This window comes from Oceanobacillus sp. MO10714A (genome assembly GCF_037072045.1).
GTDB classification, from domain to species: domain Bacteria; phylum Bacillota; class Bacilli; order Bacillales; family Amphibacillaceae; genus Oceanobacillus; species Oceanobacillus indicireducens.
On the sequence record NZ_JAXHDC010000002.1, the window covers coordinates 1 to 115,343 of the forward strand.

Below are 115,343 nucleotides of genomic sequence, written 5' to 3' on the forward strand. Positions count from 1 at the left end.
TTTGTTTACTGGAGTTTTGTCCCAGCCTCTATTTCCAATTCTTTGGATCCTCACGCTGGGGGATAATCCAACAGCCAGCAGGAGTCTTATCAAACACCACATTCAAATTTTCCTTTGCAACATCCCGTTTGAGTAACCGAATAAGTTCTGGGGATTCAGCAAATGCATTTTCCCCGTTTTTCAACTGTTCAATTTTTTGATTTAATAATGACTTTGTAGGTATGACCATTGCGCTTATCCTCCTTTATCGCGTATTAACGGTCTGTAATACCCCCACATTTAAACATGAAGGAAGCCCAACATGTGAAGGTGGGGGATAAACAGTCCGTAAATCCCTGATTCTGTTCAACTAACATTCAGTGGGGGTAAGGATTCCCCACTGAATGAGTTTCACTTTATCATTCCATCGTATGGGCTTTTGACAAATAGGTTCCTGTTCATCTCGAAAAATGTTCAATTCGCTATACTAGCGTTAGCAACGATTCCTAGCTTCGGAGCAAAGATCAAACGGGTAATGGAGAAATGGTACGTGACATTATCTATTGTGAACGCTTTATTCTCAATTGCCGAGATGAGTAATTCTTCATTAGAAGATACAATAAGAATATCAGTACCAATTAGGTGGCTGATTTCTTCCTTGATTAATGTTTTCAACTGGGAGACGAGCAAGCTGTCATTTTTCAACACATCCGGATTGGAAATCGTAATTTCAATTTCTTCTATCGCTAGTTCGGTGTCTTGATCTTCCTGGCTCTCAAGCAATACTTTATTCTGTTGCCTTAAGTCAATGATTTCCTCGCCTAACTGATAATTCTCTGCTAGTAAGTCTTCGTACATGACACCGTACATATAAATTAAAACGAAATAACTAATAAGGCCGCCGACAAGAACACCAATGAAGAATCGTTGCCATTCCGGGCGTCTATAATAAGGGGGGAAGTGCATTTATGACATCCCTTTCTCGGTAAGCCATTCAATAATTGTGATGCCAAACTTTACTCCTCCCATTGCCGAGATGATGAGGAGAACCTGTTTCACTAGATCAAAAGTTGAACCGTCGAGTAAACCTCTCTCTACATTCGCAATCGCATCGAACGTTCCACCGATTGCTGCTACAATCGCCCAAATGCGCAGCCGGTCCGCGATTCTTGTCATGGATGATAACGGGGCTTCCCCGGTTGCAAAGTCGCCGATACTCCCGATAACCGAACCGCCAAGGATTACGCCAAGTGCGATGAAAAAACAATGGATAAATGCTGCGAAAAACCGTTCCTCCATGATGCGCTTCACTCCTTTTAGCATGTCCTTTAATATTTTATGTGCCGATTGTTGCGTTTATGAGCCTCCTGAGAATAACGGGAGAAAAATACGTAAGCGTATGCTTGTTCTTATATTATTGTTATAATAGAAGTCAGTGAAAAGAAGGTGGGATTGTATGTCTTACATACATTTACAAGTTAGAAGCGGCTATAGCCTGATGAACAGTACAATTACCATTGAAAAGTTACTAAATAAAGCGAAAGAGCTACAATTTCCGGCACTTGCCCTAACGGATGAAGGAGTACTTTACGGCACGATTCCTTTTTACCGGGCATGTCAGAAGGCAGGAATTAAGCCGATCATTGGCTTGATTGTACCGGTTGCAACGGATGAACAAGGATCGGTTTCGAAGCTTACCTTACTTGCAAAGGATAATAATGGGTATCATCAGCTAATGCGTTTGAGTACATTTCTGCAAACGGAAGATAGAGCGGCACTCTCCTTGGAAGATCTAGCAAATCATTCGGCAGAACTTATAGGTATCCTACCACTTAAGGATACGGAACTTTCTTCTAAATTGAGTGAGAATAGTTTCCAGGATGTAAAAGAGTATTTGCATGCATTTGAAGGGTTATTTGGAGCGGAAGACTTTTACATTGGTATCGAAGAAGGTGGGAGATCCACTACGCTACTCAAGGCTTATGCAGATACATATCCAACCAACATTACAGCTATCACCGATGTCCATTATCTCGAGGAAAAGGATGTATACAGTTATGATTGTCTCCTTGCTATGAGAAGCAGCAGGCAGTGGGATATGCAATTGTCAACTCCGGCTTTACAGAATAAGCATTTACGCACTGTGCAGGAAGTAGAGCTAGAACTTGGAGAAATTTTCCCTGAAGCAATTCGTGAATCGGTAAAAATTGCAGAGAAATGTTCGGTTGAAATTGATTTTACGAAACGATTCCTTCCAACTTATCCGCTCAAAGAAGGGGTAGATGTACATACCTATTTAAAAGAACAATGCTATTTGAAACTAGAGGAAAAGTACGAGAAAACGACGCCAGAAATTAAAGAGCGTTTAAATTATGAACTAGCTATCATTAAGGCGATGGATTTTAGTGATTATTTCTTAATTACAGCTGATATTATTGCTTATGCCAAAGAAAAAGGAATCGTTGTCGGTCCAGGGCGGGGTTCTTCAGCAGGCTCCCTTGTTGCTTATACGCTCGGGATTACGGCTGTCGATCCTATAAAATATGATTTACTGTTTGAACGTTTCTTAAATCCGGAAAGGCAGACGATGCCAGACATTGATATCGACTTTTCCGACGAGAGACGTGATGAGGTCATTGCGTATGTCAGGGAAAAGTATGGTAAGGAGCATGTTGCCCAAATTATTACGTTTGGTACATTTGCAGCAAGATCATTAATTAGGGAATTGATAAAGACGCTTGACGTGGAACAACAAGATGCAAGATTTATTTTAAAGGAAATTGCCACCCAGCCGTCGAATTCTATAGTAGAGATGATGAAAGGTCTCCCGGAATTAACGGATTATATTAAGCAATCCACTAAGTTGAAGCTATTATTTTCTATAGCTGTCCGTTTGGAAGGTTTGCCACGTCACATCTCAACCCATGCGGCAGGTGTTGTTATAAGTGAACGGCCATTACGTGACCACGTCCCACTTACAACTGGATCAGGTGAAACTTATTTAACTCAGTTTGCCATGAATGATCTCGAAGCAGTTGGTCTTTTGAAGATGGACTTTCTCGGTCTAAGGAATCTGTCTTTACTTGAAAAAGTCATTCAATCGGTCAACTATACGCGGAAAGAACCACTCCGTTTAGAAGCAATCCCTGTCGAAGATGCAGAAACGTTTAAACTCCTGCAGGAAGGTCGGACGAATGGAGTTTTCCAATTGGAGTCAGCTGGGATGAAGCGAGTATTAAAAGAGTTACAGCCGACCGATTTTGAAGATATTGTTGCGGTCAATGCCCTTTACCGGCCAGGTCCAATGGATTTCATCCCGACTTATATCGCAAGGAAAAATGGACAGCAGACTGTCGAGTATCCCCACCAAGACTTAGAGCCAATCTTGGAATCGACCTATGGTGTGCTCGTTTATCAGGAGCAGATTATGCAAATCGCAAGCAGAATCGCTGGTTTCAATCTAGGGGAGGCAGATATTCTACGGCGGGCCGTCAGTAAGAAAATTTATGCAGTCATGGAAGAAGAGCGCCAGGCATTTATTGAAGGTTGCTTGAACAATGGTTATACAAAGCAAGTGGCTGAGGAAATATTCAGTTGGATTGTCCGTTTTTCCAATTACGGATTCCCGCGTAGTCATGCGGTTGCTTACAGTAAGATTTCATATCAATTAAGCTACTTAAAAGCAAATTATCCTGCAAGCTTTTTTGCCGAAATTCTAAGTGCAGCTCGGAATCAGCAGGATAAAATTCAGCTTTACTTAAAAGAGATGCATGAGATAGGTCTGGAACTTTTGCCACCATCGATTAATCAGAGTTTCGGTAAGTATTCAGTGGAAAAGGGGCGGATCCGGATGGGACTGCGCTCGATTAAAGGAATAGGTGGGGATGCAATTAGGGCTATTATCGAGACGAGGAGAAAGGCACGTTTTAAAGATTTGTTTGACTTTTGCCTAAGGGTGCCAAGCGAAACAGTGAAGCGTTCCACGATTGAAAACTTGATCCTTGCCGGCGCCTTTGATGACTTGTATGGCAACCGTGCAAGTTTACTTGCCTCCATTGATCAGGCGATGGAGCAAGGAGAATTATTCCGTGAATTTTATGACCAGCCCAATCTTTTTGAAAACCAGCTTAGTCTAGAAGGAAATTATGTAGACATAGAAGATTTCACTGTCGCGAAGAAGCTTCAAGATGAGAAGGAATTGGTTGGGATGTATATTTCCAGTCACCCGCTGAAAAATTATCGTACCAGGCTTCGTGCGAGTGGTTACATGCAACTCGCTGCACTAAAGCATCTCTTAAGAAAGAATGATACGAAGATTGTTGTGATCATTCAGGAGATAAAGCAAATTCGAACGAAGCGCGGTGAACAGATGGCATTTCTTGTGATTGCGGATGAACAGGATACACTGGATGCTGTCATCTTCCCTGATACGTATAGGGAAGTAAAGCGCTGGCTTGAGGAGGAGCAGCTTGTAGCCATTACGGGTAGAGCGGAAGAAAGAAATGGTCGCTTACAATTTGTTGTGCAGAATATGGAACTTTTCAATGAAGAGAATCTTGAACAAAAGTCAGAAAAAATTATTTTCATCAAATCGACGAAAGAAACGAATCCGGATGCACTTAAAGTCATTGATCGAATTGCTAAAGAGCATCCAGGGGGTACAGCGATTATTTTATATAATGAAGCACAGAATCAATCATATAAATTAAAGGAAAATTATTTCCTCCATCCATCTAGCGCTACCTTGAACAAGTTACGGACTTATTTCGGAAAAGACAATGTCGTCATGAGAAAAGTCTAGTCTTGTACGAAGCTTTACAGAAGTTTCTCATTTGATATAATATAGAAGTTGCAGGTGGTCTGACCACTAAAGCGAACCGTTAACCGTCTAAATATGGGAATATTTAAAGGGGAGATTATAATCATGGCAAGCCTAAGAGATGAAGCATTACATATGCACAAAGTGAATCAGGGTAAGTTATCGGTTGAGTCGAAAGTTCAGGTGAACGATGCAAAAGATTTAAGTCTCGCCTATTCACCAGGTGTAGCAGAGCCTTGTAAAGAAATTTACGATCGTACGTCTCGTGTATACGACTACACGATGAAAGGAAATATGGTTGCTGTCGTTAGTGATGGCTCAGCAGTGTTGGGGCTTGGTAATATCGGACCGGAAGCAGCACTTCCTGTTATGGAAGGGAAAGCTGTCTTGTTTAAGAGCTTCGCAGGGGTTGATGCGTTTCCGCTTTGTTTAGCAACTCAAGATGTGGATCAGATTGTGAATACAGTAAAACTGCTGGAGCCCACTTTCGGTGGTGTGAACCTGGAAGATATTGCTGCACCAAACTGCTTCATCATTGAGGAGCGCTTGAAGGATGAAACGAATATTCCGATTTTCCATGATGATCAACATGGAACAGCAATTGTTACGGTTGCAGGCTTAATTAATGCACTTAAACTTGTCGATAAGAAATTTAAAGACATTAAAGTCGTATTAAGCGGAGCAGGAGCCGCGGGGATTGCGATTGCCCGATTATTAGAGAGCTTTGGTGTACGCAATATGGTAATGACAGATTCCCGTGGGGCAATTTATGACGGCAGAAGCTATGGAATGAATGAGATTAAAGAAATGGTTGCCCAATTTACAAACCTTGACAAGGAGGAAGGCACGCTTGAAGACATGCTGAAAGATGCCGACGTATTTATTGGCGTTTCTGTTGCGGGTGCTCTTACAGAAGGAATGATTGCGAAGATGAATAAGAATCCAATCATCTTTGCTATGGCAAATCCAGAACCGGAAATAATGCCAGAGGAGGCAAAGAAAGCAGGCGCGAAAGTGATTGGCACTGGTCGCTCTGATTTCCCGAACCAGGTGAACAACGTATTGGCATTTCCGGGAATTTTTCGTGGGGCACTAGAAGTACGTGCAACAAGAATTAATGAAGAGATGAAAGTAGCTGCGGCAGAAGCAATTGCTTCTCTGATATCGGACGAAGATTTGAATGAGGACTATGTGATTCCTGCACCATTTGATGCACGTGTTGCTCCAATTGTAGCAAAAAGTGTTGCGAAAGCTGCAATGGAATCGGGTGTTGCCCGTATTCAGGTCGATCCGGAAGAAGTAGCAGAGAAGACGAGAGAACTAACAGGGAATTATGAATAAGAGATGAAGAAGCTTGAGAAGGGATAGATGTTTAAGGTGTCAAATCCTTCCAAACCAAAAGTATATCAAGGTGTGCTAGAGGAATTACGGGTCTATATTAAAGACAATCATCTATCACCTGGTGATAAACTGCCTTCGGAACGAGAATTAGCCGATAAATTACAGGCAGGCAGATCTTCCGTCAGAGAAGCATTACGTGCACTCGAATTATTAGGGCTGATTGAAACCCGTCGCGGTGAAGGTACATTTTTAAGATCCTATCAATCGTTACAGTCTGTGGAATTATTATCTTCATTTATTTTATTAGCAGATAGGACAAGAGATGAACTCCTTCAAGTAAAAACTATGATTGAAAAAGAAGCGGTGAAGTTAGCATGCCCGAATATGGATGAAGTTGCAAGGTCCAAGTTGAACGCTTCGATCAACCAGACAACTGTACTTGAGGAAAAACATACAATTTTTTTCACTTATTTACTTAAAAAAGCGAATAATCAATTATTGCTAAAAATCTGGATGCTGTTGGAAGAATTCTCAAGTTCCATCACAAAAGCTCATTATGATGAGCATTTTTATAACCAATTAATGGAACTCTTGGCAAAAAAGGATTACGATGCCATAGAAGAGTTATATAAACAGCAAGATCATCAATTATATGACTAAATCCGAATAGCTTACAAATTATGACAGTATTTTCTTCTTGGATAAGCTATGATGTGGAAGAGATATGCAAAGCACGCTGTTAGAAAGAAGGAGGTATGATCTTGCTAAAAGATATATTTGGCAAGCGCAGACGATATGCATCGATACCCAGTGAACAAGGGAAGATGGATGTTCCGGAAGGTCTCATGCAGAAATGTAGAGGATGTAATAAAATCTTTTACAGAAAAGAAGTGAAGAAATCCCTTCATGTCTGTACGAACTGCGGCTACCATCATCCACTTACCGCTTGGGAGCGGATTGATAGCCTCTTTGATGTAGACACATTTGTTGAATGGGATGCAGAGATCTCTTCTGCCAATCCGCTAAACTTCCCGGATTATATAGAAAAAATAGAAAAAGACCAAAAGAAAACGGGCTTAAATGAAGGGGTAGTAACTGGAAAAGGTTTAATTGACAGCCATCCAACTGCCTTTGCCGTAATGGACTCGAACTTCCGAATGGGAAGTATGGGTTCAGCAATTGGTGAGAAAATTGCCCGCGCGGTTGAAAATGCAAGAAAAGAAGAAATTCCGTTCATTATTTTCTCAGCATCAGGAGGCGCAAGAATGCAGGAAGGTGTTCTAAGCCTTATGCAAATGGCTAAGACGTCGATTGCTATCAAGCGATTCAGTGATGCAGGAGGATTAATGATTTCTGTTATGACCCATCCGACTACAGGAGGAGTGTCAGCAAGTTTCGCATCTATCGGTGATTATAATTTCGCTGAACCAGGTGCATTAATTGGCTTTGCAGGCAGAAGAATTATTGAACAAACAATCAGGGAAAAGCTTCCCCAGGATTTCCAGACCGCCGAATTCCAGCTGAAGCACGGACAATTGGATAAAGTAATCCACCGGAAAGAAATGCGTAATACGCTTGCCCAGTTGCTGAAGTTGCATGAGAAGGGTGGAGAATAAGAAATGAAGCACGTATTGGATTTTGAAAAACCGGTAGTCAATTTAAGAGAAAAAATTGCCGAGTTGAAAAAGATCACACAAGATAGCGAAATGGATTTAACGGATGAAATCTCAACCCTTGAAGAAAGATTAAAGGTGTTGGAAGATGATATATATGGGAATTTGAAACCGTGGGAACGGGTGCAGATGGCAAGACATGGCGAGCGTCCGACGACACTTGATTATATCGAACGTTTATTCACTGATTTCATCGAATTCCATGGAGACCGTTTATTTGGAGATGATGCCGCTATTGTCTCTGGTATTGCTTTTTATAAAGACAAGCCAGTTACCATCATCGGACACCAACGTGGTAAGGATACGAAGGAAAATATCCGTCGTAACTTTGGGATGCCACATCCAGAAGGGTACCGGAAGGCATTACGCCATATGAAACAAGCCGAGAAATTTAATCGGCCAATTATTTGTTTTATCGATACGAAGGGGGCTTACCCTGGAAAAGCAGCAGAAGAACGTGGGCAAAGTGAGGCAATCGCAAGAAATCTAATGGAAATGGCAGGTCTAACCGTCCCGATTGTATGTATTGTCATCGGGGAAGGCGGTAGTGGAGGAGCCCTTGCTCTTGGTGTTGGAGATTACATTCACATGCTTGAGAACTCAACCTATTCCGTTATCTCGCCTGAGGGAGCAGCGGCGCTCCTTTGGAAGGATGCTAGTTTAGCTAAACACGCGGCGGAAACGATGGGAATTACTTCCTACGATTTGAAGAAACTTCATGTCATAGATGAGATTATTCCGGAACCGCGGGGTGGTGCACATCGTGATGTCGATGAACAGGCAAAATTTATCGATACAGTCCTATCAAAATCCCTCAAGACACTAGCTACATACGATGAAGAGGAATTATTAGAAAAAAGATGGGAAAAATATAAACAAATTGGTGACTACATGAATCGATAAAAAATAGGCGGTGCTTTGTCTTTTTAGTGACAAGCGCCGCGTTTTTTGTTATTTTGGCGGTGAAATAATTGCTATTTTGCCGTTTTTTATTTATCTTTAATGTAGTGAGGTAAAATGATACAGGGTATACAAAATTAATAGTACAGTTTTTCCTTGCTTGAGAATAGATGTAAAAGTTGAACTCATGCTTGTACTCATAAAACCTATATTCGAGGTGAAGAAGATGAAACGAATTGGAATATTAACAAGTGGAGGCGACGCTCCGGGAATGAATGCAGCAATCCGGGCAGTCGTACGTAAAGGTATTTATCATGGACTGGAATTGTACGGCATTAAGTACGGTTACCAGGGATTGATGGAGGGACGAATCGAAAAAATGGAAATCGGCTCGGTTGGAGATATTATCCAGCGGGGTGGGACGATGCTTTATTCAGCCAGAAGCGATGAATTTAAAACTGATGCAGGCCAGGAAAAGGCAATTGAGCAGCTGAAGAAATTCAAAATTGATGGCCTCGTTATTATTGGCGGAGATGGAAGCTTCCTTGGTGCGGAGGCACTTACTAAAAAAGGCTTCCCTTGTATTGGAGTCCCTGCGACGATTGATAATGATATAAAGGGTACAGATTTTACAATCGGTTTTGATACAGCACTGAATACCGTTATTGAAGCAATTGATAAAATCCGTGATACAGCTACTTCGCATGAACGTACCTACATAATTGAGGTAATGGGTAGAGACGCGGGCGACCTTGCATTATGGGCAGGGCTAGCTGGTGGAGCAGAAAGTATCCTTATTCCTGAAAATAGGGAGGACTTCGATAGTATCGTTGATCGTTTGAAACGCGGCCACCAACGTGGGAAGCGTCATAGTATCATTCTCCTCGCTGAAGGAGTAGGTAGCGCTTTTGATTACGGTAAAAGAATTGAAAAGGCGACACAACTCGAAACACGGGTAACGGTTCTTGGCTATATTCAACGTGGAGGCTCGCCTACCGGAGCAGATCGTGTGCTTGCAAGTAGACTAGGAGCTCGCGCAATGGAGCTTTTAATGAATGGAAAAGCGGGTAGAATGGTTGGCATAGAGAATAATCATCTCGTTGACTATGCCATTCATGATATCTTTGACAAGCCAAGTACAGTTCATGAAGAAATGTACACTTTATCGAAAGAGTTGTCGATTTAGCATATACAAGGAGGAATTACATTGAGAAATACAAATATAGTATGTACTATTGGTCCTGCTTCTGAATCGGTGGAAACATTAGAGCAATTGATGGATGCAGGTATGAACGTTGCAAGATTAAACTTCTCCCACGGTGACTATGAGGAACATGGTGCCCGTATTAAAAACATCCGTGAAGCAGCAGCGAATCGAAATAAAAATGTTGCAATTCTATTAGATACGAAGGGGCCAGAAATCCGTACAAACCGCTTCAAAGGTGGTAAGGCGGAAATACAATCTGGCAGCACTGTTTATATTGCAATGGATGAGGTCGAAGGAAATGCGGAACGGTTTTCTGTTTCTTATCCAGGATTGATCAATGACGTTTCAGTTGGTTCGAAGATTTTACTAGATGACGGTCTGATCGAGCTAGAAGTTGTTTCAATCGATAAAGAAAATAATGAAATTGCAACAAAAGCTCTAAACTCGGGAGAAATTAAAAATACAAAAGGTGTGAACGTACCAAACGTATCGTTGAACCTTCCGGGTATGACGGAAAAAGATAAAGAAGATATTATTTTCGGTATTAAAAACAATGTCGATTTCATTGCGCCATCCTTTATCCGCCGAGCATCTGATGTACTGGAAATTCGTCAAGTGCTGGAAGAACATCTTGGCAACAGGATCAACATCATTCCTAAGATTGAGAACCAAGAAGGTGTAGACCGCATTGAAGAAATTTTAGAAGTAAGTGACGGCCTCATGGTTGCGCGTGGGGACCTTGGTGTAGAGATTCCTGCTGAGGATGTGCCACTTGTACAGAAGGAATTAATTAAAAAATGTAATCTTGTAGGTAAACCAGTTATCACTGCTACACAAATGCTCGATTCAATGCAGCGTAACCCGCGACCTACACGTGCAGAAGCTTCAGACGTAGCAAATGCTATCTTTGACGGAACGGATGCAATCATGTTATCTGGTGAGACTGCAGCAGGTATGTATCCTGTTGAATCAGTCCAAACGATGAACAATATCGCACTAAAAACAGAATCTGCACTCCAGCATAAAAATATTTTAAGCGAGCGCTCGAAGCTTGTTGAAATGACAATTACAGAGGCAATTAGCCAGTCGGTAACTCATACGGCGATGAACTTAGATGTCCAAACAATTATTACTCCAACAGAAAGCGGTCATACCGCGCGTATGATTTCCAAGTATCGTCCGAAACAGACGATTTTAGCTGTTACGTTTAATGAACGTGTAAATCGCCAACTCGCACTTGTGTGGGGTGTACACCCAGTTCAAGGGGAGAAGACAGATTCCACTGACGAAATGCTAGATGTTGCGATTGAACGTGCATTATCAGCCGGTATTTGCAGTCATGGTAACCGTGTAATTATTACAGCTGGTGTTCCAGTAGGTGAAAGTGGTACGACGAACTTACTGAAAGTCCATATCATTGGAGATGTGCTTGCAAAAGGTCAAGGAATCGGCCGTCAAAGTGCTTACGGTAAAGCAGTAATTGCGCTTAACAAAGAAGAAGCTATTCAAAAGGTTTCTTCCGGCGATATTCTCGTTACTTATGGTACAGATCGTGATATGATGCCAGCAATTGAAAAAGCCGGCGGAATTATTACAGTAGAAGGTGGATTAACTTCACATGCTGCAGTAGTCGGTCTAAGTCTTGGCATTCCAGTCATCGTTGGAGTGGAAAATGCTTTAGAATTGCTGAAAGACGGTCAAGACATAACAATTGATGGTACAAAAGGCGATATTTATGATGGCCATGCAAGCGTACTGTAATTAAAGTGATAAGCAATGTTTTTCTAGTGAAGAGAAGCATTGCTTATTCTTCTATAATCAACTTCTACACAAAAAATCAAAATAGAACACTTTCACTCAGCATAAGTATTTTGTGCATTAAACAGTAATCCAAATCACGCCTTTCCTCGGAGCAGTCCAGACACCTCGAGACTCCTGCAGGAGGAAAGGCATAGGTGAGACCCCGCAGTACGCAAAGCGTACGAGGAGGCTCATCAGCCGCCTGCGGAAAGCGAGAGGTGTCTGGACTGCGGACCCCGGAAAGAGAGTTGCACTTACGCTGAATGAAAGTATAAACGATTCTGGATAAGTTCCATAAGGATTGGCTGGAAGGTTAAGGCTGTAAAAGCTGGTTCTATATCATAAAGTTAGCGTGAAAGGTTGTGAAGGATATGCGAAATTTTTTAATTGGCTTTCTTTTATTCAGCTTGCTCGAAATCGGTTTACTCGTTTGGGTAGGCAGCCATATTGGAGTCTGGTGGGTGTTGTTCCTAATTGTGGGCACAGCTGCACTTGGACTTATTTTTGGTAGAATACAAGGATTTGAAACATGGAATCGGGCGCTCCGTTCCATGGAGAGACAAGAAGTACCGACCTCCGAAGTTACGGATGGTCTCTGCATTATTATTGGAGCTATTTTGCTAATTACACCAGGCTTTATCTCAGATGTAATCGGGTTGATTCTACTTATACCATTCACAAGAAATTTTCTTAAACGCAAAATTGCGAACATCCTTAATAAAATGGTGCAAAAAGGGGTCATTATTTATAGGAGGTTCTAAGTTTTCCCATTGACATAATGGATCAGCCAGCGGAAAAATCCGGAATCATACATCCCTTTAAACAGCACGATAAAAATCGGTGCAAGGATCAATCCGGCAATCCCAAACATTTTAAGTCCGATAAAAGCGGCAATTAGCCAGGCGAGTGGATGGATTGCTAAATTCACCGAATAGACTTTCGGTTCGATTAATTGTCTTACAACGATTACGATGCCATAAACAACTGCAAGCCCAATCGTCAGACTATAATTTTCCGATAAAAAAGAATAGCCGATCCACGGAATGAATAAAAGGCCTGTCCCAACGAAAGGAACCAGCTCGACTAATATCATAAATAAGGCAATCGTTAAAGCATGCTCGACTCCGATTAATAATAATCCGAAGAAAATGATATGAAAAGAAATCGTAATTAGAATGATTTGTGCCTTCACATAACCTAATGTTGATCGTTTCATATAATAAACAAGATGCTGCAGCCATTCACTCCATTTTTTCGGAACATGCCCTGCAAAGAATTCTTTCACACGAGGGAAATCTGCTGATAATAGGAAACTTGCAAATAAGATGAAGAAAGCGATGGCTAGCGATTCTGGGATTATCGCAAGATTCCGCGGCACGGACAATAATAATTGTTGGAAGAAAACGCCAACGAGACTACCGAAATGTTGAAATAAATTGCTGAAATAATCTTGAATGAAGAGCTGGTCACTTGGGGAAAGTTCATTAAAAAATCGAAAGACCTGTTCATAAAGTGGTAAGATTGTCGTTTGGAAGTAATATTCCACAATCGTACCAAACTGATGAAACCGTTCTGGCAAAATTTCCGCTAGATAAGCAATCCCTTCATAAATCTCCGTTACAACAAGAAACAGTATTCCCACCAACAGAAACAATAAAATAAATAGAATAACGATACTAGCAAGCGGGCGAGGGAATTTAGCCTTTTGTTGTAGAAATTTTACAGCTGGTTCCATGGAAGATGTTAGCAAAAGAACGAGCGTGATCGGGAGAATGATTGAAAATGAGTAGCGGATAAGAAAAAAACCACCGATACAAACTAGTAAAATGATGCAGATTTTAAATATTTTTGTTAGTATTGACTTGTCCATAGAAATCCCCCAAATCATTCTTTCTTTAAGATACTATGCCAGCAGGTGAAAAAATAAAACTGCAAAACGAGGAATTTAATGGCGTTTTTAAGTATTTAAGCACTTTCAATTCACTTTAACCGGCAATTACTATATAATTAATCTGGGGAAGACAATATTATATCGAATCAGCAATAGATAGGGTTCGGAAGGACTAGCTAAGCAAAAGAAAGCCATTACATATAATATTGTCATGGAGTGTATGAATATATAGAAAAGGAGAGGTTTAAGTATGACAACTACAAAGGGGTTAGAAGGTGTAGTAGCAGCCGAATCATCAATTAGTTCTATTATTGATGACCAACTTACATATGTTGGTATTCCAATTGATGACCTAGCAGAAAATGTGATCTTTGAAGAAGTGGTTTATCTACTTTGGCATTTAAAACTACCAAATAAGTCAGAATTAGAAGAATTACGTAAAGAACTAGTCGAGCATATGAAAGTTCCTGAAGGCTTAATTAATCATTTTAAATCTTATGACTTGAAAGCTGTTCATCCAATGTCAGCGCTCCGAACGGCAATTTCTTACATGGCGCTCAGCGATCCGGATGCCGATCAAGTTGACGCGGAAGCAAATATGAAGAAAGCAATTCGTATCCAAGGGAACATGGGCGCAATTGTGACAGCGTTCGCAAGACTCCGTAAAGGGGAAGAACCTGTTCAGCCGAAACCGAAGTATACATTTGCTGAGAACTTTATTTACATGCTGAATGGAAGGGATCCGAAAGATATTGAAATAGAAGCAATTGACAAAGCGCTTGTTCTTCATGCTGACCATGAACTTAATGCATCGACATTTACAGCTCGTGTATGTGTGGCTACGCTATCTGACATGTATTCCGGTATCACTGCAGCAATTGGGGCACTAAAAGGACCACTTCACGGCGGAGCCAACGAAGCGGTAATGAAAATGCTAAGTGAAATCGGAGAAGTCGATAATGCGCTGCCGTATATTAAAGAAAAACTTGCTAACAAAGAAAAGATTATGGGAATGGGCCACCGTGTCTACCGTAACGGGGACCCTCGTGCAAAGTATTTGAAAGAAATGTCCAAACAGCTCACCGGATTAATCGGCGAAGAGAAATGGTATAAGATGAGCGTTAAAATAGAAGATTATATTAAAGAAGAAAAAGGATTGCCTGCGAACGTTGACTTCTACAGTGCATCCGTTTACCACAGTTTAGGGATAGACCATGATTTATTCACTCCGATTTTTGCAGTAAGCCGTACATCTGGATGGCTTGCACATATTCTAGAACAATATGAAAATAACCGCCTGATTCGCCCACGTGCAGATTATGTTGGTCCGAAGCATGCGAAGTTTATCCCACTTGAAAATCGCGAGTAATTAAGTTATAGATAGTTAATAGGAATAGCTGGATATCTTTCCAGCTATTCTTGATGAATACATATAGGAGGTTGTTGTAATGACACAGGGAGAAAAGATTGTAGTAGAGAACGGTGAATTAAAAGTACCGAATCAGCCGATTGTTCCATTTATCGAAGGAGACGGAACTGGTCCAGATATATGGGCAGCAGCGAGCCGTGTAATTGATGCTTCTGTAGAGAAAGCATATAACGGAGAAAAGAAGATCGAATGGATGGAAGTATACGCTGGGGAAAAAGCATACAATAAGTTTGGCGAGTGGCTTCCTCAAGACACACTTGATAAAATCGACGAATATAAAATTGCAATTAAAGGGCCATTAACAACACCAATTGGCGGAGGATTCCGTTCCTTAAACGTTGCTTTGCGTCAAGAATTAGATTTATATACATGCTTACGCCCAGTTCGTCACTTTAGCGGTGTTCCTTCACCTGTAAAACGACCTGAAGATGTAGATATGGTTGTGTTCCGTGAGAATACAGAAGATATTTATGCAGGTATCGAGTGGGAAAAAGGCACGGACGAAGTAAAGAAAATCATTGATTTCTTACAAAACGAAATGAGTGTTAAAAATATCCGTTTCCCGGAATCTTCCGGTATTGGAATCAAACCGGTTTCTGAAGAAGGGACAAAGCGCCTCGTTCGTTCTGCAATTGAGTATGCAATAAATGAAGGACGTAAGAGTGTTACGCTCGTCCACAAAGGTAATATTATGAAGTTTACAGAAGGTGCCTTCAAGCAGTGGGGTTATGAAGTAGCTGAAGAAGAGTTCGGCGATAAAGTATTCACTTGGGATGAATATGACCGCATTGTTGAGAAAGAAGGAAAGGATGCTGCAAACAAAGCGCAAGATGAAGCATTAGCTAGTGGCAAAATCTTGATTAAAGATGCAATAGCAGATATTTTCTTGCAACAAATTCTAACTCGCCCACGTGAATTTGATGTTGTAGCGACAATGAACCTGAACGGAGACTATGTTTCTGATGCGCTTGCTGCACAAGTAGGAGGAATCGGAATTGCTCCAGGAGCAAACATCAACTATGATACTGGCCACGCAATCTTTGAAGCAACACATGGTACAGCACCTAAGTATGCAGGCTTAGACAAGGTTAACCCTTCGTCCGTAATTCTATCCGCTGTTCTTATGTTAGAACACTTAGGATGGAGAGAAGCAGCAGACTTGATCACAGCTTCCATGGATAAAACAATCGAGTCCAAGGTTGTCACATATGACTTTGCACGTCTCATGGATGGCGCGACCGAAGTTAAATGTTCCGAGTTTGCTGATGAACTAATCAAAAACCTATAAAATTACTAATCCAAACCACCATTTTATATTTTCATAGAATGGTGGTTTTTTACGGACTCCTGGATAGGTAGTTATATTTTTATCATCATCCGCCCATACTAATTAAAGGTAAATTATGTTAAGATTTCTTAATAATATGTTATTTGATATACGGTATGCCACTGGAGATGGTATGATAGAAACGTATAGACAGATAATTAGTTGGTGGAGGAGACGAGAAATCAAAATGAGTCAAAAAATTCTTATCGTTGATGATGAAAAACCTATCGTAACATTATTAAAGTATAATCTGGAAAAGTCAGGGTTCACTACCGATGAAGCCTATGACGGCCCGGAAGCAGTTCGTAAGGCTGAAACGCAAGAATTTGATTTAATTGTTCTTGATTTAATGCTCCCAGAAATGGACGGAATTGAAGTTTGTAAATATTTGCGGAATAATAAAATTGATACACCAATCCTTATGCTTACGGCAAAGGATGAAGAATTTGATAAAGTTCTCGGACTTGAGCTTGGGGCGGATGATTATTTAACAAAACCATTTAGCCCGAAAGAGGTTATCGCGAGAATCAAAGCAATTTTAAGACGCACCATGAAAATGAACCACAATCATTTCAGCTCTATTACAATTGGCAATTTGGTTATTTATCCGGAACGATATGAAGCAGAACTTCATGGAGAAATGATCTCGTTCACTAGAAAAGAATTTGAACTACTTTATTATCTTGCCAAAAATAAAGAGAAAGTGATTTCACGTGATCAGTTATTGAGTGGTGTATGGGACTATGATTTTGTAGGAGATACTCGGATTGTCGATGTACACATCAGTCATTTACGAGATAAAATTGAACCAGATACAAAAAAACCGATTTATATTAAGACGATTCGGGGGCTAGGCTATAAAATGGAGGAGCCTGCTAAATGAATGGACCTTTTTCCAAAGTATTACTCTCTTACATTGTCGGTTTATTCATCATCGTTCTTATAGCAGGACTGATTATTTCCACCTTTGCCGAGAATATTATCTTCTTGATCGCAGTGCTTTTCATTGTGTTTTTTTCTGTTTGCCTTCTGTTTATCCGGATTTATAATAATTATATTTTACCAATTGAAAAGGCATCGAACACCATTAAAGAAATCGGTAAAGGGAATTACCAGGCAAGATTCCATTATACGAGAAATCCATTGCACAATGAGTTGAGCACTAATATTAATAAACTGGCTAGAGAATTGACAGAGTTTTCTCTTCAAGAACAAATCCAATCCGAACAGCTTTCGACCTTAATCGATAATATGGCAAGTGGTCTAGTGTTGCTGGATGAGAGAGGGTATATCCATCTTGTGAACCGTAAATTTATTGATTTGTTCGGTAAAACGGAGAAGGATTATGTCGGTTCATTGTATTATAATGTGTTGGAAGATGAGACGATCCAGGAGACAATCCAAAAGGTGTTCCTTTATGAGGGAAGAGTAAAAGATACGTTCAAGCATTATGTCGGGATTGAGAATATGTATTTTGAAATATCTGGAGCTCCGATTATTAATGAACGTAATATCCCTAAAGGAGTTGTACTCGTTCTTCATGATATAACAGAATTGAAGAAGCTCGAGAGCATGCGGAAAGACTTTGTCGCGAATGTCTCCCATGAACTCCGCACACCTATTACATCGATTAAGGGATTTTCAGAAACATTATTGGACGGTAATCTTGATGATAAGGAAGCGGTTAGTCAATTTTTGGAGATTATCTATCATGAGAGTAATCGAATTCAGATTTTAATCGAAGACCTGCTATCTTTATCGAGATTGGAAAGTGATAATTTCAAGCTCGTCCTGCATAAAATTAATGCTTCGGAATTGGTGGAATCGCTTATGCCAGCACTCGCTTATAAGGCAGAGCGGAAAGATATCTCATTTACAACAGAAGTGGAAGATATTCAGTTCAAAGCAGATAAGGATCGCATTACCCAGGTGATCATTAACCTTGTGAACAACGCCCTGAACTATACACCGGCAAGAGGGGATGTTTCCCTGCGAATCTACAAAGAAGATGAGTTGGTGAAAATCGAAGTCTGTGATACAGGTATTGGTATCCCTGAGAAAGATCTACCACGTGTATTCGAACGGTTTTACCGCGTGGACAAAGCGCGGGCAAGGGATTCTGGTGGAACTGGTCTTGGGCTTGCCATTGTAAAACATATCGTGGAAGTACATGAAGGGGAGATATTAATCGACAGTGAAGCGGATCAAGGTACAACGATTACAGTCTGTTTACCAGCATAAGCAACTAGCTTATGCTTTTTTTAAATCAACCAGCGCCAGTCCGGGAATTTCGTTATTTTTTCCTTTATTAGCTTAGAGTGATAAAATGAATATAATGAGAATGTAAATTGGAGGAATCCGGATGGGAAATAAATTAGTACTTATCGATGGAAACAGTATTATTTACCGAGCATTTTTTGCGCTGCCTTTATTAAATAATGATAAAGGTGTATATACAAATGCTGTGTATGGTTTTACGACGATGTTATTAAGAATTTTGGAAGAAGAAAAGCCAACACATATGCTAGTTGCTTTTGATGCAGGTAAGACAACCTTCCGTCATGACACGTATAAAGAATATAAAGGAGGGAGACAGAAGACCCCACCTGAATTGTCCGAGCAATTCCCAGTTCTTAAAGAGTTGCTTGAAGCTTTTCAAATTCCGCATTATGAACTGGAGCAGTATGAAGCAGATGATATTATTGGAACTTTTTCCAAATTAGGGGATAACGATGATTGGGAAGTAACCGTCATTTCGGGAGATAAAGACCTTCTGCAGCTTGTGTCTGATCACGTGACTGTTCATGTGACTAAAAAAGGAATAAGTGAGATTGATAAATACACTCCTGCCTTTCTTAAGGAGAAAATCGGTATCTCACCCGATCAAATAATTGATTTCAAAGCTTTGATGGGTGATAGTTCCGATAATATTCCTGGGGTGCCAGGTGTTGGTGAAAAAACAGCATTAAAATTGTTGAAACAATACCCGACATTAGAAGAAGTATATGAGAACATTGATGCAATCGGTGGAAAGAAATTAAAAGAAAACCTCACAACTCATAAAGATGAAGCGTTTATGAGTAGAGAACTCGTTACAATTGACCGGGAATCTCCTGTAAGTATTTCCATTGATGATATTCAGTTTAATGGGTTTGACAAGAACCAAGTAATGAATATCTTTAAAGAACTCGGATTCAACTCACTTCTAAACAGATTTTCCGGAGAAGGTGAAGAGGCGGAAGAATCAGTGGAAATGGCAAAGCTTGATTACGAGATTGTTTCGGAAGTGGATGAAACAATTTTTAATGGAGCCAGTGCATTAGTAGTTGAAATCATTGAAGAAAATTATCATCAGGCTCCGATTATCGGATTTGGCCTAGTCAATGAATCAGGTAATTATTTTATCCCAACAGATCTAGCCCTTGAATCAGTTGCATTCAAAACATGGGCAGAAGATCCGGCACAGAAAAAAGCGGTATTTGATGCGAAAGAAACAGTTGTTGCTCTGCTTAGAAATGATATTGAAATAAAGGGAATTACCTTTGACATGCTATTAGCATCTTATCTCTTGAACCCGGCGGAGAACAATCATGATATCCCGTCGATTGGAAGCAGGTATGGCTATACGGATGTCCTCTTTGATGAAGAAGTGTACGGGAAAGGTGCCAAGATGAAGGTGCCTGAAGAGAGGATTACTGCAGAACATATTACAAGAAAAGCTCTTTCCTTATTTAAATTACAGACTCGTATGACGGAGCAATTGAAAGAAAATGAACAATATGAATTGCTTGCTGAACTGGAGATGCCGCTTGCTTTAATTCTTGGTGAGATGGAACATCAAGGCGTATTAGTTGATACAGACCGCCTTAAAGAAATGGAAGCGGATTTGAAAGCAAGATTGGATACGTTAATTCGTGAAATCCATGAGCTTGCAGGTGAAGAGTTCAATATTAATTCACCGAAACAGCTTGGCCCAATTCTGTTCGATAAATTAGGGCTCCCTGTTATTAAGAAGACGAAAACGGGATACTCGACTGCCGCAGACGTACTTGAACAGCTTCAAATGGAACATGAGATCATTCCGAAAATCTTGTTATATCGTCAACTCGGAAAGTTACAATCGACTTATATTGAAGGTTTATTAAAAGTCGTGGACAAAGATACAAGCAAGATTCATACCCGCTTCAACCAGGCGCTTACTCAAACAGGAAGACTTAGTTCGGTGGATCCTAATTTACAAAATATCCCAATACGACTGGAGGAAGGAAGAAAGATCCGGCGTGCATTCGTACCTTCAGAGAAGGACTGGATTATCTTTGCTGCGGATTACTCACAAATTGAATTAAGAGTGCTCGCTCACTTTGCAAAAGATGAGAAGCTGGTTGATGCTTTCCAGCATGACATGGATATTCATACAAGAACCGCAATGGATGTATTCCATGTCGAGGAAGATGCGGTCACAGTTAATATGCGTAGACAAGCTAAAGCGGTAAACTTTGGAATCGTCTATGGAATTAGTGATTACGGTCTTTCACAAAACCTAGGCATAACTCGGAAAGAAGCGAAACAATTTATTGAACGTTATTTCGAAAGTTTCCCAGGTGTAAAGGATTATATGGACAGTATTGTTCAATCAGCGAAACAACAAGGGTATGTAACGACAATCATGAACCGGAGAAGATATTTACCAGAGATTACGAGCCGTAATTTCAACAGAAGAAGCTTTGCGGAGCGGACCGCAATGAATACGCCGATTCAAGGAAGTGCAGCAGATATCATCAAGCAGGCGATGATCGACCTTCATCATAAATTAAAAGAAGAGAAACTTGAAGCCCGCATGCTGCTTCAAGTCCATGACGAACTGATTTTAGAAGCACCGAAGTCGGAATTGGACCGATTAATTGAAATTGTGCCAGCAACAATGGAAGAGACGATTGAAATACTCGTACCACTCAAAGTGGATTATGAGTATGGGGAAAGCTGGTTTGACGCTAAATAAGGAGATAGAAGAAATGCCAGAGTTACCAGAGGTAGAAACGATAAAGCGAACACTTGAACATTTAACCATTGGGAAGACAATTGAAACAGTAGAAGTTCATTGGGGAAAGATTATCAAGCATCCCGATGATGTGGAACAATTTAAACATTTGCTAGTCGGCCAAACGGTTCAACGGTTGGGTCGGAGAGGGAAGTTCCTCTTATTTTATTTGGATGATTACTGCCTCGTTTCCCATTTACGTATGGAAGGAAAATATAGAGTCCTACCGGAAGAAACAGAGAAGGATAAACATACGCATGTTATTTTCACATTTACAAACGGGGAAGCACTGCATTATCATGATGTGCGCAAATTTGGTACGATGCATCTCTATCCGATTGGGGATGAGATGACACACGATCCACTCCGTAAATTAGGGCCGGAGCCATTCGATTCGTCCTTTAGTTTTCCCTATTTTAAAGAGAAGCTGAACAAGACGGAACGATTGATTAAAGCAGTATTGCTTGATCAATCAGTCGTAACAGGGTTGGGTAATATTTATGTGGACGAGACATTGTATAAAGCGGGCGTACACCCGATGAGAAGGGCGAACACATTAAAAGACAGTGAGATTGAAAAAATTAAAGATGCTGCAATCATCACCTTGACAGAAGCGGTAGAAGCGGGAGGCACAACGATCCGTTCCTACGTGAATTCTGAAGGGGAAATGGGCATGTTCCAGCAGAAGCTGTTTGTCTACGGCCAGGAAAATGAACAATGCACAGACTGCGGACAAAAAATAGTAAAAATAAAAGTGGCTGGCAGAGGAACACATTTATGTACCAAGTGCCAGCCTCTCTAAGGGGTGAGATTTTTTGAGTTTAGTCATCGGATTAACCGGAAGTATAGCGACAGGAAAAAGTACCGTTGCCAAGATGTTTCGACAACTTGGCATCCCAGTTATCGATGCTGATATATTGGCAAGAGAAGTAGTGGAGCCAGGAGAAGACGCTTATAAAGAAGTGATTGAAACCTTTGGAGAGGATATCCTGCTCGAAGATAAGACGCTTAACCGGAAACAGCTCGGTGAAATTGTGTTTACCGACGAGACGAAGCGGAAACAATTAAACGGCATCGTCCACCCTGCCATTCGGAAAAAAATGCTTGAGAAAAGGGATCACTTCATCCGTGAGGGTAATCAATGTGTTGTTCTGGATATTCCATTACTGTTTGAGAGTAAGCTTCAAGAATTTGTAGATAAGGTTCTCGTCGTGTATGCCGATCAAGAGATTCAGTTACAGCGTTTAATGGCGAGAAATGAGTTTACAGAAGAAGAAGCAATGCAACGCATCCAGTCGCAAATGCCAGTAAAGGAAAAAGCAAGTCTTGCTGACGCGGTAATTAATAATAATAGCACGAAGGAAGAAACATATGAACAGCTGCGGCAGTTGCTAGAAAAGTGGCAAATACTTGAAGTTAATTGACTTAGCAGTGCCGTAATAAAATGGATTGCATAAGATACGAATAAGGTAACCAACTTTCTTAATATTAAAACATCTGGATTATGATGAAAATAGCACACATTCCAAGTTTAATGTGTTATACTAATTTCAGTAATACATAATAAAGTATAACTTATTGGGAGGAATGGGGTAAAGATGGGTAAAATTCGTATTGCAATTAATGGGTTTGGACGTATCGGGAGAATGGTGTTCCGCCAGGCTATGGTGGATGAACAATTTGAAGTTGTAGCAGTCAATGCAAGCTACCCGCCCGAAACGTTAGCGCATTTAATTAAATATGATAGTGTTCATGGTATTTTTGAAGGGGAAGTGAAAGCGCTTGACAATGCGCTGCAAATTAACGGTAAAGAAGTTAAGCTTGTCAGTTCCAGGGAGCCGGATAAGTTGCCTTGGAATGAACTTGATATAGATGTTGTTATTGAAGCAACAGGGAAGTTTAAGACAAATGAAACAGCAGGATTACATCTTCAGGCAGGTGCGAAAAAAGTTGTCATTACGGCACCTGGTAAAGAAATCGATAAAACTATCGTTATCGGTGTAAATGATGAAGAATATAACGGAGATATCCACCATATTGTATCAAACGCATCATGTACAACTAACTGTTTAGCACCAGTCGTAAAAGTCCTTGATGACCGTTTCAAAATTGTTAACGGATTAATGACTACAGTCCATGCATTCACAAACGATCAGAAGAACTTGGATAATCCTCACAAAGACCTTCGCCGTGCTCGTGGCTGTACACAATCCATTATTCCAACTTCTACAGGAGCCGCAAAAGCACTTGGCGAAGTATTACCACATTTGAATGGTAAATTGCATGGAATGGCTTTACGTGTTCCAACTCCAGACGTATCGCTCGTTGACCTAGTTGTTGATGTAGAAGAAAGCGTTACGGTGGAAGAAGTGAATGGTGCCTTTAAAGAAGCGGCTGCAAGGGACTATAACGGTATCATTAGCTATACGGAGGATCCGCTTGTGTCAATCGACTTTACAACTACCGATTCATCAGCTATCGTTGACGGATTATCAACGATTGTAATGGAGGATAAAAAGATTAAAGTCCTTGCTTGGTATGATAATGAATGGGGCTACTCTGCACGCGTCCTTGATTTGGCGAAACTAGTTGGTGAATCACTATTGTACAAACAAACTGCTAAAATTTCATAAAGTGAAACTCATTCAGTGGGGGTATTACAGACCGTTCATGCGTGATAAATCAAACTGCTATAAAGATGCATTTTCCGTTCCGGGGGCAGCCGAACGAAGATGCATCTTTTTATTGTATAAGAAACTAAAAAGTGAAACTTCATTCAGTGGGAAATTCCTTCTCTCCTGTTTAGATGTGGGGGGAATATAGACCGTTCATGCGTGATAATAAAAATGCTGTGATAACTTAGGTATCCAGGGCTGGCCATGTCCGGATTTTAATCGAATAGAAGATTTTACGGAAACATGTTAAAATAAAGGATATATTATTTTTTACATTTAGAAGTGTAGGCTTCTATCCTAATAAATGAAACTTGTTTGAAGGTAGAGAGGTGAGCGAAGTTGCGTTGTTCAAACTGTAATTATAAAAATACAAAAGTAACCGATTCCCGTCCGATAGAAGACGGAAGAGCGATTCGGCGCCGAAGAGAATGTGAACGATGTGGTCAGCGTTTCACAACATTTGAACGGATGGAGGAAGTTCCATTAATCGTCGTTAAAAAAGACGGTATGCGTCAAGAATTTTCTCGGGATAAGCTGACCCGCGGATTAATCCGTGCCTGTGAGAAACGACCAGTTCCGGTTGAAACGATGGAAGAGATTGCTCTTGAGGTTGAAAAAGGACTGAGGAATCTTGGTTCATCAGAAGTGGACTCGGAATTAATCGGGGAAATGGTGATGGAAAGACTCTCTAAGGTTGATGAAGTGGCCTATGTTCGCTTTGCCTCTGTCTATCGTCAATTCAAAGATGTTACTGTTTTTCTAGATGAATTGAAAGAATTGATTAATGCGGAAGAACAAGATGAAGCGGAAAAGGAAGAATAAAAAGGGTGAATATCCAGTGAAAAGCATAGGACAGCTATTACCTGTTGATGGGTATTTTGTTCGAATGGATAAAGCATTACCAGTTGATTATCTGCAATCTTTAACACATTTGTACCAACCGCTTATTGGTACAGAGCCACTTATGCTTTATTTAACCCTTACGAATGAAGTATCCTTGCAGGAAGAAGGAATACCGCAAACACATCATACGTTAATGAATTACATGATGCTGCCACTAGATAGAATTTATGATGCCCGTTTAAAGCTGGAAGCTATCGGCTTATTACGTACGTTTAAACAAGAAATGGACGAGTTTACAATTTACACGTATAACTTGCAATGTCCGTTTGATTCAAAAAGTTTCTTTGAAGAAGCAATGTGTTCATCCCTGCTTTATCATCACCTTGGTGAGCAGAAATTCAACCAGCTAAAAGATCTTTTCGCAAAAGACAGTGTACCGGAAGCTGGCGAGAATATTACTGCAGATTTCCAGGAAGTATTCCAGACTACCCCTAAAGAAGGAATGGTTCAAGTGACTGTTCATGAAGATGAAGCAGTAGCCGTTGAGGAAGACGGGACAGTAGACTTCCAGTGGCTGGAACAGATGCTGAAGCAACGGATGATCCCTGTTTATCGTGTTCTGACGAAAGAAAACCGTAAGTTGATTGCTCATATGCTCATTCTCTATGAATTGGAAAGCTTTGAGATCGATAAAGCCGTTAATTGGTCATTAAATGAGGAGAATTATCTCGACAGGGAAGAATTTAAACAGGCTTGCCATGACATTTATCGAGCAAAAAGCAATAGTCAGCCAATCCGTCTTGTGGAAAAGAAAGAACTTAATAAGCAAGTAATCAAAGCGGAAGAACCGGAAAAGCCACTTACAAGAGAAGATTTATTAATTCGTGAGTTAGAAACAATTACGCCGAAACAATTACTGGAAGATTTATCAAGTGGAAGTTCCGCTTCGGCTCAAGATCTGAAGCTGATCAGCGATGTGATGACGAATCAAGGGCTTCCGCCAGCTGTTATGAATGTTCTCATCCATTATGTGCTATTGCAGACAAACATGAAATTGTCCAGAGCTTATCTCGAGAAGATTGCAAGTCACTGGTCTCGGGCGAAATTACAGACAGCAAGGGAAGCTATGGAATTTGCGAAGAAGGAAAAGGCCAGTTATGAAGAAGCGAAGGCAAAGCGGGCGCGGAATCATCAAGGTAATTACGGGCGTGCGTCAAATAATGATATTGTTCCAGATTGGTATAAGTCAGGGAAACATAAAGAGAAAAAAGAAGAGAAAGAATCCCCTGCAATGAACAAGGAGCAATGGAAGGTCGCAAAGTTGCTGCAACAATATTCAGAAGGAAATTAAACCAGTCTTTAAAAGGGTGATTTTAGTGAAACCAATACAATCGAACTTAAAAGCGTGGATGAACAAAAGCGAAAGTTTTAAAGAAAATTATCAAAAAATGAAACAAGAGTTGCTTCAAGATCCAGAAATCAAAGAATTCCTCGCTATTCACCCGGAATTGGGGCAAGAAGAGATTGATAAAAACCTGATTAAACTATATGAGTTCAAATCCCAATCAAAGCAATGCGATCACTGTGCTTCTTTTGGTGAATGTAAAAACATGATTCAAGGATACTCGCCTATTCTGCAAGTGACAGGGGATGAAATTCATATCCGTTATGAGAAATGCCATAGCAGATTACTCGCTGAAAAGGAACAGGAGCAGAATAAATTAATTCAAAGTTTATACATGCCAAAAGAGATTTTGCAAGCGAGATTTTCCGATATTGATAATGATTCATCCAGGACGCAAGTGCTCCTAAAGATATTCGACTTCCTGGAACAAGCAAAATATGAGATTCCGAAGAAGGGAATATACTTACATGGAATCTTCGGTGTAGGGAAAACCTTCCTGCTAGGAGCTCTCGCGAATGAATTAAAAAAATACAATATATCATCAACGATTATTTATATGCCGGAATTCGTAAGAGAAATGAAAGCATCATTGAAAGATGATTCCGTCAACGAGAAGATGGATCTATTTAAAACGACGGATATTCTCATGCTAGATGATATAGGTGCTGAAATGCATTCCGCATGGTTTCGGGATGAAATTTTAAGTTCCATTCTGCAATACCGTATGATGGAAGGACTTCCTGTCTTTTTCACATCCAATTACAATTTGGAACAACTGCAAACACATCTTGCAACAACGCGAACAGGTGTTGAAACACTAAAGGCCGCAAGAATCATTGAACGAATCCAACAAGTAAGTGACATCATGCATGTTCAGGGCTATAACCGCAGAAAATAATGTACTTCCTTCTAGTAGAAACCGGACTTAATACTAGAAGGGAGTTTTTTGCATTTAATTATCTTACTTATACACCCCCTAAAATCAAACCCGCCGAACCATTTGCTTTCATACAGCGTAAGTGTCTGCTCTTTCACTAATTAAGACGCTCTAATCGCCGTTCAGTTGCCCGGTGGACGGATGCTTTCCGCGGGCACAGCTGGAGCCTCCTGCGGAAAGCGAGAGGTGTCTGGACTGCGGACCTCCAGAAGAGAGTTACAGATACTTACGCTGTATGAAAGGGGTTGGAGCTTTTTAAATTATATTAAGATATGTAGAATTGATTGGGCTTGTAAAAGTCGAGTAATTAGTTTCAATAGTTTTATCATTTTTTTCACGACCAGTCCATATAATATAGCAGTTTGGTTGTAAATGAGGGTGATGTGAAAAAAATGGATATTTTCTTTGAGTCGGACAAGGAGGTCATATGTTTTTGCGAACGATTATTTCAGCAAAACAAACAGATCGCCGTATATTGGCAAGTCAATGCAAAGCGGGGAAATCAGCTTACGATCAACGAGGAACCATTAAATGAAATCATCTTCCAGTCGATCGCAGTATCTTTAGTTGATGTCTATGTCACGCATCGGTTAAGAAGTATTATCAATGAAATCATTCAAGATACTTATTATTTTTCTGATGGACATGAAATCGAACAAATTTATGAGCTTGCGGAATGGATTGTAACTGGAGAAGATAAGGATTGTAAAATGCTCCGTAAAAATAAGCATCCCATCCAATTATTACGTGCAATTTTCCTTATGCATATCCGCAATGCGCAAGATGTACATTTCGATTGGATTGTTCAGACGGGGATGAAGGCATTCAAGCAAGATCTCATCCATTATGTTGGACTGGCCATTGATGAATTCAAGCGCGAAGAAGAGCATCAATCATTTATTAATACGTTAAGGGAATACATCATTAAGAAAGAACCTGCTGTTCCACTTATCCACGTTGTTGGAGGAAATACATTTAGTTATTATCACTTTACCGGTAAACCGTATTCTAAAGTTGAGCTGCGTTCTATTATGAAAAAAGTTCCCCTTTATTTGTTCGGATTACCTGAGGATGAATGGAATCTTACACCACTGATTGCGCTTGCCCCGCGGAAAATAAAATTGTATGTGGACGACTCATCCAGCCCGCGGACACAAACGGTACTGAATATTTTTCAAGAAAGGGTTGATATTCAATCATTTAAGGATTTTCCATATACCTATTTCACCTTTGGAAATAAATAGCGTATAGAAAAAAATATTCCGAGGCTTGATTTTCCAATAAACGGGCGTTATAATACAATTAATCATATAAATTCAGCAATGAAGAGGACATGATTATTTGTATCCCTGTATAGATAAGAGAAGAAAGCCTTGGCTGAAAGCTTTCCGTATGCAGTCAAATAATTACCACCTCCGAGCACTGCCGTGGAACAACAGTAAATGGCAGCGTCTAATCTGCGTTAAAGATCTGAAGCGATTTTTTATGAATCGGAAACTGGGTGGAACCACGTTATAGAGATATACCGTCCCTTTGCATGAATGCAGAGAGACGGTTTTTTTATTGTATTTTAATAAATTGGATATAGGAGATGACTTGTGATGGCAGAAGAAATTACTTTAGTCTTCCCAGATGGGAATAAGAAGGACTTCCCTAAAGGTACGACAGGGGAAGAAGTTGCGGCATCGATTTCACCAGGATTAAGAAAGCAGGCATTAGCGATTAAGCTTGATGGTGAACCATGGGATTTACGGCGTCCGATTGAAAATGGGGGAGAGATTCAAATCATAACATACCGGGATGATGAGGGTATTGATATCTTGCGTCATTCAACAGCACACTTACTTGCTCAAGCAATCAAGCGTCTCTACGGTGACGTGAAATTCGGAGTTGGTCCAGTCATTGAAGAAGGATTTTATTATGACATCGATATGGAACATGCCCTAACTCCAGAGGATTTGCCGAAAATCGAAAAAGAAATGCAACGTATTGTGGATGAGAACTTGGAAGTTAAGCGCATCGAGGTTTCAAGGGAAGAAGCGAAAAAACGTTTTGCGGAGATAGGCGATAATCTAAAACTTGAATTGATCGATGATATCCCTAAAGGGGAGCAGGTGACGATATATGAGCAAGGTGAATTTTTCGATCTATGCCGTGGTGTTCATGTACCGAGCACGAGTAAAATTAAAGTATTTAAACTGCTTAGTATTTCCGGTGCATACTGGAGAGGTGACAGTCAGAATCAACAGCTTCAACGAATTTATGGAACTGCTTTTGAAAAGAAATCTCAGCTTAAAGAGTATCTGAAAATCTTAGAAGAGAGAAAAGAAAGAGATCACCGTAAACTCGGCAAAGAACTCGATTTATTCACTGTTTCTCAAAAAGTCGGTCAAGGACTGCCCTTATGGTTGCCAAAAGGTGCGACAATCCGGAGAATTATCGAGCGTTATATCGTTGACCTTGAGGAAAAATTAGGCTATGACCACGTATATACACCGGTTCTTGGCAGTAAGGAACTTTATGAAACAAGTGGCCATTGGGATCACTATCAAGAAGACATGTTTCCATCCATGGATATGGATAACGAAACATTAGTGCTCCGGCCGATGAACTGTCCGCATCATATGATGGTTTTTAAAAATCAATTATGGAGTTACCGTCAATTGCCAGTGCGGATTGCTGAACTTGGCTTAATGCACCGTTATGAGATGAGCGGGGCGTTAGCGGGTTTACAACGTGTTCGGGGTATGACGCTAAATGATGCTCATATATTTGCTCGTCCTGATCAACTGAAAGAAGAGTTCAAACGGGTTGTTGAATTAATCCAACATGTTTATAAAGATTTTGGCATTGAAGATTATAGCTTCAGATTGTCTTACCGTGATCCGGAAGATAAGGAAAAATATATTGATGATGACACAATGTGGGAAATGACACAACGTCAATTAAAAGAAACGATGGAAGAGCTGGAGCTTGATTATGTGGAAGCAGAAGGGGAAGCGGCTTTCTATGGACCGAAGCTTGATATTCAAGTAAAAACGGCACTCGGTAAAGAAGAGACACTTTCGACCGTACAGCTTGACGTATTGCTGCCAGAGCGCTTTGATTTAACTTATATCGGGGAAGACGGAAAAGAACACCGACCGGTTGTTATTCACCGCGGTGTCGTTTCTACAATGGAACGCTTTGTTGCATTCTTAATTGAAGAATACAAAGGTGCATTCCCAACATGGCTAGCTCCTGTACAAGTGAAAGTAATCCCGGTATCTCCACAAGTACATTTTGATTACGCAAAACAAGTTGCTGAATCATTAACGCGAGAAGGAATCCGGGTCGAGTTGGATGAGCGTGATGAGAAAATTGGCTACAAAATCCGTCAAGCCCAAACCGAAAAAGTCCCATTCTCTCTCGTACTTGGAGACAAGGAAGTTGAAGAAAACACTGTTACCTACCGCCGCTACGGAGAAAAAGCAACAACAACTCTCTCGGGGGCTGCATTTAAAGATCTGCTAAGAGAAGAAATTGCTAATAAATCGGATCACGAATAAGATATAATTTGTTGTAATAAACCTAGGTATAACCTCAATGTATGGATTTTTCATCATAGTTTGGGGTTATACCTTCGTTTTATTTTCGGTTAAATGGTAACCCTGTCCTTAGATTGTAATAAATTATTCTCCCTTTTACCTAGCATGAATTTAAAAGATTTAGTATGATGGAATGAGCGAATGTTATTGGGGGATTAATTGGTATGACAGGATCGTTTAGTTTCGTATTAGATTATATCTTAGACAATTATGGCACGGACAATATTTTTTGGACGATGTATTTCATTAACCTTATACTTTCAGCAATCGCCTATAAGCTTGGTTTTGCAAGAAAGTTATCGGTGGGAAAAAATATATTCGTCTACTTCATGCTCGTTCTCGGTAATTATATTACGACTATATTCAGCATCATGAAGCTGCCGATGACAGAAAGCCTTGTTGTCATCTGTATTGTACTTATAATTTATCGTACAAGACTTCATATGCAAAGAAAAGCAAAAAACGCCTCATAAGGGCGTTTTTTTAAATATATTCATCTTCTTCCTTATTCTCTTCATAAAGCCGGAATTTACCTGTTGCATGTCTTGCTTTTGTTTTTATTTCAATCCGCTCATAACATTCGTCACATAGGTACATATACGTCCGGCGGTTTCTTAAACGTTTCGCTTTAAATGAGTCGTCAGGAAGTTCATTAATTTCATCGCATATTGTACATTTAACTTGCATCCTTTCACCTCATATATCCTGATGATGAAACAAGTATACCATAATAGGTAAATGCTAGGAAAATCTTTTTTACCAAAATCTTTTTTATCGAATAAAGGTTTTATTCTTTTTTATGGGGGAATATAAAGATAACTTCACGTTTGGAAAGGAAGGTAAAGTTGATGAAGAAGCGTAATATTATTACAGCTGTGGGTGCAGGTGTTATCGGGGCAGGCGCAGCAAGCTACTTTCTGCTGAATGACTCACAAAAATCAAAGATAAAAGAATCGGTAAATAATCTTCTTAATAACCAGATGGATCCAAGTGAATCGACGTTTGAAAAAGCTGGTCATCCAGACCAGATGGATATGAGGGATAACGCTGATTTGGAAAATGCTAAAATGGTATCGGAAGGGTCGCAATTTGGAGTTCAGTACTACAACGAAAAAAACGAAAAACAAGAAAATACACCACTTCAATAAACAAGTATACGGAGGCGTCCTTGAAAACAAGAACGCCTCCACTTTTCGTTATTCTTTTCTATTATGTGACTGTTCGTTTTCTATTTCTTCCAATTCATTTTTATCTTCTTCATCAAGCATTTCTTTATTATCATCTTGCTCTTGTGGCAGGTCATCCATTACAGGGAATTCAGGCATTGCCCTCCCGACAATTGCAGAAAGTTCATCGACAATACCTTGGATAGGATAGCCGGCTTGGATTTGCTCGCCCATCCCGCGCACTCTAGCCATCAAGTCGGCATCCGCGACTACTACTGCCGTTTTCCCCCAAGGGTCGTGATACAAGGCTTCAGAAACGGAGTATTTGATCGTCCCGACTCGTGAACGATCCATGTCTTCCTCGACATCAATAGCAACGACTGTGTAAGGACCGGCAACTAAGGCAGATGCTTCGTTAACTCCTGGTACATTGTTTGCAACGTTTGACAGATGCTCAGCTATTTCCGTATTCGTCAGCTGCACATCATCCGTATCATTCCTATTCTCCACTTGCATGAACCGGTTATTTGGCTGCGTTTCCTCTTGTGCTGCATTGTCTTTACCTTGACAACCGTAAAGGGCAGCAAGACATAAAATAAGAAAGCCCCATTTACGAATATTCATTATTCATACCTCCTCATAAAGCTTTGTTTATTTTTAGCAGAATAAATTAAAATATTCGTAGGACTTCCTGTCATATGAAAATAATTATCCAAAAGATTGCTATTTAAAATGAACCGCTGACACCGTTCGCTTTCCAAATTTGGCCTTTCCTCGGAGCAGTCCAGACACCTCGAGACTCCTGCAGGAGGAAAGGCATAGGTGAGACCCCGCAGGGCGGCAGCCCGAGGAGGCTCACCAGCCGCCTGCGGAAAGCGAGAGGTGTCTGGACTGCGGACCTCCAGAAGTAAGTTGCACTTACGCTGAATGAAAGTAATTCGCTGTTTTAGACTGCGGGACTTGGGTTAGTTGATGATGATTTCGGTAACTCCTTTAATTGGATCGTCTTTATTCGTGCCATCACTGAAATAAATATGTACAGGACCGTCTTCTTTTAGTGGTTTGCCCTCAAAAGAAAACAAAAAGTAACTATTTGCAAGTTCTTCCAAGTCGAGCGTTATCTCATTACCGTCTGCTTGTACGATTGTAGCGCCGGTTGCTTCCTCGTTCGCTCCTGCATTTTCAAAAAAAGGTTTAAAAGGTATAACGTAAGTCGACTTTAAAATTTCGTCCGCATCTTTGCGGGGAATGGGTTTATTATCATTTGTTGCTTGAACTACTTCCCGGTTAAACCGTTCCTCTGAACTGAATGTATGCTCCTGTTCTTCGCGCGTATCATGCCTATCAGAAAATGCTTCATCAAATTTTATTCTTCTGTCATCAAAAATCCAGACACTTGGATCAAGTGTTATTGGAAACTTTACATTCCCCTTTATTGGAATAATCATTTTTGTGCCCCCATCTTTTATTAATTACCCTATGAATCTTTTTATTCATACCCGGCAATCGATACGTTATAATTCTATCAAATTGATTCAATATTTTCACCTAATCGAGATATTTACAAGAGAAGAGCAATTCTTTTCCGGGATATCCTTCAATTTTGTTTGCATTTTTTTTAAGCAACCGCTAATATATAAGAAAGAGTCTTTATTACTGGAGGGGATTATAATGGTTCCTGAGGTGACAGTTAATCATCGTGAAAAAGCCTACGCCCTTCTGAAGGCTGACGCTGACAAAATTTTACGATTAATAGAAGTTCAAATAGAAAATTTAACGATGCCACAGTGCCCGGTCTACGAAGAGGTGTTGGATACACAAATGTTCGGTCTCTCTAAAGAGATTGATTTTGCTGTTCGTTTGAACTTAATCAGCGAGAATGAAGGTAAAGCACTTCTGGAAAATTTGGAGAAGAAGCTTAATATTTTGCATGAAGCCTCACAAAATACGTTGTGAACGATTTGTGTATGTTGATTTTGCAGCAAAACTTTGCCTGAAAGAACTCGGCAAGGTTTTTTTGTTTTAGGTAAGTTAAAATAAAACTGTGGGTAAAAGAAAAACTTTTTATAAATAGTATGTACTATTTATTTAATTGTGTTATACTTTATAAAAAGTTTCTCGATATCCTTCCGCTAAAATCTATCAATCTGAGGAGAAGAAGGATGTTAAAAAAATTAAAATACTATGATTACACATTAATCATTACGCCATTGATATTAACAGCATTCGGCCTTGTGATGATCTATAGCGCCAGTATGGTGACCGCGGTAGTGGATGGGCTGGAGAGTACATATTATTTAAAACGGCAAGCAGTCTGGTTCGGTTTCGGCTTCATTGGATTTCTGGTTACTTGTATATTTCCTTATCAGTATTATCAGAAATTGATGAAGTTTATTGTTATAGGTGTTCTCATCATGCTAGTTAGTGTTATTTTATTTGGAACAAATGTAAATAACGCCCAATCGTGGCTTAAGATTGGACCAATGAGCTTACAACCTGCCGAGTTTGCCAAGATTGCGCTGATTATGTACCTTGCTTCCGTATATTCCAAGAAGCAAGCTTATATTGATAAATTTACGACCGGTGTACTCCCTCCGTTAATTTTAACCGGTGTATTCATCGGTTTAATTATTATCCAACCGGATATCGGTACATCTTCTATTATTTTCTTGATCGCCTGTTCTATAATCGTTAGTTCAGGTATCCGCTGGAAGCATTTAAGTATTTTAATAGCTTTTGGAATGGGACTTTTACTCCTTGTTGCACCGTCTATGGTGACAGATGAGAGGATTTCCCGCTTTACCGGAGCATACCAGCCATTTGAAACACCAGATTCAGATGGATACCAATTAATCCAATCTTATGTAGCGATTGGAGTTGGTGGGCTTACTGGAGAGGGACTTGGACAAAGTGTACAGAAATTGGGTTATTTAACACAGGCGCATACTGATTTTATCATGGCTATCATCGCCGAAGAACTTGGATTTATTGGTGTAGTTATCGTAATAGGCTTACTTGCTGTCATTGTACTTAGGGGCTTCTTTATTTCAAGAAAATGTACAGACAGCTTTGGTGCACTGCTTGCCATTGGTATTTCTTCGATGGTCGGAATCCAAGCTTTCATTAACCTAGGTGCTATTAGTGGGCTAATGCCGATTACTGGAGTTACCTTGCCATTTATTAGTTATGGTGGTACTTCATTGTTAGTATTGCTTATCTCCATGGGTGTTCTAAACAACATTGCAATGAATGTGAGAAGGAAGGAACATGAGACAGAGAGTCAACAAGATAATGCAGATAGAAAAATAAAACAACTAAACAGAGGTGGGAAACATGGTAAATTTAAAGCATATTAAGAAAGTCTTAGTAGCAAACCGAGGGGAAATAGCAATCAGGGTATTCCGGGCGTGTAATGAACTCGGAATACGAACGGTTGCTGTTTATTCAAAAGAAGACCTAGGTTCGCTTCACCGTTTTAAAGCAGATGAAGCATACTTAATCGGGGAAGATAAGAAGCCGATCGATGCGTACCTTGATATTGAAGGCATTATCGAACTTGCTAAAGAAAAAAATATCGATGCGATTCATCCGGGTTACGGTTTTTTATCCGAAAACATCGAATTCGCTAAACGTTGTGAAGAGGAAGGTATTATCTTCATTGGTCCGAAAAGCAAGCATTTGGACATGTTTGGGGATAAGGTGAAAGCTCGCGAACAGGCAGTGAACGCAGATATTCCTGTCATACCGGGAAGCGGAGCTGTACATAGTATAGAAGAAGTTCTTATCTTTGGTGAAAAATATGGTTACCCAATCATCATTAAAGCAACTCTTGGTGGTGGCGGTCGGGGAATGCGGGTCGTTAATAGCCCTGAAGAAGTTTCCGAGGCGTATGATCGCACGAAGTCTGAAGCGAAGACAGCATTTGGTGATGATGAGATTTATGTAGAAAAATTGTTAACGAATCCAAAACATATTGAAGTCCAGATTCTTGGAGATAGCCATGGTGATATCGTCCATCTTTATGAACGAGATTGTTCGATTCAGCGTAGACACCAAAAACTGATAGAAGTTGCTCCTAGTCTTACGTTATCAGATGAACTGCGCGAGGAAATTTGCGAGGCGGCAGTGAACCTAATGCGTAATGTAGATTACCTCAATGCCGGGACAGTCGAGTTCCTTGTTTCAGAAGGCGAGTTCTATTTCATTGAAGTAAATCCGCGTGTCCAAGTGGAACATACGATTACAGAGATGATTACTGGAATTGATATTGTGCAGACGCAAATCTTAATCGCGGATGGTTACGGCTTACATGGAGAAGAAATTCAAGTTCCAAAACAAGAAGATATTATTACGGATGGGTATGCGATCCAGTCAAGAGTCACAACAGAAGATCCGTTAAATAACTTTATGCCTGATACCGGAAAGATTCTTGCTTACCGGACAGGGGGCGGGTTTGGCGTAAGACTTGATGCAGGAAATGGTTTCTCAGGGGCAATCATTAGCCCGCATTATGATTCTCTACTAGTTAAGGTGTCGACATGGGCGAAATCATATGAACAAGCCATTAGGAAGATGGTACGTAACCTTAAAGAATTCCGAATTCGCGGAATAAAAACGAATGTACAGTTTTTGGAAAAAGTAATGCACCACAAACAATTTATCACGGGGGACTATGATACAACCTTTGTTGATAAAACACCGGAATTATTTGAATTCAGAAAATCAAGAGACCGTGCAACAAGAATGCTTACTTACATTGGGGATATCACAATCAATGGAGTAGACGGAGCAGCAAAAGTAGAAAAGCCGGAATTTTCTAAGCTGCTGATCCCTCAAGTCGATCATCACTCCCCATTCCCTGACGGCACAAAGCAAATATTAGATGAAAAAGGCCCTGAAGCGTTAGCGGACTGGGTGAAAGATCAGAAAGAAGTTCTCTTAACAGACACGACTTTCCGTGATGCCCACCAGTCATTACTAGCAACTCGGATTCGCACGAAGGATCTTGTACAAATCGCTGAACCAACAGCGAAAATTCAACCGAACTTATTTTCTGTTGAAATGTGGGGAGGAGCAACTTTTGACGTTGCCTATCGCTTCTTAAAAGAAGATCCTTGGGTACGCCTTGAGCAATTACGGGAACAAATGCCGAATGTTCTATTCCAGATGTTGCTGCGTGCAAGTAATGCAGTTGGTTATAAGAACTACCCGGATAATTTAATCCATGCATTTGTTGAGAAAAGTGCAGAAAAAGGTATAGATGTATTCCGTATTTTTGACAGTTTAAACTGGTTTGATGGGATGAAGCTCGCTATCGAATCGGTTCGGAACAATAATAAGATTGCAGAGGCTGCAATGTGCTACACCGGTAATATGCTAGATAAAGGTCGATCAAAGTACGACTTGGATTACTATGTGAGCTTGGCAAAACAGTTGGAAGATGCCGGTGCTCATATTCTAGCAATTAAAGATATGGCCGGACTATTGAAGCCTGAAGCAGCATATCAGTTAATTTCAACATTGAAAGAAAAGACAGATTTACCAATCCACTTACATACACACGATACAAGTGGAAATGGAATTTATATGTATGCACGAGCAGTAGATGCCGGCGTAGATATTGTTGATGTTGCGAATGGTCCGCTCGCAGGGATGACTTCGCAACCAAGTGGACAGACGCTTTATCATGCACTGGAAGGACATGTTCGTCAGCCTGAAATGAATATCGATGCAGTGGAAGAACTCTCGCATTATTGGGAAGGGATTCGGGAATATTATAGTGATTTTGAAAGCGGGATGAAGTCACCTCACACTGAAATCTATAACCATGAGATGCCTGGCGGGCAATATAGTAATTTACAGCAGCAGGCTAAAGCGGTTGGCCTTGGGGACCGCTGGAATGAAGTAAAGAAAACATTCCGTCTCGTTAACGATATGTTTGGTGATATCGTTAAAGTAACACCATCTTCTAAAATAGTTGGTGATATGGCACTATTCATGGTACAGAATGATCTCTCGGAACAAGATGTGTATGATAAAGGGCACCAGATTGACTTTCCGGAATCTGTCATTGAGTTTGCGGCCGGATATATCGGCCAGCCTTATCAAGGTTTCCCGGAAAAACTACAGAAAGTCATTTTAAAGGATAAGGAACCGATTTCTGTCCGTCCTGGAGAATTGCTTGAGCCCGTTGACTTTGAAGCTTTAAAAGAAGAATTGGAGGAAAAGCTAGAGCAATCAGTTACTGATCAAGACGTGATTGCATATGCACTTTATCCGAAAGTATTTCTTGACTATAAAGATTTCACGGATACTTATGGTGATATGTCTGTTCTCGATACACCGACATTTTTCTATGGTATGAAGCTTGGTGAAGTGATTGATGTGACAATTGAAGAAGGGAAAACATTGATTATTAATCTTGTTTCCATTTCTGAGCCGAAACCCGATGGTACCCGTGTGATCTATTTTGAACTAAATGGTCAGACTCGTGAAATTCAAATTAAAGATAAAAGTATTCGTTCATCCGTTGCCTTTAGACCAAAAGTGGAGAAAGGGAATGAGAAGCATATTGGTGCAACGATGCCTGGTACAGTTTTAAGTGTGAACTGTAAGAAGGGCGATCAGGTGAAGAAAGGCGACCATCTGCTTACAACAGAAGCAATGAAGATGGAAACAAGTATTCAAGCGCCGTTTGGTGGAACCATTAAAGATGTCTATGTAAAAGACGGCTCCGTCATTGAAGTTGACGATATTTTAATCGAATTTGAATAAAACAAAAAACATCGCTCCCAATCAAGAGCGATGTTTTTTGTTCTAAGAAATAACTGTATTTGTGTGGTTAGGCTGTTCATGCATTTCTCTTGTTGCGCTCCGGTTTGATAACAGAAGATAGTAACTCAGCATCCCGAAATAACAAGAGATGAATAGAGCGTGTGCAAGTGTTGCGAATAGACTGAGCATCGTAAAGACACTTAATGCACCAGACAGAGCTTGTAATACAATAAGCGAAAGTGCAATCGCCCAACCGCCTACCATGACTTTAGAGTGTTTATATTCTTTAATAATTTTAACGAACAACACAATCGTCCAAAGGAACAAAATGATTGCGCTCAAACGATGCCCCATTTGTACCCATTGCTGGAAGTTATAACTCGCAATACCGCCGGGATTATTATTGTAGCAGAAGGGGAAATCTGGACAAACGAGACTGGACTCAGTATGTCGGACAAGCGCCCCTGTATAGACGACAGCGAGTGTATAAATCGTAAGCGCAATAAACTCGATTCGATGCTTTTTCTTAATGGTGAGCGATTCCGTATCCCACTTCTTGTCGGTCTCAAAAATAAGTAGCGTAAGCAGGAATACAGTAGCAAACGAAATTAGTGAAATTCCGAAATGTAATGCAAGCACAAAGTCTGATTGTCCCCATACAACAGCAGCTGCACCGATCAGTGCTTGTAAAATGAGAAAGACAACTGAACTGATAGAAAGGAATTTAACTTCACGGATATGACCGATTTTTCTCCATGCTAGAATTGCTAATAATACAACGATAATTCCCATTGAACCGGATACTAAGCGGTGACTGAGTTCGATAATCATCTCGAAGTTGAATTCAGATGGTATTAATTGTCCTTCACAAAGCGGCCAGCTATCTCCACAGCCATCTGCTGAACCTGTCTTTGTAACAAGTGCACCACCTAAAAGTACAAAGATCATCCCGATTGTCGCAACAACGGATAACCATTTTAAAAGTTTCATGTTATTTTTAAGCCTCACTTCTTCTTAGTATATGTATACACTTTATAACGTTTATAATAATATTTTACGGGAACAATATCAAAGAAATATACCCTTAGTTGAAATTCGTCATTAATTTGTAACAGTATTCAACATAAAAGCAGTATTTACCATTCAAATAGTAAAAAATACTTGCAATGTGGGGCGTAGTTTGCTAGAAATAGTATGAGGGTCGAGTGGGTTATACTTCCGGAAGAGAGAAATTCTAAAATAATGATTTGATTTAATTATCCAAAATCATTCAATCAATAATTATTTTATTTAAATAGTAATTATTGGTTGGATAGAATTTTATTTGATTCCATGATACAATAAAAGTAATTATCGGCTATATTTGTCATGTGTAAAACTAGCTATGGTAATGAAAATCTTGGCTTTTTCGAAAAAAGGGGGGAAATGAGAATGAACAAGGTGGAAACGCCGTATACAGACGTAGTAAGTGACACCGCAATTCCTGCCAAAAATATGAGAAGTATGGTGCAAGCTGTTAAAGCTCTTATCAAAATCGGAATTGTCAATTCAAATTTAATAACTGTAATTGCTGGTTTTTGGTTGGCTATATACATACATGGTCTGACGTTCAGTGAACATATCGGTACGCTGATTATGACCTTAATCGGTAGTGGTTTAGTAATCGCCGGTGGGGCTATCCTAAATAACTGGTATGATGTTGATATAGATCCGAAAATGACCCGGACAAAGACACGGCCAACTGTAACAGGGCTATTTTCGCTTAGAGCAGTCCTGATATCTGGTATCGTCACGACGATTATTGGGTTAGGGATTCTTTTTCTGTTTACAAATGCTTATGCCGCATTATTTGCCTTTATCGGTTGGTTTGTTTACATTGTGTTATATACGATGTGGACGAAACGGAAGTATACATTAAATACGATAGTGGGTTGTATTTCAGGAGCAATGCCGCCACTGATTGGTTGGTTTGCAATTACTCCAGAGCTACATATTGTTCCGATTGGACTATTTTTAATCATGTTTATATGGCAGACACCGCATTTCCTTGCTCTTGCTATGAAGAAGATGGACGAATATAAAGAGGCTGGTGTTCCAATGCTTCCGGTCGTCTATGGATTTAACATAACGAAGCGGCAAATTATTGTATACATTGCGTGTCTATTACCGTTGCCATTATTGCTTACATCACTCGGTACGACATTTGTCGTTATCGCTACCGCACTAAATATTGGATGGTTAATTCTAGCTGTTTCAGGATTATTTGTTAAAGACGATTTGAAATGGGCAAATAGAATATTTGTTTATTCTTTGAATTATCTCGTCATCCTGTTCCCGCTTATGGTTATTGTAACGCTCCCAATATTTAATTAACTATTGTCCTTAAATATAAAATTAATATATAAGGAAACAACAACAAGAAGAAAGAGAGGTATGAACACATGAAAAGATGGATGGGAAAATTTAAAGCACTCATGCTTTTTACTTTCTTAGCAATCCTATTAGCAGGGTGTGGAAAAGAGAATTTAACTTCCCTTAATCCTAAGGGCTATGGGGCAGATATAACATTAGATCTAATTCTTTATATTACATTCATCATGATTGGTGTTTTTGTAGTTGTAATGGTGATCTATACGATTGTATTGATCCGTTACCGTAAAAAGAAGGGTCAAGAGAATGAAATTCCAGTACAGGTGGAAGGGAATACGAAGTTAGAGATTGTGTGGACTGTAATTCCAATCATTCTTGTTATTATTATCTTGGTCCCTACAATTTACTTCACCTTTGATCTAGCAGATACGTCAGAGGCAAGTTCATCAATTAATATTGATGTAACAGGTAACCAGTATTGGTGGCATTTTGAGTATCAAGATGAAGAAGTCTCGACAAGTCAGGACTTGTATATCCCAACTGGAGAAAAAGTATACTTGAATATGGTTTCATCAGACGTAATTCACTCGTTCTGGGTGCCATCAATATCTGGAAAAATGGACGTTAACCCGGAAAACGTGAATACAATGTTCATTGAAGCTTATGAAGAAGGAGTTTACTGGGGTAAATGTGCCGAACTTTGTGGACCATCCCACTCGCTGATGGACTTCAAAGTAATTGCAGTAAGTCCAGAAGAGTATGAACAGTGGATCACAGACATGCAAAACTTTGATCCTGAAGAGGTACCGGACGATGCAGTTGCACAGGAAGGTCAAGACCTATTCCAAAATAACTGTATGGGATGTCACGCGCTTGGATCTGCACCATCTGGTGTTGGACCAAACTTGACTAACTTTGGTGACCGTACACACTTTGTAGGATATCTTGAACCAACAAAAGAGAATCTTGTTAAGTGGATTACAGATCCAGAGTCAATTAAGCCTGGTAACCTAATGACGGGTACGTATGATGTGACAGAAGAAGAAGCTGATAAGATAGCAGAGTATTTAATGCAGCTTCAGCCATCTGAAATAACCCCTGAGAGTGCTGGGGGCCTTATCGACTAATAATATTAATTAAGGGATGGAAGACACAAGAGGGAGGTTAAAGCTTTGAGTACTACTACTCAAAAAAGAAGCTTGGGAACCGTGATTTGGGATTACATGACCACCGTTGACCATAAAAAGGTCGGAGTATTATATTTGCTTTTCGGTGGGATATTCTTCCTAATGGCCGGATTACAAGCATTAATTATTCGAACTCAGTTAATGACACCAGAAAACGACTTTGTTTCTGCTGGCTTATATAATGAATTGATTACGATGCATGGAACGAACATGTTATTCCTTGCAGCGATGCCGTTGTTCTTCGGCTTAATGAACTATGTTATGCCACTTCAAATTGGAGCTCGTGATTTGGCATTTCCTTTCTTGAACGGTTTAGGTGTTTGGCTATTTATCTTTGGTGGACTCTTAATGAACTCTAGTTGGTTTTTTGGAGGAGCACCAGATGCAGGGTGGACAAACTACGCACCACTTTCCGTACAATCACCTGGTCATGGTATAAACTTCTATGTATTGGGACTGCAGCTAGCAGGTGCAGGAACAATTATGACAGGGATTAACTTTATAGCAACGATTGTATTAATGCGTGGACCAGGGATGACATATATGAGAATGCCGTTATTTACATGGACAACATTAGTAACAAGTATTCTTATTTTATTCGCTTTCCCAGCATTTACAATTGCACTATTCTTAATGCAGTTTGACCGTATGTTTGATTCTGCTTTCTTTGATATTGCTTTAGGTGGTAACTCGGTTATCTGGCAACACTTATTCTGGATAATGGGTCATCCTGAAGTTTATATTTTGGTTCTTCCCGCATTCGGGATATTTAGTGAAGTCATCCCGACATTCTCGAAGAAACGACTATTTGGTTATACCGCGATGGTTTTCGCTACATTCCTAATCGCATTTTTAGGATTCATGGTTTGGGCGCACCATATGTTTACTGTAGGCCTAGGACCAGTAGCTAACGCTCTTTTCGCGATTGGTACGATGGCGATTGCCGTGCCAACGGGAATCAAGATATTCAACTGGCTCCTCACAATGTGGGGCGGTAGTATTAAAATAACTACTCCGATGCTTTATGCACTTGGATTTATTCCATCTTTCACAATTGGTGGGATGACAGGTGTTATGCTTGGTTCAACAGTTGCGGACTATCAGTTCCATGACACGTATTTCGTAGTTGCGCACTTCCACTACGTTATAATTGGTGGATCAGTATTTGGTATACTAGCGGCAGTACACTATTGGTGGCCGTTGATGTTCAACCGGATGTTAAGTGAGAAGTTAGGAAAACTTGAATTTTGGCTGTTCTTTTCTGGTTTCCATTTAACATTCTTCATTCAGCATTTCTTAGGACTAATGGGTATGCCACGTCGCTACTGGGTATTCCTAGAGAATCAGGAACTGGATTTAGGAAACTTAATCAGTACGTTAGGTTCTTACTTGATGGGTCTAGCAGTAATTGTGTTATTAATTAATGTTGTGACCTCATACTTCAAAGGTCCAGCACCAAGAGACCCATGGGATGGAAGATCATTAGAGTGGTCAGTACCGAATCCAACGCCTTACTATAACTTTAAATACACACCATTAACTCGTGGATTAGATCCATTTTGGATTGAAAAAATGGAAGGTGATGGTAAGATAAAACCAGCTGAACCATTACATGACATTCATATGCCACATGGTTCAATACTTCCATTTCTAATCAGTCTTGGACTTACAGTTGCATCGTTTGGTTTTATTTACCAGTTAGATGGTCCACATGGCAGGATATTAATTTACATCGGTATGGCATTTGCTATCGGTTGTATGATTGTTCGGTCATTGAAAGATGACTACGGCTATAACATCCCCAAAGAAGAACTTGAAAAGGAGGATGATTAAGATGAGTCACCAGGAAGCAATTGGCAGGAATGCACATAAAATAGATCCAAATAATATTCCTGCAGAGCCTGCGAGGGTTACAGCAGAGGGTAAACATAAACACCTTGGTATATGGATTTTTCTTGGAAGTGAAACGGTTCTTTTTGCCAGTTTGTTCGGGACATATATCGCGCTTAAAAACTCTACTGCTGGCGGACCGACGACACAAGAATTATATGGTCTTGAACTTGTATTCTTAATGACACTTCTTTTACTTACAAGTTCTTTAACGAGTGTTTATGCAATTTACCATATGAAGAATAACAACTTTAAGAAAATGCAATTATGGATGGGTATCACTGGGTTACTAGGACTCGCATTCTTAGGTTGTGAAATTTATGAGTTCGCTCATTATATTACAGATTACGGCTTTACTTTCCGCTCTTCTGCGTTTGGTTCAGCTTTCTATGCGTTAGTCGGCTTCCACGGAGGACACGTTATTTTCGGTTTGAGCTGGTTAATCGTATTGATGGCACGTAATGCAAAACGCGGACTGGACACATATAACGCTCCGAAGTACAATACATTTGCATTGTACTGGCATTTTATTGACGTTGTATGGGTGTTCATCTTTACAGTCGTATATCTAATGGGGATGGTGGGTTAAAATGACAGAAAATACTACGCCTAACAAACTCGATTCTTACCGTAAACAAGAAAGTAAAGATGAGATGAAAATCCAAGTAATTAGCTTTGTTTCAATGATTGTATTTACCGTCATTGCATTCGCTCTTGTTGGAACGCAGTTAATGACTGGTTCGTATTTAAGTATCTTGCTAGTTGTCCTAGCAATTGTGCAGGCGATGTTCCAATTCTTATATTTTATGCATTTGAAAGATAAGGGTCATGGACCAGCTTCTGCATCAATCTACGGAGGAATGTTAATTGCATTTCTAACTATCCTTGGATTAGGAGTTATTACTTGGTGGTAAAATTTAAAAAGATCGGGAGAGTATTCCCGATCTTTTTTTGCGAATTTCGTCACATTTTTATTAAATTCTCACGAAAATATGGTATATAATAAGTGAATAAACCTTTTTATGGAGTGACTATATATGTGGTTAGAATTACAAATCTTCGGCTTTAGAGCTTTGTGGAGTCCATATTTCTTTACATTCTGTGTACTGCTAGGAGTTATTTATTATTTAGCAACTGGCCCTTACCGCCATAAATTCGGTGGAACAGAAAAGCCTACGGTTAAGCAACATGTTTTGATGTATACAGCGTTATTTCTTTTATATGTAGCTAAAGGTTCGCCAATTGATTTATTATCCCATATAATGTTTAGTGCGCATATGATACAGATGGTAGTATTTCTGCTTATCTTTCCAATCCTTGTCATTAAAGGACTTCCATTATGGGTTTGGGAAAGGGTTCTAAGAAACAATATCTTAGGTCCAATTATTCGACTACTCACAAAGCCGATTATTTCTTTGCTTTTATTTAATGGATTGTTTTCTATCTACCATATACCAGTTGTCTTTGATTTTTCAAAGTCGGCTCCAGTATGGCATTTCGTTATTCATAGTATTTTATTGATTGCTGCCTTTATCGTGTTTATTCCACTGTTATTACCATTTAAGGAAATAAATACGATGACTCCTTTATTGAAAGTCGGCTATATCTTTGCTAATGGTGTATTGATAACTCCGGCTTGTGTATTGATTATCTTTACAAAAACACCTGCTTATGAAGCTTATTTGGCAGGGGGTGCATGGTTACAATCATTAGCAATCTGTGTGCCTGGTGATGTACTTGACGGAATTGAATTAGCTCTTTCCGGGCCTGAAATGTTTTCACCATTAAGTACGATAAACGACCAGCAATTCGGTGGTGTTATTATGAAAACACTTCAGGAAGTCGTTTATTTATCATTAATGATACGAGTATTCTTTGGTTGGTTCCGGGAGAAATCAAGAGACGTCGATCCAGTTAGTGTAGAAGTAAATTAAATTATATTAAATCACACAGTAGTGCGATTTTAAAAAAATCAGGTCAACTATTTTGATAGCTGACCTGATTTTTTAATTACCTTTTTCTTGAGCGAGTGGTTTTAATTCATTGGCTAAGTTTGTTAGCAATGTTTGCGCACGTTCCACGAGTGATTCTGGGAAGTTCTCTTCTTCACCATACTCGATTCCATGTGGATAGTAATGCTTACCGAGTAATGGAGTTAATAGCTTGATCACCGCATCTCTGCGATCTACATCTCCACTTGTCGCATAACCTTGAACACGGATATAATATGTAATATTTTTTTCATTGGAACCAATTTTGTAATCATATGTTACTCGTTCATAGTCCCACTGTCCAGCACGGATAAAGGCATGCTGCCCCGTAATTTTATCAAGCGGTTTCAAGTCCATTACTAAATCGTCAATTCCAGTGTTTTCAATTCTCATTTTTTTCACCCCTAATAATTGTCCACTTTATTTAATCATAGTATGAATAGAAATAATTTGCAATGAAAACCTGTTCGGTTAAAAAGGATTATAATTAGAATTAATAGGGAAAACATTGAATGTATCATACTATATCTTCATAGACTGTAATATATCATAATAGAGGGGCTGTATCGATGCGTATATTACGAAGTTTAGTACTACTTACTATCGTTGTTATTCTTGCTTTTTATTGGATAGAACAAGACGAACTGAATAGTCAAGAAAAAGTGGAGTCACAAGTAGTTGAAAAAGCCCTTATGCTGCAAGCAAAGTCAACACCTGTCCTTACAGCGAGTAAACAAGTGTTACAAGGGGATTTATACCATTGGATTGGAAAACCCATAGAAGAGCTCGAACAGGAGATGGGCGAGCCTGTACGAAAGGATTTGAGCGCTTACGGGTACATATGGTGGGTTTACACGAACGAAAGTGATTACTATATCCAATTCGGAATAGAAGATGACCATGTGCAAACCATTTATGCTATTGGGAATGGTTTATCATTAGAGCCGATTCAACTTGGGGCATCTTATGAATCAATTAGAGAAGAGTTTCCATTCAAGGAAGAAGTCGGTTATACAGACGGTTACGCTACTTATACATTCCGTATGACAGCAGAAGATATGATCCAGCGACCTTTAGTAAAGGTTTCCGACGATTTATTCATGCAATTTTACTTTGATACGTTTACAAATGAGTTGTCATCTGTTCGTCTTATGGAAGCGGACGTCTTATTACGCCATCAACCATATGAAGTTGTCTACCGCGGTCCGCTTCCAGCTAAACCAGATCTTACGGATAATGAATGGAGTCAAGTGGAAAAGGGGATGGAACAACAAATATTCAATATAAGTAACGTGTTAAGGAACCGTTTTGATAAATCTACATTGGAATGGGAAGAAGATGTAAGTGGTGTGGCATACAATCATAGTAAAGATATGAATGATAATAATTATTTTTCTCATTATAGTTTGAATGGGGATGGATTGAAAGAAAGGCTAGAAATTACAGGGTTACTTTATATATCTGCTGGGGAAAATATTGCAGCACAATACCCGGATGCCCCAGCTGCAGTTGAAGGTTGGTTAAATAGTGATGGCCACCGGGAAGCACTGCTTCAGGAAGAATATACTCACCTAGGAGTAGGAGTTTATCGCTTTTACTATACACAGAACTTTTTAGCAAAGCCGATGTAACTCGGCTTTTTCTTTTTGTCTCCATTAAACAGTATGCTTTTTTCAGCGTAAGTGACTTGCTCGTCCTCCAGACTGGCTCTCTAATCGCCGTTCAGTTGCCCGGTGGAGTGGATTAATATTAATGGAAAATATTCCACCATTATCTCACCATAAAGCTTACGAGGAGTAACCCGGCCGCCTGCGGACTTCCTGATGATAGGTGCACACCTAAGCTGACTGAAAGTATACGGCAGTTATTACATGGTGCAGGCGTTCTTAACTAGCTCAGATTGCAATAGTTGAGTTGATTATAAGCTTTTGAACAGTTCATGCCTATTTGCATATTTTAATAATATGCGAATATCTAATTGCAAATGAGGTGAGTGATGATGGCAGAAGAATCTAATGTGGAGCTTAAACGGTTCAAATCATTTATAAACAGCCACCCAAAATTAGTCCGTAAAATACGTAAAGATGGGAAAAGCTGGCAAGAAATCTATGAGCAATGGGTTCTGCTCGGTGAAGATGACATCCACTGGGAACAATATAAAGAAGAAACAGATGAAAAAAGTAAAAGCGGTGAAGAGAAGAAACAGACATTTTCTAAACTTGACTTAAAACCTGACTTTGTAAAGCAAATTTTAAAATATACAGAAACGGTAGATGTAAATAAGCTTCAAGAACAGGTACAGCAACTAAGTGATACAATTGCAACGGTACAAGAAATTGTCGATATATACAAAAAACCACCGGCACAAGAGAATAGAACTAGACAGCCTTTTGATTGGTTTAGAGACTAGGGGGGAAGAACATGGAACAGGCAGTTTACCTCTATTTACGTGAGCAGCCGAAATTGCTTGAGTTTATCAGACGACAACCAATCTGGTATCGATATTTACTTAGGGAGGGAGCAAAGTTACTTCCAGAACTTGAGAAGGAAGCTAAAGTGTTCTATGGTCAAACTTTCTCCGGCAGGTTAAATCGTGTGAGTGATCAAGTTCAAATGGCTTCCATGTTGATCAATGTTGCTAACATTTTAAAAGATTAGTGCCGTTTTATTTTCATAAATCCAATTAAATGTTAAAATCAGGGTGGAGGTGTTAAAATGATTGCGACAATGGAGTATGTAACAATTTTAGATGATGCGGAAGAGCTTGGAAAAGTAGTTTTCGATTCGGATGTAATGCGAGACTATCTTGAGAAAAAAGCATCATTAGAACAAGATAAAGAAGCGCAAAAGCTAGTAAAAGCTTTTAACGATATAAAAGAACATTATGATGATATACAACGATTCGGACGTTATCATCCTGATTATCAAGAAATAATGAAGAAAGTCCGCTCAACAAAACGGGCGATGGATATGCATGAAAGTGTTGCCGCTTTTAAAGTGGCTGAACGGAATGTGCAAAGTTTATTAGATGAAATTAGCGAAGTGATCGCCTTTAGCGTCAGCAATCAAATAAAAGTACCGAAAGATGGAGCACTTCTAACCGATAGTGGCTGTAGTTCTTGTGGAAGTGGCGGCAGTTGTGGCTGCGCGTCTTAATGATAAATTTACTTTTCATTATTTCCTTTTATCACGTATCAACGTTCTGTAATCTTCTCACCTCTAAACATGAGGGAAGCCCAACATGTTAAGGTGGGGGATAAACAGTTCGTAAATACCTGATTCTGTTCAACTAACATTCAGTGGGGAGGTAAGGAATTCCCCACTGAATGAAGTTTCACTTTATAAATATGGAGTAGGTGAAAATCTTGATCCCAAAGCGACAAGGGTTGATTGTATGGTTCCAACATATGAAAAACCTGAAGCATATTAAACGATATGGTAATCTCATCCATGCCTCTAAAATACATAAATATGCCGTAGTCTATGTTAATCAAGAGGATATTGAAACGATTGAGAAAAAGCTTCTCCGGCATTCCTTCGTATCCAAAGTAGACCGGTCGTACAAACCTTTTGTCCGCACAGACTACGAGAATACGAAGCCTGACGAAGCGAAAAAATTTGATTATAAAATGGGTATTTAAGAACAAAGGCGGAAGCGCCCGTTTAGCAACGTACAAACTAGAGCACTCTGGAATGAGATAAAGGAAACACAACGAACGATAGTGAGTTGATGTTGACTTATCGATTGGAGGAGTGTGAAGTTTGATAGTTGTTGGGCGCTGGAGCCGGACGTGGCTAACCCTGAATAACTAAGTTATCACAGCATTTTTATTTTATAGTACTACAACACGAAAAAAAACCTGCAGAACAAACATCTGCAGGTTCTTTTTGTTTTCATGATGAAAACAAAAAGACAAAGGGAGAGGAGAAACCAGAGTAAAACCTACGGGGAAGAATAAGTATACTCTGTTTGAATCAACCAACTAACGTTTAGTTGAATCATTATGCTAGTATGTACAAACAAATAAAAATTATACAATATGAAAAAAATAACCTATCTATCCACCCCCTCGGAATAGAGGTTATTTAATTAATGATGTCTAGGTACATACGTTAAAGACTTTCGAACCCCGGCTAAAGTTATGTTATACTTGCAAGATACAAATTCACTAATTGTTAATCGTAAGTAAACATAAGTTTAATTATTTTTGGTTTTGTGGTAGGATAATGTCGAATCGTCGAATTGGAGTGACCGCCATGAGAGTAATAGCCGGAAAACGAAAAGGACAGGCATTAAAAGCTGTCCCCGGTAATGAAACTAGACCAACAACAGATAAAATCAAAGAAGCGATCTTCCAATCCATCGGCCCGTTTTTTGACGGGGGACGTGTATTGGATTTATTTGCCGGCAGTGGCTCCCTCGGAATCGAAGCGCTCAGCCGTGGAATGGACCAAGCGATCTTTGTTGATAAGCAAGGAAAAGCAATACATACAATCAAAGAAAACTTAAAAACGGTGAAAATGGCTAACCAAGCAGAAGTATATCGGGCTGATGCAAAGCGCGCCTTGAAGGCAGCAGCAAAGCGCGGAATTGTCTTTGACTTAATCCTGCTTGACCCGCCGTACGGAAAGGTAAATCTAATCTCTCTTATTCAAGAGATTATCGAATATGAGCTTATCAGGAAAAATGGTTTACTATACTGTGAACACGATCCACGTGATAAACTGCCGGAAGAAACAGCAAATTTGACGATACAAAAACAAGAAGTTTACAGCAGTACAATTGCAGTAACTATCTACCGTTTTAAATAGGAAGGGGTTAGATCATGACTAAGCTAGCTATTGTTCCTGGCAGTTTTGATCCATTTACAAATGGACATTTAGATATTGTTGAGCGAGGGGCAAAAATTTTTGATGAAATTCTTGTAACGGTTTTTAATAACCAAGCAAAATCACCGTTGTTCAATGTGGAGGAACGTGTGAATTTAATTAAAGAATCGACAAAACATTTGCCGAACGTAAAAGTAGATTCTTCCGACTTTCTACTTATGGACTATGCTACCGAAAAAAACGCAAATGCGGTCATTCGTGGTTTACGGGCAATTAGTGATTTTGAGTATGAAATGCAGATTACTTCGATGAACCGGAAATTAAATAAAGATATTGAAACGTTTTTTATAATGACTAATAATCAATTTTCCTTTTTGAGCTCGAGCATGATTAAAGAAGTTGCCCAGTATAATGGTAATATTACCGGGCTTGTACCGGAGATTGTTGAATTGGAATTAAAAAAGAAATTTAATTTTACATAATGCTTGAGGGCTAACATTCGGGTAAAGTGAACAGAATGTTAGCTCTCATTTTTACTATTCTTGATAAACAAGAGGAAACCTACCCATAGGAAAAGAATTGTAATAAATGGTCCAATATTTGTAAGCTGCTGAAGTGTATAGGAAAAGAAGGTATCTGTAGGTTGAGTTGCTACTGTAATTTCGCTATACATTGTTTGGTAATCCAAATAAAGTGGCTTGTAGAATATAATGGTCAAGATACTTGCAATGATTCCGTGTAAAACGCGGGCAAATACATAAGGTGAAAAGCGTATGTCTGTTTTAGCAAGGATACTGGCGACTTGCGCTTGAACGGAAAAGCCATTAAAACCGAGTATGAAGCTCACGAGAATTACTTTCGGGAGTAAGGAGTCAGTTGTGATTTCGGATATCAATGTTGCGCCAAGCGTAATTTCAAAAAGTCCTGAAAAAAACGGAACTGCAAGTGTACCGGGAATGCCAAGCAAGAAGAATATACCTTCAAATAGTTTACTGAATAATATAGTGAAATTTACAAGGTGAAGCAGTTGAACGATAACGGAAAATAAAATAATAAATCCACCGACCATGACGAGAGTTTTAATTGATTGTAAAACTGCATCTCCAAGTATTTCTCCAAGCGGCCTAGGGTCTCTACTGCGTGTCCGGTGCATTTGTTTTACTGCTTGAATAAGAATCGGGCTATTATTTTTTTTCTTTGCCTTATTAATTATCGGCTTCTCTTCGCGTATTTTATAAAACCGCATGAGTATCCCGACAACCATGTTGCTTCCATAGTGAGCTGCCGCAAGTAACGCGCCAAGCGCAGCATTATGGAATAAACCGACTGAAATAGCTCCAAAAATAAATAATGGGCTCGAATTATTTGTGAAGGATACGAGCCTTTCTGCTTCAATTTGGGTTAATTGTTTCTCTTCTCTAAGTCTTGCCGCTATTTTCGCGCCTGTTGGGTACCCACTTGCCATTCCCATCATCCATCCGAAACTACCGGCACCTGGCACATTAAATAGCGGTCGCATGATCGGCTCAAATAAGACGCCGAGAAATTTAACAACACCGAAAGCAAGTAATAATTCTGCAGTAATAAAAAATGGCAGAAGAGAAGGGAAAACTACTTCTGCCCACATGTTCAACCCACGTAAGCTAGCGGCTAATGCTTCGTCGGGAAAATATATAAGTAATATCGTTAAACAAATCGTAATTGCTGCTAATAAAATAGTTTTCACAAATGGATTCAAGTTAAAGCCCCCTAATACACGAGCATGTTCTGTACAACCAATTTTAGAAGGTGTAAAATAAACACGAGAATAATTGCGCGAATTAAGTACAAGCTATATATTCTCTATCAATATACGCAGCTTAGGGCTTTGAATATGACTACTATTTACAGAATATAGTTATTCGAAAGGAAGGTGTTGACTGGAAGATGAAATTCTCAAAGAAAAAAATACTGTTTTATTTAATTTTTTTCATCGCTTTATACTTTTTTGCTACATATCAATTACCATATTATATTCAAAAACCTGGGAATACCGAGCCATTAAATCCAATTGTGGAAGTGGCTGATGCATACGAAAGTGAAGGAGAAATGTACTTAGTGACGGTTAGCGGACTACAGGCTACACCACTCCATTATATCCTTGCAAAAATACTTCCACATAACGAGATTAAACCTCTCCATGAAGTAATTCCAGAAGGGATAAGCACAGATGATTATATGCATGCACAACTTCAAGTGATGGAAAGCTCCCAGGAAGCCTCTCTCGTAGTCGCTTACGAGGCAGCTGGTCGTGATATTAAGATCGATTATGCAGGTGTGTATGTCGTAAGCGTTGTCGAGGATATGCCGTCTTTTGGAAAGCTTGAGATGGGAGATTTAATAACTCGAATTGATGGGATCGAAATCACTGAATCCACTGATTTAATCAATTATGTTGAGGAAAAGGCTGCTGGTGAAACAATTACGGTTGAATTATTGAGAGAAGATGAGCAACTAACGGAAGAAATAACGTTGGATTACTTTCCAGATGATGAGACTCGAGTAGGAATGGGAATCAGTTTGGTAACCGATCGGGAAGTGACGGTGAATCCTGAAGTCGAGTTCTCCAGTGGTCAAATTGGTGGTCCAAGTGCCGGGTTAATGTTCGCTTTAGAAATTTACGATCAATTGACCGAGGAAGATATTACAAAAGGTTATGAAATTGCCGGTACAGGAGAAATCGATTATGAAGGAAATGTATACCGAATCGGTGGAATAGACAAAAAGGTTGTCTCTGCTGACAGGGAGGGAATTGATATTTTCTTCGCCCCACATGAGGAAGGAAGAGAGGATTCCAATTATGTCGTTGCTAAAGAAAAAGCAGAAGAAATCGGCACAGCGATGGAAATTGTACCAGTTGATACGTTTAATGATGCATTAGAGTATTTAGAAGCACTACCTGAAAAATAATAAAGCTTGCGGGCAGAGTAATTAATCGTAACGTTACCCTGCTGCAAGCTTTTTTTAATCACGCATTAACGGTCTGTAATACCCCCACCGCTAAACATGAAGGAAGCCCAACATGTGAAGGTGGGGGATATACAGTCCGTAAATCATTCTAACATTCAGTGGGGGGAGGTACGGAAACCTCCACTGAATGAAGTTTCACTCTATCTAACGATTCGGATTGGCCCTTTTAATTCTTGGTTAAATAGCACTTTTCTGGTGGAGGGCTCAAGGATACTGTAATAGGAAAGGCTCGCTTTTTCTTCTAGTTGCATTAAGGGATGCATGTTTTTACGGTAGCTAGATAGAACAGGAATTTTGATTGCTTTTTTTACATGGTTTAAATATTTTTGTCCTTGCTCGGTGATGCCGAGAACTCGCACATATGGAAGTTTAGAATCCTCGGCCAAAAATGGGGCTAGTTCATCTTTAGTCGTATTCGTTAACAGATGAGTAAAGATCCGCTGAATTCTCGTCCATGTATACCGTTTGGTTTTGATTTTGCGGAACCAATCTTCCATATTTTCCACTTGGTTAGCAGTATTTTTCAAGCGATATTCGATTCCCTCTGTTACTCCGTGGATTTGCCGGAGTTCCTGGGGAGTCATTGTTTGCACCCGGTAATTCACAAGTTGAAAATAATGTTCCCAGTGATGCCAATGAGAAGTTGTTTGTTTATATTGTTGGAGCATTTCAGCAGTGATCGCTGGAAGTGCTACGCGAGCCTGTGATGTTACGTTCTGATGCTCAATGATTTCTTTTCGAATACTCGTCGCACTTGCAATTTCTCCTGCAATGTCGGGATCATGAAACTCATTGTTTAATCGTTTGATTGTATGAATATCCATCGGCAAATCCTGTTCAAGGATTGTATTTACATAACCCATGCCGAGAATGTTATTCGGTTGGGATAGATCGAATTGTTGATTTACAAGTCCAATTGCTTCATACGCTTTCATGCTCGCTTCTGGAAAAGACAGACCTTGATGTAAGTGTGCTTTTAACTCGATTTCATACTCTTTTTTCCGTTCTTTCTGTACCAGGTTAGCTGATATAAACGGTTCTGCAGTACCAGCTTCACTCCCGAAACAAATACTTGAAGCTCCTAGCTCATGAAGCAATTGTACAGCCCCTCTTGCAAAATAATCACTATTTTGCACCGCGTAAGCATATGGTAACTCTAATACGATGTCAACACCGGAGGAAAGGGCGGCTCTTGTCCGGTGAAATTTATCGATGATTGCAGGCTCCCCGCGTTGTAGGAAGTTACCGCTCATAACTGCAATTACGGAATCAGCCTGTGATACTTCTTTAGCTTTTTGGACATGATATGCATGACCATTGTGAAAGGGATTATATTCGACAACGACGCCACAAGCTTTCATTTATTTCAACTCCCAGCATTAATGTGCTATTATTGTAACAAATAAAGGAAGAGAATTTCAGCTAAAAGCAGAAAAAAGATTTTATTAGTTAGCTGTAAAGAAAAGATATTGACAAAACATCAATTTTCTTTTAAAATAACTCTTGTTGCCTAGAGGTGATGAACATGAAAATTTCTGTCTCACAGATTCAGAGAGGGAGCTTTAATGCGCCCCTTGAAGTGGAAGAAACAGTTGATGTTTCGGAATTGGAAACGATGAATAATGATATTCGCCGAATTGGACCTGCACAGGTTAAAGCTTTATTGACAATGGACCAGAATGAAGAAATAATTGCTTCTTTAACCATTAAAGGTGAAATGACTTTACCATGTGCAAGAACACTTGTGGATGTTCCTTATTCGTACGACATTTCGGTTGATGAAGTATTCTCTACTTCTCCATTTATCACCGAAGATGAGTTGGAAGAAGAAATTCATCCGGTTGAAGGAGAAGTGCTTGACTTAAAGCCGTATATCATGGAAAATATTCTATTGGACATCCCATTTCGAGTGTTCTCAGAGGAATCCAATCCGGAAGGCGCAGCACCTAAAGATGGTGCCGGCTGGAGTTTTGTTCAAGAGGAAGAACCAAAGGAACAAACTATTGATCCGCGTTTAAAAAAATTGGCGTCTTTACTTGAAAATAATAAGAAGGAAAATGAATAGTGAATAACGTTCTTTTCATTTGAAGGAGGTGTAGGTCATGGCAGTACCTAAGCGTAAAACATCGAAAAAAGTAAGAAACCAACGTCGTACTCATAAAAAACTACATGTACCTGGCATGGTAGAATGTTCTAATTGTGGTGAATTGACGAAGCCGCACCATGTATGTAAAGCATGTGGACATTATGATGGAAGAGAAGTTGTTCGCAACTAATTGTTAGACAACAGCGAGGAGCAGATCACAATCACGTGGTCTGTTTTTTATTTTTTTCTTGTATAATAACTTGGAGACTAGAAGAAAGAATGAAAAGGGGCGAATTTTCTTGGGAGAAGTAATCAACTATGAAATAAATGACGAAGGTTATGGAACAATCCGTTTGAACCGACCGGAGAAGCAAAATGCAATTTCGTTACATATGGCAGAACAGTTACAAGAAAAACTAGTTGAAGCAAGAGAGGCTAATTTGAAATTTTTAATTCTTACAGGGGTAGAGAATCGAATGTTCTCCGCTGGTGGGGATTTAAATGATTTACACGGAGAACTGTCAACTAGTGAAGCATTCGCCAGATTAAAGCCAATGATGGATGTATTGCAGATGGTCCTTCATTTCCCTGTACCGGTAATTGCCCTGTTGAACGGGAATGCGTTAGGTGGAGGATGTGAACTTGCGACAGCTTGCGACATCCGGATTGCTAAAGCGAATACAAAATTCGGATTTATCCAGTCGACCATTGGTATCCTACCCGGCTGGGGCGGTGGTACGATACTTTATAAAAAAGTGCAACCAGATTTTGCACTGGATTGGATTGCAAGGGGAGCTATATTAGACGCCTGTGAACTCGAAGAAAAAGGGTGGATTCACCATGTAATCGACGACAAGGATTGGGACGATGCCATTTATCTAGAAAACTATATAGCAAAGTCGGAAGAACAGATGCGTCTATTAAAAAAGCAATTCACAATCAATATCGCAGCAGATGAACTTTCTAGGCTGATGGTGGAAGAGGTGAAAAGCGCTGCTAGTTTATGGGAATCTGAAGCTCATAAGCAGGCAATTGAAAAATTTTCTAAAAAGAAATAGCTAAACATGATTCTATCAACCCTCACTTCTGCATACATTGATAGCAAAGTAATGAAGGAGGATTGCGATGAAAGAAACTAGACAGGATGCATGGACGAAAGAAGAAGATGTTTTACTAGCAGAAACCGTCCTGCAATATATTAAAAATGGTAATACCCAGTTGGAAGCGTTTAAAGAAGTGGCTGCTAAACTTGCAAGAACACCGGCAGCTTGTGGTTTCCGTTGGAATGCGACAATTCGGAAGCAGTATGATTCAGCGATCCGCAAAGCGAAAGAAGAGCGAAAAAAGGTGAGTAGCCAAGCATTGCGTGCGCTCCAGGCGAATGAGGGTGCTCTTGAAATGAATGCAATTGAGTCTGCAATACAACTTCTAGAACAATTGAAAAGTAAAGGCTCTGAAGCCGAGAATAATGAACAAGTGCAATTGATTGAGAGGCTTAAACAGGAGAATGAGCAACTGAATCAACAAATCGAACGGTATAAAAATGCTTGGAGCGAGATGGAAAAGTTATGGAATTGGGTGGATGGAAACAGTGAACGTAATCTCGGTGTTTAAAAAAACCACGTGAAGTTCGTTCACTAACTTCACGTGGAAATTTTTCATTCATCGTCTTGATTAGGGTGTGCGGCTTTTTCCTGGACACCTTGAGGTAGCCAAATCAATGGATTCTCCCCAAGGTCCCGTTCGAGATCATATTGGGCTTTTTGGAAACCCATCTTTTCCCAGAAGCCTTGTGAATTGATCCGTGGACTTGTTTTAATTGGTAAATCAAAGCTCTTTGCATAGTCCACCATCAATTTTCCATACCCTTGCCCTTGGTAGTCTGGTAATACTTCCAGCTTCCAGAGTGCTAAATAATCCTGTGGTGGGTCAAAATAGTTATCATATTTTTCTTTTATTCTGTATAAACTCATTCTCGCTATTAAGTTCTCCCCGATATAAACCCCGTAAAAAGGTGATTCACTATTGTTTTCAATCAAGTTGTTCTGTAAGTCCTCGAGCATAGAGAGTTCTTGGTTGCCATATTCTTTGAAGCGTTTAAATTTCTCAAGTGTTTTGTAGTTGATTAATAAGTTTTCCACCTTCACTTTATTCATACTTACATCCCCCTTAGTTTATCATGGATATTCATTCATGAAACATTAAATGATCAAAGCATGTTAGATGTATTCTTTCTCTTTATAATTATACATTAATTAATAGTTTTTTTAAATCTTGAGGTTGTGTAACATTGTTATTTCGAATATAGTAGAATCAAAATAGTGCAATCTTGAATGCCAATTTTTATACACTCAACTTACTTGAGTAGATCACTTCCATTCAGCGTAAGTGTTTAGCACGTTCTCCTGGCTAGATTTCTAATCGCCGTTCAGTTGCCCGGTGGACGGATGCTTTCCGCGGGCACAGCCGAAGCCTCGACGCACAGGACGTGCTAATGCAGACGTTGCCACAGGACGTGGCGTACTTAGTCTGCCTCGGGCTGAGCACTAAGGGGTCTCCGGACTCGTGCTATTCCCGCAGGAGCCACCGTCCACCGGGCAACTGAACTGGTTGGGAAGATTATTTTGATTGGAGGTTATTCCATCAAAATGATAGTTGTACTTCCCGAATAACAAATCGTGTTACAAATTGGATCTTTCCTCTCAGCAGGTGCGAGAGGTGTCTGGACTGCGAACCTCCAGAAGAAAGTTGCACTTATGCTGAATGAAAGTAATTTATTATTTGGTTTGTGAAAGTTAGGTTATACAGGGAAAATTGGTAAATCACATAAGGAGAAAATACGGAATGCTAGATTTTATTGTTTATATTCTATCGTTTTTTATTACGATTCCGCTGCTTGCCAGTTTTCTTGTTTATATTATTCGTATGATTCGTGAGCGGAATAAGTTAAAAGCGTTTCATGCTGCAGTGAATTGGACGACACTTTTATATATTATCGCTGTGACGATTATGCTTGGGATTGTATTTGACCGGAGCTTTGTTGGGATTGTTTTAATCTTCCTGCTTTTATCCCTGTCATTGATTGTATTTATCCAGTGGAGGATGGGGCAAGATGTACAAATTAAGAAAGCGGCCAAATTATTATGGAGAATATCTTTTCTTCTATTCTTTCTCCTTTACGGGTGCTTAATGATTGTCGGGATTATTAAATATTTGACAGCATAAACAGAAAGAGTGAAATTTCTGTTCGGATTAGATACAATACAACTTGGACTTATTCATAAAGGAGTAGAATCAGATGCGAATCGACGCGGTAAACATACGGAATCAAGGTCAGTTGATCGCTGATTATAAAAGCAATAGATCGGTTATGAAATTTTTTGATTATCATCCTTTTGAATCGGTGGATGAAAGGGTGGAGGAGTTAAGTAATAGATCATTCAAACGTGAGGAATTGGCGGCGATTCTAGCGGAGCGCAATACAGCCTGGGGTGCAGGGGAAGCAACATTAAAAAATATAAAAAAGTTTCATAACCCGGAAAGTGTTGTCGTCGTAGGTGGGCAGCAAGCGGGACTCCTCACAGGACCGCTCTATACGATTAATAAGATAATTTCGATCCTTCAATATGCAAAGGAGCAGGAAAAAAGATTAGATATACCCGTTTTACCCGTCTTCTGGATAGCAGGAGAAGACCATGATTTTGAGGAAGTCAATCATGTATTCTTCCCGCATGGAAAGGGGCTGAACAAGTTTCCGCTCAAGCAATCCCATTATAAAAAACTTCCCGTAACGGATATTGCATTGGACCAAAAGGTTGCAGCCAAATGGGTGGACGAACTTTTCTCCAAGCTTCCGGAAACTATACATACGAGAGATATTTATCAGTTGGTAACGGATGCGTTACGCCAATCTGTAAGTTTCACCGATTTTTTTGCCGTTGTCATTCATAAACTCTTCCAAGAAGAAGGGATTATCTTGATGGATGCAGCTGATGAGAGGATTCGTAATATCGAACAGGATTATTTTATCCGCTTGATTGAGAATCAGCCAAAGATCAGCCGAGGTGTATTTGATATTGCAAAAGAACTGGAAAACTGTGGATACACGGCTGCTCTCGAACTAGACCCAACTGATGGTCATTTATTCTATCACTTAGATGGGGAACGTATTTTATTAAGTCGGACAGAGCAAGGGACTTGGAAGGGCAAGCAAGATGAGATTGAGCTAACGACAGAGGATTTATTAAAGCTTGCGGAAACAAATCCAGAGAAGCTAAGTAATAATGTCGTCACCCGTCCAGTTATGCAGGAACTTCTCCTGCCTACGTTAGCATTCATAGGGGGACCAGGAGAAATTAGTTATTGGGCACTCCTGAAGCCTGCGTTTCATGCATTAGATTTGAAGATGCCTCCAGTTATCCAAAGGCTTTCATTTACTTATCTCCCTGAAACAATTAATAAAGCTCTCGCTGCAACAGGTTTAACTGTCGAGGAGGCAATCAACGAAGGAAGTTCCGTCAAAAGAGAGCAATGGCTCTTAGCGAAACAAGAGCCACCGATTGATGAGCTTGCTAAGAACTTGAAAGAAACAATTAAAGAAGCCCATAAGCCACTCCGAGAGACGGCAGAAGCAATCCGGGATGATGTAGGAGCACTTGCAGAGAAAAACCTTCATTACTTGCAAAGGGAAATCGAATTTTTGCAATACCGAATGAAACTAGCTTTAGAGGAGAAGTATGCAAAAGATATCAAACAATTTGATGAGATTCAATTACTGCTTCGCCCGGGAGAAGGATTACAAGAGCGGATGTGGAATGTTTTACCGTTTCTGAATGAATACGGAAGAGAGTTTATTTCAAAAATAGCTCGTTCTACCTGTTCTTTCCAAAACTCGCATTACGTTGTTTATTTATAATCCACTTTGGGAACATTTACCACCACTATCCACCACGTTTAAAAAGAATAGAGAAAAGCTGTTAAACATTGATATGACAGCTTTTCTCTTTTTTTGTTTCTATTACTTTTCTCCAGGCAAGCGAAAATATGAAAAAATATCGAAAAAGAAGTGGAGGATAGTGGAGGGTTGTGGTAATATAATATTACGAAAGTGGGGAGAAGAATATGTTCATGGGGGAATACAAGCATAATGTTGATACGAAGGGCAGAATGATTGTACCCGCCAAGTTTCGTGAAGAACTTGGGGATACGTTTGTTGTGACCCGCGGTCTTGATAAATGTTTGTTCGCTTACCCGATGAACGAATGGAAGATTATTGAAGATAAATTAAAACAACTCCCACTAACAAAGAAAGATGCCAGAGCCTTCACCCGATTCTTCTTTTCAGGTGCCGTTGAATGTGAAGTGGATAAACAGGGAAGAATAAATATTCCTTCCACACTAAGGACATATGCCGCACTGGAAAAGGAATGTGTTGTCATCGGGGTCTCTGATCGAGTAGAGATTTGGGCAGGAGAGAAATGGGAAGAATACGTGGAAGAATCGGAGGAATCTTTCTCCGAGATCGCGGAAAATCTATTGGATTTTGATATTTAAAACAAAAGCGGAAGCGACTGTTTAGCGGCGTGCAGACTGTGCCCCGTACAGAGCCAATTGGCATGTCTTTATACAGCACGGATGTGCAAAAAGTCCGCTAGTCGCTGATGGAAGTAATTGAAGCAGGTGATCACTTGTTTGAACATTATAGTGTATTGAAACAGGAAACAATAAAAGGCTTGAATATAGTGCCAAATGGTACATACGTAGACTGCACAGTTGGCGGCGGAGGCCACTCAGAAGAAATAGCATCGAGATTGAATAAGGATGGACTCCTAATTGCTTTTGATCAGGACATTGATGCGCTAGAAGCAGCCAAAAAAAGATTAGCGCCTTATGAGGACCGGATCCAATTTATCCATGCGAATTTTCGTGAAATCAGTGAGGAACTAGAGAAGCTCGATAGGGATCGAATTGATGGTATCTTATTTGATCTCGGAGTTTCCTCTCCGCAGCTAGACTGTGGGGAAAGAGGATTTAGTTATCACCAGGAAGCCGAACTCGATATGCGTATGAATCAGGAAAGTGATTTGACAGCAAAGGAAATAGTGAATGATTGGCCTTATGAAAAGTTAGTAGGCATCTTTTTCCAATATGGTGAAGAGAAATTCTCGAAGCAAATCGCAAGAAAAATCGAAGACTATCGCAGGACAACTACGATAGAGACAACCTCCGAACTTGTAGAGATCATCAAAGAAGCAATTCCCGCTCCTGCAAGAAGAAAGGGGGGGCACCCTGCAAAACGGATTTTTCAAGCATTACGGATTGCAGTAAATGATGAATTGGCCGCTTTCAATGATGCACTGCATCAAGCAGCAGAACTTGTAAGTATTGATGGAAGAGTTGTCGTAATCACTTTCCATTCTTTAGAAGACCGTTTATGTAAGCAGGCCTTTAAAAAATGGAGTACAGCGAAAGAAACACCACGAAATTTACCAATCATACCGAAAGAGCATGAAGCGCCGTTTCGGTTAATTACGAGAAAACCAATTATAGCAAAGGAGAGTGAACTCGAGGAAAATCGCAGGTCACGCTCTGCTAAATTAAGAATTGTAGAAAAAAGAAAAAAATGGGATAAAGCATTTATATACGAGGAAGGGTGGAGAAAATAATGAGCGCAAATCAAGCGAGGAGCTGGAACGCGAATCCATCTCCTAGTCCAAATCACGAACCAAAAAAGGTATCTGTAAAGGTTAAGAAACAGGGTTGGATTACCAAAGGTGAAAAAGTCATTTATTCAATGATTGCTGCTGGTTTAATTATTGCTGGTATATTCATGGTTTCTTTATCTTCCGAGACAGATGCCTTAAACCGGGAGTTACAACAACTTGAACGCACCGTCCAACAACAACAAATCACAAATGAAGGCCTCGCTTTCGAAGTGAAAGAATTATCCCGTCCGGAACGTATTATCTCCATTGCCGAATCACATGGATTAACTATTCAAAATGCTGAGGTAAAACAAGCGCAAGCAGTAGAACAGGATTAAGAGGTTATCGTATGAGGAAAAACAAGACGACACATATGATGGCGGGTATACTAATCATCTTTTTTGTAGCGATTTTTATCGTGCTAACCGGCAGATTTATTTACATCCAGGCAACTGGAGAAGTAAATAATATTTCATTGGAAGAATGGGCGAAACAAAAACGTACCTCTTCCTACACGCTCCCGGCAGAACGTGGCAAAATCCTAGATAAGAACGGTATGATCCTCGCCTATGACCGGCCGACATACCGTGTATTTGCCATTCTCGATGACGCATACTCGGAAGATCCTAAGAAACCGCGGCACGTTGTGGATATTGACAAGACTGCCGAAGCCCTTGCTCCAATATTGGATGTGGAAGCAAGTGACATCCGTAATTCTTTACAAGCGGGTCTGGATGCGGATCCGCCGCGATTCCAAGTGGAATTCGGTAATGCTGGCCGGCAACTTAGTCAGAAGCAGAAAGAAGAAATCGAAGAACTTAAATTACCAGGAATTTACTTTGATGAAGAGGCGATGCGCTTTTATCCAAATGGCATGTTCGCATCGCACATCATCGGGTTTGCAAGGGAAACAGAATTTGAAGACGAGAATGGAGAAATCAAGTCTGAAATTTCGGGTGTAACTGGTATGGAAAAGCAGATGGATGAACTGCTTCGAGGGCAAGATGGCTATATTTCTTACCAGCGGGACTTGTATAATTCAAAACTGTTGAATCCGAATGAAGTCATTAAAGAACCAGAAGATGGAAATGATGTCTACTTAACCCTAGATCAAAAAATCCAAACATTGTTGGACGAAGCATTGTCTACGGTAGAGACTTCCTATAGCCCGGAACGGATGACGGCTGTAGTGATGCATGCGAAGACCGGGGAAGTCCTAGCGATGAGTAGTCGACCAAGCTATAATCCGAACAATCCCGCAGACGTACAGAATTGGTATAATGACGTTATCTCCACGCCAATTGAGCCGGGCTCTACTGTGAAGATGTTTACTTGGGCCGCTGCGATTGAGGAAGGCGTATATAACGGCGATGAGACATACTTATCTGGAACATATAATGTAAATGAGAAAATCATCCCGATCCGAGATGTAAACGAAGGGAAAGGTTGGGGAACAATAACCTTTGATGAAGGATTTGAACGTTCTTCAAACGTGGCAGCTTCGAAGCTCGTTTGGGAAAAGTTAGGAACAGAGAAGTTTTTAGATTATCTCCATGCATTTGATATGGATAAAACGACAGAAATCGATTTGCCAGGGGAGATTACCGGTGAGATTTTATATAATTGGCCTCGTGAAAAACTTACTACCTCTTTTGGTCAAGGAAGCACGGTTACGCCAATTCAGATGATGAAAGCAGCAACTGCAATTGCAAATGATGGAAAAATGGTGAAACCATATGTCATCAATAAAATTGTTGACTCATCAACTTCTGAGGTAATTGATCAAAATGAACCGGAAGTTGTTTCCGAACCAATATCCCCGGAAACCGCAGAACAAGTACGCGGTTTATTACAGCGGGTTGTTGAAGGGAAAAATGGTACGGGAAGACAATTCCGCCTTGAAGATTACTCGATCGGCGGGAAGACTGGTACAGCTCAAATCCCTAGCGCGGATGGAGGCGGGTATTTAAAAGGCAGAGAAAATATGATCTTTTCATTTTTAGGAATGGCCCCGATTGAAGATCCGGAATTGGTCATGTTCGTCTCTGTGCAGCAGCCAAAGCTTGAAGCTGGTGAACATGGATCTCAACCTGTTTCTTTTATAGTGAAAAGCGTAATGGAAAACAGTTTACATTATTTAAATATCGATCCAGATGGTGAAGATATCGAGGAAATTGAACGAGTTGAAATCCCTGAACTTACAGGAAAAAATCCAGAGAAAATCGCTGCTCAACTTGAAGAAAAAGGATTTAACGTAACTACAGTTGGTAGTGGAAAACAAGTGACGGAAGCTAATGTGACAGCGGGAGAAAAAATCCTACCGACAAAACATATTATTCTTGTCACGGATGAACCAGCAATGCCAGACATAATGGGATGGTCTCAACGCCAAGTTGTCGAGCTGGCAGATATGCTGGATTTACAGCTTGAAAGTTTCGGAAATGGCTATGTTGTAATGCAAAGCGTTGAGCCGGGCACTTCGTTAAAAGAAGGTTCTTATCTTGGTATAGAACTGCTCCCTCCTGGGGAAGAAAGGGAAGAAGTTCAAGAAGACGAAGAGCAACAAGAAGAAACATCAGCAGATGATGAACAAGCGGAAGAAATAGATGTAGAACAAGAGGAAACAAACGAATAAAGACAAGGAAAACAGTGTTCTATTCGTTTTTTGAAGCTCATATAGTGGATACAAGCCTATCTATGAAGAGGAGTGCAGGTATGAAACGCGTATCCACGATTACAGTCAAAAAACGAATTGTCACTGTTTTTCTTTTTTCCTTATTTATTTTACTTATCATCATCTTCAGATTGGCCTATGTCCAATTTGTAATGGGGGACAAATTGTTTGAAGAAGCGAATGAACTTTGGACAAGAGATATCCAATTTGCTCCAGAGCGTGGGAAAATACTGGATATGACCGGTACACCGCTTGCTGAAAATGTCACTGCTCCGAGCGTGACAATCGTACCGAGGCAGGTAACGGATGCCGAAACGACTGCGAAAGAGTTAGCAGCAGTGTTAGAAGCCCCGGTGGATAAAGTATATGAAACGATCACAAAACCAGCATCAAGTGTGACGATCCGGCCAGAAGGAATTAAGATTTCAGATGAAGAGGAGCGGGCTATTCGTACATTAAACCTTCCCGGGGTCTATTTGGCCAAAGATTCGAAGCGCCATTATCCTTATGAAACATCCCTTTCCCATGTGCTTGGATTTACAGGTATCGATAATCAGGGATTAATGGGCCTAGAGCAATACTATGATGAAAAGTTAAAAGGGTCGGTAGGTAGCTTATCTTTCTTTTCGGACGCGCGTGGCAACCGGTTAGATACACTTGCTGACGTATATACCCCGCCGAGGGATGGATTGCATTTAAAAACGACAATTCACTCTCAAGTACAAGCAATATTAGAACGCGAAATGGACTTAGCAGCTTTAAAATATAACCCTGACGGTGCAATGGCTATTGCAGTCAATCCGAAAACTGGTGGCATCCTCGGAATGACGACGAGACCAAATTTTCACCCGGAATATTATCAGGAAGCAGATGCGGAAGTATTTGACCGGAATCTGCCGATTTGGAGCACGTATGAACCAGGATCTACTTTTAAAATAATTACGCTTGCTGCCGCCTTGGAAGAAAAGGTAATTGATCTTCATGACGGTCATTTCCATGATGATGGAGATATTAATGTCTCAGGAACCCATATTCGCTGCTGGAAAAGGGGAGGGCACGGTCACCAAAGTTATCTTGAAGTTGTACAGAATTCCTGTAACCCCGGATTTGTAAACTTGGGGCAACTGCTCGGAACGGAGAGACTGTTTTCTTATATTGATGCGTTTGGTTTTGGTAAGAAAACAGGGATCGATTTGGAAGGGGAAGGAAATGGAATCCTTTTTAATCCCGAGAATGTAGGACCAATCGAACTTGCTACGACAGCTTTCGGGCAAGGTGTATCTGTTACACCTATTCAACAGGTCATGGCTGTAGCAGCTGCTGTAAATGGCGGATTTTTATATGAGCCTTATATAGCTTCTGAGTGGCTTGATCCCGTTACGGAAGAAGTTGTCGAACGGATTGAACCGACAATTAAGCACCAGGTGATTGCCGAGGAAACGTCAGAAGAATTACGTTATGCCCTTGAATCTGTAGTTGCACAGGGGACGGGCCGACCTGCATATGTTGAAGGGTACCGAGTGGGAGGAAAGACAGGAACCGCACAAAAAGTAGGTCCGGATGGTCGCTATATGCAAAATAACTATATTGTTTCTTTTATCGGTTTCGCACCGGCGGATGACCCGGAAATCGTCGTCTATGTAGCTGTCGATAACCCGAAGAATACAGTTCAATTTGGAGGAGTTGTTGCAGCGCCGATTGTCGGAAAAATTATCGGGGATAGTTTACCGGTCATGGGAGTGGAAAAGCGTTCAGATGGATTAGAGAAAGAATATCAATGGCCGGAAGAGCCGCTTGTAGAAGTACCCGATTTAATTGGGCTGAAGCCAGAAGAACTTTCGGAGTACATGCTGAATTTATCCGTGGATGTAAGCGGAAGTGGCGGAAAGATTATTGATCAAGCTCCGCGCCCAGGTGAAAAAGTAGAACAAGGAGCAAAAATCCGGATATTCTTAAGTGAATAATAGATTGATAGATGATTGATTGTCATCCTTTTCCCATCGGTATAGTTCTTTGGAGAAGGGTGAACCGATGAAATTAAGCGAATTGATTCAGACGCTGCCTTTTATAAGTTTGACTGAAGAAGCTGGGGAAATAGAGATAACTGCTATCCATGCAGATTCCCGCCAGGTGACGCCAGGGAGTTTATTCATCTGTATTGAAGGCTTTCAGACAGATGGGCATCTCTATGTTCAAGATGCGATTGAAAAGGGCGCGCGTGTCATTATTGCAGAAAAAGAAGTCGAGAGCAAAGTTCCGGTTATTTATGTGAATGATTCGGTACGGGCTCTTGCAATAATAGCGAGTGCATTTTATGACAGTCCAACAACAGCGCTCCCTTTAATTGGAATTACAGGAACAAATGGGAAAACGACGGTCAGCTATCTTCTCGATGCAATATACAACCATTTTGGAAAGAAAACTGGTGTGATCGGGACAATTCATAATAAAGTTGGGGAGCGCCTTAAGGAAACGAATAATACGACGCCAGACGCGCTCATCCTTCAACAGCTTTTTCACGACATGAGGAATTCAGGGGTTGAACAGGTGATTATGGAAGTATCTTCACACGGTCTTGATTTAGGAAGAGTATATGGCTGTGATTTTGATACGGTAATATTTACCAATTTAAGTCAGGACCATTTGGATTATCATAAGTATGAGTTCAATTATATCTTTGCTAAAAGTCAATTATTCTCACGGCTCGGGAACACCTATGACGGGAGAAGAAAGTATTCCATCATCAATGCAGACGATAAATATGTAGGATTGCTGAAAAAAACGAGTGCATTTCCTACTATAACCTATGGGATCGATAGTGAAGCAGACGTAATGGCTGATGAAATTGAGCTTTCACAAGACTGTACGATATTTCAATTGAAAACACCAGTCGGAACGGTTAAAATTACGAGTAGGCTTACCGGCAAGTTTAATATTTATAATATGCTTGCAGCGGCCTCTGCTGCGCTGATTAACGATATTCCGCTGCATATCATTAAAGATACACTTCAGGTTGTTCCACCAATTCCTGGACGATTCGAGACGGTCGATTTCGGGCAACCGTTCGGAGTAATTGTGGACTATGCCCATACGCCGCATGCGGTGAAAAATATTCTTGAAACATGCAAGGAACTTAAAACGGGGAAGCTTTATTGTGTGCTTGGTTGTGGCGGAGACCGCGACCCGGCGAAACGCCCGCTTATGGCGCAGGAAGCCGTTTGGCATGCAGATTATGCAATTTTCACTTCAGATAATCCCCGAACCGAAGATCCGCGAGCGATTATCGATGATATGGTGCAGGCATTGGATGGATATGAGCAAACTTATGAGATAATCATCGACCGGAAAGCTGCAATCGAGAAAGTCATGTCTATAGCCGAAGCTGACGACCTTGTCGTAATAGCAGGGAAAGGGCATGAAACATATCAGGAAATTGCCGGTGAGAGATATCCATTTGACGACCGGATTGTAGCTAAAAACGCGTTTTTAAATAAGGAGTTTTAACGATGTTATTTACAGTGAAAGAATTAAAATACGTATTTACGAACCATCATGAATCACTTGATGATTCTCTTGCAATCAATCGAATTACAACAGATAGTCGGTTGAAAACAGATCATGCTTTATTTATTCCGATTATCGGGGATCAGCTTAATGGCCATGATTACGTAGAACAAGCGATAGAAAATGGCGCGGTTGCAATTGTATGGGATGAGAAGGAGGAGTTGCCTCCTTCTATCCCGCGTGATTTTCCAGTTTTTTTCACAGAAGATACAACAGCAGGCTTACAACAGCTGGCCGCATACTATCGAGAAGAGATTAATCCGATTGTCATCGGGATTACCGGATCAAATGGGAAGACGACGACGAAGGACCTTGTAGCTGCAATTATGAAGACAACTTACAATACACATGCCACATTAGGAAATTTGAACAATCATATCGGCTTACCATTAACGATTCTTAGTATGCCCCGTGATACGGAAGTGCTTGTACTCGAGCTTGGAATGAGCGGTTTCGGTGAAATTGATGTACTAACAAAGATTGCAAAGCCTGATTATGCAGTTATTACGAATATCGGGGAATCACATATTGAATACCTTGGTTCAAGGGAAGGGATTGCAAAAGCCAAGCTTGAAATAATCAATGGGCTAAAAGAAGGCGGCACATTAATTGTTGATGGTGATGAATCGCTTCTGCAAGACATACATACGGACGATTCAGTGGATATTATCCGCTGTGGTTTTAATGCGGATAATGAATTCCGACTTAGTGACGTAGATATTACAGTGGATGGGACAGCTTTCACGGATGCACATGGCCGCCACTTTCAGGTTCCTCTACTTGGTAAACATCACGCAAAAAATGCTGGGTTTGCTCTTCAAATTGCCGAGTTACTCCATATCTCTGAGGAGAAACGAGAAGCGGGCTTACAAGCTCTGGCACATTCGGCGATGCGTTTTGAATTATTGAAGTCAAAACATCAGGCAACCGTTGTGAACGATTCGTACAACGCCTCACCAACATCGATGAAAGCAGCAATTGAAGTAATTAAACAGATAGAAGGCTTCGATACGAAAATACTTGTCCTCGGTGATGTTCTTGAACTTGGGGAATACGCAGACGCGTTGCACCGCTCGATAGCGGACGTGATTACTTCTCCAATCACCCACTTGTATACATATGGGGAAAAAGCAAAATTGATTACTGAAAATGTCCAGGACAGTGAAATTCAATGTAAACATTTCGGGACAAAGGAAGCATTAATGAGCGAATTAAATCAGCACCTTACAGAGATGAGTCTTGTTTTGTTTAAAGCATCACGCGGCCTTCAGTTTGAAACAATGGTTGAAGACATCGTGATCGAGCAAGAAGATAAGGAGCAGTAATTGAGGGGGAACTTGACATGAATATAACTACTTTAATAATGACGATAGGGATATCATTTTTAATTACTGTTCTTTTTTCGCCGCTTTTCATTCCATTTTTAAGAAGATTAAAGTTTGGACAAAGTATTCGCGAAGAAGGACCAGAATCACATCAAAAAAAGAGCGGTACGCCAACGATGGGCGGTATTATGATCGTACTAAGCATTATAATCACCTCGCTGATCATGGTGTGGAAAGTGAGCGGAACAATCGGATACGAAGTTTGGTTATTGCTACTCGTCATATTTGGTTACGGACTTGTAGGCTTTCTTGACGATTTCATCAAAGTTGTCATGAAGCGGAACCTTGGTCTAACTTCCCTGCAGAAGTTAATCGGCCAAATCGTAATTGCACTTCTATTCTTTTTTGTTTTACAGGCGAATGATTTTTCAACCTATATCCAAATTCCGGGGACGAATATCCAATGGGAACTTGGTTGGTTTTATGCAATCTTAGTAATTTTTATGCTCGTAGGCTCTTCCAATGCGGTCAACTTGACGGATGGATTGGATGGACTGCTTGCAGGTACAGCAGCCATTGCATTTGGGGCATTTGCAATATTAGCAGTATATGGAATGCCGCAGAACGATATCGCGGTCTTTTCACTGGCATCAGCAGGGGCGCTGCTGGGCTTTCTCGTGTTCAATGCCCATCCTGCTAAAGTGTTCATGGGTGACACTGGATCCCTTGCACTGGGCGGAGCAATAGCAGCTGTAGCAATTCTTACAAAAATGGAAATCCTCCTAGTTATAATCGGTGGTGTTTTTGTTATTGAGACATTATCCGTGATCATCCAGGTGATTTCCTTTAAAACAACTGGTAAACGTGTCTTTAAAATGAGCCCATTACATCACCACTATGAACTGATGGGTTGGTCGGAATGGCGTGTCGTTACCACATTCTGGCTAGTAGGATTCGTGTTTGCCGCATTAGGGATTTTTATTGAGGTGGGCTTAAATTGAGAAAACTAGAGGCTTTTCCATATCATCATGTGCTTGTTCTCGGCTTGGCCAGAAGTGGAACAGCAGCTGCAAAAACATTACTTAAAAACGGTAAACAGGTAAGGGTGAATGACCAGCAATTGACGACCAAGTCAACGGTCGTTCAAGACCTTGTGGCGCTCGGTGCTGAAATCGTACTGGGTTCCCATCCATTATCTGTTTTAGAAGGAATTGAAATCATCGTTAAAAATCCGGGTATTTCTTATGATAATCCCGTACTGATCGAAGCGGTGAAGCGGAATATCCCAATTGTGACGGAGATAGAAATTGCCTATCAACTCGTTCCTGGTACATTAATTGGAATTACCGGTTCAAACGGAAAGACAACAACGACGACTCTTACAACTAAAATATTAAAGGAAAGCAAGCAACAGGTTAAAGTAGCTGGTAATATCGGTATCGTAGCTACAGAGGTTGCAGAAAGTTTAACAGATGATGAAACATTAGTATTAGAACTGTCTTCTTTCCAGCTTCAAGGAACGATAGATTTCCGGCCAAATATCGCGGTTATCTTAAATATCTATCAAGCACATCTTGATTATCACAAATCACTCGAAAATTATAAACAAGCGAAATATAATATATTCCGCAACCAGACGGAAGATGACTATTTAATCTATAATGCGGACGATTCGGATATCACGACAGCAATAGCTGATACGCGAGCAAGACGAATCCCATTTTCTACTACAAGGGAAGTTCAAAATGGTGCCTGGTCCGATGGAGAAGCGATTTATTTCCTAAATGAGAAGATTATGGACGTAGAAAAAATTGTTCTTGTTGGTGATCACCATTTAGAGAATATCCTTGCAGCGATTTGTGCAGCAAAATTGGCAGGTGCAACGAATGAAGGGATTGAAAGAGTATTAACAACCTTCGCTGGTGTAGAGCACCGTCTTCAATATGTAACAAATTTGCAGGGTCGATACTTTTACAACGATTCGAAAGCGACGAATATGCTCGCAACCGAAAAAGCTTTAGCTTCCTTTAAACAACCAACTATTCTACTTGCAGGTGGCCTGGATCGTGGTGACGACCTTACAGGGCTCATCCCTCATCTGAAAAATGTGAAAGGCCTCGTAAGCTTTGGAGAGACGAAGGAAAAGTTTAATGAAGTAGCAAAACAAGCAGGTATTCCTCATGTTTTAACAGCGGAAAACGTAGAAGATGCTGTTCAAAAGGGTTACGGAATCTCAGAAGAGAATGATGTGATCCTCTTGTCGCCAGCATGTGCAAGCTGGGATCAGTATCGGACATTTGAAGAAAGAGGAGACATGTTTATCCAAGCCGTGCATAAACTGTTATAGGGGCTTGGACAACATTGAACGGACTGCAATATAGTTGAATTGCCCCTATTCTTGGAAGAAAGGGGTTTTTTCATGCTTAGGAATCTCACGAAGGCTGAGAACCGACCAGACATTTTGCTGCTCACCGTTATTGTCGCACTCTTAATTGTTGGGATCATTATGGTATATAGTGCTTCACATGTATGGTCGCTTTATAAATTTGGAGATGAGTTCTATTATTTAAAAAGGCAACTGCTGTTTGCCGGTGTCGGTTTTATCGCGATGCTCTTTTTTATGCTGATCCCTTATACGACTTGGAAGAAATATTCTAATTTTATTCTGCTTGGCTGTTTCATTTTGCTTATCCTCGTTCTAATCCCGGGAATTGGAATGATTCGGGGAGGGGCGCGCAGCTGGATTGGTGTCGGAGCATTTAGTATTCAGCCGTCTGAATTTATGAAACTTGGTCTGATTGTTTTCCTTGCCGCTCTTTTATCGGAAAAACAGAAATATATCACTTCTTTTACGAAAGGATTTTTGCCTTCCCTGCTTCTCATTTTTACGGCCTTCGGTTTAATTATGTTACAACCGGATTTAGGCACAGGTCTCGTTTTAGTACTTACTTGCGTCATCATGCTTTTTATTGCGGGTGCCAGAATCTCCCATTTTGTAGGGTTAGGCTTAGTTGGCTTGATTGGATTTGCTTTTTTAATCATATCGGCTCCATACCGGATAAATCGAATTGTTGCCTTTCTAAACCCTTGGGAAGACCCTCTCGGTGATGGTTTTCAAATTATCCAATCTTTGTATGCGATTGGGCCAGGCGGGCTGATGGGGCTTGGAATGGGTAATAGCTTACAAAAATACTTTTATTTACCGGAACCGCAGACTGATTTTATCTTTGCAATTCTTGCAGAAGAGCTAGGTTTCATTGGCGGAGTAGGCTTGATTCTATTGTTTTTCCTCATGCTTTGGCGAGGGATTAAAATAGCTTTAGAATCCATTGATCCTTTTGCAAGGTATTTGGCTTTAGGAATCGTTGCGATGTTGATTATACAAGTGATGATAAACATCAGTGTCGTCATCGGTCTTATACCAGTCACAGGAATCACACTTCCATTCCTAAGTTACGGAGGCTCATCCCTAACTCTCACCCTCTGCTCCGTGGGCATCCTCCTAAACATCAGCATCCACTCGAAAATATAGCATTTAATACAATTAGATAAAAACTGCTTCTTTCCAAGATCATCCGCATCCTTCATACGCCTCTCGCTTTCCACGGGCTAACCAGCCACCTGCGGAAAGTGAGAGGTATCGGGACTGCGGACTTTGGTAGTGGAACTGTATTTTTAAAAAACAAGTTTGATCCGGCATGAATTTTCATCACGTATTAACGGTCTGTAATACCCCCACTTTTAAACATGAGGGAAGCCTAACATGTGAAGGTGGGGGAGGTAAGGAAATCCCCACTGAATGAAGTTTCACTTTATGAAATTGATGGTTTACTTGTTTTACCAGTAAAAACTTTCAAATCTATGACAAGTAAACTATCGATTACATACTAATCTATGATATAATTCTAATAACCTGATAACAAAGTTGAATTTCTATACAATTACGTTATCAGCGGTAAAAAGTGAAAATAAAAAGATTTAGTATGCTGACAAAGGAAGAAATGGAGATGAATAAAAACAATAAGAATATTGTTTCCATTGAGGACCGTATTCCAAAATTAAAAGAAGCCCGTAAGAAAAAAGCGAATCGGCGTTTAGTTTTTTATACGACAATCTTTTTCTTCCTAATCTCGATTATTGTTTATCTCCAATCACCATTAAGTGAGGTAAAACAAGTAACAGTTCATAATAACTCGTTTATACCAGATGAAGAGATTGTGGAAATCAGCGGTCTATCTGAGAAGCAAAACATTTGGGCAATTGATTTTGCAGCAATTGAGGAATCCTTGGAGAATAGTCCGATAATAGACAAGGTGACGGTGGACAGGAAACTGCCAAATACGGTTGCGATCACCGTACAGGAAAAAGAAATTATCGGTATCCTTGAAGATGAAGAAGGAATCTATTTTCCGGTGCTTGAAAGTGGGGAACTTCTGGAAACCATAGAGCATCAATCATTTACAGGCGAAGCTCCGTTATTAATCGGATTTACAGATAAAGAATATTTGGCTAAAGCTGCTAATGAATTGAATAAATTACCAAAAGATATTCTAGACTTAATTTCTGAGATGTACTGGCAACCAACAGAAGATAATAAGAACAATGTATTATTTTATATGAGCGATGGTTTTATCGTGCAAAGTTCGATCCGAGACTTTGCAGAAGGTATGACTACTTACCCTTCTGTCGTTTCCCAGCTTGACCCAGAAGTAAAAGGTGTTATACATATGGGTGTCGGGGTCTATTTTGAGGCTTTCGAAGCGGAGGATGATGAAGATGCCGCTAATGAAGAAGAGCCGATGGATGAGTCTGAAACGGAGGAATCTGAAGAATAAAGCGAATGAACCTTTAATAATCAGGTAAAAACGTCAAAAAACGAATGAATCACACGAAAAGTATAGAAGGTGACAAGATTATTTTCTTATTTTAAAGGAAATCATCTTTGTCATGTTGAATTAATAATTAACAAGACTTAGAAAAATACGAAACTTTAAGATAAAATGATCTGTTCATGTTCTTGAACGATTATGCTGAATGAGGGGGTGCCTTTTCTTGAATAATAGCGAAATTCTAGTAAGTTTAGATATTGGAACAACGAAAATCAAAGTTATTATTGGAGAAGTATTGAATGATTCATTAAATATAATTGGGGTTGGCACTGCCAAGTCCCTAGGTATGAAAAAAGGTGCGATTGTCGATATCGATCAGACGGTGCAATCTATTCGGAATGCGGTTGAGCAAGCGGAAAGAATGGTAGGCATGGAAATTAATCGTGTCGTAGTTGGAATTAACGGGAATCATATTTGGCTGCAGCCATGTCATGGTGTAGTTGCTGTCCAAAGCGAAGACAGAGAAATTACGGATGAAGATGTTACAAGAGTGTTAGACGGAGCACAGGTGGTTTCAATTCCTCCAGAAAGGGAAATTATCGATGTGGTTCCTGAACAGTTTATTGTAGATGGCTTGGATGGCATTACGGATCCACGCGGAATGATTGGTGTTCGTCTTGAGATGGAAGGGACACTAATCACCTGTTCGAAGACTGTCTTACATAATACATTGAAATGTGTAGAGCGGGCAGGGCTTGAGGTTTCAGATATCTGTCTCTCACCGCTCGCAGCAGGTGCTGTGGCATTATCTGATGACGAGAAAAATATGGGTGTCGCCCTTATTGATGTAGGTGGCGGTTGCACAACAGTATCCATCTATGAAAATGATTATCTCGTAGCGACAAGTACGATTGCGCTTGGCGGCGACAATATTACGAAAGATTTGTCCATTGGCCTTCGCACTTCAACAGAGGAAGCCGAAGATATTAAGCTTAACTATGGTTATGCTTATTACGATGAAGCGAACGAAGAAGAAACTTTTGAAGTGTCAATAATTGGCAGTGATAAGAGACAAACGTATAATCAGCTGCAGATTTCTGATATGATTGAAGCAAGAATGGAAGAAATATTTGAGTTTGCCGATCGTGAAATCAGACGGATGGGCTTCCATGAGTTACCGGGCGGATTTGTTTTAACCGGCGGAACAATGGCGATGCCAGGGGTTTTAGAGCTTGCTCAAAGCTTATTCTATTCAAATGTCCGCATTGCAATTCCGGATTACATAGGTGTAAGGGAACCGCTCTATACAACAGGTGTTGGTATATTGCAATTTGCATACCGTAATGCGAAAATCCAAGGGAAACAGTTATACCCAGCTGTTACCGAAGTGGAACACGAACCAAACGTAAAACGGAATCCGAAACAAGTAAAACCGAAAGAACCAAAAGAGAAAAAGAAAAAGAAAGAATCTGGAATTGCTAATCTGTTTAAATATTTCTTTGATTGATTCAAAGATTAAGATGAATCAGCTTTTTAAACATCTGTAATTTTGCATATTAGGAGGAACGAAGTATGTTGGAATTTGATACAAATATGGAGGAGTTAGCGAAAATAAAAGTTGTCGGTGCTGGTGGCGGCGGGAACAACGCAGTTAACCGCATGATTGAGCACGGAGTAGAAGGCGTGGAATTTATCGCTGTTAATACAGATGCTCAAGCTTTAAATTTATCCAAGGCAGAAGTTAAAGTTCAGATCGGAGCGAAACTAACTCGTGGTCTTGGAGCAGGTGCGAACCCGGAAGTTGGAAAAAAAGCAGCAGAGGAAAGTAAAGAACAATTAGAAGAAGTACTTTCAGGAGCTGATATGATTTTCGTAACTGCAGGAATGGGTGGGGGGACAGGTACAGGTGCTGCGCCGGTAATCGCGCAAATCGCGAAAGAGCTAGGCGCATTAACCGTTGGTGTTGTAACTCGTCCATTTTCCTTCGAAGGCAGGCGTCGAGCAAATCAGGCCATAGCCGGGATTGAAACATTAAAGAGTAATGTAGATACATTAATTGTAATTCCGAATGATCGTTTACTTGAAATAGTCGATAAAAATACGCCAATGCTGGAAGCGTTCCGTGAAGCAGATAATATTTTACGACAAGGGGTCCAAGGGATCTCTGACTTAATTGCGAAGCCGGGTCTGATTAACGTTGACTTTGCTGACGTTAAAACAATTATGTTTGACAAAGGGTCTGCACTAATGGGAATCGGAATTGCGACAGGAGAAACTAGAGCAACAGAAGCAGCGAAGAAAGCTATTTCTAGCCCGCTTCTTGAAACATCCGTTGATGGTGCTCACGGTATTCTAATGAATATCACCGGTGGAACGAGCTTGAGTCTGTATGAAGTGCAGGAAGCAGCTGATCTCGTAACGAATGCAGCCGATGAAGAAGTGAACGTAATATTCGGTTCAGTTATTAATGAGAATCTGAATGATGAGATCGTCGTTACTGTGATCGCAACAGGTTTTGATGAGAACGCCCAGAAGTCGAATAAACCGAAACGGGATACGCGACCATCGATTGCGGAAAGACAACAAGCAGCTACCCGCGAACCGGAAGAACAGCCGCAAAGGGAAATGAAACCAAATAATCCTCGCCCGAAAGTGGAGGAAGATGAACTGGATATCCCGACATTCTTAAGGAACCGTAATCGCAATCGTTAATGCAAACATTGAATCTGATTAAAAAAGCCGAGGCATAACTTACTAACAAGTTATGCCTCGGCTTTTTTCTGTTACTTATTTTTTCTATTGTCTCGTTCCGACAAACCCCGGAAGGTTTAGTGAAAAGAAGTTGTTTATCGCATACAAGAACTGACAGACTTTTCATAGTGGCTGGTCTATACTTCAATTTACATCAAGTATAAACCCATCACGAATCAAATCGGGAGAAAGGGAGAGTGTATTGGCAATCTATCTTGACGCGGTATGGCTACTTAACTTCCTGCTGGATTACATGCTGCTGTTACTGACAGACAAATTAGCAAAATTACATACGAGTCGTTACCGCTTGGCTTTTGGTGCATTTGTCGCCTCTTTGATAGTACCATTATCCATTTATTATCCGAACTCCTTTTTTACGAGTGTAATCGGCAAAGTCATTTTCTCCATCATTATTATTTTAAGCAGTTTTGGTTTTAAAACAATTTATCGGCTGGTGAAACTGGTCTCTTTATTTTACTTGATGAGTTTCGCTGTCGGCGGGGGATTGATTGCCCTCCACTTCCTTATCCAGCAACCAATCACCGTTTCTGAAACAGGGTTTGTCACGTATAACAAAGGGTTCGGTGATCCATTAAGCTGGTTGTTCATTGTTGTTTGCTTTCCGCTTGTTTGGATTTTTACGAAACAGCGTATGGACAAGCACGTACAAGATAAGATCCGTTATGATGCGACAATCCCAGTGACATTAAAAATCAACGGGGTGAGTCATTCCACGGAAAGTTTTATTGATAGCGGAAATCAGCTTGTCGACCCATTTACAAAAAAACCTGTCATCATATGTGACGAAACATTTTTATCTCCCTGGTTTGATAAGAAAGATTGGGAACAGCTTATGATTGCCCATGAAACATTGGATATGGATAAGATTCCAAAGCAATGGGTCGACCAATTACGGATTATTCCATATCAAGGGGTTGAAGGGGGGAACGGTTTTTTATTCACGATTATACCTGATGATATTACGATTTATTACGATAACAAAGAAATTTATACGACGGATTTTCTCGTCGGAATTCAATTTGGCAATTTAACCGGAGATGGAAGCTATCACTGTTTGTTACAGCCCGAACTGATCAAAACGGCTATTCACTATTCTGCATAATAGAAAGGGTAGATGGACATGTGGAAATTACGTTTGCGAATTTTATGGTATCGTTTATTATTTAAGCTGAAAATAAAATCAAGTGAAATTTATTATATCGGCGGTAAAGAAGCTTTACCTCCGCCCTTGAATAAAGAAGAGGAAGCGGAACTCTTGAAATTATTAACGAAAGGGGATCAATCGGCAAGAGCAGTATTGATTGAACGGAATTTACGCCTTGTCGTATATATTGCTCGTAAATTCGAGAATACTGGTATTAATATTGAGGATTTAATCAGCATCGGAACGATTGGACTCATTAAAGCAGTTAATACATTTAAACCGGAAAAGAAGATTAAATTGGCAACATATGCTTCCCGTTGTATTGAAAATGAAATTTTAATGTATTTGCGGCGTACAAACAAATTGAAATCAGAGATATCTTTTGACGAGCCCTTAAATATTGATTGGGATGGAAATGAATTATTGTTATCCGATGTACTCGGAACAGAGGAAGATATTATAACGAAGAACCTTGAGTCTACAGTTGATAAAAATTTATTACGGGATGCATTGTCCCAGCTTAACAAACGGGAACAGCAAATCATGATGCTGCGCTTTGGTCTTCAAGGCCAAGAAGAAAAAACCCAGAAAGATGTAGCCGATATGTTAGGCATTTCGCAATCATATATTTCTAGATTGGAGAAGAAGATTATTCGTAGACTTCAAAAAGAATTTAATAAAATGATGTAACCACATAGCTTACTTGACTTTGCTATGATTTCCCAATTTCTTACTTTTATCAGCCTGCATAAAAATCCTTTTAGAGGGAGATACTGACCTTGAACAGCATCGACATCTGGGAGGGTTGAACAGAAATGGCTAGACATAAAGTAGAGATTTGTGGTGTGGATACATCGAAACTACCTGTACTAACAAATGAAGAAATGAAAAAGTTGTTCATAAGGCTTCAGGAAAAGGATGATCTCTCGGCGCGGGAAGAGTTAGTAAATGGAAATTTACGACTTGTATTGAGCGTCATTCAGCGCTTTAATAACCGCGGAGAATATGTTGATGATTTATTTCAAGTCGGTTGTATTGGACTAATGAAATCGATTGATAACTTTGACTTAGGTCATAATGTGCGCTTCTCCACTTATGCGGTACCGATGATTATCGGTGAAATCCGTCGTTATCTCAGAGATAATAATCCAATCCGTGTATCCCGTTCACTCCGGGATATCGCTTATAAGTCCCTGCAAGCGAGGGAACTCTTGATGAGTAAAACTTCAAGAGAACCGACACATAAAGAGATTGCCGAAGAAACGGGAATCCCTGAAGAAGACATTGTATTTGCCCTTGATGCAATTCAAGAACCAGTCTCCTTGTTTGAACCGATTTATAATGATGGGGGTGACCCGATTTATGTTGTCGATCAAATTAGTGATGAGAAAGACAAGGCGACTAACTGGGATGATAAAATATCGCTCAAGGAAGGTATCGTACAATTAAATGAACGGGAAAAGATGATTGTTAACAAACGATTTTTCCAAGGAAAGACGCAAATGGAAGTCGCTGAAGAAATCGGAATCTCACAAGCGCAAGTATCAAGATTAGAGAAAGCGGCTATTAAGCAAATGAATAAACGAATGTTTGAATAGTACTTATAGATCATAGGCTTCCCTAAGAATAAAAAGCAGGTTCCCCTGCTTTTTTCTTTTGTCTTAAAATGAGATGCATCCGGCATATAGTATAATAAGAGGGGTGAAATTTTATGATACGGTTATCTGAACTGCAAATGAAGGAAGTTATTTCCGTTGTGGACGGAAGAAGATTAGGTTTTATTATTGATTTGGAAATTGATGTACGGACAGGTAAAATTATTGCACTCATTCTTGCAGACCGCGATACAAAGGGTGGTTTCTTTGGAAAGGCTGAGGAGGTTCAAGTACTATGGAAGCAAATTTTACGAATCGGAACAGACGTTATTCTAGTGAAAGAGTCCGCCGATCAGCGGAAATTAATGCTCCCATAAAAAAAGAAGTACATCTTTAAGTGTTATCTATTAGACAAAATATGATAAAATGAAGCAAAGTAGAGGGGGCGTGCTTGGAGATGGAACCTTTTATTATTAAAGAAAAGCAATTATTACGCTTAATTAACTGGAAAGGGTTATCACCGTCACTCGTTGGCGGGATTACTACAAAAAATGGTGGTGTCAGTCAAGGAGATTTCTTAAGCTTTAATTGTGGTCTCCATGTTCAAGATGTTACAGAAGATGTATTAGAGAATCGGAGCACTCTTGCGGCATTAACCGGTTTTCCCTTGGAAAGCTGGGTTGTCAGCGAGCAAGTTCACGGAAATAAGGTACAACTTGTAACTGCCTCGGATAAAGGTAAAGGAGCGGCATCAACAGCCTCCGCGCTAAAGAATACAGATGGCATTCTGACTAAAGAAAAAGGTCTCTTACTCACTGCTTTTTATGCAGATTGTATCCCCTTGTTCTTCTATGATCCGGAAGCAGAAATAATTGGGATCGCCCATGCGGGTTGGAAAGGTACCGTAAAGGAAATAGCAAAAGAAATGGTTACACAATTTGAGAAAAATGGCTCTATACGGGAGAATATTCTTGTGACGATTGGACCTGGCATCTCACCGGAACATTATGAGGTGGATGAATATGTCGCATCCCAAATTGCTACAGATGTTCGTGAGAAGGTGCTTACTGATAAAGGTGGCGGGCGCTATTCATTGGACCTGAAAGAGTTGAATAGGGAAATCCTTTTACATTGTGGCATATTAAGGCATAATATAGATATAACAAATTATTGTACGTATCGGGAGCATGATCTATTTTTCTCTCATCGACGCGACCAGGGACGAACCGGTCGAATGCTCGGATTTATTGGCATGTTGGAATAATGTTATGAAGGAGATTGTTATGAAAAATGGTTGTAGCAACGAATCTTGAGGAGATTACAAATCATATTGCAGAAGCTTGTGAGCGCAGCAATCGAAAAAAGGAAGATATTTCATTAATTGCCGTAACGAAATATGTTACAATTGAACGAAATAAAGAATTAGTTGCAGCAGGAATTAAAGATTTTGGGGAAAATCGAACGGAAGGATTTTTAGAAAAATATGAAGCAGTTGGGGAAGGCGCGAATTGGCATTTCATTGGTACGCTGCAGTCAAGGAAAGTAAAGGATATCATTGACAAAGTCGATATGATCCATTCACTCGACAGGATATCACTCGCTAAAGAAATAAATAAGCGCGCAACAGAGCCAATCGATTGCTTCATACAAGTTAATGTAAGTGAAGAAGAGACGAAGCACGGTCTCAAAGTAGAAGAAGTAGAAGATTTTATTAAAGAAATTGAAAAATATGACAAGGTTAGAGTTGTCGGCTTGATGACGATGGCCCCGCACGTGGAAGATAAAGAACTAATTCGCCGTGTCTTCCGCGAACTAGCAACTTTACGTGATACAATAAGAGATAAAAAATATACTCATGCGCCGTGCCATTATTTATCCATGGGAATGAGTAATGACTATGAGATTGCAATTGAAGAAGGAGCAACCCACATTCGGATCGGTTCGAAGCTAGTCGGTGAATAAACCTACCCGTTAAGAAGAGGTGAGAAAATGAGTTTTAAAAATAAGATTAAAAACTACTTTACAATGGACGATGAGTATGAATACGAGTATATTGAAGAGGACAACTTGCCGGATAAAGTAACGCCTAAGCAAAAGTCTCAGAATGTCGTGAATCTGCAAAGTGTACAGCAGCCTGCTCAGAGAGTTGTCCTCTGTGAGCCAAGATCCTATAATGAGGCACAAGAAATAGCTGATAATATCGTCAATAAGCGGTCCGTTGTAATCAATTTGCAAAGAGTGGAAAGCCACCAGGCAAAACGGATTGTGGACTTCTTAAGCGGTACTGTTTATGCCTTAAACGGTGACATACAGAAGCTTGGCGCAGAGACATTCCTCTGTACCCCTGAAAGTGTTGACGTAACAGGATCGATTTCTGAGTCCTATTTGTATGAAGACGAATTATAAAAAGAAAGGTAGTTTTTGATGAATCAACTCTTAAGTCTCTTTAGTTTTGCAATCTATATCTATTCTTGGATATTGATTATCTATATTTTAATGTCTTGGTTTCCGGGAGCACGGGAATCTTCATTTGGAGAATTAATTGGAAGAATCGCAGAACCATACTTAGAAATATTCAGACGCTTCATTCCGCCGTTAGGGATGATTGATGTTTCCCCGATTGTAGCGATCATCGTTCTGCGTTTCGCGGGAATGGGATTAGAAACATTCTTCCGGATGTTCTTCTAAAGTAATGAAATTAAAGGAAGTATGAAATGGATATTTATCAGCATTTTCGTAATGAGGAAGCCCCGTTCATTGACCAGGTCCTTTCCTGGAAAGAGCAAGTAGAACGGAGTTATATTCCGAAGCTCACTGATTTCTTAGATCCGCGTGAGCAGCAAATTGTTGAAACAATTATCGGTACGGGGAATGAAGAACTGCAAATCGAAGCGTTCGGGGGTTCCCCGCATACAGAAAGAAAAAGAATGATTATTGCACCATTCTATGAAGAAATAACCGAGGAGAGTTTTCAATTAACACTTCTCGAGGCAACCTATCAGGAAAAATTTGTCACACTGACACACCGAGATGCGATGGGTGCCTTTCTATCTTCTGGTGTGAAGCGTGAAAAGCTTGGGGATATCTTTGTTGCAGATGGAACGATTCAAATTATCGTTGCGGCTGAAATTAGTCCTTATATTGTGATGAATCTTACATCGGTGAAACATGCGAAGATCAAACTGGCGGAAAAAGAACTGGCAAGTGTCCGCATCCCTCGTCCGAATTGGGTCGAGTCTAATAAGACGGTATCTTCACTCCGATTGGATACTGTGCTAAAAGAAATTTACCGTATGTCACGGAAGGATGCCCAACAAGCGATAGACCGGCAATTAGTTAAAGTGAATCATAAAGTAGTTCAAGATACAAAATATCCCCTTGGAGCGGGTGATTTATTGTCTTTTCGAGGTAAGGGACGAAGCAAAGTTGTTCAGATCGAAGGACAGACAAGAAAAGAGAAATGGCGGATTACTACTGCGACATTGGAATAAAAAAATATCTGTTTATGCAGGATTTTTTTATTTTATGTCGAATTATAAAAGAGAGTCATATTAAAATAAATGAATAGGATTTCTTATACTTAGGGAGGTGGCCTTTGTGCCGTTAACACCGTTAGATATTCATAATAAAGAGTTTTCAAGTAAGTTCCGTGGTTATGATGAAGATGAGGTCAATGAATTCCTTGATCAAGTCGTGAAAGACTACGAAATGGTCATAAGGGAAAAGAAGAATTTAGAAGAGAAAGTTGAACTGCTTGAAGAAAAGTTAGGTCATTTCACAAATATTGAAGAGACCTTAAATAGATCAATCCTTGTTGCACAGGAAACTGCTGAGGAAGTGAAAGGCAACGCAACAAAAGAATCTAAGTTAATCATTAAAGAAGCTGAAAAGAATGCAGATCGCATCATTAACGAAGCATTAAGCAAATCAAGACGAATTGCAATGGATGTGGAGGAATTGAAGAAACAAGCGAAAGTATTCCGCACCCGCCTGAAAGCAATTGTCGAAGCACAGCTTGATATGATTGAAACGAACGATTGGGACGAGCTTTTCGAAGCTGAAATTGGTGATGAGGATGAATTATTAAAAAATAACGCATAGTAGGCTTGACGACAAAGGATTTTTTACATATAATTCATACAAGTAAACATTATGTGATAGATACAGTGACGGAGACAGTATAAAAGTATATGTCTGGTAAGCGAGTCAGGGAAAGGTGGAAGCCTGATACAGATAGCTTTTAGAACATCACTCCTGATGTATCCACTATGAAATGATAGTAATAGTGGACGGCTCATCACCGTTAAGAGATTCTTGAGTGAATTTAAATATGTCATTTAAATTTATAAGGGTGGTACCGCGAGTCTTCTCGTCCCTTTTGGGATAGAGAGGACTTTTTTGTTACCACTCAACTTTCATACTAAAAAACAATTGCTTTCATTCAGCGTAAGTGATACTGCTCGTTCTCGTGGCTAGATTTCTAATCGCCGTTCAGTTGCCCGGTGGACGGATGCTTTCCGCGGGCACAGCCGAAGCCTCGACGCACAGGACGTGCTAATGCAGACGTTGCCACAGGACGTGGCGAACTTAGTCTGCCTCGGGCTACCGCCCTGCGGGGTCTCCGGACTCGTGCTATTCCCGCAGGAGTCACCGTCCACCGGGCAACTGAACTGGTAGAGAGGGTTATTATTAACGGAAACTATCCCACTATGATGAGAGTTCTATTCCTTAAATGAAAAATAGTGTTCCAAATTCGGCCTTCCCTGGGAGCAGTCCAGACACCTCGAGACTCCTGCGGGAGGATAGGCATAGGTGAGACCCCGCAGGGCGACAGCCCGAGGAGGCTCACCAGCCGCCCGCGGAAAGCGAGAGGTGTCCCCGGAAAGAGAGTTGCGCACTTACGCTGAATGAAGGAGTAGTTGGTTGTTTCAGACGATGAAAGTTGAGTTATGATGATTTGTTTATAAATTATGCCGAAACGAATTTGAAGGAGGAAATGCATGATGGATTATAAAGAAACCTTAATGATGCCGAAAACAAAGTTCCCAATGCGTGGAAACTTACCAAATAAAGAACCCGTACGCCGTGAACAATGGGAAGAAGATAATATCTATGAAAAAGTGCAGGAACGTACGAAAGGTCGCCCATTATTTATTCTTCATGATGGACCACCATATGCGAATGGAGATTTGCATATCGGGCATGCCTTGAACAAAATTTTAAAAGACTTCATCATTCGTTATAAGTCGATGACCGGTTACCACGCACCATATATTCCTGGTTGGGATACGCACGGATTACCGATTGAAACGGCACTCACAAAGAAAAAGAAGATTAATCGAAAGGAAATCCCTGTACCGGAATTCCGTAAACTCTGTGAAGAGTATGCATTAGAGCAAATTGACAATCAACGGACGCAGTTTAAATCATTAGGTGTCCGCGGTGACTGGGATAATCCTTATATCACACTCACAAAAGACTTTGAAGCTGCACAAATTAAAGTATTCGGTGAAATGGCGAAAAAAGGCTACATTTATAAAGGATTAAAGCCAGTTAATTGGTCTCCTTCGTCTGAGTCAGCACTTGCTGAAGCGGAAATTGAATACTATGACAAACGCTCCCCATCCATTTATGTTACGTTCGAAGTAAAAGATGGAAAAGATGTGTTAACTGAAGGAGAAAAAATTGTTATCTGGACAACAACACCATGGACACTTCCAGCTAACCTTGGAATCAGTGTTCACCCGGACCTCGAATATGTCGTAGCAGAAGTCGAGAACGAAAAATATGTAGTTGCTGAATCATTGCTTGAGACGGTGGCTGAAGAGCTAGGGTGGAGCAATCCACAGGTTGTTAAACAGTTTAAAGGACAAGAAATTGATAAAGTTGTCGCAAGCCACCCATTCTATGACCGTGATTCACTTGTCATGCTTGGGGACCATGTAACGACAGAAGCTGGTACTGGTTGTGTCCATACTGCACCAGGACACGGGGAAGATGATTTCTATGTAGCTCAGAGTTATGGACTTGACGCACTTTCTCCAATTGATGACCGTGGAGTATTTACAGACGAAGCACCAGGTTTTGAAGGAATGTTCTATGATAAAGCGAATAAAGCAATAACAGAGAAGTTAGAGGAAGTCGGTGCATTATTAAAACTTACCTTCATTACGCATTCCTATCCTCATGACTGGCGGACAAAGAAACCGACTATTTTCCGTGCAACACCACAATGGTTTGCATCGATTAAAGATTTCCGTCAAGATATTCTTGAAGAAATTAAAAATGTCGAATGGTTCCCGAAATGGGGAGAAACCCGCCTGTATAACATGGTAAGAGACCGTGAAGACTGGGTCATTTCAAGACAACGAACTTGGGGCGTACCAATTCCAGTTTTTTACGCGGAGGATAATACACCAATCATTACAGAAGAAACGATTAGTCATGTATCTGAACTATTTAGAGAGCATGGTTCTAATATCTGGTTTGAAAAAGAAGCGAAAGATCTATTGCCGGAAGGATTTACTTCTCCGCATAGTCCAAATGGAGAGTTTACGAAAGAAACCGACATTATGGACGTATGGTTTGACTCCGGTTCAACCCATGAAGGAGTATTAATGAATCGTAAAGATCACCGCCGCCCAGCTGATATTTATTTAGAAGGTAGTGACCAGTATCGTGGTTGGTTCAACTCATCCATCTCTACAGCAGTTGCTGTAACAGGTAAAGCACCTTATAAATCAATTGTCAGTCACGGATTTGTCCTTGATGGAGATGGCAGGAAAATGAGTAAATCATTAGGAAACGTCATCGTTCCAGGTAAAGTATTGAAACAATTAGGTGCAGACATTTTGCGTCTTTGGGTTGCATCAGTCGATTACCAGGCTGACGTTAGAATTTCTGATGATATTCTAAAACAAACCTCAGAAGCATACCGGAAGATTAGAAATACATTCCGCTTCATGTTGGCAAACTTAGCTGATTTTGACCCTGCAACGGATCAGGTACCTGAGTCAGAGATGGAAGAAATTGATCTATTCATGCTTAATCGTTTGCAGGAAGTATTGGCTGATGCACGTAATTCTTACGAGGTTTATGAATACTCGCCAATCTTCCACGAAGTTCATAACTTCTGTTCCGTAGATTTAAGTTCCTTCTACTTGGACTTTGCGAAAGATATTCTCTATATCGAGAAACCGGACGATAGACGCAGACGTAGTATCCAAACAGCATTTTATGAAATCTTGACAACACTTGTTAAGCTGCTTACACCTATTATTCCGCATACAGCTGAAGAAGTATGGGAATACATTCCGGGGGTCGAAGAGAAGTATGTCCAATTGACAGATATCCCGGAACCAAGAGAAATAAAAGGATTAGACAAAGCGAAATGGGATCAATTCATGAACGTACGCGATGATGTATTGAAAGCATTAGAAGAAGCCAGAAATGACAAATTGATCGGTAAACCATTAGAAGCTAAAGTAACATTGGTTCCCCGCGATGAAGAAACGAAGAAAGTATTGGAATCAATGGAATATCTCCATCAATACTTAATTGTTTCAGAGGCAGTAATTAAAGGTGAAGAACCAAAAGCGAAAGAATACCGCTATGTAAACGTACTTGTCGAGGTACATCCTGGTGAAAAATGTGAACGTTGCTGGGTATCATCCGAAACAGTCGGAGAGGACCAAGATCATCCAACCCTTTGTACCCGCTGTGCATCTGTTGTTAAGGAATATTACGAAGCTTAATAACAAGGCTGCTCTTTCTACTTGAAGGAGCAGTCTTTTCATTTGATAACTCATGTTTATCACGCATTAACGGTCTGTAATACCCCACTTCTAAACAGGAGGAAAGCCCAACATGTGAAGGTGGGGGCTATACAGTCCGTAAATACCTGATTCTGTTCAACTAACATTCAATAGGGGGAAGGATCCCCCACTGAATGAAGTTTCACTTTACGAATAAACCAAGAACACTCGTGATTTCAGGCATGAGAGGTTCAGTCTTGTGTTTCATATCTGTACAGTATAAGATAAATAAAGGAAAAAAATTAATCGAAGCATTTTTCGGAGGTTGCTGCATGCTGACATATTATCTCATCGCCTTAGCAATTATTGCACTGGATCAAATTACGAAATGGCTGGTTATTATTAATATGGAACTTGGAGAAAGCATTCCTATCATTGATGGATTCTTTCATTTAACTTCACACCGTAATAGTGGAGCAGCCTGGGGGATTTTACAAGGACAAATGATTTTCTTTTATATCATTACTCTCGTATTTATTGCCGCAGCCGTTTACTATATGCATAAATATGCCCGTGGTAATAAACTGCTCGGAATCTCCTTAGGAATAATTATTGGAGGAGCAATTGGTAACTTTATCGATCGATTGTTCAGGCATGAAGTAGTGGATTTTGCTGATTTTACTATTTTTAATTATAATTTTCCCATCTTTAATGTTGCGGACTCGGCACTGACAATCGGTGTAATCCTAATTATTATTGTAACAATTATTGAGGAACGAAATGAAAAAAGGAAGGAAAAGGAAAAAGCATGAGTTTTCAAACCCATACTGTAACACCGGAACAAAATCAAGTAAGGATAGATAAGCTGTTATCTGGAGTAAATCCCGACCGCTCCCGGTCCCAAATTCAGACATGGATTGCGGAGGGCTACGTGGAGGTGAATGAAAGACAAGTTAAAGCAAATTATAAATGCGAAGAAGGGGACGTCATTGAGTGGCAAATTCCGGAAGTGAAAGCTCTTGAAATTACAGCGGAAAATATTCCACTTGATATTATGTATGAGGACAGTGACTTGCTTGTCGTGAATAAACCGAGAGGAATGGTCGTACACCCGTCAGCTGGACATGGCTCGGGAACTTTAGTGAATGCACTCCTTTATCACTGTAACGATCTTTCAGGTATTAATGGTGTAGAACGACCAGGGATTGTCCACCGGATAGATAAGGATACGAGCGGATTGTTAGTTGTTGCGAAACACGATCAAGCACATATCGGCTTATCAGAGCAATTTGCAAACCGGGAAGTGGAAAGGAAGTATATTGCGCTTGTTCATGGAGAAATCCCTCATGAAACAGGGATAATTGACGCTCCCATCGGAAGAGATCCGAAGAATAGACAACGGATGGCTGTCGTTGATAATGGCAAGTCAGCTGTTACCAATTTTCATGTACTGAAACATTTCCCTGATTATTCATTTATTGAATGTAAGCTGGAGACTGGAAGAACGCACCAAATCCGTGTGCATATGAGATATATCGGTTATCCGCTTGTTGGAGATCCATTATATGGTCCTAGAAAGACGATTGATTTGGGTGGTCAAGCGCTCCATGCCAAAAAGGTTAGTTTCACCCATCCGATCACAGGAAAATGGTTGGAATTCGAATCAGCCATTCCGACCTATTTCAATGATGCGTTAAAAATAATTGAGAAAATGTATTGACATATGAATCAAAGTTTGAAATAATGTATAAAAATAAGAAGACCTTTAATCATAGTCCCGTGAGGCTAAAAAGGATCGGTAAAAATGCTGTCATTTTATGAATCCCTTTTTCCTCGTGTGAAAAAGGGATTATTTATATGGAGAACATAGGAGGAAACCAAGCGAATGAAGAAGAAAGCAACCGTTCTTGATGCCCCAGCAATGAACCGGGCGCTAACGCGGATGGCTCATGAAATACTTGAAAAAAATAAAGGAGCAGATGACCTGATCCTTGTCGGAATCAAAACGCGTGGGGTACCACTTGCAAAACGTCTCCAGCAAAAAATTAAACAAATTGAAAATATTACCGTTCCAACGGGTGAACTGGACATTACACTATACCGTGACGACCTGGAAAAGGTGACGAGTAATGATGAACCCGAACTGAAATCTTCTAGTATCAATGTAGATGTTAGTGGGAAACTTGTTGTCCTAGTAGATGATGTGCTGTATACCGGACGAACGGTTCGTGCAGCAATGGATGCAGTGATTGACCTTGGGAGACCATCCCAGATTCAGCTCGGTGTGTTGATAGACCGGGGACATCGCGAATTACCGATTCGTGCAGATTATGTAGGAAAGAACATACCTACATCAGAGAAGGAAATTATTGTCGTTCAGTTAGATGAAGTAGATGAAGATGACCATGTTTCCATTTATGAAAAATGAATAACGAAACAACTTTTAACTAAATCCAGAGAGATTTAAAAGGTTGCGATTTTACATGTCTGATACACGGGACATGTCTATCTTCTTGCAGCCTTATTGCAAGAAGATTTTTTTATGCCAACTTAAGCTATTCGAAAAGATGGAGGGAGAAAGATGAGACATTTTATTTCAGTAGACCAACTGACAACCGAGGAGATTTATTCCATTTTACAGGATGCAGAGAAACTTCGAAACAACGATTACAAACTGGAACGGCAACTATTTGCGGCTAATCTGTTCTTTGAACCGAGCACAAGAACGAAAATGAGTTTCGTTGTAGCGGAGAGAAAATTAGGGATAGAAAATCTGGATTTCCACTCGCAAAACTCATCAGTATTGAAAGGGGAATCCCTCTATGATACGGCAAAGACCTTTGAAGCAATCGGAGCCGACTTCTTAGTTGTCCGCCATGAAGAAGACGATTGGTATAAAGAATTGGAAGCAAAAATGTCGATTCCGTTAATTAATGGTGGAGCAGGGACGAAAGAGCATCCGACTCAAACGATGCTTGATTTACTAACGATTTATCAAGAATTTAAAACATTTGAAGGCTTGAAAATCGCGATCGCAGGAGATGTCAAGCATAGCAGAGTAGCAAGGTCAAATGCTGTTTGTTTACAGAAACTTGGGGCGGAGGTATATTTAAGTGCGGCACAGGGGATGGAAAGAGATGTATTAGAATTTCCTTATCTTCCAATTGATGAAGCGGTTGAAGTGTGTGATGTTGTCATGCTTTTACGGATTCAGCATGAGCGCCACGAACATTCGGTGAATACGTATGACTATTTAGAGCAATACGGATTAACAAAAGAGAGGGAAAGCAGAATGAAAGATAACGCAATCATTATGCATCCGGCTCCGATTAACCGCGGCGTGGAGATTGATACGGAACTCGTGGAATGTGAACGGTCACGAATCTTTAAACAGATGAACAACGGAGTTTACGTAAGAATGGCAATCATCATCAATGTATTGAATGAATGGGGGATTTTAAGTGAAAAAGCTACTGAAAAATATCAAACTGCTATCTGAGACAGGTGAAATGATCCAAAAAGAAATATTAATAGAGGATAATAAGATATCGGAAATTGCCGATAAAGTAAATGTCAGTGCGGAAGAAGTAATCGATGGACAAGGAAAACTCGCCTTACCAGGTTTCATTGATGTCCACATTCATTTAAGAGAACCTGGCGGAGAACATAAGGAGACGATTCAAACGGGGACAATGGCAGCTGCTAGAGGAGGCTTTACGACAGTTGCTGCCATGCCGAATACAAATCCCGTCCCAGACAATCGTGAAAAAATAGATAATTTACTAGCAAAGATTGAAGAGGATGCAATTATACGTGTCCTTCCATATGCTTCTATTACAAAAGGACTCGAAGGAAAAGAACTTACAGATTTAGAAAGTCTCGGGAAAGCTTTTGCCTACACGGATGATGGGGTCGGTGTCCAGACTGCTGACCTCATGCTGCAAGCAATGAAGCGGGCCGCAAAGCTTGGTAAAGCGATTGTCGCTCACTGTGAGGATAATTCGATTGTCTATAATGGAGTTGTTCATGACGGGGAAGTGAGTGAACGCCTTAATTTGCCAGGTCTACCCGGAATCAGTGAATCTGTGCAGATTGCAAGGGACGTCCTGTTAGCTGAAGCAGCAGGCTGTCATTATCATGTATGCCATGTCAGTACGAAAGAATCTGTTCGAGTTATTCGGGATGCGAAGCGGGCGGGGATTAACGTAACAGCTGAAGTGACACCACATCATTTAATACTAAATGAACAAGATATTTTATCAAACGACGCTAACTTTAAGATGAATCCACCATTACGGGCAAAAGAAGACCAGGAAGCATTACTTGAAGGGTTACTTGATGGTACGATTGATCTAATTGCGACTGACCATGCACCTCATGCTGAAGATGAGAAAGCCCTTGGTTTCTTACAAGCACCATTTGGGATTACTGGACTCGAAACAGCATTCCCACTACTTTACACCCATTTAGTAAAGACAGGAAAATTAAGCTTGAAGCTGCTTGTCGACTATCTGACGGTTAAGCCGGCGGAAGTTTTTGGACTGCCATATGGTCGGCTTGAGGTTGCTGAGTTTGCAGATATCACTCTAATCGATTTAACCGAAGAATGGACGATTGATAAACATACGTTTTATTCCAAGGGGAAAAATACACCATTTAACGGTTGGACCGTATTTGGAAAACCGGTACTCACAATCGCAGGTGGGAAAGTTGTATACGAAGACGAATCCGTCTTCCTTCAGCTATGAACAATACAGAAAATGAGGGCTGGAAAAATATGCGTAAAGTCAAAATGAAACTTTTAGAAATACGAGAAATTGCCAAAGATACGATTGAAATGAAGCTTACGGATAATTATATAACGGAAGTGGCAAAACCAGGTCAATTTATCTCGATCGCCTTACCAAACCATACGTTGCCCCGACCGATTTCCATTGCAAATATTGATCGGAACAAGCAGGAATTAACTCTATTATTTAAAATTATGGGAAAAGGAACAGATGAACTTGCTGGATTTATCCCTGGAGCAGAAATTGACTGTTTCGGTCCGAATGGTAATAGTTTTCCTCTAAGGTCAGGAGAAATGACTAAAGTGTTATTAATTGGCGGGGGAATTGGTGTGCCGCCATTATACTATCTTGGTAAACAATTAAAGAAGCAAGGAGGAATTAAGATTGTTTCCATTCTTGGCTTTCAATCCAGTGAATATGTTTTCTATGAAAAGGAATTCGCAAGTTTAGGAGAGACGTTTATTGTAACGGATGACGGCTCTTATGGAATGAAAGGATTTGTGACAGATGCAGTGACTGGCGTTCCTAGTTTCAATGCTTATTATGCATGTGGGCCGACGGGCATGCTACGAGCGTTAACTACACAATTGCATAATAAAACGGGCTATATTTCTTTGGAGGAACGAATGGGTTGCACAATCGGTGCGTGTGCAGCTTGTGTTATACCAACAACAGAAGGTGGCTACAAGAAAATCTGCCATGATGGGCCAGTCTTTGCAGCTGAGGAGGTCATTTTATGATTGATTTACAAGTCGAATTGCCCGGCTTAAAATTAAAAAATCCTCTTATGCCTGCTTCGGGCTGCTTCGGGTTTGGCAGAGAGTATAGTAAATTTTATGACCTAAGCCTACTCGGTGCTGTCATGATGAAAGCTGCTACAGGGGAGGAGCGCCCAGGAAATTCAACACCAAGGGTTGCAGAAACGAGTAGTGGGATGCTTAATGCAATTGGTTTACAGAATCCTGGAGTAGCTAAGATTATTAAAGAAGAAGTACCATTTCTAGCAAATTATGATACAGCTGTCATAGCAAATGTTGCCGGTAGCACGGTTGAAGAATATGAAGAAGTTGCAACTAAATTTAATCAAACCTCAGATGTACATGCACTGGAACTAAACATTTCCTGCCCGAATGTGAAAGAAGGCGGGATTCAATTTGGAACAGACCCCGAAATGGCAAAGCATGTTACAGAAAAGGTAAAGCAAGCAAGTAATAAACCTGTTTATGTGAAGCTTTCCCCGAATGTGTCTAATATTGTTGCGATGGCAAAAGCGGTGGAAGAAGCTGGTGCAGATGGACTGACGATGATTAATACCTTAACAGGCATGCAGCTGCATCTCCCGTCAAGGCGTCCACTTATTGCAAATAAAACAGGCGGCCTTTCTGGTCCGGCAATAAAGCCGATTGCAATCCGGATGATTTATGAGGTAAGACAAGCAACAAACATTCCGATTATCGGTATGGGGGGAATTCAAACGGTAGAAGATGTACTTGAATTCCTGCTCGCTGGAGCAAATGCAGTTGCAGTCGGAACAGCAAATTTTCAAAATCCACTTATCCTTCCAGAACTTATTTCAGAGTTGCCGGAAGTACTGCGGAAATATGGTTTCAGCTCGGTTAAAGAAGCGGTTGGAAAGGCGGTTATTGAATGACGAACTCAATTTATCTAGCATTAGATTTTCCAGATTGGGAGGAAACGGAACAATTCCTTACCCGTTATAATTTGCAAGGTGTGCCGGTAAAAGTCGGGATGGAGCTTTTTTACAGGGAAGGAATCGCGATGATTGAAAAATTGAAGGCGAATAATCATTCGATTTTCCTTGATTTAAAACTCCATGATATCCCGACAACGGTTCAACGGGCAATGAAGAATTTAGCGAAGTTGGATGTGGATATCGTCAATGTACATGCCCTTGGTGGTTCAGAAATGATCAAACGCGCGAAAGAGGGATTGCTTGCAGGTGGCGCTAGTCAAACGAAACTGCTTGCAGTCACAATACTTACGTCGATGAATGAGCGAGCCATGCAGGAGGAACTAGGGCTTCAACTTGCATTGGATGAGCAGGTCGAGAAGCTAGCGAGCCTTTCTAAAGCAAGTGGGGCTGACGGTGTTGTTTGTTCCGTTCACGAGGCAGAAGGAATTAAGCGATTATGTGGGGATGACTTTTTAACGGTAACGCCAGGAATCCGTTTAAAGACATCTGAACGAGATGATCAAGAAAGGGTCGCAACTCCTTCTGAGGCAAGACGATTAGGAGCCGACTACCTTGTGATGGGAAGAAGCATCACTAGAGCCGCTAATCCGAAAGCAGCTTATCATAAAGCGATAAAGGAGACTGTTATACATGGTAATTGAAAAAGAACTTGTCCAAGACTTACTGGATATTCGCGCAGTACAAATTAATGTGAAGGATTATTTCACTTGGACTTCTGGTGTGAAATCACCGATTTATTGTGACAATCGACTAATTATGTCATACCCGGAAATTCGCAAAAAAGTTACAGATGGATTTATCGCCCGACTAGAAGCAAATAATTGGAGGCCAGACGTAATCGCTGGTTGTGCTACAGCAGGGATTCCGCACGCAGCATGGTTAAGCACTGCGCTTGACTTGCCGCTTGTTTATGTACGTTCCAAACCGAAAGCCCACGGGAAAGGAAATCAAATTGAAGGAATCATCGAGCCCGGTCAGCGTGTCGTTGTCATAGAAGACCTTATTTCGACAGGTGGATCCGCGATTCAAGCTGCACAAGCTCTCACTGCTGCTGGAGCAGATGTTACCGGTGTGTTGGCTATTTTTTCTTACGGATTAGAAAAAGCCTCGTCTAACTTCAAAGCAGCTAATTTCATTCACGAAACCGTAACGAATTTTGATGAACTACTAGAAGCATTAACGGTTAGTGGAAATTTAAGTAAAGAAGAAATGCATGAATTATTAAACTGGCGAGATACATTAAACTAACACCGAGTGAAGGGAAATCCTTTCATTCGGTTTTTTTATTACTCCGCAGTCTGGAACAGTAATTATTCATATTGTAACCAGTAAAAACGATGATCCATCAAGCTAATAATATTAATTTTATCAACTTGATACGTTTTTCCAATAACTCATTCTTAACGACTTATTCCTATATTCAGCGTAAAAGCTTGGACTCGCTCCTTTATTTCAATGCTCTAACCGCCGTTCAGTTACCCGGCGGATAGATGTTGTTTTCCCATTAAATTAAGATGACCGCACTGATGGGAAGATAACTCCGGGTTATTTTCCGATTAAAGTAAGATGAACGCACTGATGGGAGAATAACCCCATGTTATTTTCCGATTAAAGTAACATGTACGTGCTAATGGGAGAATAATCTGAAATAGTGAGCCAAATATGGCCGTTCCTCGGAGCAGTCCAGACACCTCGAGACTCTGCAGAAGGCCGTCTAAGAACGGTCACGTCCTGTGACCAACGCCGGCATTAGAACTTCCTGTTCGTCAAAAGGCATAGGTGAGACTCCGCAGTACGCAAAGCTTACGAGGAGTAACCCGGCTGCCCGCGGAAAGCGAGAGGTGTCAGGACTGCGGACCTCCAGATGAAAACTTCACTTACGCTGAATGAAGGCGATTGTCAGATCATTTTAACAAACTTTTATTTAACTAGTGATGTCTAAGTAGTTACTTCAAGACCGTGGGCTGATAGGAGTAATTTTCTTTTGCTATTTTACGAGAATTAAATTGTAAATTCATTAAATTGTCAGTTTCCACCTGTTCCGATTTACTGAATCTTATCCGTGATTCCTTTATAATAGATGTATCCAAATCAAATAAGGGTGTTAACATGAAAATAACGGACTATGAACTATTGATCAAACTAAATGAAATTGGTACGATTCGTGGCACTGCAAAAGTTGTGCTTATTTCACAACCGGCCGTTACCCAGCGCTTAAAATATATTGAAGAATATTTCGGAGTACAAATATTTTTAAGAACATCCAAACGTTTAAAACTTACTCCAGCAGGTGAAATTATTTTAGAGCACGCAAAAGAGGTAATCGACAGAGAAGAATATATATTAAATAAACTTGCAAAGTCTAGTAAAGAAGTACATGGAACACTGTCAATCGCCTGTTCATCACTAATTAGTCAACGCTTTCTACCAAAGATTTTAGGAGCATACACAAATCAGTTTCCAAAAGTTGCTATCGATCTTGTAACAGGTATTAGTGAAGATATTCGACTTGATCATAAAAATTACGATGTCTGCATTATCCGAGGCGATAAATTAAAGGAAAGCACTTGTATACGTCTATTTGCCGACCCTCTTTATATTTTTGACACTGAACCATTTCCAGAAGATGGTGTGAAGGAAAGGCCATTGATTTCATTTAAAAGTGATGATAGTATGCATGAATTAGTTGATAACTGGCTCTACTATCAGCAAGCATCGATTAAACCGCTGAAGACGATGACGGTAGATCAGATTGAAACGTGTAAGCAATTCATGAAGCAGGGAATAGGTATGGCGGTTCTGCCCAAGAGTGTTTCGGATTCTATGATGGAAGAATATCCGCATCTTCCTCTCATGTTGGATGGAAAAAGCGTTACTCGTGATACATGGGTTTGTTATCAGGAAGATTCAAGACAACTGCCACAAGTGAATCATTTTATTGAAGCATTGACTGCTACTATATTTCTATAATGTTTTATCTTTCTATAAATGTGGAAGATATATACTATATTTGAAAAGGAGTGGTAGTTAATGAGTGATGTACTCTTCACTTCAAGTGCAACAGCTAAAAATGGACGGGAAGGCCATGTGAAGTCTTCGGATGGCATATTAGACCTTGAACTTGTTAATCCCTTGCAGGATAAGAATGGGAAAGGATCGAATCCAGAGCAATTATTTGCGGCTGGATATTCCGCTTGTTTTGACGGGGCATTGAACCTCATTGCCTCTAAAAAAGATAAACGGATTGATTCGGAAACGACTGCTGAGGTTAGTTTTATGAAGGACGAAAGTGATGGTGGCAATAAAATAGGCGTGACGTTGAAAGTTAAAATCAGCGGTGTCAGCCCCGAAGATGCCGAGGAACTAGTTCAAGCGGCACATCAAGCTTGTCCTTATTCCAAAGCAACAAGAGGGAACGTTGACGTCAAACTAGTTCCACAAGCAGTAGAATAACTAATACACATAGAAAAGGATTATTCCCATTCCGAGGAATAATCCTTTTCTGTGTCTGATTACCTAGATTTACATATAGACTAGAACGTTCTACTGGAAGTCCGCAAGTTAGAGTCTCAATGTATTGGATCCTAGGATACACTCTAATTTGATTTCCATTCATAGCGAATCAATTGGAGTAGTATAAATGTATCAGTGTCGAAAAATTACTTTTTCTGTCGATGTTGTTCTACGAATTTGGCGGAGGGGGTGACGAATAGGGTTTTTTGGTTGTCGTAGGTGACATAGCCTGGTTTCGCCCCGTTTGGCTTTTTCACATGACGAATCAACGTGTAATCAACTGGAACCGAAGAGGAATTTTGTGACTTACTGAAATAAGCTGCAAGTTTCGCCGCCTCGAGTAACGTTTCCTCACTGGGGTCTGTATGCCGAACAACAACATGCGAGCCCGGTATATCCTTCGTATGCAGCCAAATCTCATCGCGACGTGCGAGCCTCATCGTTAAATACTCATTTTGTTTATTATTCTTACCGACAAGAATTTCCGTTCCATCAGAAGCGATAAATGTTTCCGGTACCGGTTTTTGAACCTTGTTCTTCCGGCTTTTTGTCCGTTGTTTTCTTAAATACCCTTCATCCCTAAGTTCTTCTCTAATTTCCTCAATATCCTCTTCCCCAGCCACATCAATCTGTTGTAGCAGCCGATCAAAGTAATCAATTTCTTCTTCCGTTTTTTTAATTTCTGTCTGAACAATTTTCCTTGAATTCTTTAGCTTTTGGTAATTCTTAAAGAAGCGCTGGGCATTTTCACTAGGTGAAAGTTGCGGATTAAGTTCGATTTCCACTTCATTCTGTTCTGGATCATAATAATCGATTACATTTACAGCCGTGTCTCCTGGCTTTACAAGATGTAGATGAGCGGTCAGCAGTTCACCGTATTTTTGGTAATCATCCGCTTTTTCAGCTTTTTTCAATGTTTGGTAATGTTTTTTTAACTTCCGTTCGTTTTTATTTATTTCATTACGGATGAAGCGGGAAAGATCTTTCGCTTGTTGCTTCACTCTATCTCTTTCGGCTTTTCCGGAATAGAAATTGTCTAGCATCTCACTTACCGTATCGAAATTTTGTTTTGTTAGTTTGTCTGTTGTAATTTCTATAACATGGTAATCTTCACGATCATTTACATAGATTGCCGGTTGAAAGTTATTTGCAATAACGTCGTGGTTTATTTCTTCAAACTTTTCCTTATAAACGGACATATCACCAAGTTTAGCCCTTCTTACAATTTCTTTCGTGATAAAAGGCGAGTAGCCTGTAAGATGCTGGACAAGTTGTCTGTCTATTTTACCAGCATTGAAATCTATCCGTTTAATCAGATCCTCACCATCAATTTCTAATGGATTCAACTTATCTTGCTCAGGCGGCTTAACATAGTCATGTCCTGGGAGAATGGTCCTATGGCGGTTCTGTGCCATGGAAATATGTTTCATACTGTCAATAATTTTCCCCGTCTCTTCATTCACGAGAATGATATTACTATGTCTTCCCATCAGCTCAACAATTAACTGTTTCTCACTTTGGTCACCGATTTCATTTCTTGTAGTAAAAGAAAAAGTTATGACGCGTTCCAAACGATCTTGCTCAATCGAATTTATCGTTGCGCCACCAAGGTGCTTTCTAAGCACCATACAAAACATCGGCGGCTCTTTCGGATTGATGTAGCTGTCCTTTGTTATATGGATCCGCGCATACGTTGGATGTATGGAAAAGAGTAGGCTTTGGTTAACTCCTTGACTACGAATCGTAAAAATAAGTTCTTGGGCTGTCGGTTGGTAGATCTTTGAAATTTTCCCCGGTAGTAGTAGATCTTGTAATTCATTTGTTACTGCTCGTGTAACAATACCGTCAAATGGCATATCAATCACCTCATTGTAAATTATAGCATTAATTGAACGAGTACGGCATATAGATGGGGTAGAAGTGGATTAGTAAAGGGTTGGAGGAATGCTGATGAAATGGTATCAATTAGATATAGATGAAGTCGAAAAAAAATTACAGGTTACTATCCCACAAGGACTAACTGAAGAACAAGTACAAGCAAGAAGAAAGAAATTTGGAGCGAACGAACTTGATGCCCAGAAGAAGCAATCCCGCTGGCTGCTGTTTCTGAAGCAATTTCAGGATTTCATGGTCCTTGTGCTTTTAGGGGCCACATTAATTGCCGGCTTGCTCGGTGAATATGTCGATGCGATAGCGATTATGATTATCGTACTTGTAAATGGGTGCATCGGCTATTTTCAGGAACAGAAAGCGGAGGATTCCCTTGAGAAAATTAAACAATTATCAGCACCTATAAGTAATGTGAAAAGAAATGGAAAATGGAAAAAAATAAATTCACGTGAACTCGTGGCAGGGGATGTAGTGAAAATACAAAGCGGTGACCGAATCCCGGCAGATATCCGAGTTGTAGAAGCGAACAGCCTAGAAATTGAGGAATCGGCGTTGACTGGTGAATCCTTACCCGTCGCCAAAATTGGACAAGCTATGACGGAGACCGATCTCGACCCACAGGACCAGCTGAATATGGCGTTCATGGGCACTTTAGTAACAAAGGGACAAGGAATCGGTATTGTCACAAGGACAGGGATGCAGACGGAAATGGGTAAAATTGCATCCTTAATCATGACAACGAGGAAGATTATGACACCGCTCGAACGGAAATTAGCGGAATTAGGTAAAGTTTTAATTATTGTTGCATTTCTCCTCACTGCATTAGTTGTTATTCTTGGAATTTTACAAGGTAGGCCGCTTTATCATATGGTTCTAGCTGGCGTTTCCTTAGCAGTAGCAGCGATTCCAGAAGGCTTACCAGCAATTGTAACTGTCGCTCTATCCCTCGGTGTACAAAGAATGATTAAACGGAAAGCGATTGTTCGCAAGCTTTCTTCCGTTGAAACATTAGGTTCTGCTTCGGTAATCTGTTCAGATAAGACAGGCACGATGACGGAGAATCAGATGACCGTTAAGAAGCTCTATCTGAACGGAGAGTTCCTCCATTTAACAGGAGAAGGTTACCAGATTAATGGAGAAATTTTGAATGGAGATCAAACTGTCGATGGGGACCATCCGAACTTGGATGCGATGCTTCGTTATGGCATTCTTTGTAATCAGGCAAATTTAAAGTTACAAGATGGGCAATATACAGTCGATGGCGATCCCGTTGATGGAGCCCTGCTTGTCGCAGCTCGGAAATTTGGATTAAATGAAGCGATAAAAGCAGAATATCGATTAGTGAAGGAATTTCCTTTTGACTCGGAAAGAAAGCGGATGAGTGTCGTTGTGGAAGATGAGAATAGCAGACGTTTTCTTATCGTAAAAGGAGCACCCGATGTATTGCTGCCAAGGTCATCATTCCATTTAACGAAAGATGGTAGAAAAGTCCTTGATTTAACGGGGAAAGATAAATTCAATCAAGCTATAGAGCGGATGGCAAGTGATGCTTTAAGGATTATCGGAATCGGTGTGCGTCCTTTACGGAAAGATGAATTGCTTGATGATGCCGCATTCCTAGAAACAGAAATCACTTTTATCGGATTATATGGGATGATCGATCCTCCGCGTAAAGAAGTAAAACCAGCCATCCTTGCTTGTAGACAAGCTGGAATCAAAACAGTAATGATCACTGGAGATCATGCGAATACTGCTACTGCAATAGCCAAGGAACTGGAATTACTGCCTGAATCGGGTCGTGCCGTGTCTGGAAGCGAATTAAATCAGATGACCCAGCATGAATTGGAAAAACAAATTGAAGAGATTTATGTTTTCGCTAGAGTAACCCCGGAACACAAATTAAGAATTGTAAAAGCTTTCCAGAGTCGAGGACATGTTGTGGCTATGACAGGGGACGGCGTGAATGACGCTCCATCTATCAAAGCTGCAGATATCGGCATTAGTATGGGGATTAGCGGGACCGATGTAACGAAAGAAGCTTCATCCCTCGTTCTAATGGATGATAACTTTGCAACGATCAAAGCAGCAATTGATGAAGGAAGGAATATCTATGAGAATATCCGGAAGTTCATTCGCTATTTACTAGCCTCGAATGTTGGAGAAATCCTTGTCATGCTATTTGCTGTCATGCTTAAAATGCCACTGCCACTTGTCCCAGTGCAAATACTGTGGGTAAACCTTGTAACAGATGGATTGCCGGCAATGGCGCTCGGTATGGATACATCCGAGGAAGATGTTATGAAACGAAAGCCGCGTAATCCGAGAGAGGGTGTTTTTGCAAGAGGGCTTGGTTATAAAATCGTCAGTAGAGGCATTTTGATCGGTCTTGTGTCTTTAATTGCTTTCCTGTTCGCTTATCATAATGATCCGGATAATCTCACTTATGCACGGACGATGACCTTTACTACACTTGTCATGGCACAGCTCATTCATGTATTTGAATGTCGGAGTGAAAAGTCCATTTTTGCTCGGAATCCATTTGAAAATAAATATTTACTATTTGCCGTTCTTTCATCTGTCCTGCTATTGCTCATTGTCGTATATTGGCCACCACTTCAACCTATATTCCATACTACTGCACTTGGAGTATTAGATTGGTTGATTGTGCTTGTATTAAGTTTATTACCGACGATTCTATTCGCTTATACGAAGAAATAAATCCTGCCCGGTTTTCCTCTTGCCCCGTTGCAAGGAGAATCCGGGTATGTTTCATTACGCAGGAATAAGAAATCGTGGTAAGGTATACATAACTCAACTTTTTATGCCTGAAATAGTTATCTTATGGAAAAATTAGTAAAACTGACGATTTATTATAGTTATAGACAAGGTTCTAAACTTAGTTCGTTTTACCTTTAATTCCCTTTCAAAAGATAACCGAAAAAACTACTGACTACTTTCATTCAGCGTAAGTGCAACCTTCTCCTGGAGGTCCGCAGTCCAGACACCTCTCGCTTTCCGCAGGTGGCTGGTGAGCCTCCTCGGGCTGTCGCCCTGTGGGGTCTCACCTATGCCTATCCTCCTGCTGGAGTCTCGAGGTGTCTGGACTGCTCCGAGTAAAGACCGTGATTTGGATTACTGTTTAATATTCCAGAAGTACAATCCTTATCATAACGGAATAATTTCTTTTTAAAATAATCCTTTAGACCAGTTCAGTTGCCCGGCGGACGGTGACTCCTACGGGAAAAGCACGAGTCCAGACCTGAGCAGGAAGCGGTTTTCTTCCGAGGAGGCTGAGGCCGTGCCCGTGGAAAGCATCCGTCCGCCGGGCAACTGAACGGTAATTAGAACGCTAATAAAATGAATGCACAAAACACTTACGCTGAATGAAAGTGATCACCGGTTCATATTGGAGAACTTTTTATTTAAGTAATTGCGTCTAAGTACATACCTCAAATATTTCGGGTACTTGATAAAAATGAATTACTTTTGTATTTTAGGATGAGTACATAAGAATACCGTTCATGAAAAGGTAGTGATTAAAATGCTTTCAAGTATGACAGGTTTTGGAAAACAAGTAATTGAACATGAAGAATACCAGATAACAGCGGAAATGCGCTCTGTTAATAACCGATTCCTAGATATTACAATAAAAATGCCGCGCAGCTTTTATTACCTCGAAGAAAAACTCAAAAAAATTATAAAAAACTATTTTAAACGAGGTAAAATTGAAGTATATATATCGATACAAGGTCAAGGATCGATTCATAAAAACGTACATGTAGACTGGGAAATACTGGGGCAGTATGTTGACCGCGTCGAAGAAATCAAGCAACACTATCCAATTAAAGGTGAGCTGAATATCGAGCAATTAGTGAATTTAGAGGATATATTTATCGTTGAGGAAGAAGAGATGCAAGATGAAACATTAACGACTAACCTGTTACAAGCGGTGGAAGAATCATGTAGAAAACTTTTGGAAATGAGGCGAGCGGAAGGAACTTTCCTTGAGCAAGATTTAGAGGAGCGATTACAAGTATTAGAGGATACGATGAACCACTTGCAGCACGTCCGTCCGAAAGTAATTGAAACCTACCGCGAAAGAATCAGTAAAAGGATTACCGAGCATCTTGCTGAGTACAATACAATTGACGAGGCAAGGATAATGCAAGAAGTTGCCATATTAGCTGAAAAAGGCGATATTACCGAAGAATTAACGAGACTGCAGAGCCATATCAATCAAATGAAAAATACGTTAAAGGAAGAAGGCAGTGTCGGCAGGAAGCTTGACTTCATCTGTCAGGAAATGCACCGGGAAGCAAATACGATCGGCTCAAAAGCTACAGCAGCGGAAATCAATGGGCTTGATGTTATATTGAAAACCGAAATAGAGAAAATAAAAGAACAAATACAAAATATCGAGTAATTAAAGATTTGATTGGATATAAGTATAAATATCTGTTAGATTAAAGTATAATGAATATCAGACGGGTTTTGCTGACAGAGGGGGAACGAAAGTGAATCTTACGTTAATAAATATAGGATTTGGTAATGTTGTTTCAGCTAATCGAATCATTTCTATTGTATCTCCGGAATCAGCTCCTATTAAACGGATTATTTCGGTTGCAAGGGATAACAATAAGTTAGTTGACGCTACATATGGCAGAAGAACGAGAGCGGTCATTATCACGGATAGTGATCATGTCGTTTTATCTGCAGTCCAACCGGAGACGGTCGGGCAACGAGTCATGAACCATGAGGAAGTAACGGAGGAATCATAAATTATTCGTATATAAGATGATTTCTTTATAGAGTAAGTTTGTAATAGGAGGAAGAGCAATTGAAGGATGAGTCAGGTATATTATTTATCCTTTCAGGACCATCTGGTGTTGGAAAAGGAACCGTTCGAAAAAGGCTTTTTGAGGAGCAGACAGATTTACAATACTCCATTTCCATGACAACTAGAAATATGCGACCGGGTGAAGTGGAGGGTGTAGATTATTTTTACCGTTCGAAAGAAAAATTCGAGCAAATGATTACAGATAACGAACTTTTAGAATACGCCAAATATGTTAATAATTATTATGGAACACCGAAAGCTTTTGTTGAGGAAACATTAGCAAAGGGAAAAGACGTATTTCTTGAGATTGAAGTCCAAGGAGCTTTACAGGTGAAAAATAACTTCCCGCAAGGAGTTTTTATTTTTCTCTTTCCTCCGAGTCTTGATGAATTAAAGAACCGCATCGTAAGCCGTGGAACGGAAACGGAAGAACTTGTCGGCAACCGGTTAAAAGAGGCCCGTAATGAAATTGAAATGATGCATGCTTATGATTATGTAGTCGTAAATGATGACGTCGATCTAGCCGTGGACCGAGTAAAAGCGATTATTAAAGCGGAGCATATGAAAAGAGAACGAGTGGAAAAGCTATATAGAAAAATATTGGAGGTAGATTGACATGATGCTAGAACCATCCATTGACCAGTTACAGGAAAAAATTTATTCAAAGTATGAATTAGTCACACTATCTGCAAGACGTGCAAGGCAGTTGGCTGAAAATAAAAAATCGATGGTTGAAGAGCCATCTTCCCACACGTTTGTTGGGGTGGCACTAGAAGAAATTGCGGATGGAAAATTGTATATTGCAGAAGAAGAATAAACGCCTCGCTTTTATAGCGGGGTTTTTTCTTTTTGAAATGTCCATACGTCCTCCACTGTGTTTCCTTTATCTCATTACGTAGTATTCCAGTTTGTACGTCCCTATGCGCACGCTTCCGCTTTTGTTGTTAAATATGTTAAACTGAAGGGAGTTGAGAAGGGGGTTTTTGTGTGGTTAGAGGAAAGAATATTTTGTTGGGGGTTTCTGGTGGGATTGCTGTTTACAAGGCTTGTGCGCTTACGAGTAAGTTGACACAAAAAGGTGCGAATGTAAGAGTCTTGATGACGGAAAATGCAACGAAATTTGTTTCTCCGCTCACCTTCCAGGCCTTATCCCGAAACCCTGTATATATAGATACTTTTGACGAAAAAGATCCTGAAAAGATTGCCCATATTGATTTAGCTGATTGGGCAGAGATTGCGATAATCGCCCCAGCGACAGCCAATATTATTGGAAAGTTAGCGAACGGGATTGCGGACGATATGCTGTCCACTACTCTGCTTGCAACCCGGGCGGAAGTGTATATTGCTCCTGCGATGAATGTGCATATGTATGCAAATCCTGCTGTAGTTGAGAACATGCAGCAATTGGATGAGTGGGGATATCACTTCATTGAACCAGGTGCCGGTTATTTAGCTTGTGGCTACGTTGGGAAAGGTAGACTCGAAGAACCGGAAACAATTATCGAAGTGATCGAGGACCATCAACAAAAGGACGAGCCTTTAAAAGGAAAACGCGTCTTGATTTCTGCCGGACCTACACGGGAAGTCATTGACCCAGTCCGTTTCTTATCTAATCGCTCATCAGGAAAAATGGGCTTTGCCTTAGCTGAAGCTGCAGCAGAACTCGGTGCCGAAGTGACGGTTGTAGCGGGACCTACAGGTAATCAGATGAAGAACGGTGGTATTAAACGGGTCGATGTTGTCTCCGCAGAAGAAATGTATCAGGCAATCCATCGATTTTTCCCAGAAAGTGATATTGTAATAAAAGCCGCAGCAGTATCGGATTACCGGCCGAAACAAACTTTTAAAGAAAAAGTTAAAAAATCAGGCGATGATCTTATTATAGAAATGGAACGAACAAAGGATATTCTCCAGTCTCTGGGAGAGGAGAAGCAGCACCAATTCCTTGTTGGGTTTGCAGCAGAGACCGAAAAAGTCCTTGAATACGGTAAAGGTAAATTAGAAAAGAAAAATCTTGATGCTATTGTGATTAATAATGTTTCTTCTGAAGGGGCAGGTTTTGCGGGCGATACAAACATCGTTACGTATTTAAATCGTAAGCTGGAAGAAGAAAACTTACCGCTTGCATCGAAAAAAGCAATTGCAGAAAATTTATGGAAACTTATTATTCGTGATATGAAGGATGAGTTAGATTGAACGTAGCAAAAGTAATCGTCGATGTGCCTTCTTTTGCCATCGACCAAACCTTTGATTATGAAATACCAGACCGTTTCACGCATGTGCTGACTCCGGGGATGCGTGTTATTGTTCCGTTTGGTCCAAGGAAAATTATGGGGTTTGTAGTAGAAATCACGGATACATCATCCTTTAATAAGTTAAAACCTATTGAAGAAGTGCTAGACTTAGTTCCCGTTCTTACAAAAGAATTGCTTGATTTAGGTAAATGGTTAGCTCATCGAACACTATCCCTTTCAATTGTTGCTCTACAAGTAATGCTTCCCCAGGTACTCAAGTCGAAGTATAAGAAAGAGATCAATCGTCTCAGCGGTGAAGTATTGTCAGATGAATTGGAAGATCTGTTCCAAGGTCGGGATGTTATTCCATTTGAAGAATTTGAAGCCTCTGCGTTAAACTATCAACATTTAAAAAAAGCAGTAGATGCAGGGGAAGTCCAGATCGATTATATCGTTAAGTCGAAAATCACAAAGAAATTTGAAACATTCGTATATCCGAAAAAAGAAATTCACTTATTGGAAGAAGCTTTACATGATTTGTCCCAATCTGCAAGGAAGCAGCGGGCAATTATTGAATTTTTCATTGAAAACCCGCAGGAGATTAAACAGAAATCATTACTGCAAACGATAGGAACGACAACAAGCACGGTGAAGGCATTAATTGATAAAGGACTTCTAGATACATACCAAAAAGAAACATATCGGAATCCGTATAATGATGATGCAATCGAACGAACAGATCCGCTTCCGCTAAAGCCCGAACAACAACAAGCGATTGAACCAATCCTAGCAAGTATTGAAAATAATGAACATGAAGTGATCCTTGTGCACGGTGTAACCGGCAGCGGGAAAACGGAAATTTATTTACAAGCGATTCAAGAAGTAATTAAGAAAGGGAAAGAAGCGATTGTGCTCGTCCCCGAGATTTCCCTAACACCTCAGATGGTGAAACGATTCAAAGGTAGATTCGGGAGAAATGTAGCTGTCATGCACAGTGCGTTGTCAGCGGGGGAGAAATTTGATGAATGGCGGAAAATCCAACGTAAAGAAGTGCAAGTTGTTGTCGGAGCCCGTTCCGCTATCTTTTCCCCATTTGAAAACCTCGGGATTATCATTATTGATGAAGAGCATGAGACAAGCTATAAGCAAGAAGATCAACCGCGTTATCATGCAAGGGATGTTGCAATTAAAAGAGGGAAGGATCAAAACTTCCCAGTCGTTCTTGGGAGTGCCACTCCGACCCTTGAATCCTATGCGAGAGCCGCAAAAGGAGTATATAAGTTAGCTACCCTCACGAAAAGGACGAATGATAAACCGCTGCCTGAAGTCATTACCGTCGATATGCGAAGGGAGCTCCACGCAGGGAACCGAACGATGTTCTCGCGTCTGCTCATGGAGAAAATAAGAGATTGTATTGCAAAAGGTGAACAAATTGTCCTTCTCTTAAACAGAAGAGGATACTCGACCTTTATTATGTGCCGGGACTGTGGGCATGTAAAAGAATGCCCGCATTGTGATATTGCCTTAACCTATCATAAGAACAGCCATTTGCTGAAGTGTCATTATTGTTCGTATGAAGAAGAAGTGCCAAACGTGTGTCCAGAATGTTCCAGTGATTTGATCCGTTACTTTGGTACAGGGACACAGCGGGTGGAAGAGTCACTCACCCAATTAATCCCCGAAGCCCGAGTGATCAGGATGGATGTAGATACGACGAGAAGAAAAGGTGCTCATGAAAAGCTGCTTCGTGAGTTCAGTGAACATAAAGCAGATATTCTTTTAGGAACGCAAATGATCGCAAAAGGACTCGATTTTGAAAATGTCACATTGGTTGGGGTGCTCACGGCCGATTCCATGCTACATTTGCCTGATTTTCGATCATCTGAAAAGACATTTCAGCTTCTTACCCAAGTAAGCGGTCGTGCAGGGAGGCATGATTTACCTGGAGAAGTCATTGTTCAAACCTACACACCGGATCATTATAGTATCGAACTTGCGAGTAAGTATAACTTTGAAGACTTTTATAAAAAAGAAATGGCGATGCGAAGAGCGTTTCGCTATCCTCCTTACTATTATCTGGCGCTCATAACGATTACGCATGAGAACCATGTACAAGTTGTACAGGCTACACAGCAGTTCGTTCAACAATTATTGATGAAAGTTGGTCCAGAAACAATCATCCTTGGACCGACACCTTCACCAATCCCACGCATTAAGGATAGATATCGTTACCAATGCATGATAAAATACAAGCACGAACCTAAGTTACGTACTTTTATTCAAGAAGTTACAAACAACTTTAAAGAACAGATTCAAAAACACGACTTACAAATTATTGTTGATATGCAACCTTATCAGATGATGTAATAGAACAACATCATGATGGATTAGAAAGTAGGTAAAAAAATGAAAAGAATCGTATTTATGGGGACACCGGACTTTTCTGTACCAATTCTTCACGCGCTTGCCCGCGAGGAGCACGAAATAGTTTTAGTAGTGACCCAGCCCGACAGACCCAAGGGGAGAAAACGAGTTATTACGCCTTCCCCAGTGAAACAGGCTGCAGAAGATTTGGGGCTGCCGGTGTTCCAGCCAGAACGATTGCGAGAAGATTATCAAGCAATAATGGATGCAAATCCGGATGTTATTGTCACAGCGGCTTATGGTCAATTGCTTCCGAATAAACTGCTCGAAGCACCACCGTTCGGCTGTATTAACGTCCATGCATCTTTACTACCGGAATTGCGGGGCGGGGCACCGATTCACCATGCCATTATTCAAGGTAAAAAAGAAACAGGGATCACCATTATGTATATGGTCGAGAAACTCGATGCGGGTGATATGCTGGCACAAGTCACCGTACCAATTGCTGCCCGAGACCATGTCGGTACCCTTCATGATAAATTATCGGAAGCTGGTGCTAAGTTATTAATCGAAACACTCCCAAAACTGTTTAACAGACAGCTGACAACAATCCCGCAGGAAGAAGAACAGGCGACGTTCGCAGCGAACATTAAACGAGAAGATGAATGGATTGATTGGAATAAGAGCAGTACGGAAATTTACAATCAAATCCGTGGCTTACATCCATGGCCGGTTGCCTACACGACCTATCTTGGTAAAACAATGAAGATATGGTGGGGTGAAACCGATGGGAAAACATATGAAGGAAAGGCCGGGGAAATCGTCGCTAAAAATGATCAGGCTGACTTCATTGTCGTTTGCGGGGATAAAAAAGGAATTCGAATTACAGAAATTCAACCAGCAGGTAAAACAAGGATGCTTGTCAAAGATTATCTTCAAGGGTCGGGCGAGCGAATTCAAGTCGGCGTACGTTTAGGAGAATAAGATGAAGACAACTAAACTAAGAAACTTGATACTGGAATTATTAGTACGGATTGAAAAGGACCATGGCTTCAGTCATTTATTAATCAATCAAGAAATAAAGAAAAATGAACTGAATCCAAAAGACGAAGCACTCTTAACACAGATTGTCTACGGAACATTGGAAAGGAAAATGACGCTCGATTACTATCTTTCCAAGTATGTTGACCCGAATAAAAAAATCGACGACTGGGTAAGAATGCTATTACGGATGTCCGTCTACCAAATGGTTTATTTGAATAAGATTCCAGACCATGCAGTTATTCATGAAGCAGTTGAAATTGCAAAGAAAAAGGGACATCGTGGCATCCAGGGTTTTGTCAACGGGGTTCTCCGGAATATTCAGCGAAATGGCGTTCGCGATTTAGCTGAGATAAAAGATCCGCTGAAGAGACTTTCTGTTGAGACAAGTCACCCTAAATGGCTTGTGAACCGCTGGATTCAGCAGTATGGCTTTCAAACAGCTGAAGCAATCTGCCAGGCAAATTTAAAAGAGAAGCCGATGTCCGTCCGTATTCAACCATTAAAAATTTCCCGTGAAGAAGCGATGGCTGAATTGGAACAGGAAGGATTTACTGTAAAACCTTCCCTTTTTTCAAAGCAAGGCATTCAAATTGAGAAAGGGAATGTGCTATCAAGTAAATTATTTACTGAAGGAAAACTGACAATTCAAGATGAGAGCTCGATGTTAGTTGCCGAAATGTTAAAACCTGAACCTGGAATGGATGTTCTCGATTCCTGCAGTGCTCCAGGCGGGAAAGCAACACATATAGCGGAGAAAATGCTTAACGAAGGAATTGTATATGCCCATGACCTGCACAAGAAGAAAGTGAAGCTCATCGAGGAAAAGCAAAGAACATTAGGGCTCTCTATCATCCATGCAACGGCTCATGATGCTCGTAAATTAAAAGAAAAATACGCTGAAGCAAGCTTTGACCGGATTCTGGTTGATGCACCTTGTTCAGGTCTAGGAGTAATCAACAGTAAGCCGGAGATCAAATATGAAAAGTCAGAGCAAGATATTGAAAGGCTGCACATAATCCAGCTTGATATTCTCAATCATGTTGCTGATTTACTTAAGGATGATGGTTTATTCGTCTACAGCACATGTACGATTGAAAAAATGGAGAATGAACAAGTGGTAAAAAGCTTTCTTAAGGAAAATCCTGCTTTTACAGTCGATGGCGATTTCTTTAAGGAGCTTCCGGAAGAATTACAGTCTTCTATCGGTATCACCGAATATGGATTTCAGCTATTCCCGCAGAGTTTCGGCACGGACGGTTTCTTTCTTACCCGTTTAAAGAAAGGAACTTGACGTCATTCTATGTAAAAGGAAGTCAGAATAAAGGGGGGTCAACATGGAAGCATACTTTATAACGGATGTCGGCAAGGTGCGAAGCCATAACGAAGATTCAGGCGGCATCTTTTATAATCAGGCAAATCAAGTGCTCGCAATCGTCGCTGATGGAATGGGAGGTCATTCTGCCGGAGAAGTTGCGAGCGAACTTGCGACAAATTTCATTCAACAGAAATGGGAAAAAGAAGTCCAGTTTCAACAGGCAACGGAACTGGAAGCTTGGATATTGGAGACGGTAAAAGAAGCGAATGACGTCGTCTATACGGAAGCAAAAGAACAAGTAGAGCTTGAAGGAATGGGCACTACTGTTGTCCTTGCTGCCTGCACAGATGAATTCATCACGATCGCCCATATTGGAGACAGTCGTGGCTATTTATATAACGACGGAAAGCTAAAGCAACTTACTGAGGATCATTCGTTAGTTAATGAATTGCTCCGTGCCGGACAAATTTCACCCGATGATGCAGCCTACCATCCAAGGAAAAATGTTTTAGTACGTGCACTTGGAACAGAGGCAATGACAGAATGTGAGATTCAGACAATTGGTTGGGAAGTGGAAGATAAACTGTTACTATGTTCTGATGGGTTGACCAATAAACTAATGGATGCAGAAATAGAGGATATCCTGTCTAAACAAGCTGTTTTGCAGGAAATAGGTGAAGAAATGATTGGTCTTGCAAACGAGCGTGGTGGAGAGGACAACATCTCGATCGCACTTATACACCATGAACAGGCAGTGAGAGCGGGTGAAACGGAATGAGACAAGGCCAGCTATTAAATGAACGCTACAAGATCATTAAAAAGATTGGTAGCGGTGGTATGGCAGAAGTTTATCTTGCGCGCGATACAATCCTGGAGCGTGATGTTGCAATTAAAGCACTCCGGAGTGAGTATATTAACGACACGGAATTTACTACCCGCTTTGACAGGGAAGCACAAGCTGCAACGAGCCTGACTCATCCTAATATTGTAAATATCTTTGATGTTGGGGAAGAAGAAGACAATCTTTATATGGTTATGGAATATGTTGACGGTTTAACATTGAAAGAATACATACAACAACAAGGCCCGATTGAGGTCAATGAAGCGGTAGATATTGTTAAGCAAATCATATCAGCTATTGCCCATGCCCATGATAATGATATTGTCCATCGGGATATTAAACCGCAAAATATTCTGATGAACAGCTTTGGTCAAGCAAAGGTCACGGACTTTGGAATTGCGATTGCGTTAAGTGCCACTTCACTCACTCAGACGAATTCCATTCTCGGCTCTGTCCACTACCTATCTCCTGAACAGGCAAGAGGCGGTATGGCAACGAAAAAATCGGATATTTATTCGATTGGGATTCTGTTTTACGAGTTATTAACCGGTCGCTTGCCTTTTTCCGGTCAATCACCTGTGTCGATTGCTTTGAAACATTTACAAAGTAAAACACCATCTGTAAGACAATATAATCCAGATATACCACAGAGTGTAGAAAATATCGTATTAAAAGCAACTGCAAAAGACCCGTTCCACCGTTACCAGTCCATCTATGAACTTGAAGATGCAGTCAACCATGCACTTGATCCGGACCGGCTGAACGAACCGCCCTACGAACCACCAGTAGAAGCCGGCGAGGAAACGCGGGCGATTCCAATTATAACCGATGATCAGTTTCATGGTTCGGAAAATGAGGAAACAATCGTAAGTAAGCCAAATAATACAACGAAATCTTATCCTCCAAAACCGGATGAAAAAGGAAATAAAAAGAAAGGCAAGAAACCGAAAGAAAAGAAGAAAAAAAGCAAGAAGAAAAAGTGGTTGCTCATTATAAGTATACTCTTCGTTTTGCTTGCGGCTACTGTTGTTGTGTTATTTTTTGTGCCTGGAATTTTGTTGCCAAAAGATGTTGAGCTTATTGACGTCGTGGGAGAAGAATATGAGGATGCAAAAGAGCAGCTAGAGAATTTGAATCTTATTGTTGAGGAAGAACTCACATTTTCCGATGAAGTTGAAGAGGGACATGTTATTTCCATGAGTCCGTCTGCTGGGCGTACAGTGAAAGAAGAATCAACGGTTACATTAACTGTAAGTGAAGGGAAAGAACATTTTCCGATGGAGGATTATGTCGGACAAGATATCGATCAAGTGATGCATATCTTAGAAGGTGAAGGATTCGATCCAGAGAATATTTTCACCGTTGAAAAACATTCCGATCGTCCATCAGGAGAAATTACGAATCAACTCCAGCCCTCACCAGATACAGAGGTCATCCCGAGCGAAACCCGGGTAATATTCGAAGTGAGTATTGGTCCTGAGCTGATCAGTTTGAATAATTTAACGGGTATGACAGAGAAAGAAGCAAGGGATTATTTGGAAAAGAATAATCTTGTGTTCACAAAACATGAAGAGAATTCGGATAATGTAGAAGAAGGCAAAGTAATCCGACAATCACCTGAGTCTGGAACTGAACTGGAAGAAGGCGCATCCGTTGATGTATATATTTCCACCGGTCCACGTGAAATACCACCAACCTCCCACCGTATCACGCTTACTGTTCCTTACACAGGAAATAGCGAGGATGAAGATGATGAAACAGGAGAAGAAGGTACGGAAGAAGAGGAGACACCAGAAGAGCCGGTAGAACAGACCGTACGTATTTATATTGGTGACGTGAATAACAATGTTTCGGATGTTTATGAAGAATTAACAATTACGGAAGATACTCCGGTAACTTTCACACTTCTCATTGCTTACAATGACGAAGCGGAATATATCATTACGAGAGACGATGAAATTGTGACGAACGATGTAGTATCTTATGAAGAGGGTGACTAAATGGAGGAAGGCAGAATTATTAAAGCATTAAGCGGCTTCTATTATGTGAAGACAGAAGACGGGTCAATCTATCAATGCCGCGGGAGAGGGGTATTCCGTAACCAGAATATTACCCCCCTCGTCGGTGATCTTGTGACCTTCGAGTATGAAGATCCAAATGAAGGATATATCATGGAAATTAAGCCCCGTTCGAATGAGCTGGTACGGCCGCCGATTGCCAATATAACACAAGCGATTATCGTTACTTCTGCTAAAGCACCTGATTTCAATGAGACATTATTAGATC

Annotated in this window: 106 protein-coding genes and 1 other annotated feature (1 of these 107 running past the window's edge); of the genes, 93 read left to right on the forward strand and 13 right to left on the reverse strand. The window is 40.4% G+C overall.

What is annotated here, in order from left to right:
- Nucleotides 1-28 precede the first annotated feature (28 nt).
- The 3 genes from SPD53_RS02475 to SPD53_RS02485 form a co-directional block, all read right to left on the reverse strand.
- Complete coding sequence (locus SPD53_RS02475; protein WP_336251579.1) at nt 29-229, reverse strand: hypothetical protein; 201 nt, start codon at nt 227-229, stop codon at nt 29-31.
- A gap of 224 nt (nt 230-453) precedes the next feature.
- Complete coding sequence (gene ytrI / locus SPD53_RS02480) at nt 454-945, reverse strand: sporulation membrane protein YtrI (protein ID WP_336251580.1); 492 nt, start codon at nt 943-945, stop codon at nt 454-456.
- Nucleotides 946-1,278, reverse strand: coding sequence for a YtrH family sporulation protein (locus tag SPD53_RS02485; RefSeq protein WP_156857702.1), 333 nt, complete (start codon nt 1,276-1,278; stop codon nt 946-948).
- Nucleotides 1,279-1,435: 157 nt separating this feature from the next.
- Here SPD53_RS02485 and dnaE point away from each other — a divergent pair, with 157 nt between their 5' ends.
- The 8 genes from dnaE to SPD53_RS02525 all read left to right on the forward strand — a co-directional run bounded on the left by dnaE (nt 1,436) and on the right by SPD53_RS02525 (nt 12,480).
- Nucleotides 1,436-4,780 carry a DNA polymerase III subunit alpha gene (gene dnaE, locus SPD53_RS02490; RefSeq protein ID WP_336251581.1) on the forward strand — a complete coding sequence of 1,115 codons (3,345 nt, stop codon included), beginning with the start codon at nt 1,436-1,438 and terminating at the stop codon, nt 4,778-4,780.
- Between the two features lie 123 nt (nt 4,781-4,903).
- Nucleotides 4,904-6,139 (forward strand): NAD(P)-dependent malic enzyme, encoded by a 1,236-nt coding sequence (locus SPD53_RS02495; protein WP_336251582.1) that lies wholly within the window; start codon nt 4,904-4,906, stop codon nt 6,137-6,139.
- Nucleotides 6,140-6,166: 27 nt separating this feature from the next.
- Nucleotides 6,167-6,799 carry a FadR/GntR family transcriptional regulator gene (locus SPD53_RS02500; RefSeq protein ID WP_232334474.1) on the forward strand — a complete coding sequence of 211 codons (633 nt, stop codon included), beginning with the start codon at nt 6,167-6,169 and terminating at the stop codon, nt 6,797-6,799.
- 101 nt (nt 6,800-6,900) lie between these two features.
- Complete coding sequence (gene accD, locus SPD53_RS02505; protein WP_336251583.1) at nt 6,901-7,755, forward strand: acetyl-CoA carboxylase, carboxyltransferase subunit beta; 855 nt, start codon at nt 6,901-6,903, stop codon at nt 7,753-7,755.
- Nucleotides 7,756-7,758: 3 nt separating this feature from the next.
- Nucleotides 7,759-8,715: an acetyl-CoA carboxylase carboxyl transferase subunit alpha gene (accA, locus tag SPD53_RS02510; RefSeq protein WP_156857698.1), complete on the forward strand. Its 957-nt coding sequence runs from the start codon at nt 7,759-7,761 to the stop codon at nt 8,713-8,715.
- A gap of 223 nt (nt 8,716-8,938) precedes the next feature.
- Entirely contained in the window at nt 8,939-9,898 is a 960-nt protein-coding gene (pfkA, locus tag SPD53_RS02515) for a 6-phosphofructokinase (protein ID WP_336251584.1), read from the forward strand.
- Between the two features lie 21 nt (nt 9,899-9,919).
- Complete coding sequence (gene pyk / locus SPD53_RS02520) at nt 9,920-11,680, forward strand: pyruvate kinase (RefSeq protein ID WP_336251585.1); 1,761 nt, start codon at nt 9,920-9,922, stop codon at nt 11,678-11,680.
- Nucleotides 11,681-12,090: 410 nt separating this feature from the next.
- Nucleotides 12,091-12,480 carry an FxsA family protein gene (locus SPD53_RS02525; protein WP_156857579.1) on the forward strand — a complete coding sequence of 130 codons (390 nt, stop codon included), beginning with the start codon at nt 12,091-12,093 and terminating at the stop codon, nt 12,478-12,480.
- Here SPD53_RS02525 and ytvI read toward each other — a convergent pair.
- Nucleotides 12,477-13,589 (reverse strand): sporulation integral membrane protein YtvI, encoded by a 1,113-nt coding sequence (gene ytvI, locus SPD53_RS02530; RefSeq protein WP_336251586.1) that lies wholly within the window; start codon nt 13,587-13,589, stop codon nt 12,477-12,479. The genes SPD53_RS02525 and ytvI overlap by 4 nt on opposite strands.
- Before the next feature lie 271 nt (nt 13,590-13,860).
- On the opposite strand from ytvI, the gene citZ reads away from it, so the two are divergent.
- The 14 genes from citZ (at nt 13,861) to SPD53_RS02600 (ending at nt 31,324) form a co-directional block, all read left to right on the forward strand.
- Nucleotides 13,861-14,979, forward strand: a complete 1,119-nt coding sequence (citZ, locus tag SPD53_RS02535; RefSeq protein WP_336251587.1) for a citrate synthase — start codon at nt 13,861-13,863, stop codon at nt 14,977-14,979.
- Nucleotides 14,980-15,058: 79 nt separating this feature from the next.
- On the forward strand, nt 15,059-16,327 hold the full coding sequence (icd, locus tag SPD53_RS02540) for an NADP-dependent isocitrate dehydrogenase (RefSeq protein WP_188855605.1): 1,269 nt from the start codon (nt 15,059-15,061) through the stop codon (nt 16,325-16,327).
- Between the two features lie 226 nt (nt 16,328-16,553).
- The gene (locus SPD53_RS02545) at nt 16,554-17,249 is read left to right on the forward strand and encodes a response regulator transcription factor (RefSeq protein ID WP_336251588.1); all 696 of its coding nucleotides are present in this window, start codon (nt 16,554-16,556) and stop codon (nt 17,247-17,249) included.
- Nucleotides 17,246-18,607 (forward strand): two-component system histidine kinase PnpS, encoded by a 1,362-nt coding sequence (gene pnpS / locus SPD53_RS02550; RefSeq protein ID WP_336251589.1) that lies wholly within the window; start codon nt 17,246-17,248, stop codon nt 18,605-18,607. Before SPD53_RS02545 ends, pnpS begins: the two co-directional genes overlap by 4 nt.
- 121 nt (nt 18,608-18,728) lie before the next feature.
- Nucleotides 18,729-21,365 (forward strand): DNA polymerase I, encoded by a 2,637-nt coding sequence (gene polA / locus SPD53_RS02555; RefSeq protein ID WP_156857585.1) that lies wholly within the window; start codon nt 18,729-18,731, stop codon nt 21,363-21,365.
- A gap of 13 nt (nt 21,366-21,378) precedes the next feature.
- Nucleotides 21,379-22,206: a DNA-formamidopyrimidine glycosylase gene (gene mutM, locus SPD53_RS02560; protein WP_156857616.1), complete on the forward strand. Its 828-nt coding sequence runs from the start codon at nt 21,379-21,381 to the stop codon at nt 22,204-22,206.
- 13 nt (nt 22,207-22,219) lie between these two features.
- Complete coding sequence (coaE, locus tag SPD53_RS02565) at nt 22,220-22,828, forward strand: dephospho-CoA kinase (protein ID WP_156857586.1); 609 nt, start codon at nt 22,220-22,222, stop codon at nt 22,826-22,828.
- Between the two features lie 174 nt (nt 22,829-23,002).
- Nucleotides 23,003-24,037, forward strand: coding sequence for a glyceraldehyde-3-phosphate dehydrogenase (locus SPD53_RS02570; RefSeq protein WP_336251590.1), 1,035 nt, complete (start codon nt 23,003-23,005; stop codon nt 24,035-24,037).
- Nucleotides 24,038-24,418: 381 nt separating this feature from the next.
- A complete protein-coding gene (nrdR, locus tag SPD53_RS02575; RefSeq protein WP_188855612.1) occupies nt 24,419-24,901 on the forward strand; it encodes a transcriptional regulator NrdR in 483 nt (160 codons plus the stop codon).
- A gap of 16 nt (nt 24,902-24,917) precedes the next feature.
- Nucleotides 24,918-26,273: a replication initiation and membrane attachment family protein gene (locus SPD53_RS02580; RefSeq protein WP_336251591.1), complete on the forward strand. Its 1,356-nt coding sequence runs from the start codon at nt 24,918-24,920 to the stop codon at nt 26,271-26,273.
- A 25-nt stretch (nt 26,274-26,298) separates the two neighbouring features.
- Nucleotides 26,299-27,225: a primosomal protein DnaI gene (gene dnaI, locus SPD53_RS02585; protein WP_336251592.1), complete on the forward strand. Its 927-nt coding sequence runs from the start codon at nt 26,299-26,301 to the stop codon at nt 27,223-27,225.
- A 431-nt stretch (nt 27,226-27,656) separates the two neighbouring features.
- A complete protein-coding gene (gene ytxC / locus SPD53_RS02590) occupies nt 27,657-28,508 on the forward strand; it encodes a sporulation protein YtxC (RefSeq protein WP_156857617.1) in 852 nt (283 codons plus the stop codon).
- 357 nt (nt 28,509-28,865) lie between these two features.
- Nucleotides 28,866-30,812 carry a threonine--tRNA ligase gene (gene thrS, locus SPD53_RS02595; protein WP_336251593.1) on the forward strand — a complete coding sequence of 649 codons (1,947 nt, stop codon included), beginning with the start codon at nt 28,866-28,868 and terminating at the stop codon, nt 30,810-30,812.
- 203 nt (nt 30,813-31,015) lie between these two features.
- Entirely contained in the window at nt 31,016-31,324 is a 309-nt protein-coding gene (locus SPD53_RS02600; RefSeq protein ID WP_156857592.1) for a YlaH-like family protein, read from the forward strand.
- Between the two features lie 10 nt (nt 31,325-31,334).
- On the opposite strand, the gene SPD53_RS02605 is transcribed toward SPD53_RS02600, so the two are convergent.
- Nucleotides 31,335-31,538 carry a YlaI family protein gene (locus SPD53_RS02605; protein ID WP_156857593.1) on the reverse strand — a complete coding sequence of 68 codons (204 nt, stop codon included), beginning with the start codon at nt 31,536-31,538 and terminating at the stop codon, nt 31,335-31,337.
- 161 nt (nt 31,539-31,699) lie between these two features.
- On the opposite strand from SPD53_RS02605, the gene SPD53_RS02610 reads away from it, so the two are divergent.
- Entirely contained in the window at nt 31,700-31,999 is a 300-nt protein-coding gene (locus SPD53_RS02610; RefSeq protein ID WP_336251594.1) for a hypothetical protein, read from the forward strand.
- A 48-nt stretch (nt 32,000-32,047) separates the two neighbouring features.
- Here SPD53_RS02610 and SPD53_RS02615 read toward each other — a convergent pair whose 3' ends face one another.
- Entirely contained in the window at nt 32,048-32,641 is a 594-nt protein-coding gene (locus SPD53_RS02615) for a YhcN/YlaJ family sporulation lipoprotein (protein ID WP_336251595.1), read from the reverse strand.
- A 341-nt stretch (nt 32,642-32,982) separates the two neighbouring features.
- Nucleotides 32,983-33,465: a hypothetical protein gene (locus SPD53_RS02620; protein WP_336251596.1), complete on the reverse strand. Its 483-nt coding sequence runs from the start codon at nt 33,463-33,465 to the stop codon at nt 32,983-32,985.
- Nucleotides 33,466-33,688: 223 nt separating this feature from the next.
- Here SPD53_RS02620 and SPD53_RS02625 point away from each other — a divergent pair, with 223 nt between their 5' ends.
- From SPD53_RS02625 to pyc, 3 genes are all read left to right on the forward strand, one after another.
- Nucleotides 33,689-33,973 (forward strand): YlaN family protein, encoded by a 285-nt coding sequence (locus tag SPD53_RS02625; protein WP_156857597.1) that lies wholly within the window; start codon nt 33,689-33,691, stop codon nt 33,971-33,973.
- A 206-nt stretch (nt 33,974-34,179) separates the two neighbouring features.
- The gene (gene ftsW / locus SPD53_RS02630; protein WP_336251597.1) at nt 34,180-35,373 is read left to right on the forward strand and encodes a putative lipid II flippase FtsW; all 1,194 of its coding nucleotides are present in this window, start codon (nt 34,180-34,182) and stop codon (nt 35,371-35,373) included.
- Nucleotides 35,351-38,791, forward strand: a complete 3,441-nt coding sequence (gene pyc / locus SPD53_RS02635; protein ID WP_336251598.1) for a pyruvate carboxylase — start codon at nt 35,351-35,353, stop codon at nt 38,789-38,791. The genes ftsW and pyc overlap by 23 nt, the downstream gene beginning before the upstream one ends.
- 42 nt (nt 38,792-38,833) lie before the next feature.
- On the opposite strand, the gene SPD53_RS02640 is transcribed toward pyc, so the two are convergent.
- Nucleotides 38,834-39,781, reverse strand: a complete 948-nt coding sequence (locus tag SPD53_RS02640; RefSeq protein ID WP_156857600.1) for a COX15/CtaA family protein — start codon at nt 39,779-39,781, stop codon at nt 38,834-38,836.
- Nucleotides 39,782-40,222: 441 nt separating this feature from the next.
- Here SPD53_RS02640 and cyoE point away from each other — a divergent pair, with 441 nt between their 5' ends.
- The 6 genes from cyoE (at nt 40,223) to ctaG (ending at nt 46,172) form a co-directional block, all read left to right on the forward strand.
- Nucleotides 40,223-41,164 carry a heme o synthase gene (cyoE, locus tag SPD53_RS02645; protein ID WP_156857601.1) on the forward strand — a complete coding sequence of 314 codons (942 nt, stop codon included), beginning with the start codon at nt 40,223-40,225 and terminating at the stop codon, nt 41,162-41,164.
- Between the two features lie 68 nt (nt 41,165-41,232).
- Nucleotides 41,233-42,288: a cytochrome c oxidase subunit II gene (gene coxB / locus SPD53_RS02650; RefSeq protein WP_336251599.1), complete on the forward strand. Its 1,056-nt coding sequence runs from the start codon at nt 41,233-41,235 to the stop codon at nt 42,286-42,288.
- 96 nt (nt 42,289-42,384) lie between these two features.
- Nucleotides 42,385-44,181 (forward strand): cytochrome c oxidase subunit I, encoded by a 1,797-nt coding sequence (locus tag SPD53_RS02655; RefSeq protein ID WP_156857618.1) that lies wholly within the window; start codon nt 42,385-42,387, stop codon nt 44,179-44,181.
- Nucleotide 44,182: 1 nt separating this feature from the next.
- Nucleotides 44,183-44,827 carry a cytochrome c oxidase subunit 3 gene (locus tag SPD53_RS02660; RefSeq protein ID WP_156857603.1) on the forward strand — a complete coding sequence of 215 codons (645 nt, stop codon included), beginning with the start codon at nt 44,183-44,185 and terminating at the stop codon, nt 44,825-44,827.
- Between the two features lies 1 nt (nt 44,828).
- A complete protein-coding gene (locus SPD53_RS02665; protein WP_156857604.1) occupies nt 44,829-45,152 on the forward strand; it encodes a cytochrome C oxidase subunit IV family protein in 324 nt (107 codons plus the stop codon).
- A gap of 123 nt (nt 45,153-45,275) precedes the next feature.
- Nucleotides 45,276-46,172, forward strand: a complete 897-nt coding sequence (gene ctaG / locus SPD53_RS02670; protein WP_156857605.1) for a cytochrome c oxidase assembly factor CtaG — start codon at nt 45,276-45,278, stop codon at nt 46,170-46,172.
- Between the two features lie 72 nt (nt 46,173-46,244).
- Here ctaG and SPD53_RS02675 read toward each other — a convergent pair whose 3' ends face one another.
- A complete protein-coding gene (locus SPD53_RS02675) occupies nt 46,245-46,622 on the reverse strand; it encodes a YugN family protein (RefSeq protein ID WP_156857606.1) in 378 nt (125 codons plus the stop codon).
- Between the two features lie 176 nt (nt 46,623-46,798).
- Here SPD53_RS02675 and SPD53_RS02680 point away from each other — a divergent pair, with 176 nt between their 5' ends.
- From SPD53_RS02680 to coaD, 7 genes are all read left to right on the forward strand, one after another.
- Entirely contained in the window at nt 46,799-47,860 is a 1,062-nt protein-coding gene (locus SPD53_RS02680) for a CAP domain-containing protein (protein WP_336251600.1), read from the forward strand.
- Nucleotides 47,861-48,228: 368 nt separating this feature from the next.
- Nucleotides 48,229-48,639, forward strand: coding sequence for a spore coat protein YlbD (gene ylbD / locus SPD53_RS02685; protein WP_336251601.1), 411 nt, complete (start codon nt 48,229-48,231; stop codon nt 48,637-48,639).
- 11 nt (nt 48,640-48,650) lie between these two features.
- Nucleotides 48,651-48,887 (forward strand): YlbE-like family protein, encoded by a 237-nt coding sequence (locus SPD53_RS02690; protein ID WP_156857608.1) that lies wholly within the window; start codon nt 48,651-48,653, stop codon nt 48,885-48,887.
- Nucleotides 48,888-48,944: 57 nt separating this feature from the next.
- The gene (locus tag SPD53_RS02695) at nt 48,945-49,385 is read left to right on the forward strand and encodes a YlbF family regulator (protein ID WP_156857609.1); all 441 of its coding nucleotides are present in this window, start codon (nt 48,945-48,947) and stop codon (nt 49,383-49,385) included.
- A gap of 209 nt (nt 49,386-49,594) precedes the next feature.
- Nucleotides 49,595-49,870, forward strand: a complete 276-nt coding sequence (locus SPD53_RS02700) for a YlbG family protein (RefSeq protein ID WP_336251679.1) — start codon at nt 49,595-49,597, stop codon at nt 49,868-49,870.
- A 616-nt stretch (nt 49,871-50,486) separates the two neighbouring features.
- Nucleotides 50,487-51,041: a 16S rRNA (guanine(966)-N(2))-methyltransferase RsmD gene (rsmD, locus tag SPD53_RS02705; protein WP_232334464.1), complete on the forward strand. Its 555-nt coding sequence runs from the start codon at nt 50,487-50,489 to the stop codon at nt 51,039-51,041.
- Between the two features lie 14 nt (nt 51,042-51,055).
- Nucleotides 51,056-51,541, forward strand: a complete 486-nt coding sequence (gene coaD / locus SPD53_RS02710; RefSeq protein WP_336251602.1) for a pantetheine-phosphate adenylyltransferase — start codon at nt 51,056-51,058, stop codon at nt 51,539-51,541.
- 38 nt (nt 51,542-51,579) lie between these two features.
- On the opposite strand, the gene ylbJ is transcribed toward coaD, so the two are convergent.
- Nucleotides 51,580-52,797: a sporulation integral membrane protein YlbJ gene (gene ylbJ, locus SPD53_RS02715; RefSeq protein ID WP_336251603.1), complete on the reverse strand. Its 1,218-nt coding sequence runs from the start codon at nt 52,795-52,797 to the stop codon at nt 51,580-51,582.
- A gap of 188 nt (nt 52,798-52,985) precedes the next feature.
- Between ylbJ and SPD53_RS02720 the strand changes: the two genes are divergently transcribed.
- Entirely contained in the window at nt 52,986-54,008 is a 1,023-nt protein-coding gene (locus SPD53_RS02720; RefSeq protein ID WP_336251604.1) for a SepM family pheromone-processing serine protease, read from the forward strand.
- Nucleotides 54,009-54,208: 200 nt separating this feature from the next.
- Here SPD53_RS02720 and SPD53_RS02725 read toward each other — a convergent pair whose 3' ends face one another.
- On the reverse strand, nt 54,209-55,429 hold the full coding sequence (locus tag SPD53_RS02725; RefSeq protein WP_336251605.1) for a nucleotidyltransferase: 1,221 nt from the start codon (nt 55,427-55,429) through the stop codon (nt 54,209-54,211).
- Nucleotides 55,430-55,593: 164 nt separating this feature from the next.
- On the opposite strand from SPD53_RS02725, the gene SPD53_RS02730 reads away from it, so the two are divergent.
- The 4 genes from SPD53_RS02730 to SPD53_RS02745 all read left to right on the forward strand — a co-directional run bounded on the left by SPD53_RS02730 (nt 55,594) and on the right by SPD53_RS02745 (nt 57,768).
- Complete coding sequence (locus tag SPD53_RS02730; protein ID WP_336251606.1) at nt 55,594-56,133, forward strand: YceD family protein; 540 nt, start codon at nt 55,594-55,596, stop codon at nt 56,131-56,133.
- Between the two features lie 37 nt (nt 56,134-56,170).
- Nucleotides 56,171-56,344 (forward strand): 50S ribosomal protein L32, encoded by a 174-nt coding sequence (gene rpmF / locus SPD53_RS02735; protein ID WP_336251607.1) that lies wholly within the window; start codon nt 56,171-56,173, stop codon nt 56,342-56,344.
- A 109-nt stretch (nt 56,345-56,453) separates the two neighbouring features.
- A complete protein-coding gene (locus SPD53_RS02740; RefSeq protein ID WP_336251608.1) occupies nt 56,454-57,212 on the forward strand; it encodes an enoyl-CoA hydratase/isomerase family protein in 759 nt (252 codons plus the stop codon).
- A 67-nt stretch (nt 57,213-57,279) separates the two neighbouring features.
- Entirely contained in the window at nt 57,280-57,768 is a 489-nt protein-coding gene (locus tag SPD53_RS02745; RefSeq protein ID WP_336251609.1) for an RsfA family transcriptional regulator, read from the forward strand.
- Between the two features lie 44 nt (nt 57,769-57,812).
- Here the strand turns inward: SPD53_RS02745 and SPD53_RS02750 are convergent, their stop codons facing one another.
- On the reverse strand, nt 57,813-58,310 hold the full coding sequence (locus SPD53_RS02750) for an N-acetyltransferase (RefSeq protein ID WP_156855545.1): 498 nt from the start codon (nt 58,308-58,310) through the stop codon (nt 57,813-57,815).
- Between the two features lie 688 nt (nt 58,311-58,998).
- Here SPD53_RS02750 and SPD53_RS02755 point away from each other — a divergent pair.
- From SPD53_RS02755 to SPD53_RS02935, 37 genes are all read left to right on the forward strand, one after another.
- On the forward strand, nt 58,999-59,379 hold the full coding sequence (locus tag SPD53_RS02755) for a DUF3397 domain-containing protein (RefSeq protein WP_156855544.1): 381 nt from the start codon (nt 58,999-59,001) through the stop codon (nt 59,377-59,379).
- A 73-nt stretch (nt 59,380-59,452) separates the two neighbouring features.
- The gene (gene bshC / locus SPD53_RS02760) at nt 59,453-61,069 is read left to right on the forward strand and encodes a bacillithiol biosynthesis cysteine-adding enzyme BshC (protein WP_336251610.1); all 1,617 of its coding nucleotides are present in this window, start codon (nt 59,453-59,455) and stop codon (nt 61,067-61,069) included.
- Nucleotides 61,070-61,275: 206 nt separating this feature from the next.
- Nucleotides 61,276-61,707 carry a division/cell wall cluster transcriptional repressor MraZ gene (gene mraZ, locus SPD53_RS02765; protein WP_156855542.1) on the forward strand — a complete coding sequence of 144 codons (432 nt, stop codon included), beginning with the start codon at nt 61,276-61,278 and terminating at the stop codon, nt 61,705-61,707.
- A gap of 134 nt (nt 61,708-61,841) precedes the next feature.
- The gene (gene rsmH, locus SPD53_RS02770) at nt 61,842-62,819 is read left to right on the forward strand and encodes a 16S rRNA (cytosine(1402)-N(4))-methyltransferase RsmH (RefSeq protein ID WP_336251680.1); all 978 of its coding nucleotides are present in this window, start codon (nt 61,842-61,844) and stop codon (nt 62,817-62,819) included.
- On the forward strand, nt 62,819-63,196 hold the full coding sequence (ftsL, locus tag SPD53_RS02775) for a cell division protein FtsL (RefSeq protein WP_156855540.1): 378 nt from the start codon (nt 62,819-62,821) through the stop codon (nt 63,194-63,196). The genes rsmH and ftsL overlap by 1 nt, the downstream gene beginning before the upstream one ends.
- 11 nt (nt 63,197-63,207) lie before the next feature.
- Entirely contained in the window at nt 63,208-65,493 is a 2,286-nt protein-coding gene (locus SPD53_RS02780) for a penicillin-binding protein (RefSeq protein WP_336251611.1), read from the forward strand.
- Between the two features lie 80 nt (nt 65,494-65,573).
- Nucleotides 65,574-67,496, forward strand: coding sequence for a stage V sporulation protein D (locus SPD53_RS02785; RefSeq protein WP_156855538.1), 1,923 nt, complete (start codon nt 65,574-65,576; stop codon nt 67,494-67,496).
- 67 nt (nt 67,497-67,563) lie between these two features.
- Nucleotides 67,564-69,036, forward strand: a complete 1,473-nt coding sequence (locus SPD53_RS02790; protein ID WP_336251612.1) for a UDP-N-acetylmuramoyl-L-alanyl-D-glutamate--2,6-diaminopimelate ligase — start codon at nt 67,564-67,566, stop codon at nt 69,034-69,036.
- 2 nt (nt 69,037-69,038) lie between these two features.
- Nucleotides 69,039-70,421 (forward strand): UDP-N-acetylmuramoyl-tripeptide--D-alanyl-D-alanine ligase, encoded by a 1,383-nt coding sequence (locus tag SPD53_RS02795; RefSeq protein ID WP_336251613.1) that lies wholly within the window; start codon nt 69,039-69,041, stop codon nt 70,419-70,421.
- A gap of 17 nt (nt 70,422-70,438) precedes the next feature.
- A complete protein-coding gene (gene mraY / locus SPD53_RS02800; protein WP_156855535.1) occupies nt 70,439-71,422 on the forward strand; it encodes a phospho-N-acetylmuramoyl-pentapeptide-transferase in 984 nt (327 codons plus the stop codon).
- A complete protein-coding gene (gene murD / locus SPD53_RS02805; RefSeq protein ID WP_336251614.1) occupies nt 71,419-72,768 on the forward strand; it encodes a UDP-N-acetylmuramoyl-L-alanine--D-glutamate ligase in 1,350 nt (449 codons plus the stop codon). The genes mraY and murD overlap by 4 nt, the downstream gene beginning before the upstream one ends.
- A 72-nt stretch (nt 72,769-72,840) precedes the next feature.
- On the forward strand, nt 72,841-73,953 hold the full coding sequence (gene spoVE, locus SPD53_RS02810; protein ID WP_336251615.1) for a stage V sporulation protein E: 1,113 nt from the start codon (nt 72,841-72,843) through the stop codon (nt 73,951-73,953).
- A gap of 475 nt (nt 73,954-74,428) precedes the next feature.
- Nucleotides 74,429-75,256 (forward strand): cell division protein FtsQ/DivIB, encoded by an 828-nt coding sequence (locus tag SPD53_RS02815; protein ID WP_336251616.1) that lies wholly within the window; start codon nt 74,429-74,431, stop codon nt 75,254-75,256.
- A gap of 217 nt (nt 75,257-75,473) precedes the next feature.
- Nucleotides 75,474-76,757, forward strand: a complete 1,284-nt coding sequence (gene ftsA / locus SPD53_RS02820; protein WP_156855532.1) for a cell division protein FtsA — start codon at nt 75,474-75,476, stop codon at nt 76,755-76,757.
- Nucleotides 76,758-76,822: 65 nt separating this feature from the next.
- Entirely contained in the window at nt 76,823-77,962 is a 1,140-nt protein-coding gene (ftsZ, locus tag SPD53_RS02825; protein WP_156855531.1) for a cell division protein FtsZ, read from the forward strand.
- Nucleotides 77,963-78,203: 241 nt separating this feature from the next.
- Complete coding sequence (spoIIGA, locus tag SPD53_RS02830) at nt 78,204-79,124, forward strand: sigma-E processing peptidase SpoIIGA (RefSeq protein WP_336251617.1); 921 nt, start codon at nt 78,204-78,206, stop codon at nt 79,122-79,124.
- Between the two features lie 12 nt (nt 79,125-79,136).
- Complete coding sequence (sigE, locus tag SPD53_RS02835) at nt 79,137-79,856, forward strand: RNA polymerase sporulation sigma factor SigE (protein WP_156855529.1); 720 nt, start codon at nt 79,137-79,139, stop codon at nt 79,854-79,856.
- A gap of 125 nt (nt 79,857-79,981) precedes the next feature.
- Nucleotides 79,982-80,764, forward strand: coding sequence for an RNA polymerase sporulation sigma factor SigG (sigG, locus tag SPD53_RS02840; RefSeq protein WP_156855528.1), 783 nt, complete (start codon nt 79,982-79,984; stop codon nt 80,762-80,764).
- A gap of 113 nt (nt 80,765-80,877) precedes the next feature.
- The gene (locus tag SPD53_RS02845; RefSeq protein WP_156855527.1) at nt 80,878-81,138 is read left to right on the forward strand and encodes a YlmC/YmxH family sporulation protein; all 261 of its coding nucleotides are present in this window, start codon (nt 80,878-80,880) and stop codon (nt 81,136-81,138) included.
- 80 nt (nt 81,139-81,218) lie between these two features.
- Nucleotides 81,219-82,025 carry a peptidoglycan editing factor PgeF gene (gene pgeF / locus SPD53_RS02850; protein WP_336251618.1) on the forward strand — a complete coding sequence of 269 codons (807 nt, stop codon included), beginning with the start codon at nt 81,219-81,221 and terminating at the stop codon, nt 82,023-82,025.
- 26 nt (nt 82,026-82,051) lie between these two features.
- Nucleotides 82,052-82,723, forward strand: coding sequence for a YggS family pyridoxal phosphate-dependent enzyme (locus tag SPD53_RS02855; RefSeq protein ID WP_156855526.1), 672 nt, complete (start codon nt 82,052-82,054; stop codon nt 82,721-82,723).
- 27 nt (nt 82,724-82,750) lie between these two features.
- The gene (locus tag SPD53_RS02860) at nt 82,751-83,167 is read left to right on the forward strand and encodes a cell division protein SepF (protein WP_156855525.1); all 417 of its coding nucleotides are present in this window, start codon (nt 82,751-82,753) and stop codon (nt 83,165-83,167) included.
- Nucleotides 83,168-83,185: 18 nt separating this feature from the next.
- The gene (locus tag SPD53_RS02865; RefSeq protein ID WP_156855524.1) at nt 83,186-83,449 is read left to right on the forward strand and encodes a YggT family protein; all 264 of its coding nucleotides are present in this window, start codon (nt 83,186-83,188) and stop codon (nt 83,447-83,449) included.
- Between the two features lie 26 nt (nt 83,450-83,475).
- Nucleotides 83,476-84,252: a YlmH family RNA-binding protein gene (locus SPD53_RS02870; RefSeq protein ID WP_156855523.1), complete on the forward strand. Its 777-nt coding sequence runs from the start codon at nt 83,476-83,478 to the stop codon at nt 84,250-84,252.
- Between the two features lie 106 nt (nt 84,253-84,358).
- Complete coding sequence (locus SPD53_RS02875; RefSeq protein ID WP_188855659.1) at nt 84,359-84,862, forward strand: DivIVA domain-containing protein; 504 nt, start codon at nt 84,359-84,361, stop codon at nt 84,860-84,862.
- A gap of 56 nt (nt 84,863-84,918) precedes the next feature.
- Nucleotides 84,919-85,141: a binding site (T-box leader), on the forward strand.
- A 623-nt stretch (nt 85,142-85,764) separates the two neighbouring features.
- On the forward strand, nt 85,765-88,515 hold the full coding sequence (gene ileS, locus SPD53_RS02880) for an isoleucine--tRNA ligase (protein WP_336251681.1): 2,751 nt from the start codon (nt 85,765-85,767) through the stop codon (nt 88,513-88,515).
- 332 nt (nt 88,516-88,847) lie between these two features.
- Nucleotides 88,848-89,327 carry a signal peptidase II gene (lspA, locus tag SPD53_RS02885; protein WP_336251619.1) on the forward strand — a complete coding sequence of 160 codons (480 nt, stop codon included), beginning with the start codon at nt 88,848-88,850 and terminating at the stop codon, nt 89,325-89,327.
- Complete coding sequence (locus SPD53_RS02890; RefSeq protein WP_336251620.1) at nt 89,324-90,235, forward strand: RluA family pseudouridine synthase; 912 nt, start codon at nt 89,324-89,326, stop codon at nt 90,233-90,235. The genes lspA and SPD53_RS02890 overlap by 4 nt, the downstream gene beginning before the upstream one ends.
- A gap of 165 nt (nt 90,236-90,400) precedes the next feature.
- Nucleotides 90,401-90,943, forward strand: a complete 543-nt coding sequence (gene pyrR, locus SPD53_RS02895; RefSeq protein ID WP_336251621.1) for a bifunctional pyr operon transcriptional regulator/uracil phosphoribosyltransferase PyrR — start codon at nt 90,401-90,403, stop codon at nt 90,941-90,943.
- Nucleotides 90,944-91,096: 153 nt separating this feature from the next.
- Nucleotides 91,097-92,014, forward strand: coding sequence for an aspartate carbamoyltransferase catalytic subunit (locus tag SPD53_RS02900; RefSeq protein ID WP_336251622.1), 918 nt, complete (start codon nt 91,097-91,099; stop codon nt 92,012-92,014).
- Nucleotides 91,977-93,263, forward strand: coding sequence for a dihydroorotase (locus SPD53_RS02905; protein WP_336251623.1), 1,287 nt, complete (start codon nt 91,977-91,979; stop codon nt 93,261-93,263). Before SPD53_RS02900 ends, SPD53_RS02905 begins: the two co-directional genes overlap by 38 nt.
- A 29-nt stretch (nt 93,264-93,292) precedes the next feature.
- Nucleotides 93,293-94,045, forward strand: coding sequence for an iron-sulfur cluster-binding protein (locus SPD53_RS02910; protein ID WP_156855555.1), 753 nt, complete (start codon nt 93,293-93,295; stop codon nt 94,043-94,045).
- A complete protein-coding gene (locus SPD53_RS02915) occupies nt 94,045-94,956 on the forward strand; it encodes a dihydroorotate dehydrogenase (protein WP_336251682.1) in 912 nt (303 codons plus the stop codon). The genes SPD53_RS02910 and SPD53_RS02915 overlap by 1 nt, the downstream gene beginning before the upstream one ends.
- Entirely contained in the window at nt 94,953-95,660 is a 708-nt protein-coding gene (pyrF, locus tag SPD53_RS02920; RefSeq protein WP_156855517.1) for an orotidine-5'-phosphate decarboxylase, read from the forward strand. The genes SPD53_RS02915 and pyrF overlap by 4 nt, the downstream gene beginning before the upstream one ends.
- A complete protein-coding gene (pyrE, locus tag SPD53_RS02925; RefSeq protein WP_156855516.1) occupies nt 95,650-96,267 on the forward strand; it encodes an orotate phosphoribosyltransferase in 618 nt (205 codons plus the stop codon). Before pyrF ends, pyrE begins: the two co-directional genes overlap by 11 nt.
- 861 nt (nt 96,268-97,128) lie before the next feature.
- Entirely contained in the window at nt 97,129-97,989 is an 861-nt protein-coding gene (locus tag SPD53_RS02930; RefSeq protein ID WP_156855515.1) for a LysR family transcriptional regulator, read from the forward strand.
- A 60-nt stretch (nt 97,990-98,049) separates the two neighbouring features.
- A complete protein-coding gene (locus SPD53_RS02935) occupies nt 98,050-98,472 on the forward strand; it encodes an organic hydroperoxide resistance protein (protein WP_156855514.1) in 423 nt (140 codons plus the stop codon).
- A 206-nt stretch (nt 98,473-98,678) separates the two neighbouring features.
- Here the strand turns inward: SPD53_RS02935 and SPD53_RS02940 are convergent, their stop codons facing one another.
- Nucleotides 98,679-100,388, reverse strand: coding sequence for an Rqc2 family fibronectin-binding protein (locus tag SPD53_RS02940; protein ID WP_156855513.1), 1,710 nt, complete (start codon nt 100,386-100,388; stop codon nt 98,679-98,681).
- Nucleotides 100,389-100,482: 94 nt separating this feature from the next.
- Between SPD53_RS02940 and SPD53_RS02945 the strand changes: the two genes are divergently transcribed.
- The 12 genes from SPD53_RS02945 to rsgA all read left to right on the forward strand — a co-directional run.
- Nucleotides 100,483-103,140: a cation-translocating P-type ATPase gene (locus tag SPD53_RS02945; RefSeq protein ID WP_336251624.1), complete on the forward strand. Its 2,658-nt coding sequence runs from the start codon at nt 100,483-100,485 to the stop codon at nt 103,138-103,140.
- Nucleotides 103,141-103,975: 835 nt separating this feature from the next.
- Nucleotides 103,976-104,845, forward strand: a complete 870-nt coding sequence (locus SPD53_RS02950) for a YicC/YloC family endoribonuclease (RefSeq protein ID WP_198042595.1) — start codon at nt 103,976-103,978, stop codon at nt 104,843-104,845.
- A gap of 91 nt (nt 104,846-104,936) precedes the next feature.
- Nucleotides 104,937-105,200, forward strand: coding sequence for an extracellular matrix/biofilm regulator RemA (remA, locus tag SPD53_RS02955; protein ID WP_156855510.1), 264 nt, complete (start codon nt 104,937-104,939; stop codon nt 105,198-105,200).
- Between the two features lie 59 nt (nt 105,201-105,259).
- Nucleotides 105,260-105,874, forward strand: a complete 615-nt coding sequence (gene gmk, locus SPD53_RS02960; RefSeq protein ID WP_336251625.1) for a guanylate kinase — start codon at nt 105,260-105,262, stop codon at nt 105,872-105,874.
- A gap of 1 nt (nt 105,875) precedes the next feature.
- Nucleotides 105,876-106,076, forward strand: coding sequence for a DNA-directed RNA polymerase subunit omega (rpoZ, locus tag SPD53_RS02965; protein ID WP_156855508.1), 201 nt, complete (start codon nt 105,876-105,878; stop codon nt 106,074-106,076).
- Between the two features lie 170 nt (nt 106,077-106,246).
- A complete protein-coding gene (gene coaBC / locus SPD53_RS02970; RefSeq protein ID WP_336251626.1) occupies nt 106,247-107,455 on the forward strand; it encodes a bifunctional phosphopantothenoylcysteine decarboxylase/phosphopantothenate--cysteine ligase CoaBC in 1,209 nt (402 codons plus the stop codon).
- Entirely contained in the window at nt 107,452-109,860 is a 2,409-nt protein-coding gene (gene priA, locus SPD53_RS02975) for a primosomal protein N' (RefSeq protein WP_336251627.1), read from the forward strand. Before coaBC ends, priA begins: the two co-directional genes overlap by 4 nt.
- Before the next feature lie 39 nt (nt 109,861-109,899).
- Nucleotides 109,900-110,841, forward strand: a complete 942-nt coding sequence (fmt, locus tag SPD53_RS02980; protein WP_156855505.1) for a methionyl-tRNA formyltransferase — start codon at nt 109,900-109,902, stop codon at nt 110,839-110,841.
- 1 nt (nt 110,842) lies between these two features.
- Nucleotides 110,843-112,192 (forward strand): 16S rRNA (cytosine(967)-C(5))-methyltransferase RsmB, encoded by a 1,350-nt coding sequence (rsmB, locus tag SPD53_RS02985; protein WP_156855504.1) that lies wholly within the window; start codon nt 110,843-110,845, stop codon nt 112,190-112,192.
- 43 nt (nt 112,193-112,235) lie between these two features.
- Entirely contained in the window at nt 112,236-112,994 is a 759-nt protein-coding gene (locus SPD53_RS02990) for a Stp1/IreP family PP2C-type Ser/Thr phosphatase (protein WP_156855503.1), read from the forward strand.
- Entirely contained in the window at nt 112,991-115,057 is a 2,067-nt protein-coding gene (gene pknB, locus SPD53_RS02995) for a Stk1 family PASTA domain-containing Ser/Thr kinase (RefSeq protein WP_156855502.1), read from the forward strand. Before SPD53_RS02990 ends, pknB begins: the two co-directional genes overlap by 4 nt.
- On the forward strand, nt 115,058-115,343 hold the start of the coding sequence (rsgA, locus tag SPD53_RS03000) for a ribosome small subunit-dependent GTPase A (protein ID WP_156855501.1). Its footprint extends 599 nt past the window's final position; only the first 286 of its 885 coding nucleotides appear in the window; it begins with the start codon at nt 115,058-115,060; its stop codon lies beyond the right edge, outside the window. It begins immediately after the preceding gene.

Bases quoted from the DNA above. Each gene is read 5' to 3' on its own strand.
- ftsL (WP_156855540.1), top strand. From the start codon at position 62,819: ATGAGCGCAAATCAAGCGAGGAGCTGGAACGCGAATCCATCTCCTAGT.
- coaD (WP_336251602.1), top strand. From the start codon at position 51,056: ATGACTAAGCTAGCTATTGTTCCTGGCAGTTTTGATCCATTTACAAAT.
- SPD53_RS02525 (WP_156857579.1), top strand. From the start codon at position 12,091: ATGCGAAATTTTTTAATTGGCTTTCTTTTATTCAGCTTGCTCGAAATC.
- bshC (WP_336251610.1), top strand. From the start codon at position 59,453: ATGCGAATCGACGCGGTAAACATACGGAATCAAGGTCAGTTGATCGCT.
- cyoE (WP_156857601.1), top strand. From the start codon at position 40,223: ATGAACAAGGTGGAAACGCCGTATACAGACGTAGTAAGTGACACCGCA.
- sigE (WP_156855529.1), top strand. From the start codon at position 79,137: ATGGACATGTGGAAATTACGTTTGCGAATTTTATGGTATCGTTTATTA.
- polA (WP_156857585.1), top strand. From the start codon at position 18,729: ATGGGAAATAAATTAGTACTTATCGATGGAAACAGTATTATTTACCGA.
- ylbD (WP_336251601.1), top strand. From the start codon at position 48,229: ATGGCAGAAGAATCTAATGTGGAGCTTAAACGGTTCAAATCATTTATA.
- SPD53_RS02930 (WP_156855515.1), top strand. From the start codon at position 97,129: ATGAAAATAACGGACTATGAACTATTGATCAAACTAAATGAAATTGGT.
- rsmD (WP_232334464.1), top strand. From the start codon at position 50,487: ATGAGAGTAATAGCCGGAAAACGAAAAGGACAGGCATTAAAAGCTGTC.
- SPD53_RS02725 (WP_336251605.1), bottom strand. From the start codon at position 55,429: ATGAAAGCTTGTGGCGTCGTTGTCGAATATAATCCCTTTCACAATGGT.
- SPD53_RS02815 (WP_336251616.1), top strand. From the start codon at position 74,429: ATGAATAAAAACAATAAGAATATTGTTTCCATTGAGGACCGTATTCCA.
- pfkA (WP_336251584.1), top strand. From the start codon at position 8,939: ATGAAACGAATTGGAATATTAACAAGTGGAGGCGACGCTCCGGGAATG.
- pyrF (WP_156855517.1), top strand. From the start codon at position 94,953: ATGACGAACTCAATTTATCTAGCATTAGATTTTCCAGATTGGGAGGAA.
- SPD53_RS02935 (WP_156855514.1), top strand. From the start codon at position 98,050: ATGAGTGATGTACTCTTCACTTCAAGTGCAACAGCTAAAAATGGACGG.
- SPD53_RS02570 (WP_336251590.1), top strand. From the start codon at position 23,003: ATGGGTAAAATTCGTATTGCAATTAATGGGTTTGGACGTATCGGGAGA.
- SPD53_RS02855 (WP_156855526.1), top strand. From the start codon at position 82,052: ATGGTTGTAGCAACGAATCTTGAGGAGATTACAAATCATATTGCAGAA.
- SPD53_RS02660 (WP_156857603.1), top strand. From the start codon at position 44,183: ATGAGTCACCAGGAAGCAATTGGCAGGAATGCACATAAAATAGATCCA.
- SPD53_RS02780 (WP_336251611.1), top strand. From the start codon at position 63,208: ATGAGGAAAAACAAGACGACACATATGATGGCGGGTATACTAATCATC.
- SPD53_RS02680 (WP_336251600.1), top strand. From the start codon at position 46,799: ATGCGTATATTACGAAGTTTAGTACTACTTACTATCGTTGTTATTCTT.
- ytxC (WP_156857617.1), top strand. From the start codon at position 27,657: ATGGATATTTTCTTTGAGTCGGACAAGGAGGTCATATGTTTTTGCGAA.
- SPD53_RS02720 (WP_336251604.1), top strand. From the start codon at position 52,986: ATGAAATTCTCAAAGAAAAAAATACTGTTTTATTTAATTTTTTTCATC.
- SPD53_RS02615 (WP_336251595.1), bottom strand. From the start codon at position 32,641: ATGAATATTCGTAAATGGGGCTTTCTTATTTTATGTCTTGCTGCCCTT.
- SPD53_RS02545 (WP_336251588.1), top strand. From the start codon at position 16,554: ATGAGTCAAAAAATTCTTATCGTTGATGATGAAAAACCTATCGTAACA.
- pnpS (WP_336251589.1), top strand. From the start codon at position 17,246: ATGAATGGACCTTTTTCCAAAGTATTACTCTCTTACATTGTCGGTTTA.
- SPD53_RS02730 (WP_336251606.1), top strand. From the start codon at position 55,594: ATGAAAATTTCTGTCTCACAGATTCAGAGAGGGAGCTTTAATGCGCCC.
- sigG (WP_156855528.1), top strand. From the start codon at position 79,982: ATGGCTAGACATAAAGTAGAGATTTGTGGTGTGGATACATCGAAACTA.
- SPD53_RS02910 (WP_156855555.1), top strand. From the start codon at position 93,293: ATGCGTAAAGTCAAAATGAAACTTTTAGAAATACGAGAAATTGCCAAA.
- SPD53_RS02945 (WP_336251624.1), top strand. From the start codon at position 100,483: ATGAAATGGTATCAATTAGATATAGATGAAGTCGAAAAAAAATTACAG.
- SPD53_RS02865 (WP_156855524.1), top strand. From the start codon at position 83,186: ATGAATCAACTCTTAAGTCTCTTTAGTTTTGCAATCTATATCTATTCT.
- spoVE (WP_336251615.1), top strand. From the start codon at position 72,841: ATGCTTAGGAATCTCACGAAGGCTGAGAACCGACCAGACATTTTGCTG.
- SPD53_RS02610 (WP_336251594.1), top strand. From the start codon at position 31,700: ATGAAGAAGCGTAATATTATTACAGCTGTGGGTGCAGGTGTTATCGGG.
- ytrI (WP_336251580.1), bottom strand. From the start codon at position 945: ATGCACTTCCCCCCTTATTATAGACGCCCGGAATGGCAACGATTCTTC.
- lspA (WP_336251619.1), top strand. From the start codon at position 88,848: ATGCTGACATATTATCTCATCGCCTTAGCAATTATTGCACTGGATCAA.
- rpoZ (WP_156855508.1), top strand. From the start codon at position 105,876: ATGATGCTAGAACCATCCATTGACCAGTTACAGGAAAAAATTTATTCA.
- SPD53_RS02640 (WP_156857600.1), bottom strand. From the start codon at position 39,781: ATGAAACTTTTAAAATGGTTATCCGTTGTTGCGACAATCGGGATGATC.
- pyrR (WP_336251621.1), top strand. From the start codon at position 90,401: ATGAAGAAGAAAGCAACCGTTCTTGATGCCCCAGCAATGAACCGGGCG.
- coxB (WP_336251599.1), top strand. From the start codon at position 41,233: ATGAAAAGATGGATGGGAAAATTTAAAGCACTCATGCTTTTTACTTTC.
- ileS (WP_336251681.1), top strand. From the start codon at position 85,765: ATGGATTATAAAGAAACCTTAATGATGCCGAAAACAAAGTTCCCAATG.
- pyrE (WP_156855516.1), top strand. From the start codon at position 95,650: ATGGTAATTGAAAAAGAACTTGTCCAAGACTTACTGGATATTCGCGCA.
- SPD53_RS02940 (WP_156855513.1), bottom strand. From the start codon at position 100,388: ATGCCATTTGACGGTATTGTTACACGAGCAGTAACAAATGAATTACAA.
- SPD53_RS02745 (WP_336251609.1), top strand. From the start codon at position 57,280: ATGAAAGAAACTAGACAGGATGCATGGACGAAAGAAGAAGATGTTTTA.
- mraY (WP_156855535.1), top strand. From the start codon at position 70,439: ATGAATATAACTACTTTAATAATGACGATAGGGATATCATTTTTAATT.
- ftsW (WP_336251597.1), top strand. From the start codon at position 34,180: ATGTTAAAAAAATTAAAATACTATGATTACACATTAATCATTACGCCA.
- SPD53_RS02500 (WP_232334474.1), top strand. From the start codon at position 6,167: ATGTTTAAGGTGTCAAATCCTTCCAAACCAAAAGTATATCAAGGTGTG.
- SPD53_RS02890 (WP_336251620.1), top strand. From the start codon at position 89,324: ATGAGTTTTCAAACCCATACTGTAACACCGGAACAAAATCAAGTAAGG.
- icd (WP_188855605.1), top strand. From the start codon at position 15,059: ATGACACAGGGAGAAAAGATTGTAGTAGAGAACGGTGAATTAAAAGTA.
- ftsZ (WP_156855531.1), top strand. From the start codon at position 76,823: ATGTTGGAATTTGATACAAATATGGAGGAGTTAGCGAAAATAAAAGTT.
- SPD53_RS02620 (WP_336251596.1), bottom strand. From the start codon at position 33,465: ATGATTATTCCAATAAAGGGGAATGTAAAGTTTCCAATAACACTTGAT.
- SPD53_RS02695 (WP_156857609.1), top strand. From the start codon at position 48,945: ATGATTGCGACAATGGAGTATGTAACAATTTTAGATGATGCGGAAGAG.
- SPD53_RS02750 (WP_156855545.1), bottom strand. From the start codon at position 58,310: ATGAATAAAGTGAAGGTGGAAAACTTATTAATCAACTACAAAACACTT.
- SPD53_RS02790 (WP_336251612.1), top strand. From the start codon at position 67,564: ATGAAATTAAGCGAATTGATTCAGACGCTGCCTTTTATAAGTTTGACT.
- SPD53_RS02870 (WP_156855523.1), top strand. From the start codon at position 83,476: ATGGATATTTATCAGCATTTTCGTAATGAGGAAGCCCCGTTCATTGAC.
- pgeF (WP_336251618.1), top strand. From the start codon at position 81,219: ATGGAACCTTTTATTATTAAAGAAAAGCAATTATTACGCTTAATTAAC.
- mutM (WP_156857616.1), top strand. From the start codon at position 21,379: ATGCCAGAGTTACCAGAGGTAGAAACGATAAAGCGAACACTTGAACAT.
- SPD53_RS02990 (WP_156855503.1), top strand. From the start codon at position 112,236: ATGGAAGCATACTTTATAACGGATGTCGGCAAGGTGCGAAGCCATAAC.
- rsmB (WP_156855504.1), top strand. From the start codon at position 110,843: ATGAAGACAACTAAACTAAGAAACTTGATACTGGAATTATTAGTACGG.
- SPD53_RS02675 (WP_156857606.1), bottom strand. From the start codon at position 46,622: ATGAGAATTGAAAACACTGGAATTGACGATTTAGTAATGGACTTGAAA.
- SPD53_RS02795 (WP_336251613.1), top strand. From the start codon at position 69,039: ATGTTATTTACAGTGAAAGAATTAAAATACGTATTTACGAACCATCAT.
- SPD53_RS02485 (WP_156857702.1), bottom strand. From the start codon at position 1,278: ATGGAGGAACGGTTTTTCGCAGCATTTATCCATTGTTTTTTCATCGCA.
- ctaG (WP_156857605.1), top strand. From the start codon at position 45,276: ATGTGGTTAGAATTACAAATCTTCGGCTTTAGAGCTTTGTGGAGTCCA.
- pyc (WP_336251598.1), top strand. From the start codon at position 35,351: ATGGTAAATTTAAAGCATATTAAGAAAGTCTTAGTAGCAAACCGAGGG.
- SPD53_RS02495 (WP_336251582.1), top strand. From the start codon at position 4,904: ATGGCAAGCCTAAGAGATGAAGCATTACATATGCACAAAGTGAATCAG.
- SPD53_RS02845 (WP_156855527.1), top strand. From the start codon at position 80,878: ATGATACGGTTATCTGAACTGCAAATGAAGGAAGTTATTTCCGTTGTG.
- citZ (WP_336251587.1), top strand. From the start codon at position 13,861: ATGACAACTACAAAGGGGTTAGAAGGTGTAGTAGCAGCCGAATCATCA.
- pknB (WP_156855502.1), top strand. From the start codon at position 112,991: ATGAGACAAGGCCAGCTATTAAATGAACGCTACAAGATCATTAAAAAG.
- accA (WP_156857698.1), top strand. From the start codon at position 7,759: ATGAAGCACGTATTGGATTTTGAAAAACCGGTAGTCAATTTAAGAGAA.
- SPD53_RS02950 (WP_198042595.1), top strand. From the start codon at position 103,976: ATGACAGGTTTTGGAAAACAAGTAATTGAACATGAAGAATACCAGATA.
- fmt (WP_156855505.1), top strand. From the start codon at position 109,900: ATGAAAAGAATCGTATTTATGGGGACACCGGACTTTTCTGTACCAATT.
- SPD53_RS02655 (WP_156857618.1), top strand. From the start codon at position 42,385: ATGACCACCGTTGACCATAAAAAGGTCGGAGTATTATATTTGCTTTTC.
- rpmF (WP_336251607.1), top strand. From the start codon at position 56,171: ATGGCAGTACCTAAGCGTAAAACATCGAAAAAAGTAAGAAACCAACGT.
- SPD53_RS02690 (WP_156857608.1), top strand. From the start codon at position 48,651: ATGGAACAGGCAGTTTACCTCTATTTACGTGAGCAGCCGAAATTGCTT.
- SPD53_RS02785 (WP_156855538.1), top strand. From the start codon at position 65,574: ATGAAACGCGTATCCACGATTACAGTCAAAAAACGAATTGTCACTGTT.
- SPD53_RS02900 (WP_336251622.1), top strand. From the start codon at position 91,097: ATGAGACATTTTATTTCAGTAGACCAACTGACAACCGAGGAGATTTAT.
- SPD53_RS02600 (WP_156857592.1), top strand. From the start codon at position 31,016: ATGACAGGATCGTTTAGTTTCGTATTAGATTATATCTTAGACAATTAT.
- SPD53_RS02625 (WP_156857597.1), top strand. From the start codon at position 33,689: ATGGTTCCTGAGGTGACAGTTAATCATCGTGAAAAAGCCTACGCCCTT.
- SPD53_RS02665 (WP_156857604.1), top strand. From the start codon at position 44,829: ATGACAGAAAATACTACGCCTAACAAACTCGATTCTTACCGTAAACAA.
- SPD53_RS02860 (WP_156855525.1), top strand. From the start codon at position 82,751: ATGAGTTTTAAAAATAAGATTAAAAACTACTTTACAATGGACGATGAG.
- mraZ (WP_156855542.1), top strand. From the start codon at position 61,276: ATGTTCATGGGGGAATACAAGCATAATGTTGATACGAAGGGCAGAATG.
- dnaE (WP_336251581.1), top strand. From the start codon at position 1,436: ATGTCTTACATACATTTACAAGTTAGAAGCGGCTATAGCCTGATGAAC.
- thrS (WP_336251593.1), top strand. From the start codon at position 28,866: ATGGCAGAAGAAATTACTTTAGTCTTCCCAGATGGGAATAAGAAGGAC.
- SPD53_RS02475 (WP_336251579.1), bottom strand. From the start codon at position 229: ATGGTCATACCTACAAAGTCATTATTAAATCAAAAAATTGAACAGTTG.
- SPD53_RS02605 (WP_156857593.1), bottom strand. From the start codon at position 31,538: ATGCAAGTTAAATGTACAATATGCGATGAAATTAATGAACTTCCTGAC.
- ytvI (WP_336251586.1), bottom strand. From the start codon at position 13,589: ATGGACAAGTCAATACTAACAAAAATATTTAAAATCTGCATCATTTTA.
- SPD53_RS02755 (WP_156855544.1), top strand. From the start codon at position 58,999: ATGCTAGATTTTATTGTTTATATTCTATCGTTTTTTATTACGATTCCG.